Annotated in this window: 110 protein-coding genes and 1 pseudogene (1 of these 111 only partly in view); 49 read left to right on the top strand and 62 right to left on the bottom strand. The window is 71.2% G+C overall.

Translation table 11 applies throughout. From position 1 onward, the window contains the following. The 11 genes from ACGFIS_RS17835 to ACGFIS_RS17785 form a co-directional block, all read left to right on the top strand. On the top strand, positions 1-824 hold the 3' portion of the coding sequence (locus ACGFIS_RS17835) for a cellulose binding domain-containing protein (RefSeq protein ID WP_392971764.1). The gene continues 517 nt to the left of window position 1, outside the view; 824 of the gene's 1,341 nt are visible here — the last part of the coding sequence; its start codon lies off the left edge, out of view; the stop codon is at positions 822-824. A gap of 161 nt (positions 825-985) precedes the next feature. Then, positions 986-2,269 carry an ABC transporter substrate-binding protein gene (locus tag ACGFIS_RS17830; protein ID WP_392898905.1) on the top strand — a complete coding sequence of 428 codons (1,284 nt, stop codon included), beginning with the start codon at positions 986-988 and terminating at the stop codon, positions 2,267-2,269. Continuing rightward, the gene (locus ACGFIS_RS17825) at positions 2,266-3,180 is read left to right on the top strand and encodes a carbohydrate ABC transporter permease (protein WP_392898904.1); all 915 of its coding nucleotides are present in this window, start codon (positions 2,266-2,268) and stop codon (positions 3,178-3,180) included. The genes ACGFIS_RS17830 and ACGFIS_RS17825 overlap by 4 nt, the downstream gene beginning before the upstream one ends. Continuing rightward, positions 3,177-4,067 (top strand): carbohydrate ABC transporter permease, encoded by an 891-nt coding sequence (locus ACGFIS_RS17820; protein WP_392898901.1) that lies wholly within the window; start codon positions 3,177-3,179, stop codon positions 4,065-4,067. Before ACGFIS_RS17825 ends, ACGFIS_RS17820 begins: the two co-directional genes overlap by 4 nt. Beyond that, positions 4,067-6,358, top strand: a complete 2,292-nt coding sequence (yicI, locus tag ACGFIS_RS17815; RefSeq protein ID WP_392898899.1) for an alpha-xylosidase — start codon at positions 4,067-4,069, stop codon at positions 6,356-6,358. The genes ACGFIS_RS17820 and yicI overlap by 1 nt, the downstream gene beginning before the upstream one ends. Continuing rightward, a complete protein-coding gene (locus ACGFIS_RS17810) occupies positions 6,358-7,740 on the top strand; it encodes a GH1 family beta-glucosidase (protein ID WP_392971761.1) in 1,383 nt (460 codons plus the stop codon). Before yicI ends, ACGFIS_RS17810 begins: the two co-directional genes overlap by 1 nt. A gap of 50 nt (positions 7,741-7,790) precedes the next feature. After that, positions 7,791-9,038 carry an MFS transporter gene (locus ACGFIS_RS17805; RefSeq protein ID WP_392898893.1) on the top strand — a complete coding sequence of 416 codons (1,248 nt, stop codon included), beginning with the start codon at positions 7,791-7,793 and terminating at the stop codon, positions 9,036-9,038. After that, a complete protein-coding gene (locus ACGFIS_RS17800; protein WP_392898890.1) occupies positions 9,022-10,029 on the top strand; it encodes a LacI family DNA-binding transcriptional regulator in 1,008 nt (335 codons plus the stop codon). Before ACGFIS_RS17805 ends, ACGFIS_RS17800 begins: the two co-directional genes overlap by 17 nt. Positions 10,030-10,119: 90 nt before the next feature. Continuing rightward, the gene (locus tag ACGFIS_RS17795; RefSeq protein WP_392971758.1) at positions 10,120-13,113 is read left to right on the top strand and encodes a glycoside hydrolase family 3 C-terminal domain-containing protein; all 2,994 of its coding nucleotides are present in this window, start codon (positions 10,120-10,122) and stop codon (positions 13,111-13,113) included. A gap of 345 nt (positions 13,114-13,458) precedes the next feature. Then, entirely contained in the window at positions 13,459-13,851 is a 393-nt protein-coding gene (locus ACGFIS_RS17790) for an SSI family serine proteinase inhibitor (RefSeq protein WP_392971755.1), read from the top strand. A 73-nt stretch (positions 13,852-13,924) separates the two neighbouring features. Beyond that, positions 13,925-14,269: a hypothetical protein gene (locus ACGFIS_RS17785; RefSeq protein WP_392898883.1), complete on the top strand. Its 345-nt coding sequence runs from the start codon at positions 13,925-13,927 to the stop codon at positions 14,267-14,269. 60 nt (positions 14,270-14,329) lie between these two features. Here the strand turns inward: ACGFIS_RS17785 and ACGFIS_RS17780 are convergent, their stop codons facing one another. The 11 genes from ACGFIS_RS17780 to ACGFIS_RS17730 all read right to left on the bottom strand — a co-directional run bounded on the left by ACGFIS_RS17780 (position 14,330) and on the right by ACGFIS_RS17730 (position 27,011). After that, the gene (locus ACGFIS_RS17780) at positions 14,330-14,815 is read right to left on the bottom strand and encodes a nucleoside deaminase (protein WP_392898880.1); all 486 of its coding nucleotides are present in this window, start codon (positions 14,813-14,815) and stop codon (positions 14,330-14,332) included. 316 nt (positions 14,816-15,131) lie between these two features. Then, complete coding sequence (locus ACGFIS_RS17775) at positions 15,132-16,142, bottom strand: LacI family DNA-binding transcriptional regulator (protein ID WP_392898878.1); 1,011 nt, start codon at positions 16,140-16,142, stop codon at positions 15,132-15,134. 37 nt (positions 16,143-16,179) lie between these two features. Next, complete coding sequence (locus tag ACGFIS_RS17770; RefSeq protein WP_392898875.1) at positions 16,180-17,604, bottom strand: GH1 family beta-glucosidase; 1,425 nt, start codon at positions 17,602-17,604, stop codon at positions 16,180-16,182. Continuing rightward, complete coding sequence (locus ACGFIS_RS17765) at positions 17,601-18,503, bottom strand: carbohydrate ABC transporter permease (RefSeq protein ID WP_392898872.1); 903 nt, start codon at positions 18,501-18,503, stop codon at positions 17,601-17,603. Before ACGFIS_RS17765 ends, ACGFIS_RS17770 begins: the two co-directional genes overlap by 4 nt. Beyond that, on the bottom strand, positions 18,500-19,489 hold the full coding sequence (locus ACGFIS_RS17760; protein WP_392898869.1) for a carbohydrate ABC transporter permease: 990 nt from the start codon (positions 19,487-19,489) through the stop codon (positions 18,500-18,502). Before ACGFIS_RS17760 ends, ACGFIS_RS17765 begins: the two co-directional genes overlap by 4 nt. Positions 19,490-19,592: 103 nt before the next feature. After that, positions 19,593-20,885 (bottom strand): ABC transporter substrate-binding protein, encoded by a 1,293-nt coding sequence (locus tag ACGFIS_RS17755; RefSeq protein WP_392898866.1) that lies wholly within the window; start codon positions 20,883-20,885, stop codon positions 19,593-19,595. Positions 20,886-21,061: 176 nt separating this feature from the next. Further along, positions 21,062-22,108, bottom strand: coding sequence for a LacI family DNA-binding transcriptional regulator (locus tag ACGFIS_RS17750; protein WP_392898863.1), 1,047 nt, complete (start codon positions 22,106-22,108; stop codon positions 21,062-21,064). 10 nt (positions 22,109-22,118) lie between these two features. After that, the gene (locus ACGFIS_RS17745; RefSeq protein WP_392971752.1) at positions 22,119-23,759 is read right to left on the bottom strand and encodes a glycoside hydrolase family 13 protein; all 1,641 of its coding nucleotides are present in this window, start codon (positions 23,757-23,759) and stop codon (positions 22,119-22,121) included. Positions 23,760-23,821: 62 nt separating this feature from the next. Continuing rightward, a complete protein-coding gene (locus ACGFIS_RS17740; RefSeq protein ID WP_392898858.1) occupies positions 23,822-24,652 on the bottom strand; it encodes a carbohydrate ABC transporter permease in 831 nt (276 codons plus the stop codon). Then, positions 24,649-25,659, bottom strand: a complete 1,011-nt coding sequence (locus ACGFIS_RS17735; RefSeq protein ID WP_392898854.1) for a carbohydrate ABC transporter permease — start codon at positions 25,657-25,659, stop codon at positions 24,649-24,651. Before ACGFIS_RS17735 ends, ACGFIS_RS17740 begins: the two co-directional genes overlap by 4 nt. Positions 25,660-25,664: 5 nt before the next feature. Next, on the bottom strand, positions 25,665-27,011 hold the full coding sequence (locus tag ACGFIS_RS17730; RefSeq protein WP_392898851.1) for an ABC transporter substrate-binding protein: 1,347 nt from the start codon (positions 27,009-27,011) through the stop codon (positions 25,665-25,667). A 208-nt stretch (positions 27,012-27,219) separates the two neighbouring features. Here ACGFIS_RS17730 and ACGFIS_RS17725 point away from each other — a divergent pair, with 208 nt between their 5' ends. From ACGFIS_RS17725 to ACGFIS_RS17685, 9 genes and pseudogenes are all read left to right on the top strand, one after another. Beyond that, a complete protein-coding gene (locus ACGFIS_RS17725; protein WP_392898849.1) occupies positions 27,220-27,921 on the top strand; it encodes a DNA polymerase beta superfamily protein in 702 nt (233 codons plus the stop codon). Continuing rightward, positions 27,918-28,664 carry a DNA polymerase beta superfamily protein gene (locus ACGFIS_RS17720; protein WP_392898847.1) on the top strand — a complete coding sequence of 249 codons (747 nt, stop codon included), beginning with the start codon at positions 27,918-27,920 and terminating at the stop codon, positions 28,662-28,664. The genes ACGFIS_RS17725 and ACGFIS_RS17720 overlap by 4 nt, the downstream gene beginning before the upstream one ends. Before the next feature lie 111 nt (positions 28,665-28,775). Further along, positions 28,776-29,450, top strand: coding sequence for a GTP cyclohydrolase II (locus ACGFIS_RS17715; RefSeq protein WP_392898845.1), 675 nt, complete (start codon positions 28,776-28,778; stop codon positions 29,448-29,450). Continuing rightward, a complete protein-coding gene (locus ACGFIS_RS17710; RefSeq protein ID WP_392971749.1) occupies positions 29,447-30,322 on the top strand; it encodes a CDP-alcohol phosphatidyltransferase family protein in 876 nt (291 codons plus the stop codon). Before ACGFIS_RS17715 ends, ACGFIS_RS17710 begins: the two co-directional genes overlap by 4 nt. Then, positions 30,279-31,250: a zinc-binding alcohol dehydrogenase gene (locus ACGFIS_RS17705; protein WP_392971746.1), complete on the top strand. Its 972-nt coding sequence runs from the start codon at positions 30,279-30,281 to the stop codon at positions 31,248-31,250. Before ACGFIS_RS17710 ends, ACGFIS_RS17705 begins: the two co-directional genes overlap by 44 nt. Positions 31,251-31,283: 33 nt before the next feature. Continuing rightward, entirely contained in the window at positions 31,284-31,682 is a 399-nt protein-coding gene (locus ACGFIS_RS17700) for a 6-pyruvoyl tetrahydropterin synthase family protein (protein ID WP_392898838.1), read from the top strand. Then, positions 31,679-32,752 carry a glycosyltransferase family 4 protein gene (locus ACGFIS_RS17695; RefSeq protein WP_392971743.1) on the top strand — a complete coding sequence of 358 codons (1,074 nt, stop codon included), beginning with the start codon at positions 31,679-31,681 and terminating at the stop codon, positions 32,750-32,752. Before ACGFIS_RS17700 ends, ACGFIS_RS17695 begins: the two co-directional genes overlap by 4 nt. Further along, positions 32,749-33,546, top strand: coding sequence for an SAM-dependent methyltransferase (locus tag ACGFIS_RS17690; RefSeq protein WP_392898832.1), 798 nt, complete (start codon positions 32,749-32,751; stop codon positions 33,544-33,546). Before ACGFIS_RS17695 ends, ACGFIS_RS17690 begins: the two co-directional genes overlap by 4 nt. Further along, positions 33,471-34,331 (top strand): annotated as a pseudogene (locus ACGFIS_RS17685) (lysylphosphatidylglycerol synthase transmembrane domain-containing protein); the annotation flags it as partial. The gene ACGFIS_RS17690 and the pseudogene ACGFIS_RS17685, both read left to right, overlap by 76 nt. Positions 34,332-34,334: 3 nt before the next feature. Here the strand turns inward: ACGFIS_RS17685 and ACGFIS_RS17680 are convergent. From ACGFIS_RS17680 to ACGFIS_RS17665, 4 genes are all read right to left on the bottom strand, one after another. Beyond that, entirely contained in the window at positions 34,335-35,096 is a 762-nt protein-coding gene (locus ACGFIS_RS17680; RefSeq protein WP_392898830.1) for a creatininase family protein, read from the bottom strand. Between the two features lie 39 nt (positions 35,097-35,135). Then, positions 35,136-36,290, bottom strand: coding sequence for a homoserine O-acetyltransferase (locus tag ACGFIS_RS17675; RefSeq protein WP_392899590.1), 1,155 nt, complete (start codon positions 36,288-36,290; stop codon positions 35,136-35,138). Beyond that, positions 36,287-37,615, bottom strand: a complete 1,329-nt coding sequence (locus ACGFIS_RS17670; protein WP_392971740.1) for a bifunctional o-acetylhomoserine/o-acetylserine sulfhydrylase — start codon at positions 37,613-37,615, stop codon at positions 36,287-36,289. The genes ACGFIS_RS17675 and ACGFIS_RS17670 overlap by 4 nt, the downstream gene beginning before the upstream one ends. 352 nt (positions 37,616-37,967) lie before the next feature. Continuing rightward, positions 37,968-38,888, bottom strand: coding sequence for a phosphatase PAP2 family protein (locus ACGFIS_RS17665; protein ID WP_392971737.1), 921 nt, complete (start codon positions 38,886-38,888; stop codon positions 37,968-37,970). A gap of 152 nt (positions 38,889-39,040) precedes the next feature. Here ACGFIS_RS17665 and ACGFIS_RS17660 point away from each other — a divergent pair, with 152 nt between their 5' ends. Beyond that, positions 39,041-39,604 carry a DUF1349 domain-containing protein gene (locus tag ACGFIS_RS17660; protein ID WP_392971734.1) on the top strand — a complete coding sequence of 188 codons (564 nt, stop codon included), beginning with the start codon at positions 39,041-39,043 and terminating at the stop codon, positions 39,602-39,604. Between the two features lie 67 nt (positions 39,605-39,671). Continuing rightward, positions 39,672-40,643, top strand: a complete 972-nt coding sequence (locus tag ACGFIS_RS17655) for an alpha/beta hydrolase (RefSeq protein WP_392971731.1) — start codon at positions 39,672-39,674, stop codon at positions 40,641-40,643. Here ACGFIS_RS17655 and ACGFIS_RS17650 read toward each other — a convergent pair whose 3' ends face one another. Beyond that, positions 40,644-41,276 carry a TetR/AcrR family transcriptional regulator gene (locus ACGFIS_RS17650; protein ID WP_392898816.1) on the bottom strand — a complete coding sequence of 211 codons (633 nt, stop codon included), beginning with the start codon at positions 41,274-41,276 and terminating at the stop codon, positions 40,644-40,646. It lies immediately after the preceding gene. An 88-nt stretch (positions 41,277-41,364) separates the two neighbouring features. Here ACGFIS_RS17650 and ACGFIS_RS17645 point away from each other — a divergent pair, with 88 nt between their 5' ends. Beyond that, a complete protein-coding gene (locus tag ACGFIS_RS17645) occupies positions 41,365-42,363 on the top strand; it encodes an oxygenase MpaB family protein (protein ID WP_392971728.1) in 999 nt (332 codons plus the stop codon). A gap of 9 nt (positions 42,364-42,372) precedes the next feature. Here ACGFIS_RS17645 and ACGFIS_RS17640 read toward each other — a convergent pair whose 3' ends face one another. Next, positions 42,373-42,696: a DUF6223 family protein gene (locus ACGFIS_RS17640; protein ID WP_392971725.1), complete on the bottom strand. Its 324-nt coding sequence runs from the start codon at positions 42,694-42,696 to the stop codon at positions 42,373-42,375. A gap of 435 nt (positions 42,697-43,131) precedes the next feature. Here ACGFIS_RS17640 and ACGFIS_RS17635 point away from each other — a divergent pair, with 435 nt between their 5' ends. Then, positions 43,132-43,416, top strand: a complete 285-nt coding sequence (locus ACGFIS_RS17635) for a hypothetical protein (protein WP_392898808.1) — start codon at positions 43,132-43,134, stop codon at positions 43,414-43,416. 29 nt (positions 43,417-43,445) lie between these two features. Further along, positions 43,446-44,186: a hypothetical protein gene (locus ACGFIS_RS17630; RefSeq protein WP_392898805.1), complete on the top strand. Its 741-nt coding sequence runs from the start codon at positions 43,446-43,448 to the stop codon at positions 44,184-44,186. 392 nt (positions 44,187-44,578) lie between these two features. Here ACGFIS_RS17630 and ACGFIS_RS17625 read toward each other — a convergent pair whose 3' ends face one another. Continuing rightward, positions 44,579-45,145 carry an HAD family hydrolase gene (locus ACGFIS_RS17625; protein WP_392898802.1) on the bottom strand — a complete coding sequence of 189 codons (567 nt, stop codon included), beginning with the start codon at positions 45,143-45,145 and terminating at the stop codon, positions 44,579-44,581. Continuing rightward, a complete protein-coding gene (locus ACGFIS_RS17620) occupies positions 45,142-45,528 on the bottom strand; it encodes an ATP-binding protein (protein ID WP_392898799.1) in 387 nt (128 codons plus the stop codon). The genes ACGFIS_RS17625 and ACGFIS_RS17620 overlap by 4 nt, the downstream gene beginning before the upstream one ends. Before the next feature lie 148 nt (positions 45,529-45,676). Between ACGFIS_RS17620 and ACGFIS_RS17615 the strand changes: the two genes are divergently transcribed. The 4 genes from ACGFIS_RS17615 to ACGFIS_RS17600 are packed head-to-tail and all read left to right on the top strand — an operon-like array spanning position 45,677 to position 47,143. Continuing rightward, positions 45,677-46,489 (top strand): helix-turn-helix transcriptional regulator, encoded by an 813-nt coding sequence (locus tag ACGFIS_RS17615; RefSeq protein ID WP_392898797.1) that lies wholly within the window; start codon positions 45,677-45,679, stop codon positions 46,487-46,489. Continuing rightward, entirely contained in the window at positions 46,486-46,680 is a 195-nt protein-coding gene (locus ACGFIS_RS17610) for a DUF397 domain-containing protein (RefSeq protein ID WP_392898794.1), read from the top strand. Before ACGFIS_RS17615 ends, ACGFIS_RS17610 begins: the two co-directional genes overlap by 4 nt. Positions 46,681-46,718: 38 nt before the next feature. After that, positions 46,719-46,922: a DUF397 domain-containing protein gene (locus ACGFIS_RS17605; RefSeq protein ID WP_392898791.1), complete on the top strand. Its 204-nt coding sequence runs from the start codon at positions 46,719-46,721 to the stop codon at positions 46,920-46,922. A gap of 32 nt (positions 46,923-46,954) precedes the next feature. Next, entirely contained in the window at positions 46,955-47,143 is a 189-nt protein-coding gene (locus ACGFIS_RS17600) for a DUF397 domain-containing protein (protein ID WP_392898789.1), read from the top strand. Positions 47,144-47,294: 151 nt separating this feature from the next. Here ACGFIS_RS17600 and ACGFIS_RS17595 read toward each other — a convergent pair whose 3' ends face one another. Beyond that, entirely contained in the window at positions 47,295-47,885 is a 591-nt protein-coding gene (locus ACGFIS_RS17595; protein ID WP_392898786.1) for a TetR/AcrR family transcriptional regulator, read from the bottom strand. Between the two features lie 67 nt (positions 47,886-47,952). On the opposite strand from ACGFIS_RS17595, the gene ACGFIS_RS17590 reads away from it, so the two are divergent. Together ACGFIS_RS17590 and ACGFIS_RS17585 are read left to right on the top strand one after the other, a co-directional pair. Beyond that, positions 47,953-48,609: a hypothetical protein gene (locus tag ACGFIS_RS17590; protein ID WP_392971721.1), complete on the top strand. Its 657-nt coding sequence runs from the start codon at positions 47,953-47,955 to the stop codon at positions 48,607-48,609. Positions 48,610-48,785: 176 nt separating this feature from the next. Then, positions 48,786-50,162 carry a hypothetical protein gene (locus ACGFIS_RS17585; RefSeq protein WP_392898780.1) on the top strand — a complete coding sequence of 459 codons (1,377 nt, stop codon included), beginning with the start codon at positions 48,786-48,788 and terminating at the stop codon, positions 50,160-50,162. Between the two features lie 9 nt (positions 50,163-50,171). Here the strand turns inward: ACGFIS_RS17585 and ACGFIS_RS17580 are convergent, their stop codons facing one another. After that, positions 50,172-51,290: an ROK family protein gene (locus tag ACGFIS_RS17580; protein ID WP_392971718.1), complete on the bottom strand. Its 1,119-nt coding sequence runs from the start codon at positions 51,288-51,290 to the stop codon at positions 50,172-50,174. Positions 51,291-51,438: 148 nt separating this feature from the next. On the opposite strand from ACGFIS_RS17580, the gene edd reads away from it, so the two are divergent. From edd to eda, 3 genes are read left to right on the top strand one after another with little or no spacing between them, the layout of a single operon-like run. Then, complete coding sequence (gene edd, locus ACGFIS_RS17575; protein WP_392971715.1) at positions 51,439-53,250, top strand: phosphogluconate dehydratase; 1,812 nt, start codon at positions 51,439-51,441, stop codon at positions 53,248-53,250. Between the two features lie 50 nt (positions 53,251-53,300). Next, positions 53,301-54,293, top strand: a complete 993-nt coding sequence (gene glk / locus ACGFIS_RS17570) for a glucokinase (protein WP_392971712.1) — start codon at positions 53,301-53,303, stop codon at positions 54,291-54,293. Further along, positions 54,290-54,919 (top strand): bifunctional 4-hydroxy-2-oxoglutarate aldolase/2-dehydro-3-deoxy-phosphogluconate aldolase, encoded by a 630-nt coding sequence (eda, locus tag ACGFIS_RS17565; protein WP_392971709.1) that lies wholly within the window; start codon positions 54,290-54,292, stop codon positions 54,917-54,919. The genes glk and eda overlap by 4 nt, the downstream gene beginning before the upstream one ends. Before the next feature lie 44 nt (positions 54,920-54,963). Here the strand turns inward: eda and ACGFIS_RS17560 are convergent, their stop codons facing one another. Then, positions 54,964-55,143 (bottom strand): hypothetical protein, encoded by a 180-nt coding sequence (locus ACGFIS_RS17560; protein ID WP_392898764.1) that lies wholly within the window; start codon positions 55,141-55,143, stop codon positions 54,964-54,966. Between the two features lie 73 nt (positions 55,144-55,216). Here ACGFIS_RS17560 and ACGFIS_RS17555 point away from each other — a divergent pair, with 73 nt between their 5' ends. Beyond that, a complete protein-coding gene (locus tag ACGFIS_RS17555) occupies positions 55,217-56,143 on the top strand; it encodes a LysR family transcriptional regulator (protein WP_392898761.1) in 927 nt (308 codons plus the stop codon). Positions 56,144-56,226: 83 nt separating this feature from the next. Here the strand turns inward: ACGFIS_RS17555 and ACGFIS_RS17550 are convergent, their stop codons facing one another. After that, a complete protein-coding gene (locus tag ACGFIS_RS17550; RefSeq protein WP_392971706.1) occupies positions 56,227-56,730 on the bottom strand; it encodes a DUF1707 domain-containing protein in 504 nt (167 codons plus the stop codon). A gap of 2 nt (positions 56,731-56,732) precedes the next feature. Then, the gene (locus tag ACGFIS_RS17545) at positions 56,733-57,422 is read right to left on the bottom strand and encodes a PadR family transcriptional regulator (RefSeq protein WP_392971703.1); all 690 of its coding nucleotides are present in this window, start codon (positions 57,420-57,422) and stop codon (positions 56,733-56,735) included. Positions 57,423-57,617: 195 nt separating this feature from the next. On the opposite strand from ACGFIS_RS17545, the gene ACGFIS_RS17540 reads away from it, so the two are divergent. Continuing rightward, positions 57,618-59,609 (top strand): phosphatase PAP2 family protein, encoded by a 1,992-nt coding sequence (locus ACGFIS_RS17540; RefSeq protein WP_392898753.1) that lies wholly within the window; start codon positions 57,618-57,620, stop codon positions 59,607-59,609. 16 nt (positions 59,610-59,625) lie between these two features. On the opposite strand, the gene hpnH is transcribed toward ACGFIS_RS17540, so the two are convergent. The 6 genes from hpnH to hpnC are packed head-to-tail and all read right to left on the bottom strand — an operon-like array spanning position 59,626 to position 66,692. Further along, entirely contained in the window at positions 59,626-60,630 is a 1,005-nt protein-coding gene (hpnH, locus tag ACGFIS_RS17535; RefSeq protein ID WP_392898750.1) for an adenosyl-hopene transferase HpnH, read from the bottom strand. Positions 60,631-60,633: 3 nt separating this feature from the next. Further along, positions 60,634-62,532, bottom strand: coding sequence for a squalene--hopene cyclase (gene shc / locus ACGFIS_RS17530; protein ID WP_392971700.1), 1,899 nt, complete (start codon positions 62,530-62,532; stop codon positions 60,634-60,636). Next, the gene (locus ACGFIS_RS17525) at positions 62,532-63,542 is read right to left on the bottom strand and encodes a polyprenyl synthetase family protein (protein WP_392971697.1); all 1,011 of its coding nucleotides are present in this window, start codon (positions 63,540-63,542) and stop codon (positions 62,532-62,534) included. Before ACGFIS_RS17525 ends, shc begins: the two co-directional genes overlap by 1 nt. Beyond that, a complete protein-coding gene (gene hpnE, locus ACGFIS_RS17520) occupies positions 63,539-64,885 on the bottom strand; it encodes a hydroxysqualene dehydroxylase HpnE (protein ID WP_392898741.1) in 1,347 nt (448 codons plus the stop codon). Before hpnE ends, ACGFIS_RS17525 begins: the two co-directional genes overlap by 4 nt. Continuing rightward, on the bottom strand, positions 64,882-65,799 hold the full coding sequence (hpnD, locus tag ACGFIS_RS17515; protein ID WP_392898738.1) for a presqualene diphosphate synthase HpnD: 918 nt from the start codon (positions 65,797-65,799) through the stop codon (positions 64,882-64,884). The genes hpnE and hpnD overlap by 4 nt, the downstream gene beginning before the upstream one ends. Next, positions 65,799-66,692: a squalene synthase HpnC gene (gene hpnC / locus ACGFIS_RS17510; RefSeq protein ID WP_392971693.1), complete on the bottom strand. Its 894-nt coding sequence runs from the start codon at positions 66,690-66,692 to the stop codon at positions 65,799-65,801. The genes hpnD and hpnC overlap by 1 nt, the downstream gene beginning before the upstream one ends. Positions 66,693-66,910: 218 nt before the next feature. On the opposite strand from hpnC, the gene ACGFIS_RS17505 reads away from it, so the two are divergent. The 3 genes from ACGFIS_RS17505 to ACGFIS_RS17495 are packed head-to-tail and all read left to right on the top strand — an operon-like array spanning position 66,911 to position 69,901. Then, positions 66,911-67,537, top strand: a complete 627-nt coding sequence (locus ACGFIS_RS17505) for a TetR/AcrR family transcriptional regulator (RefSeq protein ID WP_392898733.1) — start codon at positions 66,911-66,913, stop codon at positions 67,535-67,537. A 7-nt stretch (positions 67,538-67,544) separates the two neighbouring features. Continuing rightward, entirely contained in the window at positions 67,545-68,882 is a 1,338-nt protein-coding gene (locus ACGFIS_RS17500) for a carotenoid oxygenase family protein (RefSeq protein ID WP_392898730.1), read from the top strand. A gap of 32 nt (positions 68,883-68,914) precedes the next feature. Next, positions 68,915-69,901 (top strand): DUF2804 domain-containing protein, encoded by a 987-nt coding sequence (locus ACGFIS_RS17495; RefSeq protein WP_392971690.1) that lies wholly within the window; start codon positions 68,915-68,917, stop codon positions 69,899-69,901. On the opposite strand, the gene ACGFIS_RS17490 is transcribed toward ACGFIS_RS17495, so the two are convergent. From ACGFIS_RS17490 to ACGFIS_RS17480, 3 genes are all read right to left on the bottom strand, one after another. Next, positions 69,864-70,655, bottom strand: coding sequence for a hypothetical protein (locus tag ACGFIS_RS17490; RefSeq protein ID WP_392971687.1), 792 nt, complete (start codon positions 70,653-70,655; stop codon positions 69,864-69,866). The two genes, ACGFIS_RS17495 and ACGFIS_RS17490, sit on opposite strands and share 38 nt — an antisense overlap. Positions 70,656-70,828: 173 nt before the next feature. Further along, complete coding sequence (locus ACGFIS_RS17485) at positions 70,829-71,128, bottom strand: DUF1905 domain-containing protein (protein ID WP_392971684.1); 300 nt, start codon at positions 71,126-71,128, stop codon at positions 70,829-70,831. Positions 71,129-71,309: 181 nt separating this feature from the next. After that, positions 71,310-72,695, bottom strand: a complete 1,386-nt coding sequence (locus ACGFIS_RS17480) for a sensor histidine kinase (protein WP_392971681.1) — start codon at positions 72,693-72,695, stop codon at positions 71,310-71,312. A gap of 77 nt (positions 72,696-72,772) precedes the next feature. Between ACGFIS_RS17480 and ACGFIS_RS17475 the strand changes: the two genes are divergently transcribed. Continuing rightward, complete coding sequence (locus ACGFIS_RS17475; RefSeq protein WP_392898717.1) at positions 72,773-73,300, top strand: hypothetical protein; 528 nt, start codon at positions 72,773-72,775, stop codon at positions 73,298-73,300. 8 nt (positions 73,301-73,308) lie between these two features. On the opposite strand, the gene ACGFIS_RS17470 is transcribed toward ACGFIS_RS17475, so the two are convergent. From ACGFIS_RS17470 to ACGFIS_RS17460, 3 genes are all read right to left on the bottom strand, one after another. Continuing rightward, entirely contained in the window at positions 73,309-73,986 is a 678-nt protein-coding gene (locus ACGFIS_RS17470; RefSeq protein ID WP_392898714.1) for a response regulator transcription factor, read from the bottom strand. A 138-nt stretch (positions 73,987-74,124) separates the two neighbouring features. Then, entirely contained in the window at positions 74,125-74,730 is a 606-nt protein-coding gene (locus ACGFIS_RS17465; RefSeq protein WP_392971678.1) for a DUF305 domain-containing protein, read from the bottom strand. Further along, positions 74,727-75,500: a lytic polysaccharide monooxygenase gene (locus ACGFIS_RS17460; RefSeq protein ID WP_392971676.1), complete on the bottom strand. Its 774-nt coding sequence runs from the start codon at positions 75,498-75,500 to the stop codon at positions 74,727-74,729. The genes ACGFIS_RS17465 and ACGFIS_RS17460 overlap by 4 nt, the downstream gene beginning before the upstream one ends. A 472-nt stretch (positions 75,501-75,972) precedes the next feature. On the opposite strand from ACGFIS_RS17460, the gene acnA reads away from it, so the two are divergent. Beyond that, on the top strand, positions 75,973-78,738 hold the full coding sequence (acnA, locus tag ACGFIS_RS17455; protein ID WP_392971673.1) for an aconitate hydratase AcnA: 2,766 nt from the start codon (positions 75,973-75,975) through the stop codon (positions 78,736-78,738). A 77-nt stretch (positions 78,739-78,815) separates the two neighbouring features. Here the strand turns inward: acnA and ACGFIS_RS17450 are convergent, their stop codons facing one another. The 3 genes from ACGFIS_RS17450 to ACGFIS_RS17440 form a co-directional block, all read right to left on the bottom strand. Then, positions 78,816-80,606, bottom strand: coding sequence for a hypothetical protein (locus ACGFIS_RS17450; RefSeq protein WP_392971670.1), 1,791 nt, complete (start codon positions 80,604-80,606; stop codon positions 78,816-78,818). A 102-nt stretch (positions 80,607-80,708) separates the two neighbouring features. Beyond that, positions 80,709-80,891, bottom strand: coding sequence for a DUF397 domain-containing protein (locus ACGFIS_RS17445; RefSeq protein WP_392898704.1), 183 nt, complete (start codon positions 80,889-80,891; stop codon positions 80,709-80,711). Continuing rightward, the gene (locus tag ACGFIS_RS17440) at positions 80,882-81,697 is read right to left on the bottom strand and encodes a Scr1 family TA system antitoxin-like transcriptional regulator (protein WP_392971667.1); all 816 of its coding nucleotides are present in this window, start codon (positions 81,695-81,697) and stop codon (positions 80,882-80,884) included. Before ACGFIS_RS17440 ends, ACGFIS_RS17445 begins: the two co-directional genes overlap by 10 nt. A 155-nt stretch (positions 81,698-81,852) precedes the next feature. Between ACGFIS_RS17440 and ACGFIS_RS17435 the strand changes: the two genes are divergently transcribed. The 5 genes from ACGFIS_RS17435 (at position 81,853) to mug (ending at position 84,927) form a co-directional block, all read left to right on the top strand. Next, complete coding sequence (locus ACGFIS_RS17435; protein ID WP_392898698.1) at positions 81,853-82,248, top strand: ATP-binding protein; 396 nt, start codon at positions 81,853-81,855, stop codon at positions 82,246-82,248. Between the two features lie 20 nt (positions 82,249-82,268). After that, positions 82,269-82,604 (top strand): hypothetical protein, encoded by a 336-nt coding sequence (locus tag ACGFIS_RS17430; RefSeq protein WP_392971664.1) that lies wholly within the window; start codon positions 82,269-82,271, stop codon positions 82,602-82,604. A 65-nt stretch (positions 82,605-82,669) separates the two neighbouring features. After that, positions 82,670-83,599: an aldo/keto reductase gene (locus tag ACGFIS_RS17425; protein ID WP_392971661.1), complete on the top strand. Its 930-nt coding sequence runs from the start codon at positions 82,670-82,672 to the stop codon at positions 83,597-83,599. A gap of 45 nt (positions 83,600-83,644) precedes the next feature. Beyond that, a complete protein-coding gene (locus tag ACGFIS_RS17420; RefSeq protein WP_392971658.1) occupies positions 83,645-84,364 on the top strand; it encodes a sulfite exporter TauE/SafE family protein in 720 nt (239 codons plus the stop codon). Beyond that, positions 84,364-84,927: a G/U mismatch-specific DNA glycosylase gene (gene mug / locus ACGFIS_RS17415; protein ID WP_392898687.1), complete on the top strand. Its 564-nt coding sequence runs from the start codon at positions 84,364-84,366 to the stop codon at positions 84,925-84,927. The genes ACGFIS_RS17420 and mug overlap by 1 nt, the downstream gene beginning before the upstream one ends. Here mug and ACGFIS_RS17410 read toward each other — a convergent pair. From ACGFIS_RS17410 to idi, 6 genes are all read right to left on the bottom strand, one after another. Further along, entirely contained in the window at positions 84,914-85,537 is a 624-nt protein-coding gene (locus tag ACGFIS_RS17410; RefSeq protein WP_392898685.1) for a Uma2 family endonuclease, read from the bottom strand. The genes mug and ACGFIS_RS17410 overlap by 14 nt on opposite strands. A gap of 60 nt (positions 85,538-85,597) precedes the next feature. After that, positions 85,598-86,038 carry a hypothetical protein gene (locus ACGFIS_RS17405; RefSeq protein ID WP_392898682.1) on the bottom strand — a complete coding sequence of 147 codons (441 nt, stop codon included), beginning with the start codon at positions 86,036-86,038 and terminating at the stop codon, positions 85,598-85,600. 255 nt (positions 86,039-86,293) lie between these two features. Further along, a complete protein-coding gene (locus ACGFIS_RS17400) occupies positions 86,294-87,148 on the bottom strand; it encodes a carbohydrate ABC transporter permease (protein WP_392971655.1) in 855 nt (284 codons plus the stop codon). Beyond that, entirely contained in the window at positions 87,145-88,140 is a 996-nt protein-coding gene (locus ACGFIS_RS17395; protein WP_392971652.1) for a carbohydrate ABC transporter permease, read from the bottom strand. The genes ACGFIS_RS17400 and ACGFIS_RS17395 overlap by 4 nt, the downstream gene beginning before the upstream one ends. Then, positions 88,035-89,342, bottom strand: a complete 1,308-nt coding sequence (locus ACGFIS_RS17390; RefSeq protein ID WP_392898673.1) for an ABC transporter substrate-binding protein — start codon at positions 89,340-89,342, stop codon at positions 88,035-88,037. Before ACGFIS_RS17390 ends, ACGFIS_RS17395 begins: the two co-directional genes overlap by 106 nt. Positions 89,343-89,538: 196 nt before the next feature. Continuing rightward, positions 89,539-90,120, bottom strand: coding sequence for an isopentenyl-diphosphate Delta-isomerase (gene idi, locus ACGFIS_RS17385; RefSeq protein ID WP_392971649.1), 582 nt, complete (start codon positions 90,118-90,120; stop codon positions 89,539-89,541). A gap of 171 nt (positions 90,121-90,291) precedes the next feature. On the opposite strand from idi, the gene dxs reads away from it, so the two are divergent. Then, the gene (gene dxs, locus ACGFIS_RS17380) at positions 90,292-92,229 is read left to right on the top strand and encodes a 1-deoxy-D-xylulose-5-phosphate synthase (protein WP_392971646.1); all 1,938 of its coding nucleotides are present in this window, start codon (positions 90,292-90,294) and stop codon (positions 92,227-92,229) included. A gap of 36 nt (positions 92,230-92,265) precedes the next feature. Here the strand turns inward: dxs and ACGFIS_RS17375 are convergent, their stop codons facing one another. The 6 genes from ACGFIS_RS17375 to ACGFIS_RS17350 form a co-directional block, all read right to left on the bottom strand. Continuing rightward, complete coding sequence (locus ACGFIS_RS17375; protein ID WP_392971643.1) at positions 92,266-92,631, bottom strand: hypothetical protein; 366 nt, start codon at positions 92,629-92,631, stop codon at positions 92,266-92,268. A gap of 71 nt (positions 92,632-92,702) precedes the next feature. After that, entirely contained in the window at positions 92,703-94,052 is a 1,350-nt protein-coding gene (locus ACGFIS_RS17370; RefSeq protein WP_392898662.1) for an FAD-dependent oxidoreductase, read from the bottom strand. A gap of 98 nt (positions 94,053-94,150) precedes the next feature. Then, on the bottom strand, positions 94,151-94,969 hold the full coding sequence (locus tag ACGFIS_RS17365; protein ID WP_392971640.1) for an SAM-dependent methyltransferase: 819 nt from the start codon (positions 94,967-94,969) through the stop codon (positions 94,151-94,153). A gap of 90 nt (positions 94,970-95,059) precedes the next feature. Further along, positions 95,060-96,547: an amino acid permease gene (locus ACGFIS_RS17360; RefSeq protein ID WP_392971638.1), complete on the bottom strand. Its 1,488-nt coding sequence runs from the start codon at positions 96,545-96,547 to the stop codon at positions 95,060-95,062. 175 nt (positions 96,548-96,722) lie between these two features. Beyond that, a complete protein-coding gene (locus ACGFIS_RS17355; RefSeq protein WP_392971635.1) occupies positions 96,723-98,810 on the bottom strand; it encodes a 3-hydroxyacyl-CoA dehydrogenase NAD-binding domain-containing protein in 2,088 nt (695 codons plus the stop codon). Between the two features lie 104 nt (positions 98,811-98,914). Next, complete coding sequence (locus tag ACGFIS_RS17350; RefSeq protein ID WP_392898651.1) at positions 98,915-100,117, bottom strand: thiolase family protein; 1,203 nt, start codon at positions 100,115-100,117, stop codon at positions 98,915-98,917. A 248-nt stretch (positions 100,118-100,365) separates the two neighbouring features. Between ACGFIS_RS17350 and ACGFIS_RS17345 the strand changes: the two genes are divergently transcribed. After that, positions 100,366-102,180 (top strand): AMP-binding protein, encoded by a 1,815-nt coding sequence (locus ACGFIS_RS17345; RefSeq protein ID WP_392971632.1) that lies wholly within the window; start codon positions 100,366-100,368, stop codon positions 102,178-102,180. Here ACGFIS_RS17345 and ACGFIS_RS17340 read toward each other — a convergent pair. The 3 genes from ACGFIS_RS17340 to ACGFIS_RS17330 are packed head-to-tail and all read right to left on the bottom strand — an operon-like array spanning position 102,177 to position 104,906. Next, entirely contained in the window at positions 102,177-103,394 is a 1,218-nt protein-coding gene (locus ACGFIS_RS17340; protein WP_392898645.1) for a sensor histidine kinase, read from the bottom strand. The two genes, ACGFIS_RS17345 and ACGFIS_RS17340, sit on opposite strands and share 4 nt — an antisense overlap. Further along, positions 103,391-104,053 carry a response regulator transcription factor gene (locus ACGFIS_RS17335; RefSeq protein WP_392898643.1) on the bottom strand — a complete coding sequence of 221 codons (663 nt, stop codon included), beginning with the start codon at positions 104,051-104,053 and terminating at the stop codon, positions 103,391-103,393. The genes ACGFIS_RS17340 and ACGFIS_RS17335 overlap by 4 nt, the downstream gene beginning before the upstream one ends. A gap of 43 nt (positions 104,054-104,096) precedes the next feature. Beyond that, the gene (locus ACGFIS_RS17330; protein ID WP_392971629.1) at positions 104,097-104,906 is read right to left on the bottom strand and encodes a hypothetical protein; all 810 of its coding nucleotides are present in this window, start codon (positions 104,904-104,906) and stop codon (positions 104,097-104,099) included. 223 nt (positions 104,907-105,129) lie between these two features. Between ACGFIS_RS17330 and ACGFIS_RS17325 the strand changes: the two genes are divergently transcribed. Beyond that, entirely contained in the window at positions 105,130-107,172 is a 2,043-nt protein-coding gene (locus tag ACGFIS_RS17325) for a SpoIIE family protein phosphatase (protein ID WP_392899587.1), read from the top strand. Between the two features lie 163 nt (positions 107,173-107,335). On the opposite strand, the gene xerC is transcribed toward ACGFIS_RS17325, so the two are convergent. The 8 genes from xerC to ACGFIS_RS17285 form a co-directional block, all read right to left on the bottom strand. After that, positions 107,336-108,481, bottom strand: coding sequence for a tyrosine recombinase XerC (xerC, locus tag ACGFIS_RS17320; RefSeq protein WP_392971626.1), 1,146 nt, complete (start codon positions 108,479-108,481; stop codon positions 107,336-107,338). Beyond that, on the bottom strand, positions 108,453-108,638 hold the full coding sequence (locus ACGFIS_RS17315) for a CopG family ribbon-helix-helix protein (RefSeq protein WP_392971623.1): 186 nt from the start codon (positions 108,636-108,638) through the stop codon (positions 108,453-108,455). The genes xerC and ACGFIS_RS17315 overlap by 29 nt, the downstream gene beginning before the upstream one ends. 153 nt (positions 108,639-108,791) lie before the next feature. Continuing rightward, positions 108,792-108,965, bottom strand: coding sequence for a helix-turn-helix domain-containing protein (locus ACGFIS_RS17310; RefSeq protein WP_392971620.1), 174 nt, complete (start codon positions 108,963-108,965; stop codon positions 108,792-108,794). Between the two features lie 167 nt (positions 108,966-109,132). Further along, the gene (locus ACGFIS_RS17305; RefSeq protein ID WP_392971617.1) at positions 109,133-110,893 is read right to left on the bottom strand and encodes a cell division protein FtsK; all 1,761 of its coding nucleotides are present in this window, start codon (positions 110,891-110,893) and stop codon (positions 109,133-109,135) included. Between the two features lie 35 nt (positions 110,894-110,928). Then, positions 110,929-111,273 (bottom strand): hypothetical protein, encoded by a 345-nt coding sequence (locus tag ACGFIS_RS17300; protein ID WP_392971614.1) that lies wholly within the window; start codon positions 111,271-111,273, stop codon positions 110,929-110,931. 29 nt (positions 111,274-111,302) lie between these two features. After that, positions 111,303-111,491: a hypothetical protein gene (locus ACGFIS_RS17295; protein WP_392971611.1), complete on the bottom strand. Its 189-nt coding sequence runs from the start codon at positions 111,489-111,491 to the stop codon at positions 111,303-111,305. A gap of 11 nt (positions 111,492-111,502) precedes the next feature. Beyond that, positions 111,503-111,649: a hypothetical protein gene (locus ACGFIS_RS17290; RefSeq protein WP_392971608.1), complete on the bottom strand. Its 147-nt coding sequence runs from the start codon at positions 111,647-111,649 to the stop codon at positions 111,503-111,505. A 2-nt stretch (positions 111,650-111,651) separates the two neighbouring features. Further along, positions 111,652-111,861: a hypothetical protein gene (locus tag ACGFIS_RS17285; RefSeq protein WP_392971605.1), complete on the bottom strand. Its 210-nt coding sequence runs from the start codon at positions 111,859-111,861 to the stop codon at positions 111,652-111,654. Between the last annotated feature and the right edge of the window lie 378 nt (positions 111,862-112,239).

Here is a 112,239-nt window from a genome sequence, read left to right as displayed (position 1 = left end):
GCCCGTCCGCGCCCGGCGGTCCCCTCCTCGGGACTCCCGCCTATGTCGCTCCGGAACTCCTGTCGGGCACGTCCCCGACATCGGCGGCCGACATGTTCTCCCTTGGCGTCGTCCTCCGGGAGTGCTTGGACGGCGACGTTCCCGACGCGGTCACCGCCCTCTGCCGCCGCTGCCTGGACGAGGACCCGGAGGCCCGCCCCACCGCCTCGGAGGCGGCGCGGGTACTCGCCGGCGCGGCCGGCGTCCAGCTCGCCCCGTTCCCCGCGCCCCAGCCCGCCGGGGCTCCGGACGGCGGCCTGAGGTCCGGCGCGCCGCGAGAACCGACACGCGTCCTGGCCGACCCGGCCCCGCCCGGCCCGGCGCCGGCCCGCAGGCCTTTGATCATCGCCGGGGCGGCGGCCGGTGTCGTCGCGCTGGTGGCGATGCTGCTCGCGGCGCTCTCCCCGGACTCGTCCCCGCGGTCGACCGCGCCGCCGCCGGCGGCGAGCCCGGCGGAGCCCGAGCCTGCGGCGTGCTCGGTGTCGTACCGGATCGACGGGACGTGGCCGCAGGGCTTCCAGGCCACGGTGCGGATCACGAACCTCGGCGCCGGGGAGATCGACGGCTGGCGGCTGGGGTTCGAACTGCCGGACGGCCAGGCGATCACGCAGCTCTGGAACGGCAGCCAGGTCCAGGACGGCTCGTCGGTCACCGTCACGGCGGCCGACTGGAACCGGTCGATCCCGCCGGACGGGACGGCCGAGTTCGGGTTCATCGGACGGCAGGACGGCGGCGACGGCCGCCCGTCCCGCTTCACCCTCAACGGCGGAGAGTGCCGCACCTGACCCACTCAATGGGAGCGCTCCCAGAGTATCGTCGCAGCTCATGCTGCTCGGGATCGAATTGATGGGGCGCCGCCTATTGTGCCGCGGCTGGTCGAAGGCTTAGCATCCGGGACAATCGAAGCGCTTCGACAGTCGGCTCGATCCCACCCCCGGAGGAGACCATGATCAAGGCAGGCAGGAGCGTGGCGGTGCTCGCCGCCCTTGCCGCGGCCGCCCTGTCGCTGACCGCGTGCGGCGGCGACGACGGCGGCTCGGACGGCAAGGTGCTGAAGCTCTGGCACTACGAGTCCCCCGACAGCGCCATGGGCAAGGCATGGAACGAGGCCGTCAAGGAGTTCGAGGCCACGCATCCCGGCGTCACGGTGAAGTTCGAGGAGAAGGGCTTCGAGCAGATCCAGAAGACCGCGCCCATGGTCCTGAACTCCAAGGACGCCCCCGACGTCATGGAGTACAACAAGGGCAACGCGACCGCCGGCCTGCTGTCCAAGCAGGGGCTTCTCACCGACCTCACCCCCGAGGTCCAGAAGCGCGGCTGGGGCAAGCTGATCAGCCCGAACGTCCAGGTCACCGCCAAGTACGACGCCAAGGGGACGATGGGCGGCGACAAGTGGTTCGGCGTCCCCAACTACGCCGAGTATCTGCAGGTGTACTACAACAAGGACCTGTTCGAGAAGCACGGCGTCGAGATCCCCACGACGTTCGACGAGCTGATCGCCGCGATGGACGCGTTCGTCGCGAAGGACGTCACGCCGTTCACCAACGCGGGCGCCGAGTACATGGCGCACCAGTTCGTCTACCAGCTCGCCCTCGACAAGGCCGACCAGAGCTGGGTGGACGCCTTCCAGCGCTACACCGCCAAGGCGAACTTCAACGACGCCGCCTGGACCCACGGGGCGACGACGTTCGCCGACTGGGTGAAGAAGGGCTACATCGCCAAGAACTCCGTCAGCCTCAAGGCCGAGGACGCGGGCGTCGCCTTCATGAAGGGCGAGTTCCCGATGATGTTCTCCGGAAGCTGGTGGTTCGGGCGCGTCGCCGCGGAGTCGAAGTTCGACTGGGAGACCTCGGTGTGGCCCGGCGCCAAGATGACGCTCGGCTCGGGCGGCAACCTGTGGGTCGTCCCCCAGGGGTCGGAGAACAAGGAGCTCGCCTACGACTTCATCGACATCACGATGAAGAAGAACATCCAGAACACCCTCGGCAACGCGGGCGGCATCCCGGTCGCGGCGGACCCGGCCGCGATCACCGAGCCGAAGGCCGAGAAGCTCATCTCGGACTTCGACGCGCTGGCCAAGTCCGGCGGGCTGGCCTACTACCCGGACTGGCCGGTCGCCGGCTTCTACGACGTGCTGGTGTCGCAGACGCAGAAGCTCATGAACGGCACCCCCCCGGGTGAGGTGCTCGGCGGCATCCAGAAGTCCTACGACAGCGGCCTGCCGAAGTGACGACGCAGGGCCGCGGCCGGTCGCGGGAGCAGTGGGCGTATCTGCCCTATCTGCTCCCCGGCCTGCTCCTGTTCACCGCCGTCATCGGTGTGCCGTTCCTGATGAACATCGGGACGAGCTTCACCGAGTGGACGGGCATCGGCACCCCGGAGTGGGTCGGGCTCGACAACTACCGGGAACTGGTGAAGGACGAGCAGTTCTGGGCGTCGTTCGGGCACAACGCACTGATCATCATCGGGATGGCGGTCCTCCCGACGATGATCGGGCTGGTGCTGGCCTCGGTGCTGACCGACCTGATCGACCGGCACTTCGGGTCGCGGACCGCGAGCGTCCTGCGCGCCTGCATCTACCTGCCGCAGGTGCTGCCGATCGTCATCGCGGGCGTGGTGTGGAGCTGGCTGCTGGCCCCGGAGGGCGGCGCGGTCAACGCGCTGCTGGACGCCGTGGGCCTCGGGTCGCTCGCGCACGACTGGCTCGGCGACCCGGCCACGGCCCTGTGGAGCGTCATCGCGGTGATGGTCTGGATCCAGATCGGATTCCCGCTGGTGATCTTCATGTCGGGGCTGCAGCGGGTCGACCCGGCGCTGTACGAGGCGGCGGAGATCGACGGCGCCTCCTGGATGCGGCGGTTCTGGCACGTCACGGTCCCGCAGATCCGGCCGGAGATCTTCGTGGTCCTGCTGTGGACGACGATCGCCGCGTTGAAGGCGTTCGCGCAGATCTTTGTGCTCACGAAGGGCGGCCCGGGCGGAGCGACGAACGTGCCGGCGTACTACTCGTGGGTCCACTTCTTCGAGAAGTCCGACGTCGGCTACGGCTCGGCGATCGCGACCGTGCTGACGCTCGTCATCATCGCGCTGACCGTCGTCTTCCTGCGCATGCAGGGACGTGAGCTGGGGGAGGAGCAGTGACGGCGACGCCGGCGAAGAAGGCCGGGACGCCGCCGCGCGAACGGCCCGGCAACCCGCGGCGACGCCGCCGCGGACCGTCCGCCTACGCGGTGCTGGTGGCGCTGGCCGCGTTCGCCGGCGTGATGCTGATCCCGTTCGTCGTGGTGGTCTTCAACGCGCTGAAGACGCCGCAGGAGTACTCCTCGAAGGGGCCGCTGTCACCGCCGGACGGGTTCAACCTGGACGCCGTCCGCGCGTTCTGGGAGCGCACCGACTTCGGGAACGTGCTGCTGAACAGCGTGTTCATCAGCGGTTCCGTCGCCGTCCTGGCGGTCCTGCTGTCGGTGCTGAACGCCTACGCGCTCGGCATCGGCCGGATCAAGGGGCGGATGTGGGTGCTCGTGCTGCTGCTCATGGCGAACACCGTGCCGCAGGAGGCGCTGGTCTACCCGCTGTACTACCTGTCCAAGCAGGTCGGCCTGTACGACACCAGGATCAGCGTGATCATCGTGTTCACGGTCATCCAGAGCGCGTTCGGGACGTATCTGCTGGCGTCGGTGCTGTCGGCGTTCCCGCGCCCGCTGCTGGAGGCGGCGCGGATCGACGGCGCCGGCCGATGGCAGGTCCTGTGGCGGGTGATCGTGCCGGTCGTGCGGCCGACGCTGTCGGTGCTGATGGTGTTCTTCTTCGTGTGGACCTGGAACGAGTTCCTGATCCCCATGGTCTTCCTGATCTCCAACGAGAACCAGACGGTCTCGGTCGCGCTCGGCGTCCTGCAAGGGCAGCGGCTCATGGACGCCACGATGTCCAGCGCCGCGTCGCTGCTCGGCCTTCTCCCGACCGTCGTCTTCTTCCTCATCTTCCAGCGCACTCTGTCGCGCGGACTCACCGCGGGGGCCATCAAGTAATGAAGTTCAGTGACGGCTACTGGATGATGCGCGAAGGTGTGCACGCCGCCCATCCGGTCGAGGTCCTCGACGTCGACGCCGGGCCCGACTCGTTCACGGTGTACGCGCCCGTCGAGCGGATCAGGCACCGGGGCGATCTGCTCAAGGGACCGGCGGTCACGGTGACGTGCGAGTCGCCGATGCCGGACGTCGTCGGTGTCACCCTGACCCACTTCGCCGGGGAGGAACGGCGCGGCCCCCGTTTCGAGCTGGCCACCGACCCGGCCGGGGAGGTGTCCATCGATGACGACGCGGCGACGCTGACGTCCGGCGACCTTTCGGTGCGGGTCAGGCGCGGAGGGAAATGGGGCGTCGACTTCCTGGTGGACGGGCGGCGCCTCACCGGCAGCGCGCCCAAGGCGCAGGCCGTCATCGACACCGGCGACGGACGCCATTACATCCGGGAACAGCTCGATCTGGCCGTCGACGACTTCGTCTACGGGCTCGGTGAACGGTTCGGGCCGCTGGTGAAGAACGGCCAGTCCGTGGACGTGTGGAACGCCGACGGCGGGACGGCCAGCGAGCAGGCGTACAAGAACGTGCCGTTCTTCCTGACGAACGCGGGCTACGGCGTCTTCGTCGACCATCCGGGTCGCGTGTCCTTCGAGGTGGCCTCGGAGGCCGTCGCCCGGACGCAGTTCAGCGTCGAGGGCCAGTCGATGCGGTACTTCGTCATCTACGGGCCGACGCCGAAGGAGATCCTGCGCAAGTACACCGCGCTCACGGGACGGCCTGCCCGGCTCCCCGAATGGTCGTACGGGCTGTGGCTGTCCACGTCGTTCACCACGTCCTATGACGAGGAGACCGTCACGTCGTTCATCGACGGGATGGCCTCGCGCGACCTGCCGCTCAGCGTCTTCCATTTCGACTGCTTCTGGATGCGCGAGTTCCAGTGGTGCGACTTCGAATGGGACCCGAGGGTGTTCCCCGACCCGGAGGGGATGCTGCGCCGGCTTCGCGAGCGCGGACTGCGGATCTGCGTCTGGATCAACCCGTACATCGGGCAGCGCTCACCGCTGTTCGAGGAGGGGCGTTCGCGCGGCTACCTGCTGAAACGCCCGAACGGGGACGTGTGGCAGTGGGACAAGTGGCAGCCTGGCCTCGCCGTGGTCGACTTCACCCACCCCGAAGCCAGGGAATGGTACGCCGGCAAACTCGGCGCGCTGCTCGACATGGGCGTGGACTCCTTCAAGACGGACTTCGGCGAACGCATTCCCACCGATGTCGTCTACCACGACGGTTCCGACCCGGAACGGGCGCACAACTACTACACCCACCTCTACAACCGGACCGTGTTCGACCTGCTGCGCAAGAAGCGCGGCGAGGGTGAGGCGGTGGTGTTCGCCCGTTCCGCCACGGCCGGCACGCAGCGTTTTCCGCTGCACTGGGGCGGCGACGCCGAATCGACGTTCGAGGCGATGGGGGAGAGCCTCCGCGGCGGCCTGTCCCTGGGAATGTCGGGCTTCGGCTACTGGAGCCACGACATCGGCGGCTTCGAGGGGACACCCGACCCGGCGCTGTTCAAACGGTGGATCGCGTTCGGGCTGCTGTCGTCGCACAGCCGCCTGCACGGCAGCCATTCCTACCGGGTGCCGTGGCTGTTCGACGAGGAGTCGGTGGATGTCCTGCGGGACTTCACCCGGCTGAAGATGCGGCTGATGCCCTATCTCTCCGGTGCCGCCCGCCAGGCCTACGGGGAAGGGCTGCCGATGATGCGGGCAATGGTCGTCGAATTCCCCGGCGACCCCGCCTGCACCCACCTGGAACGCCAGTACATGCTCGGCGACGACCTGCTCGTGGCACCGGTCTTCTCGTCCGGCGGTGAAGTCTCCTACTACGTGCCCGGGGGCGTGTGGACCCACTACCTCACCGGCGAACGCGTCGAAGGCGGCCGCTGGGTGCGGGAAAGGCACGGGTTCGGCAGCGTGCCGCTGCTCGTCCGCCCGGGGGCCGTCATCCCGGAGGGCGCCGTGGACGACCGTCCCGACTACGACCACGCCGACGATGTCACCTTGCGCATCTACGAGCCGTCCGATGGAGCAACCGTCACCGCACAGGTCGGCGACACCACGTTCACCACGGCGAGAAACGGTGAAAACCTGCGCGTGACAGGCGGCGGAGCCTGGAACGTTCTCCTCGTCAACGCGCGCGTGGCCGCGGTGGAGGGCGGCGAGCCTTCCGCACATCCGCAGGGCGTTCTGATCAAGGCGGCCGGTGGCGAACTGGTCATCACCCTGGAAGAGGAGAATTGATGGGCTTCCCGGAAGGGTTCCTGTGGGGGGCGGCCACCGCCGCCTACCAGATCGAGGGAGCGGCCCAGGAGGACGGACGCGCACCGTCCATCTGGGACACCTTCAGCCATACACCGGGCAAGGTGCTCAACGGCGAAACCGGTGACGTCGCCACCGACCACTACCACCGCCGGCAGGAGGACGTCGCGACGATGGCCGGCCTGGGCATCGACGCCTACCGGTTCTCCATCTCCTGGTCGCGCGTCCTGCCGGGAGGGACGCCCAACCAGAAGGGCATCGACTTCTACTCCCGGCTGGTCGACGAACTCCTCGAACACGGCATCGCCCCGGTCGCGACCCTCTACCACTGGGACCTCCCGCAAGAACTGGAGGACGCCGGCGGCTGGCCCGAGCGGGACACGGCACGCCGGTTCGCCGACTACGCCGAACGGATCGGGCGCGTCCTCGGCGACCGCGTCCACACGTGGACGACGCTGAACGAGCCGTGGTGCTCGGCGTTCCTCGGCTACGCGTCCGGCGTCCACGCCCCCGGCCGCACCGACCCGGCGGACGCGCTCGCCGCCGCCCACCACCTGAACCTCGCGCACGGCCTGGCCGTGCGGGCTCTGCGCGGCGTCGTCCCCCCGTCCGCGCGCCACTCGGTCACCCTCAACATCCACCATCTGCGCGGCGACGCGGAGGCCGTCCGGCGGGTGGACGCCGTCTCCAACCGGGTGTTCCTCGACCCGATGCTCGGCAGGGGCTACCCCGCCGACCTCCTGGACGACACGGCGTCCCTCACCGACTGGGGTTTCCTGCGCGACGGCGACGCCGAGATCATCGCCGCCCCCATCGACGTCCTCGGCGTCAACTACTACGCGCCCACGCTCGTCCGGCAGTGGGACGGCGTCTCCCCGCGCGAGCACGCGGACGGCCACCGGCAGGGCGCGGCGTCGCCGTTCGTCGGCTGCGACACCGTCGAGTTCGCCCGCCTGCCCGGCCCCTACACGGCGATGAACTGGCCGATCGACGCGAGCGGCATGGAGGAACTCCTTCTGCGGCTGCACCGCGACCACCCGCACACCCCGCTGATGGTCACCGAGAACGGCGCCGCGTTCGACGACGCGGTGGACGGCGCGCCGGACGGGAGGCGCCACGTCCACGACGACCGCCGCGTCACGTATCTGCGCGACCACATCGCCGCCGTGGAAAGAGCCTGCGACGCCGGCGCGGACGTCCGCGGCTACTTCGCCTGGTCGCTGCTGGACAACTTCGAGTGGGCCTACGGCTACTCCAAGCGCTTCGGCCTCGTCCACGTCGACTACGCCACCGGCGAACGCACCTGGAAGGACAGCGCCCACTGGTATCGCGACGCCATCGCCTCCCGCCGCGCGAGCCCATGACGTCGCGCAAGCCCATGACCTCGCGGGAGCCAATGACCTCGCGGGAGCCCATGAGCGCCGCACGCGCGCGGGTGGCCGTCCTGGCGCTGTCCCTCGCCGCGTTCTGCTTCGTCACGACGGAGAGCCTGCCGATCGGGCTGCTCCGCCTCATCGCGGACGACCTGGACGTCTCGCCGTCGGCCGTCGGCCTGCTCGTGACCGGCTACGCGGCCGTGGTCGCGGTCGTCTGCGTCCCGCTCGTGCGGGTCACGGCCCGGATGGGACGGCGCCGGCTGCTCACCGGCGTGATGCTCCTCTTCGTCGCCATGTCGTTCGCCGCGGCGGCGTCCCCCGGCTACGGCGCCCTGCTGGGCTCGCGGCTGGTCACCGCGCTCGCCCAGGCGGTGTTCTGGCCGGTCGCCGCGGTGGCGGCGGCCGCGCTGTTCCCGCCCGCGCGACGGGGGAGGGCGGCGGCCTACGTGTTCGCCGGCGGGTCCCTCGCCGTCGTCATCGGCATCCCCCTCGGCACCTGGCTCGGCCGCGCCGCCGGCTGGCGCGCCTCCTTCGCCGCGCTCGGCGCCCTGTGCCTGATCTCGCTCGCCGCCGTCGCCGTCCTGCTGCCCGGCGGGAACGCGGGCGGCTCGGCCTCCGTCCCCGCGGCGCGGCCGGACCGGCGGCGCTTCCGGCTGCTGATGGTCACCGTCGTGCTGGCCATCGGAGGCGTGTTCGCCTGCTACACCTACATCACCGAGTTCCTGACCGGCGTCAGCGGCTTCCCCGGCTCCGCGATCAGCCCGCTGCTGCTGGTGAACGGCGCCGCCGACATCTGCGGCCTCGTCATCGCCGGGATCGTGGTGGACCGCGGCCCCCGCGCCCTGCTGGCCGCGTCCACCGCCGTGCTCACGATCGCGATGCTCGGCCTGTTCACGTTCGGTGCCGCGGCGGTACCGGCGGTCGCCGGGCTCGTCCTGCTCGGCCTCGGGCTGCCCGCCTTCGTGACGGCCATGCAGGCCAGGGTGCTGCAGTCGGCGCCGGGCGACACCGGCGTGGCCTCGGCGTGGGCGGCGTCCGCGTTCAACGTCGGCATCGGGGGCGGCGCCCTGCTCGGCGGCGCGCTGCTGCCGTTCACCGGTGTGCGCGGCACGGCCCTCGCGGGCGCGGTCGCCGCCGGCGCGGCGCTCGCCGTGATCGGCGTGGAACGCCCGGTCCGGCGGCGGGCGTTCCGCGCGCGGGCTCCGGCCGGCCTCGGCACGGCTAGCATCGATCGCACTCTCACACGCTTCGAGGACGACGGGACGGTCCGTGGTCAAGATCACTGATGTGGCGCGGCACGCCGGAGTGTCGCCGAGCACGGTCTCCTACGTGCTGAGCGGCAAACGCTCGATCTCCGAGGAGACCCGCCACCGCGTCCGGGAGAGCATCCGCGAGCTCGGCTACCGGCCGCACGCGGGCGCCCGCGCGCTCGCCAGCAGCCGGTCCAACGTGCTCGCGCTGATGATCCCGCTGCGCTCCGGCATCGCGGTGCCCGTCGTCATGCAGTTCGCCGTGTCGGTGGTGACCGCCGCCCGCCGGCACGACCACGACGTCCTGCTGCTCACCCAGGAGGAGGGCGAGGACGGCCTGCGCCGCGTCGCCGACAGCGCGCTCGTGGACGCCCTGATCGTGATGGACGTGCAGATGAAGGATCCGCGGCTGCCGCTGCTGCGCTCCCTGGACCGGCCGAGCGTGCTCATCGGCTTCCCCGCCGACGCCGACGACCTGACCTGCATCGACCTCGACTTCCACGCCGCCGGCGCCGTCTGCGTCGAGCATCTGGCCGAGCTCGGGCACCGGGAGATCGCGATGATCGGCTCGCCGCCCGAGGTCTACGCCCGGCAGACGGGCTTCGCGCAGCGGGTCGCGGACGGGTTCACCGGCGCGGTGCGGGCGGCCGGCCTGACCGGGGACGTCCTGCCGTGCGAGGCCACCGCGGACGCGGCCCGCGAACTGGTGGGGCGGCTCCTCGCCGAGCGTCCCGGCCTGACCGGCGTCCTCGTCCACAACGAGCCGATCGTGGGCCCGGTCGTGCGGGCCCTGCGCGCCGCCGGACGCCGCGTCCCGGAGGACGTGTCGGTCGTCGCGATATGCCCGGACGAGATGGCCGAGCACGCCGAGCCGCCGCTGTCGTCCGTCGCGATCCCCGCCGACGAGGTGGGTGGACGCGCCGTGGAGCTGCTGATGTCCAAGCTCGACGGGGCCGCGGTTCCGGCCGCGACCCTGCTCCCGCCGACCCTGACCCGGCGGGCCAGCACCGCGCCCGCCGCCGGCTGACCGACAAGGAGGTACGGAGAGGGCCCTGCACGGGCCATAGTCGAAGCGCTTCGATAATCACTGCTCGGGGGCCAGTCCAGAGGAGTACCGATGCCCAGACACCATCGAACCCCCCGTCCCCCCGGCCGGCGCAGCCGGTCCCTGACCCTCGTCCTGGCCGTCGTGCTGGCGGCCCCCCTCGCGTGGACGGCCCCCGCCGCCGCCCGCGAGACCCTTCCGTTCCGCGACCCGGGCCTGTCCGTCCAGGCCAGGGTCGGCGACCTGGTCGGGCGGCTCACCCTCGACGAGAAGATCTCCCTGCTCCACCAGTACCAGCCCGCGATCCCGCGGCTCGGCATCGACCGGTTCAAGACGGGCACGGAGGCGCTGCACGGGGTCGCGTGGTCCACCGACGTCCACGACGGCGGCGCCGTCGTGACCGCCGAGGGCACCGTGTTCCCGCAGTCGGTCGGGCTCGGCGCGACCTGGGACCCGGAGCTGCTCAAGCAGATCGGCTCCGCGGTCGGCACCGAGGCCCGCGGCTACCACGGCGAGAACCCCGACGTCTGGGGCCTGCAGCTGTGGGCGCCCGTCGTCAACCTGCTGCGCGACCCGCGCTGGGGCCGCAACGAGGAGGGCTACTCCGAGGATCCGCTGCTCACCGGCCTCCTCGCCACCGCCTACGGCCACGGCATGCAGGGCGACGATCCCGCCCACCTCAAGGCCGCCCCGGTGCTGAAGCACTACATGGCCAACAACAACGAGATCCGCCGCGACCGGACGTCCTCCAGCCTGCGGCCACGGGTGAGCAAGGAGTACGACGAGGTCCCGTTCCGGATCCCGGTCACCCGCGACGCCGCCACCGGAGTCATGACCGCCTACAACCTGGTCAACGGCCGTCCCGCGACCGTCACGCCCGACGCCGGCGGCCTCATCCGCTCCTGGACGGACCGGACGCTGTTCAACGTCACCGACGCCGGCGGGCCCAACAACCTCGTCGGCTCCCAGCAGTACTTCCCCGACCTCGCCACCGCCGACGCGGCCGTCCTCAAGGCCGGCGTGGACAGCTTCACCACCGACAACACCGACTCGTCCATCACGATCAACGCGGTCAAGGAGGCGCTGTCGCGCGGGCTGCTCGCCGAATCCGACATCGACCGCGCCGTCGGCCACATCCTCAGCATCCGGGTGCGGCTCGGCGAGTTCGACCCGGGCGGCGGCCCGTACGCGAAGATCACCAAGGAGGTCGTGGACAGCCCCGCCCACCGCGCCCTGGCCCGCAGGGCCGCGGCCGAGCAGATGGTGCTGCTGAAGAACAAGGGCGGGACGCTGCCCATCTCGTCCGGCAAGGTCGCCGTCGTCGGCCAGCTCTCCGACACCCTCTACACCGACTGGTACTCGGGTGACCTCCCGTACGAGGTCACCCCGCTGGACGGCATCAGGAACAAGGCCGGCGCGGGCAACGTCACGTCCAGCGAGGGCGTCGACCGGATCGCGCTCAAGGACGTCGAGACCGGTGCGTACATCGCCGGTGGAACCGGCGCCGGCGCCGTCCTCAAAACAGGACCCACCACGCCCGCCGACGCGACGGCACAGTTCGACGTGTTCGACTGGGGCCAGGGCATCGTGACCCTGCGCAGCGCAGCCAACGGCAAGGTCGTCGGCCGCCACAACTGGGGCGACACCTTCGCCAACGACCAGGACCAGCCGAACGACTGGTTCGTCCAGCAGATGTTCAAGCTGGAGAAGCAGGACGGCGGCGAATACCTGATCCGCTACGCCGGTTACGAAAAGGCGTACGACTGGGCCGACCCTTCCAAGACCTACGTGAAGACGAACGACGACGGCACGCTCGTACTCACCACCAAGGACGACGCCGCCCGGTTCGCCAAGGACGTCGTCAGCAGCGGCGTCGAATCCGCCGTCAAGGCGGCGGCCGGCGCCGACACCGCCGTCGTCGTGGTCGGCAGCATGCCGTTCATCAACGGCCGCGAAGACCACGACCGCACCACGATGGCGCTCGCCGAAGGACAGTCGGAACTCATCAAGGCCGTCCGCGAGGCCAACCCGAACACGGTCGTCGTGGTGGAGAACAGCTACCCGACGACGCTCAACTGGGAGCAGCAGAACGTCCCGGCGATCCTGTGGACGAGTCACGCCGGCGCCGAAACGGGCAACGCCCTGGCATCCATTCTCTTCGGCGACGAAAGCCCGTCCGGGAAACTCCCGCAAACCTGGTACCGCTCCGAGAAGGACCTGCCCGGCATCCTCGAATACGACATCATCAAGACCGACCGCACCTACCAGTACTTCAAGGGCAAGCCGCTCTACCCGTTCGGGTACGGCCTCTCGTACACCACATTCCGCTACGGCGAGCCGCGCCTCAGCAGCCGTTCCGTCAGCCGCGACGGAACGGTGACCGTCACGATCCCGGTCACCAATACGGGGAGGAAGGCCGGCGACGAGGTCGTCCAGCTCTACACCCACCAGCTGAAGTCGCGGGTGAAGCAGCCGGTGAAGAGGCTGCGCGCCTTCGACAAGATCCACATGAAGCCCGGGGAGACGGTCACGGCGACATTCCGGCTGCGCGCCTCCGACCTCGCGATCTGGGACGTCACCCGCAACCGGTGGACGGTCGAGATGTCGAAGCACGACCTGCTGTTCGGCTCCTCGTCCGCCGACATCCGGCGCCGCGCCCACCTCAACGTGCGCGGCGAGAGAATCCCCGACCGGAACCTGTCCACGACCACCCGAGCCGCCGACTTCGACGACCACGGCGGCATCGAGCTGGTCGACGAATCGAAGGCCGAGGGCGACGCCGTCGCCGGCACCGCGAACTCCTGGCTGAAGTTCGCAGACGCCGACCTCGGCCGGTCCACCGGCAAGATCACGGCCCGTGTCGCGGGCACGAACGCCACCACGATCCAGGTCCGACTGGACGCACCCGACGGCCCCGTCGCGGGAACCCTGGACGTCCCGTCCACCGGAGACGAGTACACCTACAAGGAGATCACTGCACCGGTCACCGGTGCCCGCGGAGACCACGACGTCTACCTGGTCTTCACCGGCGAAACCCGCCTGAGCACCTTCTCCCTCACCCATTGAATTCCCTGGCCCGCCCCGCCCCGGCCCGGCCGGGGCGGGCCGGCGAGGAATCACGTACGCGTCAGAGGACGTCTCCGCCCACGCGCTCAAGCGGGAGTCCAGGATGGACGGGGTGCGGTCCGGCCTCCCGGTAGCACATTTTCTGGTCATTCGGTGGCAATGTGCATTGCACGATCGGGCAGACTTGATTTAAGTATTGACGGGTGGCCAGGTTGGGACGGAAGACGGTCTTGTTTGTGGGAGTTTGTGGCGCCTAATGTCTGGATGCGGCGGGACGTCCACCACAAATCGACGTCCTCGCCGGCCATTGCCGCAGATCGCGGCGGGCAATCCAGGGAGGAAGACATGCACATGTCGCGTGCCCGTTTCCGGTGGGCCGCCGCGGTGGCCGGAATGGCGGTCCTCGTGCACGCCGCGCCGACGCTGGCGGAGGAACCCCTTGGCGCCTACCTGCTGATGGTGGCGCCGCAGGAGGGTCCCGTCACCGCGCGGACCCTGTGGTGCGAGCCGGACGGAGGGACGCTCCGCGCCGCATCACAGGCTTGTGACCAGCTCGAACTCGCCGACGGCCGAGTGGCCCGGATCCCCCGGCGGGAGGGGCCGTGCACGCTGGAACACGCGCCCGTCCGGGTGAGCGCGGACGGCACCTGGCGCGGCGAGCCACGCCATTTCGCCCGGACCTATCCGAACCGGTGCGCCGCCATGCGTGACACCGGCGGAATCCTCTTCGGCGGATAACCCACGGACCGCGGGCCGCCGGAATGGGGAAGCGGGGTGCCGTCCGGCGGCCCGCATGAAAAGGAGGGCGAAAATGCTCGCTTTCACCGGGCCGGATGTTCTGGTCACCTACGAGCGCTCCGGAGGATTCGCTGGAATTCGGGAACGGGTGACCGTCGATGCCGCGGGAGGCGCCGTCGTCAATGGCGCGAAGGTCGCGCTCAAGGAGGAGGAGATGCGCGGCCTGCGTGACGCGCTGGGCCGCGTCGTCACCACGACTTCTTCGGCGGCGGGATGCGACGTGGCCGACCACTTCACCTACACGCTCACCTACCGCGGGCACCGGACGACGCGGTGCCGGGTCCCGTGCGACTGGCGTGCGGCGGTCGAGCGGCTGGAGGCGCTGACCGCCCGCCCGGAGGCGCCGGCCAGGCGGTGACCGATTGAGCCGCGGCGTGCCGTCCTCGTCCGCCGACCATGGAGGGCGGCACGCCGCATGTCACGGGGTGCAGGCGCGGACGTGCAGGTCCCGCATCGCGGACTCCAGCGCGGCGACCGGGCCGTCCACCCGGATTCCCGGCACGACCTCCTGGATCGGGAAGGACGTGACCGGCCCCGGCGGGACGCCGAGTTCGGTGCGCCACGCGGTCAGCTGCGCGGACGAGAGGACGTAGACGATGCGGCCGAGCCCGACCCAGCCGTGCGCGGCCGAGCACATCGGGCAGTGCTCGCCGGACGTGAACACCGTGGCGTCGCGGCGCTCGTCGGCGGTGAGGTTGCGGGCCGCCCAGCGGGCGATCTCGAACTCGGGGTGGCGGGTCTCGTCGCCGTCCGCGGTGCGGTTGCGGTCCTCGAACAGGACTTCGCCGGACGCGGACACCAGCACCGACCCGAACGGCTCGTCGGCCGACTCCAGCGCCTCGGCCGCGAGTTCGACGCAGCGGTTCAGATGGACGAGCTCGGCGGCGGTCGGTTCATAGCCCATCAACCGATCATAGGCTTCCGCCCCAGTTCACCGCCCAAGTGCCTGTCAGCGACCCCGGCCACCGCCCCGGCCACGCACCGACCTCAATCGTCGCGATCGCGTCCGAAGGCAGGTTTCGAGCGAAGCAAGAAACCTGATCGCGCAGCGAGCCGCAAGGCGAGCCGAAGCGATGCAGCGATCGCACCGCAGTTCCCGCCGAAGGGAGGGCCCCAGGGCCCGACCGCCAAGGGAAATGCAAGCAAATACAGCGATCGCACCGCATTTCCCGCCGAAGGGAGGGCCTCCAGGGCCCGACCGCCAAGGGAAATGCAAGAAACTACGCGGATTCTCGGATCACCAGGTGGGGGCGGAGGATGACGACCGGGTCCTCGACCGTCTCGCCGCGGATGCGGGAGACCAGGAGGCGGGCCATTTCCAGGCCCATCTCCTCCGGCGACTGGTGGACGGTGCTGAGCGGCGGGTCGGCCAGGGGTGCGGCGGCCGAGTCGTCGAAGCCGATCACCGCGACGTCTTCGGGGATGTGGCGGCCGTGCCGGTGCAGGACGCGCAGCGCGCCGAGCGCCATGGGGTCGTCGGCGGCGAACACCGCGTCCAGGGCCGGCTCGGCGGCCAGCAGTTTCTCCGCGGCGGCGATGCCGCTGGCTTCGCCGAAGTCGCCGTACTCGATGTGCTCGGGCAGGCCCGCGGCGGCGAGGGCCTCCCGGTAGCCGGCCAGCCGGTCGATGCCCACCCCCATGTCCTGGGGGCCGGCGATGGTGGCGATGCGCCGCCGGCCACCGGAGATCAGGTGGCCGACGGCCTCGCGGGCGCCGCTGCGGTTGTCGACGTCGACGTAGCTGACCGGCGACAGGCCCGGCGGGCGGCCGCCGAGGACGGTCGGGACGCCGTTGGCCTCCAGCTTGGCGGGCAGGGGGTCCTCGGCGTGCAGGGAGGTGAGGAGCACCCCGTCCACGTGCTGGGTGGTGAGGTACTCCTCCAGCCTCCCGTACTCGGCGGGGGAGCGGGCGAGGGCGAGCAGGAGCTGCAGCCCGGTTTCGCCGATGCCGTTGCTGATTCCCCGGATGATCCCGGCGAAGTACGGCTCGTCGAACAGCCGCTGGTCGGACTCGGCGACGACGAGCGCCACGGTGTCGGTGCGGCGGGTGACGAGCGTGCGGGCGGCGCGGTTCGGTACGTACCCGAGTTCCTCGATCGCCTTCAGCACGGCCTCGCGGGCCTGCGCGCTGACCCGTGGCGACCCGTTGACCACCCGCGATACCGTGCCGCGCCCGACGCCCGCCCGCGCCGCGACCGCCTCCAGCGTGGGACGGGTGCTGCTGCCCGTCATCTAGCCCCCTTTGTCCGTACCGTCCGCCCCGTGCGTGTCAGCCCTGTTCGAGCAGACCGCCCCGCCGGATCACCCCTGCGTACCATCGTGCGCTGTCCTTGGGCACCCGGCGCTGCGTGGCGTAGTCGACGTGGACCAGCCCGAAACGCTTGGAGTAGCCCCAAGCCCACTCGAAATTATCCAGCAGGGACCAGGTGAAGTAGCCGCGGAGCGGTACTCCGTCGGCGATGGCGCTGTGGCACGCCCGCAGATGCGCGTCGATATAGGCGATGCGCCCCTCGTCCTGGACCGTGCCATTTCCGTCCAGCGTCTCGTCGTAGCCCGCGCCGTTCTCGGTGATGTACAGCGGGACGGACGGGTATTCGCGATGCAGCCGGGTGAGGACCTCGTGCAGGCCGTCCGCGTCGATCTCCCAGCCCATCCCGGTGACGGGACGCCCGGCGGGGACGAAGCGGACATGGTCGCTGCCGACCCACGGGGAGTGCGTGGAGAACGGCGACGACGCGGTCTGCGCCGCCTCGCCGGGCGTGCCCGCGACGGTGTGCCGCGAGTAGTAGTTGATACCGAGCTGGTCGATCGGCTGGTTGATCACGGCCAGGTCGCCGTCCGCCGGGGCGAACCCGCACCGGGCGGTGTCGGCGAGGACGTCCTCGGGGTAGCGGCCGAGGAGCAGCGGGTCGAGGAACAGCCGGTTCTGCAGCCCGTCGATGCGGCGCGCCGCGTCGACGTCGGCGGGGTCGTCGGTCGCGGGGGAGACCGCGTACAGGTTGACGGCGGCGCCGAACCGGTTGTCGGGGTGGCGGGCCCGCATCGCCTCGACCGCGAGGCCGTGGCCGAGCATCAGGTGGTGGGCGGCGAGCAGGGAGGCGGACGGGTCGAGACGCCCCGGCGCGTGCTCCCCGGACGCGTAGCCGAGGAACGCCGCGCACCACGGCTCGTTCACGGTCGTCCAGTGGTGGACCCGGTCGCCGAGGGCGGCGTGCACATGCGACGCGAACTCGGCGAACCGGTGGGCGGTCTCCCGTTCGGGCCAGCCGCCCTTGTCCTCCAGCGGCTGCGGGAGGTCCCAGTGGTAGAGGGTCGGCCACGGCTCGATGCCGGCCTCCAGCAGCGTGTCGACCAGGCGCCGGTAGAAGTCGACGCCCTCCTGGTTGAACGCCCCGGTCCCGGACGGCTGCACCCGGGACCAGGAGATCGAGAACCGGTACGCGGTCAGCCCGAGGTCGGACATGAGCGCCACGTCCTCGGGGAACCGGTGGTAGTGGTCCACCGCGACATCGCCGGTGTCGCCGCCGAGCACCTTGCCGGGGGTGCGGCAGAACGTGTCCCAGATGGACGGGCCGCGTCCGCCTTCGCCGGCGGCGCCCTCGATCTGATAGGCGGCGGTGGCGGCCCCCCAGCGGAAACCGGTCGGGAACTGTGCGGTCGAGGCCGCGCCGGTGTCGTCCTTGAGGGAGGTCACGCTTTCACAGCACCTTCCATGATTCCGCCGATGATCTGGCGGCCGAAAATGATGAACACGACGAGCAGCGGCAGGACCGCCACGCTGGTGCCGGCGAACATGAGCGTGTAGTCCTGGAAGTGCGCGTTCGCCAGGTTGTTGATGGACAGCTGCACGGTCGGGTTGTCGGGGTTAAGGACGGCGAGGGGCCACATGAACTCGTTCCAGGTCTGCATGAACGTGAACAGGCCGAGGACGCCCGCGGCGGGCCGCAGCGCCGGCAGGACGACGCGCCAGTAGATGCCGAACGTGGTGCATCCGTCGACGCGGGCCGCCTCGATCAGCTCGTCGGGGACGGCCTGCTCGGCGTACTGCCGCATCATGAACACGCCGAACCCGGTGACGAGGAACGGGACGATGACGGCCTGCAGCTGGTTCTGCCAGCCCAGCTCCACCATGATCATGTAGAGCGGGATGATGCCCATCTGCACCGGGATCATCATCGTCGCGATGATGATCAGCAGCAGCCCGTTCTTGCCGCGGAAGCGCAGCTTGGCGAACGCGAACCCGGCGAGCGAGGCGAAGAACACCGTGGAGATCGTCACCACGCCGGAGGCGATCGCGGAGTTCAGCAGGCCCTGCGCGAAGTAGGCGTCGGGGTTGCCGAACAGCCGGTCGACGTTCTCGGCGCCGTTGCCGCCGGGCAGCAGCGGCGGCGGGACGTCGGCGACCACGTCGTTGGTGCGGGTCGCCACGGCGATCATCCAGTAGATCGGGAAGATCGACAGCACCAGCGCGACGACCAGCGTGAGGTAGGTCAGCGGGCTGGCGTTCCACAGTCCGCGGAAGCGACCGGGGGGTGGGGCGGCGTGTTTGCCCTCGGGGCGCCGGCTGCCGGGGCCGGCCAGGAGCGTGGTCACTTGGTGCCTCCCGTGCGCCGCACTGCCAGGAAGTTGATCAGGGAGAACACGATGATCATCACGAACAGGGCCCAGGCGACGGTGGCGCCGTAGCCGTACCGGTCGCTGCCGAACGCGTTGTCGTACATGTACATCGTGATGGTCTGGAACTGGTGGAGCGGGCCGCCGTCCATCTTGTTCGGCGTGTGGATGCTGAACAGGACGGGTTCGGTGAACAGCTGCAGCCCGCCGATCGTCGAGATGATCACCGTGAAGATGATCGTGGGACGCAGCATCGGGACGGTGATCTGCCAGAACTGCCGGATCCGGGACGCGCCGTCGATCGCGGCGGCCTCGTAGAGGTCCTTCGGGATCGCCTGCATGGCGGCCAGGTAGATCAGCGCGTTGTAGCCGGTCCAGCGCCAGTCGACCATCAGGGCGATGGCCACCCAGGACCAGCCCCGGCTGCTGCTCCAGGCGATCGGGTCGATGCCGACCAGACCGATCGCCCAGTTGATCATGCCCCAGTCCTTGTCGAACATCTGGGTGAACACGATCGCGACGGCGGCGGTCGAGGTCACCAGCGGGGCGATCATGCCGATCCGGAACAGGGTCGGCATCCGCATCCGCCGGTTCAGGGCGTTGGCGATCATCAGCGCGAGCATCAGCTGCGGGACGGTCGCGATGAGGAAGATCCCGATGGTGTTGACCGTGGCGTGCCAGAAGTCGGCGTCGGTCAGCAGGTAGTCGTAGTTCTCGAGCCCGACGAACTCGCGGGTCCCCGACGCCAGCTCCCACTCGTGCAGGGAGACCCAGAGGGTGAAGACGAGCGGGAACGCGCCGAAGACGAGGAAGACGAGGTAGAACGGCGAGATGAAGGCGTAGGGTGCGCCCTTCACGTCGAGCTTGGCCAGCCGTGCCCGCCAGGTGCGGCCGGCCCCCGGGCGGGCCTTCGCCGGCGGGGGCGGCGGGGGGCCGTTCCGGCTGGGGCGCAGATCGGTGGTCACGTCGTGCGCCTCCTTTCCGAGGACGGGGAGATGGGTACGGCGGCGGCGCCGGCGGGGAGGTATCGGCACGGCGCCGCCGCCGTGGTCTGGAGGTCGCCGGGGGTTACCTGGCGGCCTTCTCAGCCTCCTCGACGGACTTGGTCCAGGCACCGCCGGCGTCCTGCTTGCCCTGGCCCACCGAGACCAGGACGTTCTCGACCGCGGCCCGCACGTCCTCGTTCTTCGGCCCGAGGTGGACCGGCTTCACCGAGGCCACCAGCTCACCGAAGATCTTGCCGACCGGGGCGTTGTTGAAGTACTCGCTCTTCGCGCCCGCGACCGCCGGGTCCTGCGCGGCCTGCGGCGAGGACGGGAAGACGTTCGCCGCCTTGTACGCGCCGACCTGGCCTTCGGGGGAGGTCAGGAACTTGGCCAGCTCCGCGGCCTCCTTGGCGTGCTTGGTCTGCTTGGGCACGGCCAGCCACGAGCCGCCCCAGTAGCCGGAGCCGCCCGGGATGGTCGCGACGTCCCACTTGCCCTTGCCGGCCTCACCGGAGAATTCCTCGATGCCCCCGAGCATCCAGGACGGGCACGGCAGGGTGGCGAACGTGTCGCGCTTGAGCCCGTTCTGCCACGGCGGCGTGAAGATCGACATGTCGGCGGTGAGCTTGTTCTGCTCGAACTTGAGCGACGTGTCGAACGCCTGCTTCACGGCCGGGTTGCTGTCGAAGACCAGGTTGTTCTCCTTGTCGAAGAAGCTGTACCCGGGGCCGCTGCCCGCGTTCTGCAGGACGGTGGCGCGGAAGACGGCGGTGGGGCCGTCCAGCCACTTGCTGTCGGGGACCTTCTCCTGGAACTCCTGCCCCTTGGCGAGGAACGCGTCCCACGTCGGCCAGAGCTTGCCGACCTCCTCGCGCTCGGTGGGGAAGTCGGCCTTCTCGAACAGGTCCTTGCGGTAGCACATGGCGAGCGGGCCGACGTCGGTGCCGAGTCCGACGAGCTGCTTGCCGTCGGGGCTGATGCCCATCTGCCACTTCCACGGCAGGAAGTTCTTCTCCAGCGCCTTGCCGCCGTGGTCGAAGAGGTTGACGAACTTGTCGGGCTGCTGCATGTAGAGCGGCAGGATGCCCTCCTCCAGCATGACGACGTCGCCGGCGCCGCTGCCCGTGGACATCCACTGCTGGATGCGCGGCTTGTACTCGTCGAGGCTGGAGACCTTGCGCAGCTTGACGGTGACGTTGGGGTGCGACTGCTCGTACTGCTTGGCGATCTCTTCGTATCCCGCCTCGCCGAAGACGTCGACGGTGAGCTCGACCGGACCGCCGTCCGAGCCGCCTCCGTCGTCGTCCCCGCCGCAGGCGACGACCAGTCCGCCGACGAGTACCGCCGCCATCGCCGTACTCAGTCCGCGTCGCATGATGGCCCTCATGGCGGACCCCTCTCAGGTTGGTGACTTCCAGTGTGTGGGAGCGCTCCCACGGATGAAAGACCGTGACTGGGCTCACTGTCAATGCGCCGAAACACAACCGTTACAACAAGCTAGCCGAGGCGGGAGGCTGGTCAGGCCCGATCCGACCTTCGGTCAGTACCCGGTCAACCGTCCTTCACGGGTGTCAGCCGGGCCGCCGCCGGGGCCGGCGCCGTCGACCGCCGGACGACGAGTTCCGGCCGGTAGAGCAGCTCCGTACGGGGTGCGCGGGCCCCGCGGATCTCGTCCAGGACGGTGCTCACGGCGGCCATCGACATCTCCCGCACCGACTGCCGGACGGTGGTCAGCGGAGGGTCGAGATAGGCGGTCAGCAGCGAGTCGTCCATGCCGGTCACCGAGACTTCCGCGGGGACTCGCAGACCACGCTGCCGCGCTGCCCGGATCGCGCCGAGTGCCATGATGTCGTTGCCGCCGCAGATCGCCGTGCAGCCCGCGTCGAGCAGCCGGGACGCGGCCGCCTGCCCGCCCTCGACCGTGTACATGGTGTTGACGATCAGCTCGTCCACCTCGTCCGGTGCCAGGTCGGTGTGCGCCGCCATCCCGCGCCGGAAGCCCTCGGTCTTGCGCCGCGTCGGCACGTACACGTCCTGGCCGATCGCCAGCCCGATCCGCCGGTGGCCCATTGCGGCCAGATGCGCGACGATCGCCTCCAGCGACGCCACGTCGTCATTGGAGATGAACGGGGCGTCGATGTCGGGCCGGTACCCGTTCACCAGCACGATCGGCAGCGCCTGCTCCAGCAGCCGCGCGTACCGGGCGCGGTCTGAGTTGGCGTTGGCGTGCAGGCCGTTGACGAAGATGATCCCGGCGACGCCGCGCTCCAGCAGCATCTCGATGTAGTCGTCCTCGGCGACGCCGCCCGGCGCCTGCGAGCACAGCACCGCCATGTACCCGTGCCGGGCCAGTGCGCTCTCGATGACCTCGGCGAACGCCGGGAAGATCGGGTTGGTCAGCTCGGGGATGATCAGCCCGATCAGCCCGGCCCGCCGCTGGCGCAGCCGGGCCGGGCGCTCGTAGCCGAGCACGTCCAGGGCGGTCAGCACCGCCTGGCGCGTGGTCGGGGACACGCCCTGCTTGCCGTTGAGCACGCGGCTCACGGTCGCCTCGCTCACCCCGGCATGTACCGCGATGTCCGCCAGGCGTGTCGTCATGGGTTTCAAATTAGCCTTCCTCCTTGACGTCCCACCACAGTGCGGTGTCCGGGGGCAGCTCTACGTGATCCCCGTCCGCGTGGACCGGTCCGCTCGCGAGGAGCGGGGTCCCGTACGCGGGGATGCGCACGGTACGGCCGCCCATGTTGACGGCACACGCGAGCCGCCCGTCCCCCTCGTCCGCGGTTTCCCGGACGAACAACAGTGTGCCCGCTGGACCCGCCAGCCAGCGCAGCGAGCCGTCGCCCAGAGCCGGATGTTCCCGCCGGATGCGCAGCGCCTCGCGGTAGAGCGACAGGATCGAGCCCGGGTCGGCGTTCTGCGCGGCGACCGTGAGGTCGCGCCACGCGGTGGGGATCGGGAGCCAGGACCCGGCGCCCGCGCCGAACCCGAACGGGGGCTCCTCGCCCTCCCACGGCATCGGGACGCGGCAGCCGTCGCGGCCCGCGCCCTCCCCGCGCAGCCGCTGCGGGTCCTGCTGGAACTCCTCCGGCAGGTCGAGCACCTCCGGCAGCCCGAGTTCCTCGCCCTGGTAGACGTAGGACGAACCGGGCAGCGCGAGCGTCAGCAGCGCCGCCGCGCGGGCACGCCGCAGGCCCCGCTCCCCGTCGCCGTACCGGGTGACGTGCCGTTTCACGTCGTGGTTGGACAGCACCCAGGTCGCGGGCGCGCCGACCGCCCCGGCGGTGCGCAGCGACTCGTCGATCACCTTCCGCATCCCGGACGCCTCCCAGGGCGCGGTCAGGTAGTGGAAGTTGAACGCCTGGTGCAGTTCGTCCGGGCGGGTGTAGGCGGCGAGGCGCTCGGGCGTCGGCGCCCACGCCTCGGCGACGGCGATCCGCTCCCCGTCGTAGGAGTCGAGCAGGCGCCGCCATTCGCGGTGGATGTCGTGGACGGGGTCCTGGTCGAAGTACGGCAGGACGGCCGTGCCGAGCATCTCGACCTGGTCGGTGTGGCCGACGTCCGGGAGCCCCTGCGCCTTGGCCATGCCGTGCGCGACGTCCACGCGGAAGCCGTCGACGCCGAGGTCGAGCCAGAACTTCAGGATGTCCGTGAACTCGGTGTGGACCTCGGGGTTCTCCCAGTTCAGGTCGGGCTGCTCGGGGGCGAACAGGTGCAGGTACCACTGGCCGTCCGGCAGCCGGGTCCAGGCGGGGCCGCCGAACACCGACTCCCAGTCGTTGGGCGGTTCGGCGCCGCCGCGTCCCCGCCCGTCGCGGAAGACGTAGCGGGCGCGCTCGGGGGAGCCGGGGGACGCGGCGAGCGCGGCCTGGAACCAGGCGTGCCGGTCGGAGGTGTGGTTGGGGACGACGTCCACGATGATCCGCAGGCCGCGGGCGTGCGCGTCCGCGATCAGGTCGCGGGCGTCGGCGAGCGTGCCGAACAGCGGGTCGACGTCGCGGTAGTCGGCGACATCGTAGCCGAAGTCGGCCATCGGGGAGACGTAGAACGGGGTCAGCCACAGCGCGTCCACGCCGAGGCCGACCAGGTACGGCAGCCTGGCCCGGACGCCCGGCAGGTCGCCGACGCCGTCGCCGCCCGAGTCGGCGAAGCTGCGCACGTACACCTGGTAGATGACGGCGTCGCGCCACCAGCGGGTGCCGCCCCCTCCGAGGTCTTCGGCGGGGACGATCAGGGTGTCCTGGGTCATGAACATCCTTCGAATCGGGAGCCGTCGGGTGCACTGGGCGCACGTCGGTCGGTCACTTCGGTTCATTTGACTCCGCCGGCGGTGAGGCCGGCGACGATCCGGCGCTGGAAGACCAGCACCACGGCGATCAGCGGGACGGTCACGATCACACCCGCCGCCATCTGGGTGCCGAACGGCTGGTCGAACCCCGAGACGCCGGTGAACTTGGAGATCGCGACCGTGGCGGTCTGCATCTCCTTCTTGTTGACCATGGACAGTGCGATGAGGAACTCGTTCCACGCGGCGATGAAGGTCAGGATCGCCGTGGTGAACACCCCGGGCGCCGCCAGCGGAATGATGATCTTGCGGAAGGCCTGGCCGCGGGTGCAGCCGTCCACCATCGCCGCCTGCTCCAGCTCGAACGGCAGCTGCCGGAAGAACGCCGTGAGCAGCCAGACCGACAGCGGCAGCGCGAACCCGAGGCTCGGCAGCACCATCGCCTGGTAGGTGTTGATCCACTCGATGCCGGTGAAGAGTTTCAGCAAGGGGACCAGCTGCGAGATTCCCGGGAACATCGTGGTCGCGATGATCAGCCCGAGCACCGCGTTCTTGAACCGGAAGTGCAGCCGGGCCAGCGCGTACGCGGTGAACGTGCCGATCAGCAGCGTCAGCACGGTCGTGCTCCCGGCAACGATGACGCTGTTCAGCAGCGCGCGGCCGAATCCGTTGTCGCCGGAGAACACCGCGGAGAAGTTCTCCCACGACCACCGTACCGGGACGATCGTGTTGTCGAACTGGTCCTGCGGACGGCGGAACGCCGAGATCGTCATCCAGTAGAACGGCGCGAGGCAGTAGATCGTGACCAGGGCGAACCCGAGGTAGGACAGCGTCCGGCGGGTGAGGGAGCCGTTCACTTGGCCACCTTCTTCCGCCTGCCGCCGCGCCCGGTGTGCCGGCGCGCCTCGCCGATGATGTCGGCGCCGAGCAGCTTCACGAACAGGTACGCGATCAGCGCGATGTACAGGAACAGGACGGTCGCGTAGGCGGCCGCCGACCCGTACCGCAGGTTGGACGCCTCGAACCAGGCGATCATCGTGAGGGTCTCCACGGACCTCTGGTTGACGCCGATCAGGACGGCGGGCAGGTCGAACATCCGCAGCACGTCCAGCATGCGGAACAGGACGGCCACCAGCAGCGCGGGCTTGACCAGCGGCAGCGTGATCCGCCAGAACTGCTGGACCGGGCCGGCGCCGTCCACCCGCGCCGCCTCGTAGACGTCGCGGGGGATCATCTGCAGGCCGGCGAGGACGAGCAGCCCGATGAACGGGGAGGTCTTCCACACCTCGGCGATGACGACGGCCATCTTGGCGGGGAACCCGTCGGCGGTCCACAGGATCTGCTCGCGCAGCACCGCGTTCGCGGCGCCGTCCGCCTGGAAGATCCACCGCCACAGCAGGCCGGAGATCGCGGTCGGGATCGCCCACGGGACGAGGATGCCGGCGCGCACGATCGCCCGTCCGCGGAACGCCTGATGCATGATCAGCGCCATGGCGACGCCGATCACGGTCTCCAGAGTCACGGTGGTGATCGTGAAGAACGTGGTGTTGCCGAAGGCGTTCCAGAACGCTTCGGCCTGGTCGCCCTGGAAGATGGCGGTGTAGTTGCCGAGGCCGGCGAACCGGTCGCCCTCCACGACGAACCCCTGGGCGTCCAGGCCCTCGCCCCGCGCGTACAGCGACTCGCGGAAACCGGCGAGGACCGGGTAGCCGATGACGAGCGCGAGGACGAGCAGCGTCGGGGACAGCAGCAGCGCCGCGAGCCGCTTCGTCCCCTGCACGTCGCTCCTGGCCCGGGGCCCGCGTCGCGCGTCCGCCGCGGGGGTGCCCGCGGCGGACGGCCTCTCGTCGTGCGTCGCGGTCATGCCGCTCACTGCGCCGTCAGCGGCTGAAGCTTGGCCTGCAGGTCGGAGAGGGCCTGCTCGACGGGCTTCTTGCCGGTGACGGCGTCGTACATCTCACCCTGGATCGCGGCGGTGACGTCGCCGTACTTGACCGCGACGGGACGCGGCCTGGCGCTCGTGATGGCCTGCTTCAGGACCGGCAGGTACGGGAACTTCTTCACCATCTCCGGGTCGTCGTACAGCGCGGTGATGGTCGGCGCCTGCGAGGTCGCGAGCAGGTTGGCGCGCTGCGCGGCCGCACTGGTCAGGTACCGGATGAAGTCGAGCGAGGTCGCCTTGTTCTCGGCGAACGCGGAGATCGCGAGGTTGTGCCCGCCGAGGTTGGCGACGCCGGGGCCGTCCGGCCCGGGCAGCGGCGCGACGGCGAACTCGCCCGCCACCTCCGAGGAGCCGTCCTCGGAGTCGGCAAGCGCGTACTGGTAGGGCCACTGCCGCTGGAACAGCAGCTTGCCGGACTGGAAGTGGCGGCGCCCGCCTTCGGTGTCGAGCGTGACGGCCTCGTCCGGCATCCGGGTCTTCTTGGCGTTCACCAGGAACTCGACGCCCTGCTCGGCCTGCGGCGTGTTCAGCGCGGGCTTGCCGTCCTCGCCGATGATCGAGCCGCCGGCGGCCGCGATCGCCTCGACCGCGCTGATCGTCATGCTCTCGGTCTTGTTGACCTCGGTGAAGTAGCAGTCGACGTCCTCGCCCTCGGGCAGCTTCCGCACCTTGTCGCAGGCGTCCCACATCTCGTCGTAGGTCTTGGGCGGCGCCGGGACCCCGGCCTTGTCGAGGAGGTCCTTGCGGTAGTAGAGCATCCCGGCGTCGGACGTGGACGGCACCGCGTAGAGCCGGCCCCGGTACTGCCCGGTCTTGATCGTCGCGGGCAGCATCGCCGACAGTTCGATCTTGTCGTTCTCCGTCCGGGGGGACGACCCCCCAGACCCCCCGGACGAAGGCGCCATAGGCAGTTCGGTGAGCCAGCGGTTGGCGGCGAACTCGGCGGTCCACACGACGTCGAGGTTCAGCACCGAGTAGGCGTCCGACTTCGTCGTGGCGTTCTGGATCATCTGCCGGCGCTGGTCGTTCGGCTCGTCCGGCAGTTCGATGACGCGGACCCGCTCCTCGGGGTGGCCGGCGTTCCAGCCGTCCACCTGCTTCTGCAGGTTGCCGGACCGGTCCTTGCCGGTCACGAAGGTGATCGGCCCGCGGCCCTGCAGGCTCTCCGCGCTGGTGCCGCCCTGCGGGCCGCCGCCGTCATCGCCGCCGCAGGCGGTGAGCGAGAGTGCCAGGGCCGCGCAGACGATGCCGGCGATCGGGGGGATGCGCCGCATGGTGTCCTCCTTCGCGGGACGCGTCTTCGGGGAACGCCGTCCCGCCGCTCCGGGATTGGGGTGGCTGGAGCGGGACGTTAGCAACGCGTTTCAGTCTCGTAAACACCTTGCAGAAACTTTCAGCAAGTCCGTGGCCAATCTGTAACTCTTTACAGGGCTCGTGGCAAACCCGGTCGACACGCCGCGACGCCTGCGCCAGGCTGCCCCCGTGGACGACCCCGTGAACGGCAGCGCACTCGACCTCGTCCGCGACCACACGATCCTGTCGGTCGTGACCGGGTCGCGGGCCTACGGGCTGGCGACCGGTGAAAGCGACGTCGACCGGCGCGGCGTCTACGCGGCGCCGGCCCCGCTGTTCTGGGGTTTCACGAAACCGCCCACCCATCTGGACGGCCCGCTGCCCGAGCAGTTCTCCTGGGAGCTGGAGCGGTTCTGCGAGCTGGCCCTGGCCGCCAACCCGACCGTCCTGGAGTGCCTGTGGTCGCCGCTCGTGGAGAAGGTCACCCCGGTCGGCGAGGAGCTTCTCGCCGTCCGGCCCGCCTTCCTGTCCCGGCACGCGCACCGCACGTTCCTCCGCTACGCCGAGGCGCAGTTCCGCAAACTCGAAGGCGACTTGCGCAACGGCGGCGTGCCGCGCTGGAAGCACGTCATGCACATGCTGCGGCTGCTCGTCAGCGGCCTGCACCTCGTCCGGCACGGCGAACCGCGCGTGGACGTCGAGGACCTGCGCGACCGGCTCCTCGCCGTCCGCCGCGGCGAGGTCGGCTGGGACGAGATCCAGACCTGGCGCGCCACCCTCACCGCCGACCTGGACAGTGCCCTGGACGGCAGCCCGCTGCCCGCCGAACCCGACCGCGCGAAGGTCGAGGCACTGCTGATCTCCGTACGACGCAGGAGCGTGGACTGGTGAACCTCCCCGAAGGCCTGCTCGATCGCCTCGAGGCCGACCACCCCCACCCCCGCGCGTTCGTCACGGTCAGCGGTGCCCACCTGTACGGCTTCCCGTCGAGGGACTCCGACGTCGACCTGCGCGGCGTGCACCTGCTGCCGCTCGAAGAGATCGTCGGCCTGGAGACGGGAGATCAGACCGTCACGCTGATGTGGGACCACGCGGGAGTGGAGGCCGACGTCGTCACCCACGACCTGGCCAAGTTCTGCACACTCCTCCTGCGGCGCAACGGGTACGTCCTGGAACAGGTCATGTCGCCGCTCGTCGTCACCACGTCGCCGGTGCACGAAGAGCTCAGGGAACTCGTCCCGGGACTGCTCACCTCCAACCACGCGCACCACTACCTGGGGTTCGCGCGGTCCCAGCGGAAGGCGTTCGAGGAGACGAACGAGCTGAAGCCGCTGCTCTACACGTTCCGGGTCCTGCTGACGGGCATCCACCTGATGCGGGCGGGCGAGATCGAGGCCGACCTGACGCGCCTCACCGGCGACGGGCCCTCCTACCTGACCGACCTGATCGAGGCGAAGCGCGCCGCCGAACACGGCGCCGTGCCCGGGGACGCGCCCGCCGCCTCCCGCCTCAAGGCCGACCTGGACGCGCTCACCGCCCGCCTCGCAGAGGAACGAGACCGCAGTGACCTCCCGGAACATGCCCAGAACTTCCCTGCCGTGCACGATCTCGTGGTCCGCACGCGCCTAAGCTGAACCTTGCGGTGCCTCCCCTCCGTGCCACTGGGATATACGGACTGTTCAACGCAACCACCTGGTGTGTCCGCCACGTACCACGGGTGATTGCGGAGCCGAGGAAGGGGAGCGATGCGGGACCAGGGCATCGACGAAAAGGACATCGCGGAGGCGGATCTCAGGACCCGGCGGGGCGTGTTCCGCGCCGTCGCGTTCCGGGACCCGGTCGACGGGCACGAGCACATGGCGCTCGTCCGGGGCGACATCCGGGGCCGGGAGAACGTGCTCGTGCGGACGCACTCCGAGTGCATGACCGGCGACATCTTCGCCGCCACGCGCTGCGAGTGCGGGGACCAGCTCGGCGCGGCGCTGGACGCGATCGTCCGCGAAGGCGCCGGTGCCCTGGTGTACCTGCGCGGGCACGAGGGACGCGGCATCGGGCTGGTGGCGAAGGTCCGCACCCACATCCTGCAGGACGACCAGGGCCTCGACACCGTGGACTCCGCCACGGCCATCGGGCTGCCGGTGGACGTCCGCGACTACGGGCCGGCGGCGCGCGTCCTGCGGTATCTCGGGGTCCGGTCGGTGCGGCTGCTGTCGAACAACCCGGTCAAGGTGAGCGCGCTGGAGTCCTACGGCGTCGCCGTCGCGGCGCGCGTGCCGCTCCTCGTCCCGGTCAGCGACGACAACGTCCGCTACCTCACCGCCAAACGCGACCGCCTCGGCCACGACCTCCCGCAGCTGGACGTCCCCGGGCTGGACCACGGAGCTCTCGGTGAGGCACCGGTCAGCGAGGTCCACGGATGACGCGGCCGATGACGGCCGCGCGGCCGATGAGGACGGCGCCGGCGGGCATCCTGTACACCGCCGGAACGCCGCGCGGGAGGCGGCTGGCGCCGACCCGGGGCGTCGAACTGGCGGCCGCGGTGGGCGTGCAGTTCGCGCTGCTGGCGCTGCTGCGGCCCGGCCTCGCGGGCGTGGCGGCGGGCGCCGTGTACGCGCTGGTGTCGTGGGGCGTTCTCAGCGCGGCGTTCCACCGGCGGCGGACGCTGGGGCCCGCCGATCACGTCACGCTGGGGCGCGTCGTTCTCACGGGCGGTGTCACGGCCCTGGTGGCGGCGCAGCTGATGGGCGCCGGACACACGTGGGCGCTGGTCGCGATCGCGTCGGTGGCGCTCGTCCTGGACGGGGTGGACGGGCAGGTCGCCCGGCGCACCGGGACGGCCTCGAAGCTCGGAGCCCGGTTCGACATGGAGGTCGACGCCTTCCTCGTGCTGGTGCTGAGCGTGCAGGTCGCGTGGTCCGCCGGGGCGTGGGTGCTGGCGATCGGGGCCATGCGGTACGTGTTCGGCGCGGCCGCGTGGGCGGCGCCGTGGCTGCGCGCGGACCTGCGGCCGAGCATCGCCCGCAAGGGCGTCGCGGTGGTGCAGGGCGTGGCGCTGACGGTCGCCGCGGCGGGCGTCGTCCCGTACGCGGGGACGCTCGTGGCGGCGGCGCTCGCGCTGCTGGTGTGGTCGTTCGGACGGGACGTCGCGTGGCTGTTCACGCGGCGGCACGCGGGCCGGCCGGGGGACGGGCGGAGCCGGGGCGGCCGGAACGATCGGGGAAGTCGGGGGAGCCGGGGGAGGAGCACGGATGGAGCGCGAAGCCCGCGCCTTCTGGATCCGGTCGCCCGGTAACGGGGAGATCCGCGACGTCGTCCTGCCGGAGCCGGGGCCGGGTGAGGTGGTGGTCCGGTCGGTCTGCTCGGGGGTGAGCCGGGGGACGGAGTCGATCGTCTTCCGCGGCGGCGTCCCCCCGAACCAGCACGCGATCATGCGGGCGCCGTTCCAGGACGGGACGTTCCCGGGCCCGGTCAAGTACGGGTACCTGAACGTCGGCGTGGTCGAGCACGGCCCGCCGGAGCTGGCCGGCCGGCACGTGTTCTGCCTCTACCCGCACCAGACGCGGTACGTCGTCCCGGCGGGCGCGGTCAGCCCGATCCCGGACGGGGTGCCGCCGGAGCGGGCCGTCCTGGCCGGGACGGTGGAGACCGCCGTGAACGCGCTGTGGGACGCGGCGCCGCTCGTCGGCGACCGCATCGCCGTGGTCGGCGCCGGGATGGTCGGCTGCTCGGTCGCGGGGGTCCTCGCGGGGCTCCCGGGCGGCGACGTCCAGCTGGTCGACACCGACCCGTCCCGCGCCGCCGTCGCGCGGGCGCTCGGCGTCCGGTTCGTCCTCCCCGAGGAGGCCGAGGGCGGCTGCGACCTGGTGGTCCACGCCAGCGCCACCGACGCGGGGCTGGCCCGGTCGCTGGAACTGCTCGCGCCGGAGGGGCAGGTCGTGGAGCTGAGCTGGTACGGCGACCGGCGGGTCAGCGTCCCGCTGGGCGAGTTCTTCCACTCGCGGCGGCTGACCGTCCGGGGCAGCCAGGTCGGGGCGGTGCCGCCGGCCCGCCGGGCGCGGCGGAGCTTCGCCGACCGGCTGGCGCTGGCGCTGCGGCTGCTCGCGAACCCGGGCTTCGACGCGCTGATCACCGGCGAGAGCGCCTTCGGCGACCTGCCGCGCGTCATGCCCCGCCTGGCGAGCGGTGAACTTCCGGCCCTCTGCCACCGAATCACCTACTGAGTCCTTTCGAACCCGACCATCTGGAGGACGACCTTGTTCGGCATCACCGTCCGCGACCATGTCATGATCGCCCACAGTTTCCGCGGCGAGGTGTTCGGCCCGGCGCAGCGGCTGCACGGCGCGACGTACGTGGTGGACGCGACGTTCCGCCGGGCCGATCTCGACCCCGACGGCCTCGTCGTCGACATCGGGCTCGCCACCCGCGAGCTCGCCGGGGTCCTGGGCGGGCTGAACTACCGCAACCTGGACGACGAGCCGGACTTCGCGGGCGTCAACACCTCGACGGAGTTCCTCGCCAAGGTCATCGCCGACCGGCTCGCCGAACGGGTCCACGCGGGCGCGCTCGGCGAGAACGCGCGCGGCCTGTCCGGCGTCAAGGTGGCGCTGCACGAGTCGCACGTCGCGTGGGCCGAGTACGAGCGTGCGCTGTGAGCGGTCACGAGATCTGCTTCGTCGTCCCGGGCGACATCGGCGACGCCGACGCGCCGAGCGGCGGCAACCACTACGACCGGCGGCTGTGCGACGGGCTGACCGCGGCGGGGCGCACCGTCCGGGAGATGCCGGCGCCCGGGGCGTGGCCGCGTCCCGACGCCGCGGCCCGGACGGGTCTGGCGCGGTCGCTCGCCGCGCTGCCGGACGGCGCCGTCGTCCTGCTGGACGGACTGGTGGCGTGCGGCGTCCCCGAGATCATCGTCCCGGAGGCGGGCCGGTTGAAGCTCGCCGTCCTCGTCCACCTCCCGCTGGCGGACGAACCCGGGCAGGACGACCTGAACGCGGGCGAACGCAAGGTGCTGGAGGCGGCCGGTGCCGTCGTGGCGACCAGCCCGTGGGCCAAGGAGCACCTGATCGCCCACCACGGCCTCGTGCCGTCCCGCGTCCACGCCGTCACCCCGGGGACCGACCCCGCGTCGCTCGCGACCGGGACCGACGGGGCGACCCGCCTGCTGTGCGTGGCGTCGGTGACGCCGCGCAAGGGCCACGACGTCCTCGTCGAGGCCCTCGCCGCCCTCGCGCACCTGCCGTGGAACTGCGAGTTCGTCGGCCCGCTGCGCCGCGACGCCGAGTACGTGACGCGCCTGCACCGCCTGATCGCCCGGCACCGCCTCGGCGACCGCGTCCATCTGGAGGGGCCGCTGACGGGCAAGCGGCTCGACGACGCCTACGACGGCGCCGACCTCCTCGTCCTCGCGTCCCGCGCCGAGACGTACGGGATGGTCGTGACCGAGGCCCTCGCGCGCGGCATCCCGGTCGTCGCGACGAGGGTGGACGGCGTCCCCGACACGCTCGGCTGGGACCCCGCGGGCGCCGTCCCGGGGCTCCTCGTCCCGCCGGACGATCCCCCGGCGCTGGCCGCGGCGCTGCGCAGCTGGCTGGTGGAGCCCGAGCTGCGGGAGCGGCTGCGCGCCGCCGCCCGGCAGCGCCGCGGCATGCTGCCCGGCTGGGACGACACCGCCCGCCGCATGGCCACCGTCCTGTCCCGCCTGCGCAGGGAGACCCGATGAGTTTCGATCCCGCCTGGCTGGCGCTGCGGGAGGGGGCCGACGCCGCCGCCCGCGCCTCCGAACTGCTCGACCCGCTCCGGGACGCGCTCCCGCCGGGTGAGCCGCTGGTCATCTGGGACCTCGGCTGCGGCACCGGCTCCCTGGGACGCTGGCTGTCGGGCCGGCTGCGCGGACCGCAGCACTGGATCCTGCACGACCACGACCCCGGACTGCTCGACCGGGCCCGCGACAACGTCTACGTCACCGCGGACGGGCTGCCCGCGACGATCGAGACCCGCAAGGGCGGCCTCGAATCGCTGCGCGCGTCCGACCTCGCCGGCGCGTCGCTCGTCACCGCGTCCGCGCTGCTGGACGTGCTGACCGCCGCCGAGGTCGAGGCCGTCGCCGCCGCGGCGGCCTGCCCGGTGCTGCTGACCCTGTCGGTCGTCGGGCGGGTCAGGCTGTCCCCGCCGAACCCGCTGGACGCCGAGATCGCCGCCGCGTTCGACGCCCACCAGCGCCGCGACGGCCTCCTCGGGCCGGACGCCGTCACCGCCGCGACCGCGGCGTTCGGGCGGCGCGGCGCCTCGGTCCGGACGCGGCCGAGCCCGTGGCGGCTCGGCCCCGACCAGGCCGCGCTGACCGCCGAGTGGCTGCGCGGCTGGGTCGCCGCCGCCATCGAACAACGTCCCGGCCTGGGCCGGGCCGCCGGCGGCTACCTGCGCCGGCGGCTCGCCGAATGCGCCGCCGGCGGGCTGACCGCCGAGATCCACCATGTCGACCTGCTCGCTCTCCCCGGGGGTTCCGTCCGATGAGGTTCTGGGTGACCAAGCTCTGGCCGTGGCTGCGCCTGCTCACCGGGCTGGGCATCCTCGCCGCGCTCCTGTGGTGGCACAGCTCGGACGCGTTCGTGGACGCGTTCCAGGCCATCGACGCCCGGTCCGTCGTCATCGCCCTCGCCATCGGGCTGGCGACGACCGTGCTCAGCTCGGCCCGGTGGTGCCTGGTCGCCCGGCGTCTCGGCCTGCGGCTGCCCATGGCGGAAGCCGTCTCGGACTACTACAAGGCCCAGTTCCTCAACGCCGTCCTGCCGGCGGGGGTCGTCGGCGACGTCCACCGGGCGGTCAGCCATGGCCACCGGTCCGGTGACGTCGGCCGCGGGGTGAGGGCCGTGTTCCTCGAACGGGTGACGGGCCAGATCGTCCCGGTCGTCGTGGGCGTCGCCGTCCTGTTCACCCAGCCGGCCGTGCTGTCGGCCATGGCGCCGGTCATGACCCCGGCCCTTGTCGCGATCGCGGTCGTCCTGAGCGGGCTCCTCGTGCTGGCCCGCTGGCGTCACCGGGCCCTTGCGGCCATGTTCGCCGACGCGCGCGCCGTCCTCGACATCTGGCCCGGCGTCGCGGTCCTGTCCGTCGCGGCCCTGGCCGGGCATCTGACCCTGTTCGTGGTCGCCGCCCGCCTCGTCGGCGCGACGGCGCCTCTCGTCACCCTCGTGCCGCTGCTCCTGCTGGCGCTGCTGGTGATGGTGCTGCCGGTGAACGTCGGCGGATGGGGTCCCCGCGAGGCCGTCCTCGCCGTCGCGTTCGGTGCCGCGGGCCTCGGGTCAGCGCAGGGCCTGACCGTCTCCGTCGTGTACGGGGTGCTCACGTTCGTCGCGTGCCTGCCCGGCGCCGCGACCCTGCTGCTGAAGCGCCGCGAGGCAGTCCCCGAAAGCCGCGACCAGGTTCCGCAGAGCGTCCCGGCCCTTGCGGGCGTCGGCCAGTGACGGCCGCCCGATGACGCCGGACGCGGTGTAGGGGGCCATCCCGGCCGTCAGGAGGTGCCGCCGGTCATCGGCCAGGTGATCGGCGGCGGCGTATCCGTCCCGCACGAGTTCCGGGTGGGCGTGCAGCAGGATCGACGTCTCCAGTTCCCCGGCGTGCATGTCGCCGTCGTTCGACGTCTCGATGCCCGCCGCCGTCCGCGCGTCGGCCCACTCGTCCGGGCCGGGGAACAGCGCCATGTCGCCGTGCGCCTCCTGGACGACGTTGCCCAGCACGTAGTTGCCGCCGTGCCCGTTCACCAGCACCAGCTTCGGCACCCCGGACCTGCGCAGCGACTCGGCGACGTCCCGTACCACCGCGTGCAGGGTGGCCGCCGAGATGCTCACCGTCCCCGGCCAGGCGGCGTGCTCGTGCGAGCACGAGATCGTCACGGGCGGGAGCGTCCGCACCGGGTGGGCCTTCGCGATCTCCCGCGCGACCGTGCAGGCGATCACCGTGTCCGTCGCGAGCGGCAGGAACGGGCCGTGCTGCTCGTGGCTCCCGATCGGCAGGACCGCTACGGGGACGTCCGGTTCCTCGGAACTCGTGTGCATCGGCAACATGCCCACAACTGTGCCGCACCCGCCCGGAGACCGGTGGGCTCAGCCGTCGAGCAGTTCGCGGACGAGCGCGCCGACCTGGTCGGTCTCGGTGAGGAAGCCGTCGTGGCCGCTGCGCGACTCGATCACCCGCAGCCGGTCCGCCCCGGGGATCCCGGACGCCAGCTCGGCCTGCTGGGACAGTGGGTAGAGCCGGTCGGAGTCGACGCCGGCGACCAGCGTCCGGGCCGTGACCCGGCGCAGCGCCGCGGCCGTGCCGCCCCGGCCGCGGCCGGCGTCGTGGCCGTTCATCGCCTCGGTGAGCACCACGTAGCTGCCCGCGTCGAAGCGTCCCACCAGCTTGCCGGCGTGGTGGTCGAGGTAGGACTCCACCTGGTAGCGCCCGGACCGCCAGGGGTCCTCGCCGTCCTGCGGGCGGCGGCCGAATCGGGCCTGCAGCTCCGGTTCGCTGCGGTAGGTGATGTGGGCGAGCCGGCGGGCCGTGCCCAGCCCGGCGTGCGGCCCGTGCCCCGGGGCGGCGTCGTAGTAGTCGCCGCCGCGCCAGCCCGGGTCGGCGCGGATGGCGTGCAGCTGGACGGCCGCCAAGGCGATCTGCTCGGCGCTCGCCGCCGCCGTGGTGGCGAGCAGCAGCAGCGCCGAGGTGCGCTCCGGATACGACACCGCCCACTCCAGGGCCCGCATCCCGCCCATCGACCCGCCGGTCACCAGGGCCCAGCGGTCGATGCCCAGCGCGTCGGCCAGCTGCGCCTCGGCGATCACCATGTCGCGCTGCGTCACGTACGGGAAGGACCCTCCCCAGGGTCTCCCGTCCGGCCGGCGCGAGGACGGCCCGGTGCTGCCCTGGCAGCCGCCCAGCACGTTGGGGACGACGATGAACCAGCGGTCGGTGTCCAGAGGGCGGCCGGGCCCGACCAGCCCGTCCCACCAGCCGGGCGTGGGATGCCCCGGCTCGATGGGCCCGGCGAGGTGGCCGTCCCCGGTGAGGGCGTGCAGCACCAGCACCGCGTTGGAGGCGTCGGGGGCGAGCCGCCCCCACGTCTCGTACGCGAGCCGCACCTCGGGCAGGGTGCCGCCGGCCTCCAGCGGCAGCGGCCGGTCGAGGGTCACCCACTGCCGCCGCCCGGGCGGATCCCCCTCCCGCCAGGCTCCGGAGACCGGCGGGAGGGAGAGTGACGCGGTCTCGGTACCGGCGGTCAGGGCGCGCCCTTCGCCGCGCGGAAGCCGGCCTCCAGGTCGGCCTTGAGGTCGTCGGCGTTCTCGATGCCGACGCAGAGCCGCACCAGGCCGGGGGTGACGCCGGCGGCGGCGTGCTCCTCCGGTGTGAGCTGGCTGTGCGTGGTGGACGCCGGGTGGATGATCAGGCTGCGCACGTCACCCATGTTGGCCAGGTGGCTGAACAGCTGGACGCCCTCCACGAACCGCCGCCCCGCATCGATGCCGCCGCGCAGTTCGAAGGCCAGCACGGCGCCCGTCCCCTGCGGCAGGTACCGCCGGGACGCCTCGTGCCACGGGCTGGACGGCAGCCCCGGGTAGTGGACGGCCGTCACCTCCTCGTGCTGCTCCAGCCACTCCGCCAGCTTCTGCGCGTTGGCCGAGTGGCGCTCCATCCGCAGGCTGAGCGTCTCCACGCCCTGCAGCAGCAGGAACGCCGAGTGCGGCGCGATGGCCGGGCCGAGGTCGCGCAGCAGCTGGACCCGCAACTTGATGCCGTAGGCGCCCGGGCCCAGGGCCGGCCAGTAGCGCAGGCCGTTGTAGCTGGGGTCGGGCTCGTTGAAGTCGGGGAACCGCTCGGGGTCCGCACCGAAGTCGAACGTGCCGCCGTCGACGACGACGCCCGCGATGGTGGTGCCGTGCCCGCCGAGGAACTTGGTCGCCGAGTGCACCACGATGTCGGCGCCGTGCTCCAGGGGACGCACCAGGTACGGGGTCGCGATCGTGTTGTCGACGATCAGCGGCACGCCCGCGTCGTGCGCGACGTCGGCGACGCCGCGGATGTCCAGCACGTTGCCGCGCGGATTGCCGATGCTCTCGGCGAACAGCGCCTTGGTGTTCGGCCGGATCGCGGCCCGCCAGGCGTCGAGGTCGTCGGGGTCGTCCACGAGGGTGACCTCGATGCCGAACTTCGGCATGGTGTGCCGGAACAGGTTGTGCGTCCCGCCGTAGATGGTGGAGGCGGAGACGATGTGGTCGCCGGCGCGCGCCAGGTTCCAGATCGCCATCGACTCCGCGGCCTGCCCCGAGGCGACGGCCAGGGCGCCGACGCCGCCCTCCAGCGCCGCGACGCGCTTTTCGAAGGCGTCCTGCGTCGGGTTCATGATGCGGGTGTAGATGTTGCCGGGCTCGGCGAGCGAGAACAGGTTCGCGGCGTGCTGGGTGTCGCGGAAGACGAAGGAGGTCGTCTGGTAGATCGGCACGGCCCGCGCGCCGGTGGTCGGGTCCGGCTCGGTGCCGGAATGCACCTGCCGTGTCTCGAACGACCAGCCGGACTCGGCGGACGGGGCGGGGTCGGCGTGCTCACTCATGGCTCTCCTAGGGCTGGGACGGGGGCGGGCGGTCTGCGGAACCGGCGCGAGCACGGCCATGCCGGATGCGGGAGGCGCGGGGCACGCGTACGCGGGGGCGGTTCCGGGCGTGCGCGGCGCGGGAGGCGGCCGGCTCGCGGGACGGCGCCGGGCAGGGGCGGCGTCAGCTCGTCACGCGGCAACAGCTGCTGCTGGTGACGCGCCCGTAGTCGACGTGACGGCGGGCCACAAGCAAGGTCATTGCCGCAGTTTACCCTGGTCACGACCTTGCTTATGGGTAACGTGCGTCACAAATCGCCGGTTTGGGTCGTTCTCCGGGGTCTTCCGGCCGTTTCCGAGCCGGTCCGAACGCTCAGGCGGGCACGAGATCGTCACGGCCGGGAACGTCCGTCCCGGGCGCGTCCTCCCGGTGCCGGTCGCGCTCGGCCAGGTGACCGGCGTCGCGTTCGCGCAGGTGATCGCCGTGCCCGCCGGCGGCGGCGAGCACGGGCCGCGCCGCTCGCGGCGCCGGGCCGGCGGGCCGGCCACCGGGCCAATCGGTGCTCGCGCCGCGTAGGGCGAGGACTCCGCCCTGCCGCACCCGCCCGGCGGTGGAGACCAGCGTCACCGCGCCCGCCAGCAGAGCGGCCGCGACGAGCCCGTCCGTCCAGTAGTGGTTCGCCGTCACGACCACCACGACCACCGTGACCGGCGCGTGCATGGCGACGACCCACCGCCACCGGCTCCGCGACACCCGCAGCACCGCGACGGCGACGAGGATCGCCCACCCGATGTGCAGCGACGGCATCGCCGCGTACTGGTTCGCGATCCCGCCGGTCTCCGGCGGGTAGGCGGACGGCCCCACGGTCATCATCGTGTCCACGGCGCCGATGCCGGCCAGCCGCGGCGGCGCCAGGGGGAACAGCACATGCACCACCAGCCCGGCCGCCGTCAGCGCCACCAGCTCGTTCCGCACCCTGCCGTAGGACGACCGGTGCCGGACGTACAGCCAGACCAGCAGCAACGCCGTCCCGGGAAAGTGCATGCCCACGTAATACACATTCGCCAGGAACGCCGTCTGGTCCCATCCGAGGGCCCATTGCTGGAGATCGACCTCGCTGGGCAGCCACGACCGCTGGAACTCCCACAGCCGTGCCGCGTTCGCCATCGCCTCGGCGGGCCCGTGGTCGAACAGCGACCGGCCCCACTTGTAGAACGCGAACAGAACCGCCAGCAGCCCGGCCTCGGTGACCAGCGGCCGCATCCGGCCACGCATCACTACGCCGCTCGCCATCTGTTTCCTCCCCGTGCCCGGTCGTCTCCGCCTAATAACAACCTTCGCGTCCGACACTTCCCCGGGCACTGGTCCCAGCATCCCGATCGGAGGAAGGAAGACCCCTCCGCGAGGGTGGAGCTAACCCCACCCCTCCCCGTAGATTCCGGAGCATGATCACTGGCGAATGGCTCAACCCGCCCCCGGCCGCCGACCATGACGGATCCGCCCTCCTCGTCACCGCCGCGAAGGGCAGCGACTTCTGGCGGACGACGTCCTACGGCTACAACCGCGACAGCGGCCACGCCCTCCTGTCGCCGCTCGGCCCCGAGGCCGCCGTCGAGGTGACCTTCGTCGCCGACTACGACCACCAGTTCGACCAGGCCGGCCTCCTGGTCCGCCTGGACGAGACCACCTGGATCAAAGCAGGCGCCGAGTACTGCGACGGCGAACTGCAACTGGGCGCGGTCGTCACCCACGGCGTCTCCGACTGGTCGTCCGCCCCCGTCCCCTGGACAGGCAGGGAGGTCACCCTGCGCGCCAGCCGCAGCGGCGACGCGGTGACCGTTCGCGCCCGCGCCGGCGACGACCCCTGGCACCTGATCCGCCTGGCCCCCTTCCCGGTGGACGTCCCCGCCACGGCCGGCCCCTACTGCTGCGCCCCTGAGCGCGACGGCCTGACCGTGCGCTTCACCCGCGCGTCCATCGGGGCCCCCGACGAGACGGTCCACGCCTGACTCTGTACCCGAGCACTTACTTGCTAGTACCCTCTCAGCCGGAACGCCGGGCGAGAGGGGCGCAGGGATGCCGATCACACCGACGGTGGAGGAACGCGCCGGGTGCGGACGCGGCGCACGGGTGGCCGCACGGCTGATGCGCATGCTCATGCGGCCCATGGTCGCCCGCCTGCCATGGACCCCGTTCACGCTGCGCCTCGCCCCGCTCCTCGACCTCGGCGCCGCGCTCATGGTGCCGCCGCGCGGGACGAAGGTCACCAAGGTGAAGGGCATCGGCTGCGCCGCCGAGTGGGTCCGGGGCCGCGGCGTGCCCGCGGACTCGCGCAAGGCCATCCTCTACTTCCACGGCGGCGGGTTCGTCGCCTGCGGCCTGCGCACCCACCGCCGGATGATCGCCCGGATCTCCCGGTCGGCGGGCATGCCGGTGCTGTCGGTCGCCTACCGCATGCAGCCCAAGGTCACCATCCGGACGTCCATCGGCGACTGCGTGGACGCCTACCGCTGGCTGCTCGACAACGGACACGACGCGGACGACATCGTGATCGGCGGCGACTCGGCCGGCGGCTACTTCGCGTTCATGGCCCCGCTGTACGCCCTCCGCGACGGACTGCCCCGCCCCGCCGGCATCGTCGCCCTGTCGCCCTTCACCGAACTCGACATCGCCAACAAGATCGCCCACGCCAACGCCGCGCTCGACCCGTTCATCCCCGCCCCGCGCATGTGGGACATGGTCCGCACCTGCTTCCCGGACGCCGAACTGACCGACCCGTGGCTGTGTCCCGTGGACGCCGGCCTCGCCGGCCTCCCGCCCACGCTCATCCAGGCCGGCTCGATCGAGGTGCTCCGCGCCGACGCCGAGCTGATGGCCGAGCGTCTCGGAGCCGCCGACGTGCCCTGCACCCTGCAGATTTGGGAGGGCCAGGCGCACGTCTTCCAGATCTTCGCCGACATCTCCCGCGAGGGCTTCGCCGCCATCAGGGAGATCGGCGCCTTCGCCCGCCGCGCCACCACCGCGTCCGCCCGGCAGGAGGCCGCCTAGCTACGTCGGCAGCCGCTGCGCGGTCGACGCGTACATGGCCACCGACAACTCGACGGCCTGGTCGACGACCGCGTCGAGATCACGCCCCAGCCGCCCGTCCGCCCACTGCTGCGCCAGCTCCGTCATGGCGCCGGTGAACATGGTCGCCGAGATGAGGACCGGCAGCTCGGGCTCGCCGCTGCCCATGGCGACGAGCGCCTCCAGCAATGCCGTGCTCGCCGCGCGCCGCCGGGCGGCCAGCACCTCGTTCCCCCGCGCCTCGAAGAACAGGACGCGTCCCCGCTGAGGGTCGTCGGTGATGTACTGCAGCACGCTGCGGATGCCGGCTCGGCTCCGGGCCTCCGGATCGGGGCCCGCCTCCTCCAGGGACCGCGCGAGGATGTCCGCGAGCGCGGTCGCCTCCTGGTCGTAGACGGCGGCCAGCAGCTCATCGGTGTCGGCGAAGTTCTCGTAGAAGTACCGGGTGTGCAGCTCGGCGCGCCGGCACACCGCCCGCACCGTGAGCGCGCCCTCGCCGTGCTCCCCGAACAACGCGAACGCGGCCCGCACGAGCATCTCGCGCCGCTCGTCCTTCCGCCGCGCGACGGGCACTCCCGCCCACCGCGTGGACGCCGCCGTCCGGACGTTCGCCATGGCGTTCACGATAGCAAGCCAAGTCTGGACACGGCTGTATCCAATCATTTATTCTGGGTACAGTCGTAGCCAGAAACAGGAGTGCCGGATGCCCCCCAAGAACAACCCCATCGCCAAGCGGTTCGAGCAGGCCTTCGACGCCGACATCCGGTCGAAGTTCTTCAAGGGCCTCGACTTCGCCGGCCCGCAGGGCGACCCCGGCTGGTTCGGCCCGGGCAGCGCCGTCTGGCACGTCCACTCGCATCTGCCCGCCCTGGTCCTCGGCCTCGTCAGCGCCGCCTACATCGAGGGCCTCGACCCGAGCATCAGCTGGATGGCCTACGACCATTCCCGCCTGGTCGAACGCGCCGACGGCATCCCCACCGGAAACGTCGACCCCACCGGCGGCGCGGTCCGCCTCGGCCACTCCATCTCGTTCTTCATCGGAACCGCCTACGGCTCGACGCCGACCGCGGAGAGGCTGGCGCGCACCGTCCGGGCCATGCACCACACCATCAAGGGCACCCGCCCCGACGGGCTCGCCTACGACGCCGACGACCCCGAATGGCTCCGCTGGAACTACGCCACCGTCGTCTGGGGCCTGGCCACCGCGCACGAGCGCTACCACCGCCGCCCCCTGCAGGACATCGACCGCTACTACCGCGAGTTCGTCCGCGTCGGCGAGGCCCTGGGCGGCACCGACCTCCCCGCCACCAAGGCCGAGACCGCCGAATGCCTGGAGTCGTACCTGCCCCGCCTGGCCGTGACCCCCATCAAGGCGTTCGCCACCGGCCCCAACCTGCGCCACAGCAAGGCCAAGCCCTGGGAGCCGGGCAGCGAGTTCATGGACTGGGCGGCCCGCGACATGCTCCCGCGCTGGGCCCAGAAACTCGCCCTCTACCAGCCGCCCAACCCGGTCGTCCTCCGCCTACGGCGCGCGTCCCTCTGGGCGGCCCTCAACGGACTGCACGACGCGGCCGGCCCCCTCCCGGAGTTCCGCCAGGCCCAGACCCGCGCCGGTGGGAAGAAGGCGAGCCCCTTCATCTCCACCGCCCCCACGACCCCCGACCCGGTCCTCACCCGCGAGGAGATCGAGGCCACCGCCTGAGCCCCCGCGTCAGCCGATGCGCCGGGCACGGACCAGAGCGAGCCCACCGAGAGCCGCGCCGACCAGCCCGACCACCACGGCCACGACCGCACCGCCCAGCCCGTTGCCGGTGCCGACTCCACCGTCGGCGGTGGCCGCGACCAGCACACCGACGGTCATGCCGACGAGCCCCGCCACCAGGGCCACGACGGCGCCGTTCCGCCTGCCGCGAGCCAGCGCCAGCCCGCCGGCGACCACGCCGATCAGTCCGGTCAGCGCGGCCGCGGTGGACCCGAGCCGCCCGGCGCTCATGGAGTAGGCATCGGCGGCGGCGAGCAGATGGTGGACGGACATGGCGTGCTCCTTCTCGAAGAATCGGACGTCGTCCGATCATGTCCGCCGCCCCCGCCGCCGGTCGTCCCCCGAACGCAGGCAATCCGCGCTGCCACCGCCGCCGCAGAACCCGCGAAACTACCGCGCACGCGGTACCCGGCCACGAGACCGAGGACCCGGCGGCGGAGGTGATCATCGACAAGCTCGAGATGGGTGATGCTGGGCATGAGCTCGTCGTCGCTTGCCGGTGTGAGTCCGGTCCGGGTAGCTGCCAGGAGGCCCGGTAGCAGGCTGGCGGTTTCGTCTGGAAACGGGCGGGGTCGCGGTCCCAAGGGTCGGAGGCCGTGATGGGGGAGCGACGGTGCGGTCCGTGGCGTGCAGCGAAGCCTGCGGCGTCGTTGGCTTTTCCGGTCCGTACCTGAGGTACCTGGGTACCATGGTTCGTGGAGGTGGCAGATGAGCACGAGCGTAGGGGCGAAGCGCCAGGCGCCGTTGAAGATCGATCCGGCAACCGATGAGTTGATCTCGCAGGCCGCGCATTTCCTTGGCATGACCAAGAAGGACTTCGTGGCCCAGGCCGCCAGGGCGTACCTGGAGCAGCGTCGTGAAGAGGTTCGCCGGGGGATGATTGAGTCGATGAAGGTGCTGGACGGTTCGCTCACCTCGGGCGTCGCGGCGCTGACCGGTCTGTCGCCTGAGCGGATCGAGCAGCTCGGTGGTGTCGGCGACTGGGAGGACTGACGGTGCCGGTCCGTCCCACCCTCCGCTGTGTGCGTGAGGATCTCAACCTGCCTGTTCCGTCGGCACGTACCCCGCTGGACCAGATCGACCATCCGCTGCTCCGCAAGGCGGCTGAGCAGTTCGCCGCATCTGATTCGCCGCATGAACGCATCCGTGCCATCGACGACGTCGTCTTGTTCAAGGTCAAAGTCGGTCGGTGGCGCGGTGCCGTGTTCACCGCGGACCCGCACGCTGAGGTGCGTGACTGGCTGGTGGCGGCGGGAACGCGCGAGGACGGCTCGAACGACGACTTCTACGCCGCGCTGCACGCCCAGGCCCGCACCGCCCGCCAACGCTACAACGCCGAGCACGACAAACCCCTGACCACCGACACCCACGTTGGCCATCTGCTGCCCGGTCAGGACGATCACGACCGTTACCTCCTGGAAACCGGGGCCAGGTTCGCGCTCCGCCTCAACACCGTCGTGGCTGACCTGGTGCGCGGTTCGCTGCGTGACGGCCACGAGCACGCTGCGGACTTCCCAGGGTTCCGGCTCGGGGTGATCGTTCGCGCCAACGACGGCCACGAAACCTACATCGCGATCCGTATCACCGGATCGGTCCCGGGCAACCTCACCGCCCTGATCCTCACCCGGGTGCCGGGCTGCGCCGCCGACGCATGGTTCCCCGAATACGCCCTGCCCGAACGCGACCTGCTCCCCGCCGAACAAGCCTGGTCCAACCTCATGGACCCTAAGGCAGCCGCGAAACTCCTCGACGACCAGCCCTGACCAGGGGCCCACAGTCCAAGCCGCGCTGTCTGCTGCCCTCACCAGGCCGGCGAGATCGCACCATGCGCGCCGCCAACGCGGTCCCGATGATCTTGGGCGTCTAAGCCAGTCGATCAAGACAGGAACCGCGTTCGCGTGCGATCCTCCCCGATTGACGCCCTGGTGGGCCACTGCGAGGGCGTCGGTTCTGCCTTGCCCCGCCCACCAACCTGCCTCGGCCTGCCGGCGCGGGTGGAGATGCTGGACCGCATTCCCGATCCGCGGCGTCGCCGCGGCCGCCGGTACCGGCTCGGCCCCGTGCTGGCGTTGTGCCTGGTCGCCGTGCTCAGCGTGGTGCGCCTGCTACTGGAGGCGTACTACGAGCCGCAGTTCTCGGCCACTCTCCGTTCTGCTCATACGGCTCCGCCGAGTGGCGGTCTACCGACTTCCACGAGTGGAGTGGACGTGGGGCCGCGCTCGATGACCAGGCAGTGCTGCGGTGGACGGTTGAGCATCCGGGCTGCGGCAAGATAGCGCGCCGATGACGGTTTGCCCTCGGGGACCGACTCGGCGGTCACGATCGCGTCGAACGCATCGTCCAGGCGCAGGACGCGGAGGGCCGCGGCGACCTCTGGGATGGTCGAGTCGGTGACCAAGGCGAGTTGGTGCCGCGTCCCGCATAGGGCCATGACCAGTTCGACGGCTCCCGGGTAGGGGTGGAGGTCAGTCTCAGCGAGAGCGCGGTATGACCGTGCCTTGGCGGCCAGGATGTCGTCGATCTCTCCCAACCGGTTCGGCGTGCGATGAGTGAGGAACGCTCGGAAGCCTTCGTGTGCCGTTCGTCCGGCGAAGAAGGTTCGGTGGTCTTCAGCCGTCAAGGAGAAACCGGCTTCGCTCGCCGTTTGGTGGGCCGCGCGCCGGTGTAGGGCGGTGTCGTCCACCAGGACGCCGGTCAGGCCGAAGAGGATGGCCGGAGTCAATGGGCCGGGGCGTTCTCGGGGACGGACATGAGCGCCCAGACGATCTTGCCCTGGCCGGTGGCGGACGGGCGGATACCCGTGTCCTTGGCGTATGCGGCGATGATCGCGAGCCCACGTCCGCTCAGGGCGTCGAGTCCGGCGGCGGATGCGCGCGGGAGTTCGGGGGACGGATCCCAGCACTCCAGCACCGGGGCGCCGTCGTCCAACGCGACCCGGATCCTGAGCAGATGTCCGCGCGCCGCTTCGATCGCATTCGTCACGATTTCGCTCATGACGACCGTCGAGTCATCGATCAGGTCCCGGCCGTAGCCCCAATTGAGAAGGGCATAACGGACGAGTTCGCGGGCGAGTGCGACCGAGGAGTCCACTCCGAGCAGGGTCATCCGGATTTCGTCCGATTCGGGCATTTGAACCACTGGCACTTGATCGTTCATATCCGCCGTCCTGGTTTTCGATGATTCCTTCACAGGATCGACGGCGGCTGTTTACCCTGTGATGGATTGGAATCCATGAAATACACTGGAGGTCAGCGTGAGTGTTCGCGAGACCATCGACCCGAACTCGTCGCTATGGGCGTGGCTGGCCTTTGACCTGTGGTTTTATCGGACTCAGCGGAGCCTTTCTCTCGCGCAGACCGCTCAGATCGTTCGGGTGGCGCGTGGCACTGTTTCCAACTGGGAGGCGGGGCGCCTTCGCCCTGGTGACCAGTACATGGCCATCCTGGACAAGGCGTGGAACACCGGCGGTCACTTCCAGCGGCTCCACCACTACGCGAGCACTGGGCACGACCCCGACTGGTTCAAGCAGTACATTCAGTACGAAAATGCTGCGGAGATCATCAAGGTGTACCACGGGAAGACCGTGCCCGCTCTGGTGCAGACTGAGGATTACATCCGCGCCTTGCTGGTCTGCGCCGGCCGTGAAGATGCCTTGAAGCAGGAGATCGACGCGCGCACAAAGCGTCAGGAGATCCTCAACAGACCCAAGCCGCCCTACGTGTGGATTCTCTTGGATCAGGAGGCGCTGGAGTCTTGGGTGGGGGACGAGGAGGTCATGCGCGGACAGCACGAGCGGCTACTTGAACTCTCCCGATACCCACGTGTGGTCATTCGCATCATCCCCAGGTCTGCGGGAGCGCATCCAGGGCAAGATGGGGCGTTCCAAATCCTCACGATCGGTTCACGCAGCGTCGCATATGCGGGAGCCCAGATCGGTGGACGTCTAATCGAGGCCGGTGACGAGGTGACCACCCTCGGGGTACGGTTTGACCAGATTGGGGCGTTTGCCCTTAGTCAGGACGCGTCCCGCAAGTTGATCGAGCAAGGGATGAGGGACTACGAGTGACCACGTGGCGGAAGAGTTCACACAGTGGCGGGATGAATGACGACGCTTGTGTTGAAGTGGCTCAACTGGGCGATCGCATCGGCGTGCGTGACTCGAAGAACCCGGACGGTGAACGTCTCGGCCTCGGCTCCCGGGAGTTCTCTGACCTGGTCATTCGCATCAAGCTTGGTGAGTTCGCTCTGCGGCGTTGACGGCTGAGTATCTGATCTTTACGGGATCCGGGTCTACCATGATCAAGTGGCGGAAGAGTTCCTACACGGGTAGCGGCAATGACGATGTGTGTGTCGAGGTCGCTGACCTGGGTGGAAACATAGGTGTTAGGGACTCCAAGGACCCAAATGGTCCCCGCCTCGCGCTCAGTTCGCGCGACTTCGGTGGATTGTTGGCACGGATCAGGCGTGGAGAACTGAACTTTGACGAGGATGCTTCCTGAGTGCTGATCAGTCGGCTGACCTGGAGGTTCTTGTGATCAACTGGCGCAAGAGTTCGCGCAGCGGCGGTGTCAATGACAACGCGTGCGTTGAGGTGGCTCGGCTTGGCGGTTTGATCGGGGTGCGTGACTCCAAGGATCCGGGTGGGCCTCGGCTCGGGGTTGTGCCTGGGGAGTTCGGACGGCTGCTCGCTCGCGTACGGCGTGGTGAGTTCGACCGCTGATTCCAGGTTCACCTAGGCAGTGGTCCCGGCGGGGGCGTCTCCGCCGTATCGGGGCTGACCTCTGGATACCCGGCACCTGACGGTTGCGGTGTTCCGGCCGTTCATGATTGTCGGGTGAGCCGGACACCGATGGTGCCCTTGAGGGATCGGGTCAGGAAGTGGTGCCTCGGGTGTGCAACTCGTCGAGGTGGGCGGCCAGGGCGGCGCGCATTCGGGGCGGGGTCGTTGTCCGGGGGTGCAGGGCGGCGTGGACGGCCAGGCCGTCTACCAGGGCGTGCAGGCGGTCGGTTGCGAGTTCCGTGTCCGTGTCCGGGGCCAGGGACTCGACCAGGGCCCGGCAACCTGAGCGCAGGGCGTCGTGGGCCTCTTCGCATAGGGCGCGCAGATCGGGATCGACGAGCGCGCGGGCGGTGAAGGCGAGCCAGACCTGATTCTCGGCGGCTCGTTCGGCGTCCATCGGGAGGAGTTCGTCCAGGACGCGGGCGGCGCGTTCGCGGGGGTCGCCGTCCGCCGGCCCGGTCGCGGCTATCCGTTCCTCGATCCGCTCGATGATCGTGCGGAGGGTGAACGCGAGTAGCTCGGGCTGGGTGGCGAAGTAGTGCCGCAGTGATCCCGCCGACAGGCCCGCCTCGCGGGCGACGTTGCGGACCGAGGCCCGGTCCAGGCCGTCCCGCCGGATGACTCGCCATACGGCCGCGACCACGTCCTGCCGGCGCCTGGCCGGATCCACCACCTTCGGCATGAGGCTTTTATAGCACGGCTGTGTTACGTTGAGATTTATAGCACAGTCGTACTAAAAAGGATGCGTCATGAGCCGTGGCCTTCTCGTCGTCCTCATCGCGGTTCCGCTTCTGCTCGCCGGTTCAGGGTTCGCCGTGGCCGGCGGCGTGCAGGCCGCCTCCGGTGGTGCGTTCGGGACTTCGGATCGGCGCTTCACCACGTCCACTGCGGCACTCAAGACCGACGAGGTCGAGGTGGGGTCGGAGACGGCCCGTGCCGGGGACCCCATGCCCGACCTCGGTGAACTCGCCGAGGTCGAGATCGTGGTCCGGCCGGTCGATTTCGGCGTGCCCCTGTTCGTGGGGATCGGGCCGAAGGAGCGGGTCGAGAGCTATCTGCGCGGGGTGTCGCACGAGGAGTTCGTGTCGGCCGACCTCAGCCCGTTCGCGCCGGTCTTCCGGCGGCTGCCGGGGGCGTCCGAGGCCGCTCAGCCGTCTCGGCAGCGGTTCTGGGTGGCGACTTCGTCAGGCACCGGTACGCGCACCATCAGGTGGGACAAGACCGGTGGCGCGTGGTCCGTCGTGGTGATGCGCATGGACGGCCGGCCCGGTGTGGACGCGTATGCCTCGATCAGTCTGCGGTTCGGCTTCCTGGTGCCCGTGGCGATCCTCGCTCTGGTCGCCGGGACGGCTCCGCTCCTGTGGGCGGTGGTCGCGCGCCGCCGTCGCACAGGGCGATCGGGGTGAGCGCGCCGCGCTGACCGTGTCTCGCACGCGGGCGGTCTCCCTTTCTCGGCCGACAGTTCCTTGCAGGCGGTCAGTCGCTCTTCGACCCCATCGCTTGGGTTGATTCACTATGGTTCCTGATCATGTCGCAATGGAGTGGGCGGACGCAGACGTGTTTATGGGGGGCCGCGGTCGCGGTGAGTGTGGTACCGGCCGCTGCCGGCCTGGTCGCCTCGCTGCTCGGTGTGAAGCCCAAGGGATACGGCGTAGGGATTGCATTTTCCCTTGATCAATGTGGCGGCTGGCTTCATCAGACGGACGTTTCGAGCGTTCCGGGGTATGCGCAGCTGAGCGGCAGGCCATACCTGGTCGTTGTTCCGGCGTTCCTCGTATGGCTGGTGACCAGGCGGCGTGCGGTGGGGTGGACGCTCGTCGCGATTCTTGGGCCGGTGGCCCTCGTCCAGCCGGTGTTGTTCGGGTACGACGTGGCGCGGTGGGGGCGGACGTGCGTGGATCTGTGGCTGCCGCGCTTCCCCGGCTGGCATATCGCGTGGTGGACGTGGCACTTGGTACTCGTGGCCTTGATCCTGGCGTCGGTTTACCGGCCGGGTGTGCGTGCGGTCCGCGTGGTCTCCGGGGCCCTGGTGATGGGGATGGTGCTCGGCATTGCGGGCGACCAGGGGCCGCCACGGGTGGTGATGGCGAGCCCGGACGACTGCGACAAGGTGCGGCCCGCCCTTCCACAGGACCCCGGGGCGTTGGTGCAGGCGATGAAGCGGCTCTCGGAGCGTGAGAGGAGGCTGGCCTACATATGTTCGGTGCGCGGCTATCCCGAAAGGCACCTGTTGAGGAGGTATCCGGCTCCGGAGGATCCGTTGTCCGATGCGGTTCTGCTCCATCAGGGACGGCGTGCTTGCCGTGGGGAGTATCCGTTGCCGCCTGCGGATCTGGGGCGGCGTGGAGTTCACTGGCCGTCCCTTAGGGAAATGGCGTACCTGTGTCCGCGAACGGCTGCGATGCGGTTGCGGGAGCAGGAACGTAGGCGGGCGGCGCTCACGGCGGAGTATGAGCGTGAGCAGGCGAGGGTCAGAGCGTATTGCAAGCGGACTGAGCCGAGGGGGCCCGAACCGGTCACGGAGGCCAGTGAGGTCGCCTCGGGTGGCGAGAGCAGCAGCTATTTCGTCGGGTCCGGAGGCGCCACCGCTCCCAGGGACGGACTGGTCGACGCGGCGGGCGGCTCCGCCACGGTGACCACGGGTACACAGGGAGACTTCTGCCTGACCGTCCGGGCCTATCGGAAGGCGCCGCCGCTCGCGCTCAAGGGCTGGGACCGGGTCGCCGAAGTCGGCTTCGAGAGTCCGGACGGACGGTCGACGGTCGGGTCGGTGTGGGGGCCGATGGGAATGCCGGTCGTCACCGTCGCGGGCCCGGGACGGTATCGGCTCCGGGTGTACGTGCGGGGCCGGGACGAGCCTGAAGCGGTCTCGCCGGAGATGCCCGCGGAGCGGCATCTGCTGGTCGTCTTTCCCGGCAGGTCGAAGGAACGGAAGGTTTTCAAGAACGAGGAGGGGTGACCCTCCTGGTCAGGTCGCGTCGATGGTTTCGGGGGCCAGGATGCGGTCGAGGACCATCGCGGCGCAGCCGGTGAGGCCGGCGGTCTCGCCCAGGCGGCTGGGTTCGATGCGCAGGGTGCGGGTGGCGAGGGCGGTGGAGCGCTGGTAGACGACCTCGCGCAGGCCGGCGATCAGGGGTTCGTCGGCGCCGACGAGGTCGCCGCCGAGGACGACGACGGCGGGGTTGAGGAGGTTGACGGCGGTGGCGACGACCTCGCCGATGCGGCGGCCGGCGTCGCGGAGGAGGGCGACGGTGGCGGGGTCGCCGGAGCGGGCGAGGGCGGCGAGGCCGGAAAGATCTGCCGCGCCGGAGCGGGCGAGGAGGGCGGTGCCGCCGGCGATGGCCTCGACGCAGTTGACGTTGCCGCAGCGGCAGGGGGCGTCCACGGTGGACGGGACGGGGACGTGGCCGATCTCGCCGGCGGCGCCGAGCGCTCCGCGCTGGATGCGGCCGCCGGCGATGAGCCCGGCGCCGATGCCGGTGGAGACCTTGACGAACAGGAGGTCGTCGACGCAGGGGTGGGCTTGGTGCTCGCCGAGGGCGGCGGCGTTGACCTCGTTGTCGAGGTAGGCGGGGACACCGAACCGGTCGGAGACCGGGGGGCCGATCTCGACGGCGTCCCAGCGTCCGGCGACGTGTTCGACGGCGTCGGGGACGCCGAGGCCGACGCCGCGGACGGTGGCGGCGTCGATGCCGGACGACGCGAGCAGGGACGCCCAATGGTCGAGGAGGCGGGGGAGCGTCCTGCCGGGGGACGCCTCGGCCGGGGGGCCGTCGGCGCGGGCGATGATCGACCCGGCGAGGTCGCAGACGGCGAGCTGGCCGCGGGACTGGCCGAGGTTCGCGACGAGGACGGTCCCGCCGGCGGCGTTGAACCCGAGGCGGGCCGGGGGGCGTCCGCCGGTGGACGGGCCGTCGGCGCGTTCGACGACGAGGCCGCGGGCGATGAGGTCGGCGACGCGGGTGGCCACCGCGGGACGGGACAGCCCGGTGATGCGGCCCAGTTCGGTGCGGGTGGCGACGCCGTCCTCACGGATCAGGCGCAGCATGTCGCCGCGGGTGGAGGGGCGGCTGACGGGGCGCGGCATCCGGCCAGTCAAGCACGGCAATGTTCGGTACGTCCAGTTAGTGGAAGCTACGGACTTTAGTAAGAAAAAGTTCATAAGTTCGGTTGTGTTGGTTACGTATGTCTCGGTAGCTTGATGATCTGGATAACCCCTGCTCTGGAGACGTCCTATGGCTGTGCATCCCGTCTTGTCGGAAGTGACCCGGCGTGTCGCCGAGCGGAGTGCCGACCGGCGCGGCGCGTACGTGCGGCGGATCCGGGACGCGCGGTCGGAGGGTCCGGTGCGCGGCGGCATGGGCTGCGCGAACCTGGCGCACGGCTTCGCGGCCTGCGGCGTCCAGGACAAGCTGTGGCTCAGGGGCGACGTCACGCCCAACATCGCGATCGTCTCCGCGTACAACGACATGCTGTCGGCGCACCAGCCGCTCAAGGACTATCCGGACCTGCTCAAGGGCGCGATCCGGTCGGCGGGCGGGACGGCGCAGTTCGCCGGGGGAGTGCCCGCGATGTGCGACGGCATCACGCAGGGACGCGCCGGCATGGAGCTGTCGCTGTTCAGCCGGGACGTGGTGGCGATGGCGACGGCGGTGGCGCTGTCCCACGACATGTTCGACGGCGCGCTGCTGCTCGGTGTCTGCGACAAGATCGTCCCGGGGCTGGTGATCGGGGCGCTGTCGTTCGGGCATCTGCCGGTGATCCTGGTGCCTGCCGGGCCGATGGCGTCCGGGCTGCCGAACGGCGAGAAGGCGAAGGTCCGCAAGCGGTACGCGGCGGGGGAGGCCGGGCGCGAGGAGCTGCTCGCCGCGGAGGCCGCGTCCTACCACTCGCCCGGCACGTGCACCTTCTACGGGACGGCGAACTCCAACCAGCTGCTCATGGAGGTCATGGGCCTGCACCTGCCGGGGGCCAGCTTCGTCCCGCCGGGCACGAAACTGAGGGACGCCCTGACCGAGGCGGCGGGACGGCGCGTCCTGCAGCTGACCGACCTGGGCGACCACTACACGCCCATCGGCGAGCTGCTGGACGAGCGCGCGTTCGTGAACGGCATCGTCGCGCTGCTGGCGACGGGCGGGTCCACGAACCACACGCTGCACCTTGTCGCGATGGCCGCGGCGGCGGGCATCGAGCTGACCTGGGACGACTTCGACGAGCTGTCCAAGGCCACGCCGCTGCTCACCCGCCTCTACCCGAACGGGTCCGCCGATGTGAACCACTTCCACGCGGCCGGCGGCACCGCGTTCCTCATCGGCGAGCTGATCGACTCCGGGCTGCTCCACGAGGACGCCAGGACGGTCGGCGGCGACACGCTCGCCGACTACCGGCGCGTCCCGGAGTTCGCCGGCGGCGAGGCCGAGTGGCGGGAGACCGTCGCGGAATCCGGCGACACGAACGTCCTGCGTCCCGTGGCCGAGCCGTTCGACGCGCACGGCGGCCTGCACACCGTGCGCGGCAACCTGGGCCGGGCCGTCATCAAGGTGTCCGCCGTCAGGCCCGAGCACCGCACGATCGAGGCGCCCGCCCGCGTGTTCGACTCGCAGGAGCGGCTCCAGGAGGCGTTCGCCGCCGGGGAACTCGACCGGGACGTGGTGGCGGTCGTCCGCAACCAGGGGCCGCGCGCCAACGGGATGCCGGAGCTGCACCGGCTCACCCCGCCGCTGTCGGTCCTGCAGGACCGGGGACACCGCGTCGCGCTGGTCACCGATGGACGCATGTCGGGCGCCTCTGGGGCGGTGCCCGCCGCGATCCACGTGTCGCCGGAGGCTGCGGCGGGCGGGCCGCTCGCCCGCGTCCGCGACGGCGACATCGTCCGGCTCGACGCGGACGCGGGCGTGCTGGAGGTCCTCGTCCCGGACGAGGAGTTCGCCGCCCGCGAACCCGCGGCCGGGAACGCCGAGCAGACGTGGGGCACCGGACGGGAGCTGTTCCAGGCGTTCCGGCACGCGGTGGGCCCGGCGGAGCGAGGCGCCGGAGTCCTCACATGAGCGAAGCGAACCGGGGGGTGTGGGGGGTCGCCCCCTCACAGGACGCAGGTATGAGCGAAGCGAACCGGGGGGCGTGGCTGGTCGCCGACGTGGGCGGCACGAACGCCCGGTTCGCGCTGGTGGACGGCCCGGACGGCGACCCGTACCGCGTCCACTGCCTGCCCACCCGCGACCACGCCGGGCTCGCCGAGGCGGCGGCCGCCTACCTCGGCCGGCACGCCCCGGACGTCCGGCCGTCGGCCGCGTGCCTGGCGGTGGCGGGGCCCGTCACGGGCGGGACGTTCCACCTGACCAACGCGGGCTGGCCGAAGGGCACCCCCGAGGAGGTCCGCGCCCATCTCGGCCTGCCCCGCCTGGACGTCATCAACGACTTCGAGGCCCTCGCCCTCGCGCTCCCGCGCCTGCGCGAGGACGACCTGATCCCCATCGGCGGGAACCGCCCGCCCGCCGGCGGGACCCTCGCGGTGGTCGGCCCGGGGACGGGCCTGGGCGTGGCGGGCCTCGTTCCCACGCCGTCCGGGTGGGTGCCGCTGCCGGGTGAGGGCGGCCAGGTCGACGTCCCGGCGGCGACGGACCGGGAGATCGAGGTCGCGCGGCTGCTGCGCGCCGAGTGCGGTTCCGCCACCGCCGAGCTCCTGCTGTCCGGGGGCGGCCTGGCCCGCATCCACCGGTACCTCGCGGCGATCGACGGCGCGGCGGCCGAGCCGCTCACCGCCCGGCAGATCTCCGAGCGGCGGGACGACCCGGTCTGCGGCGAGGCGCTGCGGATGTTCTGCGCGCTGCTCGGGTCGCTCGCCGGGAACGTCGCCCTGACGCTCGGCACCCGGGGCGGCGTCTACCTCGGCGGAGGCATCCTGCCCCGCATCGCGGACGTGCTGCGCGACAGTGCGTTCCGTGCCCGCTTCGAGGGGAAGCCCCCCGTCGAGGACTACCTGCGCGGCATTCCGACCGCGCTCATCGTTCACCCCGGCCCGGCCCTGGTCGGCGCCGCCATGCGGATCGCGCAGAGCCTGCCCGACCCGGACTCCCTGGAGCTTGCATGATCGCCGAAGACCTGTTCGACCTCGCGCCCGTGATTCCCGTCGTCGTGCTGGACGATGCCGGCGCGGCCGTCCCGATGGCCCGCGCACTCGTCGAGGGCGGACTCCCCGCGATCGAGGTGACGCTCCGCACGCCCGCCGCGCTGGAGGCGATCGAGCGGATCACCGCCGAGGTCCCGGACGTGGTGGTCGGCGCGGGAACGGTCGTCCGCCCCGAGGACGCCGAGCGGTCCGCGGCCGCCGGGGCGCGCTTCCTGGTCAGCCCCGGCTGCACGCCCCGCCTCCGGGCCGCGATGGCGGCGACCGGCCTGCCGTTCCTGCCGGGCGTCGCCACCGCGTCCGAGGCCATGGCGCTCCTGGAGGACGGGGTCCGCGCGATGAAGTTCTTCCCCGCCGAGGCGGCGGGCGGCGCGGCCTTCCTGAAGGCGCTCGGCGGGCCGCTGCCGCAGGTCCGGTTCTGCCCGACCGGCGGGGTCAGCCCGAGGAACGCCGCCGACTACCTCGCGCTCGGCAACGTCGGCTGCGTCGGCGGGTCCTGGCTGACCCCGGCGAACGTCGTCCGCGCCGGCGACTGGGACCGCATCCGCAAGCTCGCCTCGGAAGCGGCGGCCCTGCGCGCCGGCGCTTGACGGCTGAAGCGCTTCCGGACGCTCCACCACGGGATCACCGTCGATCAGGACTGAGCGCCGCGGGCGGGGCCCGTCGCGCAGTGCGGGCACGGGCCCGCCGTGAGGGGCGTGCCGCCCGCGTACGGGACGAGGTCCATCCGGAGCCGCCCGCAGGCGCAGCGCGTCCAGACGACGACGCCGTCACTGGTGAGATGCCGGGAGAGTGTCGTGTTCCGCTGAGTCATGGCACCAGTCTGCGGCCGGCCGAACGTTGCCGTCTATTTCAGGTTTCCGCATGGAATCGTGCAAGATGGTTACATGATTGATCTGCGGCGGTTGCACATGCTCCGGCTCGTCCACCAGTACGGGACGGTCACGGCCGCGGCGGAGGCGATGCACCTCACCCCGTCGGCGGTCTCCCACCACCTGCGGGAGCTGGCGCGGGAACTGAAGGTGCCGCTGCTGGAGCCGCAGGGCCGCAAGGTGAAGCTGACCACGGCCGCGTACCTGCTGATCGAGCACGCCGACGGCCTGCTCGCCAAGTGGGAGGAGACCCTCGCCGACCTGGAGTCGCACCGCGCCGGGGCGGCCGGGCCGCTGCGCATGTGCGGCTTCACCACGGCCGTCGGCGGGCTCGTCGCCCCTGCCGCCGGGGCCCTCCTGCGCGCCGACCCGGACCTCGCGATCGAGATCCGCGAATGCGACACCGACGTGGCCGTGGGCCTCCTCGCCGCCGGGGAGACCGACATCGCGGTCATCGAGCCGACCCCGGAGGCGCCGCCTCCCGGCGACCCTCGCTTCGACCGCGAGCCGCTGCTGGAGGAGTCCTATGACCTCATCGTCCCGGCCGGGCATCCGCTCGCGCGCCGGACCGGCGTCCGGCTGGACGACGCGGCGGACGAGACGTGGATCAGCGTCGAGCCCGAGGTCTGCGCCCACCACCAGCAGGTGCTGGCGTACTGCGGCGCCGCCGGGTTCACGCCCCGGTTCGCGCACCACGCCACCAACTGGTCGGTGATCTGGGCGCTCGTCGCGCACGGGCTCGGCGTGTCGCTCGTCCCCCGGCTGGCGGGCGGGCCCGCCGACCAGCCGGTGGTCCGGGTCCCGCTGACCGGCGACGCCGTCCCGAGACGGCGCCTGCTGACCTGCGTGCGGCGCGGCAGCCGCGGCAACCCGCTGATCGCCCGCGGCCTGCGCGCACTCCACGACGCCGTCCCCGACCGCTGCACCCCGATGGCGGCCTGAGCCACGCTGCCGCGACGCCGGCCTGCCGCGTGTCGCCCTTATGGGCGGCCGGACGAGGGCGACACGTCGCAGGTGAACGTGGTTCAGGTGCGGGAGTGGTGTGTGCGGAAGGCCAGCAGGACCGCGCGGACGACCCAGACGGCCAGCGCGATCTGCAGGACCGCGAAGAGCCCCGCACCCGGCCCGGCCGTGAACGCCAGCACGAGGAACACCCCGAGCAGCAGCGGGAACGCCGGGAACGGCCCGTGCCGGTGACGGCCCCGCGCCATGTGCCGGTCGTGGCCGTGGCCGATGCGCCGAGCGTGATGCCGCCACGCGGGATTCATCGGGCCGCCGAACATCACCGCCGCACCCGGCCCCCACGGGACGGCCTCCGGTGCCTGCCCGTCCGGTTCCGGGAGGCCGGTCGGGGCGGGCAGGTCGCGGACGAGGGGACGCAGGTCGCCGCGTGTCTTGGCGGACAGCACGGCGTCCATGCGCTCGTCCAGTTCGCCGCGGTCGAGCCGTCCCGCCGCGAAGTGGTCGTGCAGGGCGACCATGACCGCGTCCCGTTCGGCGTCGCCGATGCGCATTTCGTCCCGTGCCATGGTCACTCCTGCCCGGCCGTCGGGCCCGCGTCGCCGGTGTCGTCGCCGGTGTCGTCGTCGGTGTCGTCCGTGCCGTCGATGTCGTCGGCCAGGATGCGGTAGAGGTTGCGCCGCGTGTCCGACAGGACGTCCTTGGCCTGCGCGACCTGCTCCGGCGACCCGGAGTGGACGATCTGCATCACCGCGGCCCCGGTCTGCGCGGCCTGCTTGAACAGCTCGGGGACGCCCTCGCCGTACTCGGGCGTCATCTCCTCCCACGGTTCGGCCAGCCGGTCGGCGTTCTCCTCGACGTAGGCGCGGCCCTCGCTGGTGAGGTGGAAGGACCGGCGCCCGCCGGCCTCCTCGCCCTCGATCAGGCCCTCGTCCGCGAGTTGCTGCAGCGCCGGGTACACCGCGCCGGGGCTCGGCTTCCACGCGCCGCCGCTGCGCTCGTTGATCTCCTGGATGATCTGGTAGCCGTTGCGCGGCTCCTCGGCGAGCAGGACGAGGATCGCCGCGCGGACGTTCCCCTTGCGCGCCTTGGGTCCCCGGGCCCACGGCCCGCCGCGCCCGCGCGCCCACGGGGGACGCGGTCCGGGGCCGAAGCCGCCGGGCGGGCCCCACGGTCCGGGACCGGGGCCGCCGAACAGCCAGCCGAGGTTCGGGAAGTCGCCGCGTCCCCAGGGGCCGCCGTGTGCATGCTGGTGTCCCATGTTCTACACCACCTTCTGAGACCACTCTTTGATCTCTCGCGATACGCCAACGATATATCGTAGACGTACGGTTGCGCCAGATCGTTCCCGGGAGAACATCGCGGTCCCCGCGCGGCGATCCGGGGCACGTCCCCGCATCCGGTCACCGCCGTTCTGATCGCGGGATTCCTGGGTAACAGGCGTAAGGGGAGGACGATGGGCACTCAGGAAGCGGTGACCGTGCCGGACACGGTGCTCACGGCGGGCGCGGCGAGCCGGCGGCTGAGCGTCCGCAGGGAACTGCTGCTCGGGCTGGCGCTGTTCGGCGTGTACGTCTTCGTGGCGAGCCTCCCCCAGCAGGCCAGGATCGGGTCGGCGCGCGGGCATGGCGAGGCCGTCTACAACCTCGAAAAGGCCCTGCACATCGACATCGAGCTGTCCCTCAACCGATGGCTCGCCGACCAGGGCATCGTGCGGGTGCTGGCGAACTACGAGTACGCGATCACCTACGTCGCCAGCGCGCTCGCCCTGCTGTTCTGGCTGTTCGCGCGCCACCCCGAGCGCTACCGGACGGCCCGCAACGCGTTCATCCTGATGAACCTCGCCGGCCTCGCGTGTTTCGTGCTGTATCCCGTCATGCCGCCGCGGCTCATGCCCGGACTCGGGTACATCGACACCGTCTTCCTCGGCGGCACGTGGGGATCGTGGGGATCACCGCTGGTCGAGCACGCCGACCAGCTGGCGGCGGTGCCGTCGCTGCACATGGCCTGGACGATGTGGGTCGGCGTCGAACTCGCCCGCGTGAACGCGAAACGCTGGGTGCAGCTGCTCAACGTCGTGCACATCCTGGTGACCCTCTACGTCATCATGGCCACCGCGAACCATTTCCTGCTGGACGCCGTCGCCGCCGTCCCGTTCGTGGCCATACCCGTGTACGTCGCCGAGCGCATCTCCCGCCCCCCGCCCCCGAAGGTCGAGGGACCGGACGCGTTCTTCATGGCCGTGGAGACGCCCGCCGCCCCCCAGCAGGCCGGCGGCGTCATCATGCTGGACACCTCGGCGCGCGACGTCGGCCGCGCCGACCTCGTCCGGGAGATCGGCAGGCGGCTGGACGGGCTGCCCCGGTTCCGGCAGCGGCTCGTCCGGCGGGGCCGCTGGCGCCGCCCCGTCTGGCGCGACCACGACCCGGTCGACTGGGAATGGCACGTCACCGAGCGGCGCGTCGACGGCATGGCCGGCCTGCGCGCCGCCGTCGCCGAGATCCAGTCCGAGGCCCTGCCGCTTGACCGGCCGCCGTGGCGGATGGTCGTGCTGAAGGGCGCCGAGCCCGGCCGCACCGCCGTCGTGTACCTGATGCACCATGTGGTCGCCGACGGCGTCGGCATCGTGGCGCAGGCGGTGTACCTGATGGAGCCGCCGCCCGAGCCCGTCCCGCCACCGCCGCGCAGGCCGTTCCGCAAGGCGCTCGCGACCGTCATCGGGCTCGGCCAGCTCGCCACCGCCGTCACCCGCCCGGAGCGGCTGCCCGCCGCGGGGACGTCCGAACGCCGGTTCGCCACCATGCACCTCCCGCTGGCCGAGGTGCGCGACGTCGGCCGCCGCCACGGAGCCCGCGTCACCGACGTCGTCCTGAGCGCGGTCGCGGGCGCCCTCAACCGGGTCGTCGGCGAGGACCCGTCGCTCGGACCGGGGCGGCCCGGCACGTGCCGCGTCGCGGTGCCGCTGATGATGCGGCCGCCGGGCAGCGCCATGGTCGGCAACCACACCACCGCCGTCATGGTGGACCTGCCGGTGGGCGAGATGTCCGAGACCGAACGGCTCGCCGTGATCGCCAAGCGCGGCCGCGTGCTGCGGTCCGGTACCCGGGCGCAGGCCGCCTGGTTCGTCATGGGGCAGGCGGGACGGCTGATGCCGGTGCCGCTGCACGCCCGCTTCGCCCGGATGTCCTACAGCGGCCGGTTCCTCCAGGGGACGGTGTCGAGCCTCCCGGGCCCCGACAAGCCGCTGCGCCTGGCCGGCGCGCCCCTCACCGCCGTGTACCCGATCGTGCCGCTCGCCCCCGGCGCGCCGTTCGCGATCGCCGGGCTCGGCGTCGACGGCGAACTGTGCTTCGGCCTCTCCCTCGACCCGGGGCTCACCGACGACGCCGACGCGATGATGGCGGCCGTCCACGCCGTGATCGGGGAACTGCGCGACGGGCCCGCGTGAGTCACACGGCTGCGGATCAGATGCTGCGCATCGCGCGCACGGACTCCTTCAGCGACCCCATCGTCGCGAACACGGCGGTGGGTTCGTAGCCGCAGTGCGCCATGCAGTTCGCGCACCGGTCGTCGCGTCCCCGCCCGTAGGCGTCCCAGTCGGTCGTCTCGACGAGCTCCCGGTAGGTGTCGACGTAGCCGTCGTCCATCAGGTAGCAGGGCCGCTGCCAGCCCTTCAGGGAGTACGACGGGATCGCCCACGCCGTGCACCGGAAGTCGGTCTTCCCTTCGAGGAAGTCGAGGAACAGCGGCGAGTGGTTGAACCGCCAGCGTTTGCGGCGGCCGTCCGCGAACGCCTTCCGGAACAGGTTCCGGGTCTCCTGGACGCCGAGGAAGTGGTCCTGGTCGGGCGCCTTCTCGTAGGCGTACGCGGGCGAGATCATCATCTGGTCGACGCGCAGGTCGTCGTTGAGGTAGTCGAGGACGTCGATGACGGTCTGCGGCGTGTCGGTGTTGAACACGGTCGTGTTCGTCGTGACCCGGAACCCGCGCTCCTTGCACATCCTGACCGCGTCGACCGCCTGGTCGAACACGCCGTCCTTGCAGACGGACGCGTCGTGCCGCTCGCGCAGCCCGTCGATGTGCACGGCCCATGCGAAGTGGCGGGACGGCTCGAACAGGTCGATCTTCTTCGGGATGAGCGCCGCGTTCGTGCACAGGAACACGTACCGCTTCATCCTGACCAGCTCGGCGACCATCTCCCCGATCCGCGGATGCATCAGCGGCTCGCCGCCCGCGATCGACACCATCGGCGCGCCGCACTCGCGGATCGCCGCGACGGCCTGCTCGACCGGCATCCGCTGCTTCAGCACGTCCGCCGGATGCTGGATCTTCCCGCAGCCCGCGCACGCCAGGTTGCACGCGTACAGCGGCTCCAGCTCGACCAGCAGCGGGAACTTCGACCGTCCCGCCAGCTTGTTGCGCAGCACGTACCCGCCGACCCGCAGGCTCTGGCGCAGTGGCATCGCCATGTCTCACACACCCTTCAGGTACCGGCCGAGCGCCGACAGCGGGAACACCAGGCGGTACAGGTGGTAGTTGATGTAGAAGTCGCCGGGGAAGCCGGTGCCGGTGAAGTGGTCCTCGTCCCACGTCCCGTCGGGGCGCTGGTGCTCGGCCAGCCACCGGACGCCGCGCTCGGCGGCCGGGCCGCGCTCACCGGCGGCGAGGAGCGCGATCAGCGCCCACGCGGTCTGCGACGGCGTCGAGACGCCGTGCCCGACCCACGACCGGTCGCGGTAGGAGCGCAGGTCCTCGCCCCAGCCGCCGTCGTCGCGCTGGTGGCGTTCCAGCCAGCCCACCGCGTCCCGGATCACCGCCTTGCCCGGCCGGACGCCCGCCGCGATCAGCGCGGGCACGACGGCGCCCGTCCCGTACACGTGGTTGGCGCCCCACCGGCCGAACCAGGACCCGTCCGGTTCCTGCGCCTTCAGCAGCCACACCACGGCCCGTTTGACCAGGAGCGAGTCGGCCATGTCGCGGTGCGCCATCGCCTCCACGACGTGCGCGGTGACGTCGGCGGACGGCGGGTCGATGACTTCGCCGAAGTCGCAGAACGGCAGCCGGCGGCACAGCGCGCGGGTGTTGTCGGCGTCGAACGCGCCGAACCCGCCGTCCCGGGACACCATTCCGGCCATCCAGCGGACGCCCCGCTCGATCGCCGGCTCGGCCCGCGGATGCCGGACGCGGTTCAGCGCGATGACCGCCTCGGCGGTGTCGTCGACGTCGGGATAGCAGTCGTTGTCGAACTCGAACGCCCAGCCGCCCGGGGGCAGCCCGGGCCGCCGCACCGACCAGTCGCCGGGCCCCTTCACCTCCTCGCCGATCACCCAGCCGGCGGCCCGCTCCAGCGCCGGGTGCCCGGACGGCAGGCCGGCGTCGGCGAGCGCGTTCATGGCGAGGACGGTGTCCCAGACGGGGGACTGGCACGCCTCGAGCCGCCGCCCCCGCTCGTCGCGGATCGTGAACCGCTCGAGCCCGTCCAGGCCCCGTTGCATGACGGGGTGGTCGAGGCCGTAGCCGAGAAGGTTCAAGGCGATCAGCGAGTACACCCAGGGCGGCTGGATCCCGCCCCACGACCCGTCCCGCTCCTGCCGCGCGACGATCCACTCGCCGGCGCGGCGCAGCGCGGCCCTCCGCAGCGCCTTCACGGGCCGCCGCTCGTACACGTGCAGGGCCTTGTCGAGCGTCTCGAACACCTCGTCCCAGCCGGGCAGGGTCCGCCTCCCGCGCCGCGGGACGTCGTAGCCGGGGGTCAGCTCGTCCAGCCCGAACGGCAGCGGCCGGACCGGACGCAGCGCGCCCACGACCGTCAGCGGGACGATCGTCTGCCGCGCCCAGCACGCCCAGTCGTACACGTTCAGCGGGAACCAGCGCGGCAGGAACATCATCTCCGGCGGAAGCGCCGGCAGTTCGTCCCAGGGCCACCGGCCGAACATCGCCAGCCAGAACCGCGTGAACACGCGGGTCGCGGGGACGCCGCCCTCGCTGCGGATGTACGCGGCGGCGCGGATCATGTGGCCGGCGTCGGGCTCATCGCCGGCGAGCCGCAGCGCCACGTACGCCTCGACGGTCGTGGACAGGTCGGGCGGGCCGTCGTGGAAGTTCGCCCAGGTTCCGTCCGCGGCCTGCTGCGACCGGATCCAGCGGGCGGTCTCGCAGGTGTCGCCGCCGGTGCGGATGCCGAGGAACTCGCGCAGCAGCAGGTCCTCGGCGTCCATCGTCACGTTGGTCTGCAGCTCGCCCTTCCACCACCCCTCCGGCGACTGGAGGAGCAGCAGATGCTCGCGGGCCGCCTCCAGGGCCTCGGCGGCCGTCCGGGCCGGCCCCGCCTCCGGTGTCCGCAGGGTCTCCGGTGATCGCGTCGCCGTCATCAGTGGTCCCGCCCGGTGACGAAGTCGGCGATGTGCAGGAAGTCGGCGCGGACGGGTTCGGGCAGCCGGGCCGTGACCAGATGCTCGGCGGCGCGCTGGATGCGGCTCTCCGCCTCCATCTCGGCCCAGGCGCGTCCACCGGCCGCCTCCACCAGCGCGGCGGCCTCGGCCAGGTCGTCCTCGGACAGGCCGGGCCGGGCGTACAGCTCGGCGAGCCGCGCCGCCTCCGGCGCGTCGGTGTTCAGCGCCGCCACGACCGGCAGCGACATCTTGCGGGACCGCAGGTCCGACAGCGCCGGCTTGCCGGTGGACTCCGGGTCGCCCCAGATGCCGAGCAGGTCGTCGGCGAGCTGGAACGCGATCCCGAGGTCGGCGCCGAACTCCTCCAGCGCGTCGCAGAGGGGCTCGGGCGCCCCGTCCAGGACGGCGCCGATCGAGCATGAGCACGCCAGCAGGGCCGCGGTCTTGTCGGACGCCATCGTCAGGCACTCGTCCAGGCCGATCCGCCTGTGGGTCTCGAAGTCCATGTCGAGCGCCTGGCCGGCGATGAGGCGGCGCGTGGCGGCCGACAGTGCGCGCGCCGCCCGCGCGGAGCCCTGGCCGGGCGCCTCCAGCAGGACCTCGCCGGCGAGGGCGAGGAGCGCGTCACCGGCCAGGATCGCCGACGCCTCCCCGAACACCGTCCACGCGGCGGGCCGGTGCCGGCGCATCCGGTCGCCGTCCATGATGTCGTCGTGCAGGAGCGAGAACGCGTGGGTCAGCTCGACCGCGACCGCGCCCGGCAGCGCGCTCTCCGGCGGGGCCACGGCGGCGCGGGCCGACAGCAGCGCCAGCGCCGGGCGGAGCGCCTTGCCCGCCGGCGCCTTGCGCGGATGGCCCTCCTTGTCCGCCCAGCCGAGATGGTAGGCCGCGACACGGTAGGTGCGCGGGTCGAGCCGGCCGACCGCGGCGCGCAGCGCGCCGTCGACGAGCTCACGGACATCGGTCATCGAGACCGGAACAGCGGTCATGGGTTCCTCACCCTCTCCAGGTGGCCGTCCAGGTGGCGGCGGACCAGGCGGGCGGCGGTGAGGCCACTGCGCACTGCGCCCTCCATGGTGTCGGGCCAGCCCGTGTCGGTCCACGCGCCGGCCAGGAACAGGCCCGGTGCCCGTGTCGCGGCGCCGGGGCGGGCGCTCGCGCTGCCGGGACGCTGCCGGAACGTCGCCCGCCGCTCCCGCGTGACGAACAGGTCCACGACGGCGGCCTCCCGCGCGGCGGGCAGCAGCCGCCGCAGCTCCGGGACGAACCGGGCGCGCAGCTCGGCGGTCGGCATGTCGACCCAGCGGTCGGCGGCCGACAGCGAGACCGCGAGGTACTGGCCGCGGCGGTACCGCCCCGTCCTCAGCCCGCTCACCTCCGTCCGGTCGAACACCCACTGGACGGGCGAGCCGACGGCGGCGGCGAACGGCTCGTCCATGACCTTCCGGTCGTAGACGACGTGCACGTTCACGATCGGGCTGGCGTCCAGCTCGGGCCAGCGCAGCGGGTCGGGCAGCGCCTGCGCGGGCAGCAGCCGCGCCGCCGCGTCGTGCGGCACCGCCATGATCACGGCGTCGGCGGCGACGGGGACGCCGTCCACGACGACCTTCGGGTCGGTGGTGACCGCCTCGACCTTCGCCTTGAGGCGGACGGTCCCGCCCATCTCCGCGATCCGGCGCAGCGCCGGGCCGCCGTGCAGCTCCTCCAGCGGGACGCGCGGCAGCCCGATGTCCGCGGCGTCGGCGCGTCCGAACAGGGCGCGGCGGCACACCATCGCCGACAGGCCGAGCGCCGCGTCGTCCACCTCGGCGTTCAGCGCGGACGTGATGAACAGCCCCCACAGCGCCTGCCGGGCCCACGGCCGCTGCCCGTGCTCGGCCAGCCACGCCCCCGCGGAGACGGCGTCGAGCGCCGGGTCGGCGGGATCGAGCCGCTGCAGCCCGATCGACGCGCGGACGGCCCGGACCCGGTCGGCGGCCGACAGCGGCGAGTACCCCGCCAGCGCGGGCAGCAGATGCAGCGGGCTGGGCAGGTTCGACCGCCGCAGCCGCGCCGCCTCGCTGCCGGGCAGCAGGACGGGGACGTCGAACCGGTCCTGCATCTCCACCAGGTGGTCGGCGCGCAGCCTGCGCAGCAGCCCCTGATACGCCGTGCAGCACCGCAGGAAGACGTGCTGCCCGTTGTCGACGCACATCTCGCCCCGCAGGAACGAATGCGTGGCGCCGCCCAGCCAGGGCCGGGACTCCACGAGCGTGACCGGCACCCCCGACTCCTGCAGCGCGATCGCGGCGCTGATGCCCGCGAGCCCGCCGCCCACGATCACGACGCTCACCGCTCCACCCCCGACAGCGCGCGCGCCGCCACGACGGCCTTCTGCCATGTCGGCAGCGAGAGCCGTGAGTTCAGCGCGACGGACGGGCGCGCCGCGATGTTCTCCAGCAGCCGCCGGTAGATGCCCGCCATCGCCGCCGTGCAGGCGGCGCTGCGCCGGTCCAGCAGCGGCAGCAGCCGCAGCCCCTCGGCGTACCAGGCCCGCGCCCGCTCCGCCTGGAAGCCGACCAGCTCGTTCAGCCGCCACGGCGGGTCGACGAACATGCCGGACTCGTCCAGCTCCAGAGTGCAGCCGAACCGCTCCAGGTCCTCGGCGGGGATGTAGATCCGCCCGGCCATCCGGTCCTCGCGGAGGTCCCGCAGGATGTTGGTGAGCTGCAGCGCGACGCCGAGCGAGTCGGCGAGTCCCTCGGCCCGCTGCCGCCCGTCCGAGCCGAACACCCCGAGCGACAGCCGCCCGACCGTCCCCGCGACCCGCTGGCAGTAGCGCAGCAGGTCGTCGAACGTGGCGTAGTCGGCGCCCCGCACGTCGGCCTCGCAGCCGTCGATCAGCTCGTCGAACGCGTCCAGCGGGATCGGGTAGCGGCCCGCCGCGTCCGCGAGCGCGGTCAGCACCGGATGCCCCTCCAGCGCGGCGACGTCGGCGCGCCGCCGCAGCACGTCCTGCACGATCGCCAGCCGCTGCCGCGACCGGTCGAGCAGGTCGAGCCGCACGCACGCCGGCTCCGGGCCGTCGCCGACGTCGTCGATGCCGCGCGCGAACGCGTAGACCGCGCTCATCGCCCGCCGCTTCGGGACGGGCATCAGCCGGATCCCGTAGGAGAAGTTGCGGGCCTCCTCACGCACCACCCGCTCGCAGTGCCGATACGCCTCAAGAACCCGTTCGGAACGCTCACAAGTCTCCGAAACCGTCATCACTTCGTTCCCCCCTTACCGGCCGCGCGCGCCCACCGGGCCAGGACACCGGCCCGTCGCGGACGCGGCGGATGCGCGAGCACGTCGTAGCGGCCGCGCGCCAGAGCCGCCAGCGCCGCGCGGCCTCCGGCCACGTAGCCCGCCACGGCGAACCGCGCCCACCCCGTCAGGCCCGCCATCAGCGGCGCGGCCCCCCGGTCCAGGAGATCGGCGGCCCGGCCCGCCTCCAGCGCCAGGACGCCCCGCAGCCGCGTCGGCGTCACCGGCCGGGCCAGGTCGTCCTCGGCGCAGCCGAACCGGCGCAGGTCCTCGCCGGGCAGGTAGATCCGCCCGTTCCGGTAGTCCTCCCCGGCGTCCTGGCAGTGCTCGATGAGCTGCAGCGCGGTGCACACGTCGTCGGACGCCGCCACGAGGGCGGGCCGGTGGGCGCGGAAAAGGTGCAGGACGATGCGTCCCACCGGGGCGGCCGACAACGCGCAGTACTCCGTGACCTCCGTGAACGTCTCGTACCTGTGGACGACCTGGTCCTGGCGGTTCGCCCGGACCAGGTCGCGGAACGGCTCCGCCGGGAGCCGGTTGGCGTGCACCGTCCCGGCCAGCCTCCGTAACTGCGGCAGGGACGGCGTCCGTCCGGCGAACACGCGGTCGAGGTCGTCGTCCACGAGGCCGAGGAGCTTGGCGCGCTGCTCCGGCGGCGCCTCGTCGCCGATGTCGTCGACGAGCCGCGCGAAGCCGTAGACGGCCTTCAGCGCGGCGCGGTGCCGGCCGGGCAGCAGCCGTGCCGCGACCGGGAAGTTCTCCCGGGCGGCGAGCCGGTCCAGTGCGCGATCGTGCTCGTCGGCGCTCCAGCGCGATTCAATGATCACCTTCATGGTGATCGGCAGGACCGGCACCGGAAAAACCCCGGCCCGGGTATGGACTTGGTCAGCTTCCCGACCATGAGGGGCGAGCTTGCCGCTCCTGGCCGCACCCGGCTGGTACGGGCCCGCCTCGGAAGACCCGGGCGCCGAACGGTTCCCGAGGCGCCGGCGCCCCGAGGGTTGACCTTCTTACGTCCGCCGTGCAATAACAGTGTTACGTCAAGAAAACGTTGTTATCGAGAGGGTGGTCCATGACGCCGGGCACCGCGGCTCCGAGCGCGTTCGAGCTGGCCCAGCGGCAGGGCGACGAGGCGATTCGCACCACGCTGCTGGACGCCGCGAGCCGGCTGCTGGCCGCCGAGGGCCCGCAGGCCCTCGCGCTGCGCCGGATCGCCGCCGAGGCCGGCTGCTCCACCACCGTCCTGTACCGCATGTTCGGCGGCAAGGCCGGGCTCACCGAGGCGCTGTACATCGAGGGCTTCGAGCGGTTCCGCCGGCGCCTCGCCGCCGTCCCGCACGACCCCGACCCGCGCGTCACCCTGCGGGAACTGGGCCTCGCCTACCGGGCCGGCGCGCTCGCCGAACGCAACTACTACGGCCTGATGTTCGGCGAGCCGCTCCCCGGGTTCCAGCCGGGCGAGAAGGCCCTGGACACGGCGCTGTCCACGTTCGCCATCCTGGAGGAGGCCGTCGCCGCCTGCGCCGCCGCCGGCCTCCTGATCGACGCCGACCCGCGGCACGTCGCCGCCTCCTTCTGGGCCGGCATCCACGGCTTCGTCAGCCTCGAACTCGACGGCCACCTGCCCGACGCGGACACGATCCTCGACACCCTCATGCGCGGCGTGTCGTCCGGCTTCTTCGTCACCCCCCGGAAGTGAGGCCACCATGACCAACCCCTACCTGCAAGGGCTCCTCGCACCCGTCACCGAGGAGGTCACCGCCCACGACCTGCCCGTCACCGGACGCATCCCGTCCGGCCTGCGCGGCCGCTACCTGCGCATCGGCCCCAACCCGATCGGGGTCGAGGACGACTCGTCCTACCACTGGTTCCTCGGCGACGGCATGGTGCACGGCATCCGCCTCCGCGACGGCCGCGCCGAGTGGTACCGCAACCGCTGGGTCCGCTCCGAGAAGGTCGCCGAGCGGCTCGGCGAGCCGTGGCCCGCCGGACCGGTCGTCGAGAACTTCGACTTCGCCCCCAACACCCACGTCATCGCCCACAACGGCGACACCCTCGCCCTCGTCGAGGCGGGCGCCAGGCCGTACCGGCTCGACGACGAACTCCGCACCCTTGGCCCGTGCGACTTCGGCGGCACCCTCAAGGGCGGCTACACGGCCCACACGAAGAACGACCCGGAGACCGGCGAACTGCACGCCATCGGGTACTTCTTCGGCTGGGAGCACCTGGAGTACACCGTCCTGAGCGCGTCCGGCGAGATCGTCCGGTCGGTGGAGATCCCCGTCGCGGACGGCCCGATGGTGCACGACTTCGCGCTGACGCAGAAGTACGTCATCGTCTACGACCTGCCCATCACGTTCTCCATGGAGATGGCCGAGGCGGAGGTGCGCCTCCCGTACGCCTGGAACGACGCCCACCCCGCCCGCGTCGGCGTGATGCCGCGCGACGGCGGCGCCGGCGACGTCCGCTGGATCGACATCCCGCCGTGCTGGGTCTTCCACACCCTCAACGCCTACGACGACGGCGACCAGGTCGTCGTGGACCTGGCCCGCTTCCCGAGCTTCCTGCACGGCGGACGGCTGGAGGGCAACCCGCCCCCGACCCTGGACCGCTGGACGATCGACCCCGCCGCCGGGAAGGTCGTCCAGGAGACCGTCGACGACCGCCCGCAGGAGTTCCCGCGCGTGGACGAGCGGCTCAGCACGCGGCGGCACCGGTACGGCTACACCGTCACCGCCGAGGCCGCCGTCCAGAACCAGGCCGGTGAGGGCCTGATGAAGCACGACTACCAGGGCGGATCGTCCGAGACGCGCCTGTTCCCCGCCGGCTCCGGCGTGGGCGAGGCCGTGTTCGTGCCGTCCGCGCCCGACTCCGCCGAGGACGACGGCTACCTGATGGCCCTGGCGTTCGACCCGGTCAGGCAGGCCACCGACCTCGTCATCATCGCCTCCCAGGACTTCACCGGCGAACCCGTCGCGACCGTCCACCTGCCGGTCCGCGTGCCGCTGGGCTTCCACGGCTCCTGGGCGCCCGACCCGTCCTGAGCCGCCCGGTGGCGGATGGCTAGTCTCGGGGAATGCCGACCCACGAGCGCGAGATCACCGAGGCCGTCGACCTGTGCCTGCCGGACGGGCGGCTCAACCCGGACGCCGTCGGCTGGACGCGCCGCCCGCTGCACCGCGCCAACCTGCGGGGCTGGGGGCGGGCCAAGCGCTGGGAGTACTGGGGCATCGTCACGCCCCGGCACATCATCGGCCTCGTCGCCTCGTCGCTGGACTACGCCGGCGTGCACGGCGTCTACGTCCTCGACCGCGAGACCGGCGAGGAGATCGGCAAGGACGCGGTCGTCCCGCTGGCGCGCGGTGCCGTCCTGCCCGATCGCAGCGGTGAGGGGGAGGCGTCCGTGCGGGGCGGGGGAGTGGCGGTCGGTGTCCGGCAGCGTCCCGGCGGCTCCCGGGTGCGGGCGCTCGCACCCGGCGTGGGCTTCGACCTGGATGTGGAGATCCCGCTGCCGGACGGCCACGAGTCGCTCGGCGTCGTGATCCCGTGGGGGCCCCGGCGGTTCCAGTACACGGTGAAGGACGTCGGGCGGCCGGTGACGGGGCGGCTGCTGCTCCCGTCCGGCGAGCACGAGATCGGGGAGGGCTCGTTCGCGGTGCTCGACCACGGGCGCGGCAAGTGGCCGTACCGGATGACGTGGAACTGGGCGGCGGCCGGCGGGCCGGGCCTGGCGCTCCAGCTCGGCGGAACATGGACGGACGGCACCGGCATGACCGAGAACGCGCTGTTCGTCGACGGCCGGCTCTACAAGATCGGCGAGGAGCTCGACTGGAGCTACGACCGCGCCGACTGGATGCGCCCCTGGACGATCACCGGCGGCCGGGTCGAGGTGGAGTTCCGCCCGTTCCACGAGAAGGTCGCGCGCACGGAACTGGGGATCGTCGGCACCGAGACGCACCAGTGCTTCGGCCACTTCAGGGGGCGCGCCCGGACCGACGACGGGACGTGGATCGACTTCGACGGCCTCACCGGGTGGGCGGAGGAGGCCCGCCAGCGCTGGTGAGGCGGAGTCTCGCGTTGACGGAGCGGACCAGGTCCTCGGGCAGCTTGCAGACCTCGCGGTCGTAGGTGAGCAGGCCGTTCAGCTCGTCCTCGACGTCCGACAGCTGCGTGTAGACGGTCGCGCTGAGCCCGCGCGGGATCGCCGGGACGATCTGCTGCGCGTGCAGCCGGGCGAACGCGGCCCCGAGGCGCCCGGCGGAGTCGTACCGCCGGTAGCCGAAGTCCTTGTCGTTGAAGGCGTGGCCGTCCACCCGCAGGTTGTATCCGCCGTATTCGGACAGCACGAGCACGCGCGGGTCGCTGCGGCGGCGCGGCGCGCGGAAACGCCGGAAATAGACGTGCAGGCTGTTCAGGTCGCCCGCCCCCTGGTCGTGCCAGCCGCTCGCGTGGTCGACGGTCCTCGTCGGGTCGAGCGCCTTGACCTCGGCGGCGGCGTCGGCCGCGTCGAACTGGCCCCAGCCCTCGTTGAACGGCACCCAGACGGCGATGCTCACCACGTTCCGGAGATGCTCGACGGTCTCGCGCATCTCCTCGCGGAAGCGCTCGCGGCCGCCGGCGTCGCCCCGTCCGAACCACTCGTGCCTGCCGTCGCCGAGCCGCATCGGGACCACGGCGGGCGGTGTGATCACGGCCGGGCGGTACGGGCCGCCGCCGTTCACCATGTCCTGCCACACCAGGATGCCGAGCCGGTCGCAGTGGTGGTACCAGCGCAGCGGCTCCACCTTGATGTGCTCCCCCGCGTGCGCGGGGAGCAAATCTCCTCCTGAACCAACACGTTCAGGTACATCGGAGCACCCCCGCATGTGCGGGGAGCATGCGATCAAACGCTGCCAGACGACCTGAGCCATCGTGCGGACGTGGGAGCTCCGTGAGAACAGCCGAGAACTCCGGTCCTGGTCACATGGTTCCGCTCACCTTTTCTGCCGCGCTATCCGAGGCGTTCCACCAAGTGGACGGTGACGTCGTCGCCGGCCTCCTTGCCGAGCGCCCGCCGGATCTCGGCCTTCACCGCCAGCTTATGGGTGCCGTCGCCGAGCGCCATGAACGACCCCTCGAACGCGTGCCCGTCGACGGTCCCCCTGACCTTGACCAGCCCTCGCGTCTTGAAGAAGGCCGCCGACTCGGGCCAGACGACGTACGTCCAGCCGCCCTTGGCCGGGCTCTTCCGCAGGGGCGCCGTGAGCTCCTCGTCCAGCGCGTACTGCTTGCTGCCGGTCTTCGTGGTCATCCGATGTCCTTCCCGGGGCACGGCGGCCCCTGGTTCGACGGTCACCGGTTGAGACCACCCGGGACGGCCGAACTCATCGCCGCCCGCTCCGCCGCACATCGGTTCCTGCCTCCCATAACGGCCTTTCAGCGTTTCCTTAAGACCTGAATAAGACATCGGGGAGCCGGGCCGGGGCGGTCGTTCATTTGGAACGCTGTGACTGCCGGCCGACACGCCGCTCGGCGCGGCGGGCCGAGCGCCGGGGAGACGGCTTCGGGGCGGTGCGCAGCCACAGCTCGATGTGGGCGCCGCCCAGCGGTGAGTGACCGACGCTCAGCGATCCGCCGGTGGACTCGGCAAGGCGCCGGGCGATGTCCAGGCCCAGGCCGGTGGACCCGGCGCCGCTGGCACCGCGGCGCAGCGCGGCGCCGACGTCGGCGATGCCGGGGCCGGCGTCGCTGAACAGCAGGCCGGTGGAGTGCCGGCCGCGGTGGACGGTGACACGGAAGGCGGTGCCGTGCGGGGTGTGCCGGAAGATGTTGCCCATCAGCGCGTCCAGCGCCGCGGCGAGGTCGGCCTCGGCGACCGGGACCGGCGCGGGCCCGTCGGCGCCGGCCAGGTCCCAGCCGCGGTCCTGGTCCTCGGCCAGCGCCGACCAGAACTGCAGCCGGCCGCGGACCACCTCGGCCGCGTCGCAGTCCGCGGCCGCCACGACCGCGCTCGACGTGCCGGACGTCCCGCCGGGCCGGCGCGCGGCGGCGATGATGTCGTCGACCGCCGTCTCCACCCGCTCCAGCGCGCTGCGGCTCTGCGCCAGCCGGCCGAGGTCGCCGGGGTTGGCGGCCAGCCCGTCGAGGTCGACGCGCAGGGCCGTCAGCGGGGTCCGCAGCCGGTGCGACAGGTCGGCGCCGGCCTCCCGCTCGGCCGCCAGCAGCCGGGCGAGCCGGTCGGCCATGTGGTTGAACGCCTCGCCTGCCGCGCGCAGCTCCGCCGGTCCCTGCGGATCGACGCGCGCCGCCAGGTCGCCCGCGGCGACGTGGGTCACCGCCTGCACCAGCCGGTCCGCGGCCCGCACCACCCGCTTGGCGAGCCGGTCGGCCATCGCCACCGACACCAGCACCAGCGCGAGCGCCACCAGGGCGAGGACCACCCAGGACTTGGCGACGCCCCGGCTCAGCTCCTCCTGCGGCACGTACACCTCGATGACCGCCAGCTGCCCGGCCTCCAGCAGCACCGGCCGCAGCAGCACCCGCCCGCCCGGCGCCGCGACGGTGGCGGTGCGGCTCTGCCGCCGCGCCGCGTCCAGGTCGGCGGGCGGGGCGTGCGGGGAACCCAGCACCTCACCGGTGGGCAGGTGCAGCGCCAGCCGTCCCGCCGTCCCGGCCGGGACGGAGCCGACCGCGTCGTCCAGCACGGCCGCGTCGGCGGTGACCGTCAGCACCGGCACCAGCGAGGCGGCCTGGCGTTCGGCCGCGGTCAGCGCCCGGTCCCGCGCCATCTGGCCGTTCAGCAGCCCCAGCGGGACGACGAACGACAGCGCCACCATCGCCGTCACCGCCGTCGCGATACGCGCCAGTGCGGTTCTCATCCGCCACACCCCTCCACCGACGGCGGACCAGTCGTTGCCCGAGTGAAAGATAGTGTCCGATGACGGGAATGAGGTCCATGCGAGCACGAATCGGTTTCTTGGCGGTCTGGATCGCCACCACGGTCACCGGCATGGTGATCAGCTGGGCGGGGCTGGGGGACGCGGTGCGCGGGACCACCCTGGCCGGCCCCGACCTCGCCGCCGAGGTGCCCGTCCGGCAGGGGCTGCCACCGGGACCGGCTCCCTCCTCCGGGACCTCCGGCGAACCGGAGCCCTCCCCGTCCCCCACCTCGTCCTCGCCGCGCCCCGGATCCGGTGGCGCGTCCACGGCCGCGCCCGGCGGCGGGCGCTCGGCGTCCCCGAAGGTGTCCCAGGCGCCGGGCGAGACGGTGCGCACCTACACGGTCAAGTCCGGACGCGTGGTGCTGGCGCTGTCCGACGACGAGGCGCGGCTGGTGTCGGCCACGCCCGACAACGGCTTCCGGGCCAAGGTGTGGAAGCAGTCCAAGTGGCTGCGCGTCGATCTGACCGACGACGTGCACGGCTCGGCGGTGTTCGCGAAATGGAACGGCCATCCGCCGATCATCCAGGTGTACGAGTACTGATCCGCCGGTCATTCCGGTGCCGTCAGCATCACGCCGACCCCCCGCACGGTGTGCAGATAGCGCGGCGCGGCGGACCGGTCGCCCAGTTTGCGGCGCAGCCAGGACAGGTGCACATCGATGGTCTGGTCGTCTCCGTAGGCCTGCTGCCACACCTCGATGAGAAGTTCCCGCCGGGTCACGACCCGCCCGGCGTTGCGGGCCAGGAACGCCAGCATGTCGAATTCCTTGCGGGACAGCTGCAGAATGTCCTCGCCCATTTTCGCCTGCCGCCGGTCGATGTCGACGACCAGTTCACCGATGACCATTGATTTCTGCCGTGTCTCCGTGCGCGCCCGCCGCAGTACCGCCTCGATCCGTGCGTGCAGATGGGCGGCCGAGAAAGGCTTGACCAGATAATCGTCGGCACCCGACTGCAGGAGGCGGATGATCTCCTGCTCGCCGTCCCGTGCCGTCGCCACGATCACCGGCACGTCCGAGACCGCGCGCAGCATCTTCAGTGCCTCACCGCCGTCGAGGTCGGGGAGCCCCAGGTCGAGGACGACCACGTCGGGCGCGTCGGCGGCCACGTCCCGCAGCGCGTCCAGCGCCCGCGCGGCGCTGCGCACCGCATGCCCCAAATCCCGCAGTTCCCGCAGAAACGCCTGCCGGACATGGTCGTCGTCTTCAACCAGCAACACTGTAGCCACGATCGGACAATAGACCCTTATATGTGGATCGAAAGACCGGGTTCGGAATGTTCGGTCATGCTTCGCCGGGCGGACCGGGGCCGCTATGGCCGCGCTCCGCCCGGCGAAGGAAAACCCGCCCGGCACCCCACCCCGGCCTCAGCTGTTGAGGAGGCCGAGCATCTGCCGGATCTGGTCCGTCCGGGACTCCTGGACGCGCTTGGCGAACGCCTTGGCGTCGCGGTTGCCGCCCTTGCCCGCCTCCATCCGCGCCATCTCCACGGCGTTGTGCTGATGCGCGACGAACAGGTTGAGGAACGCCGGTTCGAACCCGGCGCCCCTGGTCCGCTTCAGGGTCTTGATCTCCTTGGGGCCGGTGGCCGGCATGCCGCCGTGGGCGGCGTGCACGTTCGGCGGGTGGTCGTTCGTGGTCGGCTTCGACCACGAGCGGAGCCAGGAGCTCATCGTCTTCACCTCCTGCGACTGCGTCGCCACGACGGCCGCGGCGAGAATGCGCACCTCGTCGCGCTCGGCGCGCTCCGCGGCCACCCGGGCCATCTCCACTCCCTGCCGGTGATGCGCGATCATCATCTGCAGGAACATCACGTCGGTGTCGTTGTAGCCGGACGCGGCCGGGGCGGCCGAGGAGGCGCCAGCCGGGTCGGACGATGCGCTCCGCTCCTGCCCGCCGCCGCACGCCGTCAGCAGCAGGGGCACGACGAGCACCGCCGGCAGCACGGCGCGGCGGCGGGGACGGGGGCTCACGGCGCCAGCCACAGGGCCGGGGTGAACACCGGCTCCCAGCTGCGGATCGTCGTGTGCGCCTGGCGGCACCGGTACCGGACGCCCTCGTAGGTGACCTCGTCGCCGACGCGGTACGTCACGCCCGGCCGCCAGGCCTCACCGTCCGCGGGCGCGCCGGTCGGCGCGGGCCGCGTCGGGGGAGTGGAGGGCGCGGTCGTCGGGGCGGTGGAGGGCTCGGCCGTCGGGCCGGGGGACGGCGCAGGCGGCTGCGTCCCGGAGCCGCCGCCGATGTCGAGGTCGACGCAGTTGTAAAACGCCATGGGCGTGTCACCGATGTTCCACACCGCCAGGACGGTCTGCCGCCCCGGGAAGTCGCTGAGGTCGACCTGGTGCGTCACGACCGAGTTCGGGATCTGGTTGCCGTCGTCGAAGACGGCCACGCGGGTGCCGCCGACGAAGTATTCCCAGGTGCTGGTGCGGTGGCGTGCGGTGAGCGTCCAGCTGAAGCTCACCGTGCCGCCGACGGACTTCGCCGGCCAGTTGCGGCTCTCATCGGACAGCACCGCGAATTGGCTGAGCCCGCCGTGGCAGTTGCGCAGTCCCTTCGGGCCTTCGACGCTTTGCGGCTCGAACTGGATGGGACCGCAGTCGGGCACGGCGCCCGCGGCGCACAATGCCTGCCGGCTCGGCGGGGACGAGATGTAGCCGTGCGCGGCCGCGGGACCGGCGGTGACCAGCGTCGACCCGGCGGCCGTGAGAATGGCGAGTGGATAGGCGATGGTCCTGCGCATACAGGAATTCCTTCCCATTGTTCTTCCGGTCGGCCGCCGGAATTCGGCGACTTCCGATTGCCGTCAGGACGTTAGCCACAACTCTTTTAAAGCCGCCTTAACGACCGGGGAAGCGATCGTCAACGTCCGGGGTGCCCGCCACGCCGCACCGGCCCATGCCCGCTGCGCCTCCCGGCCGCGGCGTCCGGCCGGGGGGCGGCACGGGCTCCGGCCGTGCCGGTGGCCCCGGGGAGGGTGCAAGTAGCTTGATGTCGAGATAAATTGGAGATAGCTTGACGTCAAGAGAAAACCGGCAGAAGTTAGGCTCCCCCGATTCTCGGTCAGAAGCCCGACTAGGGCAGGATCAAGAAGGTGAGCAGGTACCCGCCTCGCCACGCACGACGTCGGCCACGGGCGGGACACGAAGACCAAGACGAAGCGCCGCGCGCTCATGTCCCGGACCGGACGCGCGGTGTCGACGGAGGAGGAGTCCGTGTCCGCGAACAGCTTCGGCAGCCTTGACAAGCTGCAGGTAGGCGACAAGTCGTACGACATCCACCGGCTGGACGCGGTCGAGGGCTCGGCCCGTCTCCCGTACAGCCTGAAGGTGCTCCTGGAGAACCTCCTGCGCACCGAGGACGGCGCGAACGTCACGGCCGACCACATCCGCGCGCTCGCCGGGTGGGACCCGCAGGCGGAGCCGAGCAAGGAGATCCAGTTCACCCCGGCCCGCGTGATCATGCAGGACTTCACCGGCGTGCCGTGCGTGGTGGACCTGGCCACGATGCGCGAGGCCGTCCGCGAACTGGGCGGGGACGCGAGCAACATCAACCCGCTCGCCCCGGCCGAGATGGTCATCGACCACTCCGTCATCGTCGACTACTTCGGCACGCCGCAGGCGTTCGAGCGCAACGTGCAGCGGGAGTACGAGCGCAACAAGGAGCGCTACCAGTTCCTGCGCTGGGGGCAGACGGCGTTCGACGAGTTCAAGGTCGTCCCGCCCGGCACCGGCATCGTCCACCAGGTCAACATCGAGCACCTCGCCCGCGTCGTGTTCGACCGGAACGGCGCCGCCTACCCCGACACGTGCGTCGGCACCGACTCGCACACGACCATGCAGAACGGCATCGGCGTCCTCGGGTGGGGCGTCGGCGGCATCGAGGCCGAGGCGGCGATGCTCGGCCAGCCGATCTCGATGCTCATCCCGCGCGTCGTCGGCTTCAAGCTGACCGGTGAGCTGCCCGCCGGCACCACCGCGACCGACCTGGTGCTGACCATCACCGAGATGCTGCGCGAGCACGGCGTCGTCGGCAAGTTCGTCGAGTTCTACGGCGAGGGCGTGCACGCGCTGCCGCTGGCCAACCGCGCCACGATCGGCAACATGAGCCCCGAGTTCGGCTCCACCTGCGCGATCTTCCCTGTCGACGGCGAGACGCTGAAGTACCTGCGGCTGACCGGCCGCGACGAGGAGCAGATCGCGCTCGTCGAGGCGTACGCGAAGGCGCAGGGCATGTGGCTCGACCCGTCCGTCGAGCCCGAGTTCTCCGAGTACCTGGAGCTGGACCTCTCGACGGTCGTCCCGTCGCTGGCCGGCCCGAAGCGCCCGCAGGACCGCATCGCCCTGTCGAACGCCAAGACCACCTGGCGTCGGGACGTGCAGAACTACGTCGAGAGCGTCCTGGGCGCGCTGGACGAGGCGTCCAACGAGAGCTTCCCGGCCTCGGACAGCCCGGCGATCCACCAGGAGACCGAGGGCGACAAGCCCCGGCACGTCGACGCCAACGGCTCCGGCCGCCCGCACCACCGCGTCCCCGTCACCCTCGACGACGGGACGAGCTTCGAACTCGACCACGGCCACGTCGCCGTCGCCGCCATCACGTCCTGCACCAACACGTCCAACCCGTACGTGATGATCGGCGCGGCGCTGCTGGCCAGGAACGCCGTGGAGAAGGGCCTGACCCGCAAGCCGTGGGTCAAGACCTCGCTCGCGCCCGGATCGCAGGTCGTCACCGACTACTACGAGCGCGCCGGCCTCACCCCGTACCTCGACAAGATCGGCTTCAACCTCGTCGGGTACGGCTGCACCACCTGCATCGGCAACACCGGCCCGCTGCAGCCGGAGATCTCCAAGGCCGTCAACGACAACGACCTCGCGGTCACCGCGGTGCTGTCCGGCAACCGCAACTTCGAAGGCCGCATCAGCCCCGACGTGAAGATGAACTACCTGGCGTCGCCGCCGCTGGTCATCGCCTACGCGCTCGCCGGGACGATGGACATCGACATCCTCAACGACCCGATCGCCGAGGGCACCGACGGCCCCGTCTACCTACGCGACCTGTGGCCCGAGCCGGAGGAGGTCGCCTCGATCGTCGAGTCGTCCATCGGGCAGGAGATGTTCGTCAAGGACTACGCCGACGTCTTCAAGGGCGACGAGCGCTGGACCGGCCTCGACATCCCGACCGGCGACCTGTTCGAGTGGGACCCGGACTCCACCTACGTCCGCAAGGCCCCGTACTTCGACGGCATGGGCGCCGAGCCGGAGCCGGTCACCGACATCCACGGCGCCCGCGTCCTGGCGAAGCTGGGCGACTCGGTCACCACCGACCACATCTCCCCGGCCGGGGCCATCAAGGTCGGCACGCCCGCCGCGCAGTACCTCCAGGACAACGGCGTCGCGGTCAAGGACTTCAACTCCTACGGCTCGCGCCGCGGCAACCACGAGGTCATGATCCGCGGGACGTTCGCCAACATCCGGCTCCGCAACCAGCTCCTGGACGACGTCGAGGGCGGCTACACCCGCGACTTCACCCGGGACGGCTCACCCCAGTCGTTCATCTACGACGCGTCGCAGAACTACGTCGCGCAGGGCATCCCGCTCGTGGTCATCGCCGGCAAGGAGTACGGCTCCGGCTCGTCCCGCGACTGGGCCGCCAAGGGCACCGCGCTCCTCGGCGTCCGCGCCGTCATCGCCGAGTCCTACGAGCGCATCCACCGCTCGAACCTCATCGGCCTCGGCGTCCTGCCGCTGCAGTTCAAGGACGGCGAGTCCGCGGAGTCCCTCGGCCTCACCGGCACCGAGACGTTCGACATCACGGGCGTCACCGCCATGAACGAGGGCGGCGTCCCCGACGAGGTGACGGTGAAGGCGGACGGCAAGGAGTTCACCGCCACCGTCCGCATCGACACCCCCGGCGAGGCGGACTACTACCGCAACGGCGGCATCCTCCAGTACGTCCTCCGCAACCTGATCCGCAAGTAACCCACACCACCGCGAACGGGCCGCTCCTCACGGGGCGGCCCGTTCGCGTCGCAAGGGCTTGGCGCGGGAGACCCGTCCTAACCGAGCAGGCGCAGGGCCGTGGCGCGGAGCTTCTCGTCCGGATGCGGGATCTCCGGCGGCCAGCCCACCGGCATCAGGCGCGTCGGCGACCAGGCGCAGTGCCGGAGCCTCGGCTGCAGTTCCGCCGGTGTCGTGCCGATCTCGGCCAGGGTCTCCAGCGCGCGCAGCCCGACCGGGGAGGCCCCGGCGAGTTCCGTCAGGACCGGCACCGCGGACGCGGAGTCGCCGGTGATGCGCCAGAGCGCCTCCGCGGCGGCCATCCGAGGCCAGGGCTCCGGTGAGCCGAGGAGTTCCTCGATCCTCGGGACCAGGGGAGCGCCCGCGGCGCCCAGGCGGCCGGCCTCGGGGAGATACCAGGCGATCTGCCGTCCCGTCGTCAGCAGCGGTTCGAGCACGCGGATCGCGGGCGCCGCCTCGCCGGTGAGCAGCGCGCGGGAGGCGGCGGCGGTCGCACGCAGCATCTCGTTGTCGCTCTTCATCGCTTCGGCCAGCAGCCCCAGAACCTCGCGGTCCGCCCCGTCGAGCGTGCCCAGGACGCGGGCCACCGGGATGACGGCCCGCCCGGCGTGGAGGAGATCGGTGAGCTCGGGGAGCAGTCGCGCGGCGGCCGGGGGATCGAGAGCGGAGACCAACGCGATCGCGCTGTTGCCGTCGGCGGCCGGGAGCGCCTTCCGGACGTGCGCGAGCGCGTCGCCGGGGGCCACGGCCAGTGCCATCGCACACGGCTCGAACGGACCGGCCAGGACCCGCTCGTCTCCGCACCGGGCCAGGGCGAGCTGGGCGGCCTGCGCCACTCGGGGTTCCGGCGAGGCCGCATGCCCGAGGAGCACATCCCGCAGCCCGGCCTCCACGTCCTGCACACCGCTGATCCAGCGGGCGATCGCTTCCAGTCGGAGCCCGAGCGCGTCGGCGTCCACCTGGTGCGGCAGCGCGGCGGCGAGGACTGCCACGACCTGTTCTTCGTGGTCGCGCCAGGCGTTGGCCACGTCCTCGGCCAGCCAGGACCCCCGCCCACGGGGGTCGCCGGCGGCCACCCAGCGGGCGGCGACCGCGAGCCCGGCGTCCACGTCCGCCGTGAGCAGCGTGGTCAGCCGATCCTCCTGGCTGCCCAGTTCGGGAAAGGTCTCCCCGTCCGCGTGCGTGCCGTCGGCGGCGAGCACGTCGATCAGCTCGGCCGGGTAGGGCGGCGCCGACCGTTCGAGACGCAGCAGCGCGGAGGCCAGCCGGATCGCAGGGACGCCGTCGCTCAGCGCAGCGGCCTCCCGCGCCTCGTCCGGGTCCGCCCGGGCGAGTGCGGTCAGCGCGTCGGCGCGTACGTCGGCGTCCGGGTCGGCGACGTACACCGCGGTCAGCCGCTCCGCGACCGCCTCGGGGTCGGTCGCCACGGCGGCCACCCGGACGGCCAGCCGGCGAACGGCCGGATCCGCGTCATCCAGGCAGGACGACAAGTCCGGCGCCACCGCTCCGACCGCCGCCCGGGCGGCCTCGGTCACCGCATCCGCGGGCGTCGCCTGGTCGGCGATCACGACGAGCAGCAGCAGCACGTGATCGCGTTTGAGCACGGCGTGTAGCGCGGCGTGGGCCAGGAACGGAACCGCCTCCACCGTCGCCGGGTAGACCGTGCCCTGGTGGTGGACGTTGCCGAACAGCTCGTAGAGAGCCTCCTCGACCTGCTCCTCGTCCTCCAGGTAGAGCGCGCGGATCAGCTCGGGGACGTCGTCGGCGGCGCCGTAGGCATGGGTCAGCGCAGACCAATCGACCGACGACAGCTCCTCGGGGGGACGCATGAAACGCGACCCTATCCATGCGGCCGACGAGGTGTTACAGGACGCACGGGAAATGCCCCGCTCCCGGTCAGGGGTCGGGGCACTCTCGCGTCTCGGGGAGTGTCAGTGCTTGAGGACGTCCACCAAGGCTGCGAACTCGTCGCGTCCCAGGAGCAGCTTGGGCCCGTCCGGGTTCTTGGAGTCGCGGACGGCGATGATGCCGGGGCCCGACGCGAGTTCGACGCACTCGCCTCCGGTACCGCCGCTGTGGGTGCTCTTTCGCCAGGTGGCCGTGTTCAGGTCCATCGTTCTGCCTGCACCTTTCGGATGACATCAAGCGACTGATCTGTCGGGAGGGCCAAGGCCCGCACCTCTCGCAGTGTCCGGCGGATGGTGGCGAGCTCGTCACTCCCCTCCAATGTGAATCCGCGTGCCGGGCACTCGAAGTACGCGACCTCCCGCATATCCTCCATGGTCGCGATCGTAAAGGAACTGATGTTCCCGAGGTGGTCGCCTCGCATCTTCACGATTTGCAGGGATACCCCCAGGGTCTTCGGCGCCTCGATGAGGTGATCACACTGCTCACGCATGATCTGCGGGTTCCCGACCTCGCGTAGCAGTACGCCCTCGTCCACAAGGAAGGTGCAGCCGGGCGGGGGCGGACTCTTGCGGGTGAGGATGCCCTGCCGGGCGAGGCGTTCCTCGGTCTTCTCCTTGTCGCCGTACAGCAGCACCTCGGCGTAGCCGGGTGTCTGGAGCAGGCCGTGGACGAGCGAGAGGCTGTAGCAGGTCAGCTCCTCCGCCGTCTCCTCGATTGGGAGCCACTCGTACCAGGTCGGGAACTCGGCCCCCTTCACGAGGTCCTCCCAGAACTCGACCAGCTCACCGTTCGCTTCGAACTCCTGATCCATCTGCTCGGCGAACTCGCGGGTGCAGCGCGTCCGGCCGGTTTCGACCTGCCCGATGTACTGAGACGTGACGCCCTCTCCGTCACGAGCGCGACGTGCAACGTTCTCCTGGCTCCATCCCTTCGCCTCCCGGAATCTGCGGAACCTGCGCCCGAACGCGACCAGGCTCGGGCTGACCTTCGCTCTCGACCGTCGTGGTGCCATGCGGGCATCGTTCACCAACCTTGACTCAAGCGGCTACCAAGTTCAGAAATCTGGTCAGAAGAGATAGCCAGGCAACCACCTGCGCTTCGTGACGCTGAGTACGTGCGTGGTGGCTCAATAGGGGGCGATCAATCCGACGACGTTAGGTCGCAGCCATGCCATCAACAGCTCTTGCCCCAGAGGTTCCGCCTCCGCTCGTCCTCGACCCGACCGAGGAGGCTCCCCGGCTCGCGCGGCGGTTTCTCGCCGAGCGGTTCGCCGAGTGGGGGATCACCGACGACTACGTCGGGCGGCTCGTCGTTTGCGAGCTCGTCACCAACGCCTGGCGGCACGGGAAGGGGCCGATCGTCGTGCGGGTGTTCCGCGACGAGCGCGACGGCCGTCCCGTGGTGGAGGTGTGGGACGCGGGCGAGGGGCGTCCGGTCGTCCAGGCGGAGGACCACGCCGCCATCTCCGGGCGCGGGCTGCTGCTCGTGGCCGAACTGGTGCACGACTGGGGCGTCCGCCCGCTCAACGAAGGGGGCAAGGTCACGTGGGCCGCGCTTCGCTGACGGGCTACCAGGTGCGCCGGATGATCCGCTTCCGGTGCCTTAAGTGGCGCACCGAACGAAACCGTGACACCGCCGTGCGGTACCTGGACCTGCTCGCTCTCGCGTTGGAGCGGCGCGGGTGGCGCTGTGTGAAGAGCTACCGTTCCCAGGTCGTCCCGGCGAGGACGCCGCTGCTGCTCGTCTCCGGAGCCGGAGTCGCCGTGTCCCTGTGCGTGCTGGCGGCGCCCGGCGGCGGTTGGGCTTTCCATGAGGCTCCGCGCGGACGCGGCGGGTTCCTGTGCTTCTGCGGAGGCGACATCAAGCAGGCCGCGCAGGTCATCGACCGGTTCCTGCAAGACCGGCCGCTGCGGCAGTGAGTGTTACCCGCGCTCTTGGGAATGGCCGTCTCGAACCGCGTTGATTGGATCGCTGTATGGCTGACATGAGCAGGATCGGTGAGCTGGACGCTTTTCCGCTCTGCCTGGGCGGCAATGTCTTCGGGTGGACGGCGGACAAGGAGACCTCGTTCGAGATCCTGGACGCCTACGCGGCGGCGGGCGGCAACTTCATCGACACCTCCGACTCGTACATGGCGTCCGCGCCCGGCAACAGCGGCGGGGAGTCCGAGACGATCATCGGGGAGTGGGCGCAGGCTCGCGGCAACCGGGACGACATGGTGATAGCGACCAAGGTCGGCAGGCATCCCGACCGCATGGGCCTGGCCCCGGCGAACATCAAGGCCGCCGCGGACGACTCGCTCAGGCGGCTCCGCACCGATCGCATCGACCTGTACTTCACGCACTTCGACGACCCGTCCGTCCCCGTCGAAGAGATCATGACGGCGCTGGACGAGCTGGTCACCGAGGGCAAGGTCCGGCAGATCGCGGTGTCCAACATCGAACTCGACCGGCTGGAGGCGTCCCTGGAGTTCAGCGAACGTCAAGGGACGGCCCGCTATGTGGCGATCCAGCCGCACTACAACCTGGTGTCGCGCGACACCTACGAAGGGCCGCGCCGCGACATCGCCGCACGGCACGGGCTCACCGCCCTGCCCTACTACGGCCTCGCGTCCGGGTTCCTGACGGGCAAGTACCGTCCCGGGGCCAATGTGGACAGTGTGCGCGCCGGGAAGGCGGCACGGCACCTGGAGACCGAACGCGGGCGCAGGGTCCTGGCCGCCCTCGACATCGTCGCCGAGGAGCAGGGCGCCGCCGTCGCGACCGTGGCCCTGGCCTGGCTCGCCGCACAGCCGACCGTCGCCGCGCCCATCGCCAGCGCCCGGACGCTCGACCAGCTCCCGCCGCTCGTCGAGGCCGCCCGCACGACGCTGACCGACGAGCAACTCGAACGCCTCACCGAGGCGTCGGCGTGATGGGGCGATCGCAGACCGGAAAGATGGGGATATAGCCTCCACGGCGTGTCGCATCTCGAGTTTCTCCTGTTCGGCGGGCTGGCCGCGCTGGTCGGCGCGATCGTGCAGGGCAGCGTCGGCCTCGGCGTCGGGCTCGTCGCGACCCCGATCGTGACGATGCTGTTCCCGTCCCTGATGCCGGGTTCGATCCTCGTCATGGCGCTCGTCCTTCCCGTCGCGACCCTCGCCCAGGAGTTCAGGCACGTCGAGCTGCGGGGAATCGGCTGGGCGTTCGGCGGCCGCCTCGCCGGGACGCCGCTCGGCGCCTGGCTGGTCGCGGCCGTCCCGGACCGCACGCTCAGCATCGTGATCGGCTTCGTCGTCCTCGCCGCGCTCGCCGCGACGGCCTGGTCGCGGGAGGTGCCCCGCAACCGGCGGACGCTCGCCGCGGCCGGGCTCATCTCCGGCACCACCGGCACCGCGTCCGGCATCGGCGGCCCGCCGATCGCGCTGCTGTACCAGCGTGAGAGCGGCCCCCGCGTCCGTGCGACCCTGGCGCTGTTCTTCATCGGCGGCGCGCTGCTGTCCCTCGCGACCCTCGCCCTCGCCGGGCAGCTCCCCGCCCGGCAGGTCACCGCGGGCCTGGAGCTCCTCCCGTTCGTCCTCGCCGGGTTCCTCGCCGCCGGCCCGCTGCGCCGCTACCTGGACGCCGGACGCCTCCGCCTCGCGCTCCTCATCGTCGTCGGCACGTCCGCGGTTATGCTGATCATCCGTAATCTGGTCTGATGCGCCCTAGCAAGGCCGACCTGGAGGCCGCCCGCGACCGTGTCATCCCCGACGTCCTTCCGTCGGACGGCGGGGCGCTCCGCGTTCTGTTCAGCGGCATCAACCCCGGCCTCTACTCCGGCGCCACCGGTTACCACTTCGCGCGTCCCGGCAATCGCTTCTGGCCCGCCTTGCACCGCTCCGGCTTCACGGACCGGCTGCTGGACCCGTCCGAGCAGGACCTCCTGCCCTCCTACGGCCTCGGCATCACCAACCTGGCGCGCCGCACCACCGCCCGCGCCGACGAGCTGACCGGCGAAGAACTCCGCGAGGGCGGACGCCGCCTCGAAGCGCTCGTCGAACGGCACCGCCCCGCCTACCTCGCCGTGGCCGGGGTGACCGCCTACCGCACCGCGTTCGGCCGTCCGCGCACCCAGATCGGCCCCCAGGACGAGACGTTCGGCCCCGCGAAAATCTGGGTCCTGCCCAACCCGAGCGGACTCAACGCGTCCTGGCCGCTCGATCGCATCACCGCCGAGTTCACCCGCCTCCGCCACGCCGCCGACGCACTCAGAGATCCGTAAGGTACCGGGGAAGTTCCACCAGGGTCTTCGGGTCGAACCGCACGGTGAACGGCCTGTCCGCCGAGACGCTGACCTCCAGCGGCTCCCCGCCGTGGACCGTACGAGCCAGGCGATATGCATGCGCCTCGTCGTCCAGGACATGGACCTGCACCTTCGGGCGAGGAGTGAACTCGACGATCCAGAACTGCGGGATGCCCAGAGCCGCGTACTCCTTGGGCTTCCTGACCCGGTCGGTTCGTTCGCTGCTGGTGCCGGGCGAGATGACCTCGGCCATCAGGAGAACGTCCCGTCCGGAAATGCCCACTGGGAACTGATCGACGATCGCGGCGTCCAAAACCTCGTTGGGTATGACGAACACGTCCGGTTTGCGAATGCCCGCCGGTGTGCTGATCTCCCACGAGCCGCCGCCGTCGACGAAAACCTCGGAGTCGGCCCCCGCCGCCGTGACGATGTCCCGGATCCGTCGCGCCGCGATATTGTGCCGTGGGCTCGGAGCCAACTCGATCAGCCAGCCGTCTTCGAGCTCGAAGCCCCCGCCGTCTGCCTCCAGGGTGTGCAGATCCTCCAGCGTGTACCGACCGAAGCCGCCGTGATCATGGACGACGCGCATGGTTCCGAACCCCCCGTTCACCTGATGGAACAGAGGCTCAGCGTAGTGAGCCGTTCACCCTCAGGTGGCGTTGTTGAGGGCGGCGGTGGTGGCGAACATCGTGGTCACCTCGGCGACCAGGGAGGGCTTCGGCTGCCAGAGGCCGGGGTGGCCGAGGGACACGATGGGGCGGGGGAGGGCCCGTACGCCGTTGAGGTGCCAGTGGTGGGCGCCTCGGTCCGACCAGGGGCCGCAGTCGCAGGAGCCCCGCTCGACCGGCGGGACGGTCGCGGAGCAGACGTGGTCGAGGTCGGCGACGGCGATGACGGCGCCGATGGTGGCGAGGGGGTCGCGCGGGTCCCAGCCGGCGGCCTGGATGAGCGGGGAGTCGCACGCCTTCAGGTCGACGCGCATGGAGGCGTGGATGAGCACCGGGCCGCGGTAGGCGGTCGGCAGTCCCTGGTTGGAGACGGTCTTGCCGCCCCGCGCTATCGCGAACGCCCAGGGCTGCTGAACACTCATCGCCTGCACGCGGTCACCTCCAGTGTTCGCCCGGTCTCCGTCGCCTCGGGATCGCCGGGGGTCCGGCGGGACGCCGGTGTGCCGGGCGACGATGCCCGAGAGGTTAGGCGCATCTTGGCGGATATGCCAACGGATGAGGCGAACGGGTAGTTGTCCGGCATGGGACGTTCGGTAAACCGTTCGATTCCCATCCGGATCTCCTTCGATCATCCATGTGACGCCTGAGAAGGCGGTCGGGTTGTCGTGTTCGTGGGATCAGCCCTTCAACGCCCCCGCCATCAGTCCGCGCATGAAGAATCGTCCGAGCAGCAAGTAGACGAGGAGGGTCGGCAGGGACGCCAGGAGCGCCGACGCCATCTGCTGGTTGTACTGGACGGCGACCGCACCCGAGCCCGCGGTGTTGTTCAGCATCACCGTGACCGGCCAGCTGTCGGGGGCACCGAGGAACACCGCGAACAGGAAGTCGTTCCACATCGAGGTGAACTGCCAGATCAGCGTCACCGCGAACGCCGGGCCCGAGACCGGCAGGACGACCGACCAGTACGTGCGGAGTATCCCGGCGCCGTCGACGCGGGACGCCTCGATCAGCTCGTCGGGGATCGTCACGTAGTAGTTGCGGAAGATCAGCGTGCAGATCGGGATGCCGTACACGACGTGCGCGAGGACCAGGCCCCGGATCGTCCCGGACAGCTCCACCTCCGTCAGCAGCCCGGCCAGCGGGATCATCACCGCCTGGTACGGGATGAACATGCCGAACAGGAACAGGGTGAAGACGACGTCCGCGCCGGGGAACCGCCACTTGGACAGGACGTAGCCGTTCAGCGAGCCGAGCACCGCCGAGATGATCGACCCGGAGACGGCGATCTTGACGCTGTTGGCCAGGCCGCCCTTCAGCTCGCTCCAGGCGGCGCTCCAGCCGTAGGTGCTCCACTGGTCCGGCAGGCTCCACGCGCTGCTCGGGTCGGCCTCCTCCAGCGGCTTGAAGCTCGTGACGACCAGCACGTACACGGGGATGAGGAACAGCAGGACGAACGCCAGCAGGACGGCCAGCTTGGCGATCTGCCCGATGCCGGACGCCCCGCGCGCCGCCGGCGCTTTCGCGGCCGTCATCGCCGCCGCTCCCCGCGCACCGACCAGACCAGGTACGGGATGACCAGGAGGGCCACCGCGACGAGCATGTACGTGGCGATCGTGGCGCCGTTGGCGGGATCGTGCCGGTCGAAGATCTCGACGTAGGTGGCGATGGCGGGGACATAGGTGATGATCTGCTTGCCGGCGATCGCCATGATCAGGTCGAACACCTTGAGCGAGATGTGCCCGAGGATGATCAGCGCGGACAGCGTCACCGGGCGGAGCTGCGGGAACACCACGTACCGGTACACCTTCCACTCGGACGCGCCGTCCACCCGCGCCGCCTCCCGCAGGTCCTCGGGGACGCTGCGGAACCCGGCCAGATACAACGCCATGACATATCCGGACATCTGCCAGATCGCCGGGAGTGCCATCGCCGCCATGCCCCAGTCCGGGTTCTGCCACCAATTGTTCGCCAGCGCCCCCAGATGGAGCTTGTCGAACAGCTGGTTGAGGCCGACCGCGCGCTGCGGCGGCGCCGGGTTCATCAGCCAGCGCCACACCACGCCCGTGGCGATGAACGACACCGCCATGGGGAACAGGTAGATGATGCGGAAGGACGCCTCGCCGCGGATGCCCTTGTCCATCAGGAACGCGAGGAACGCGCCGAGCAGCAGCGCGCCGACGACGAACACGGCCGTGAACACCAGTGCGTTGCGCACGGCGCCCGGCCAGCTCGGCTGGTCCCACAGGTCGACGAAGTTCTCGCCCCCGTCGAACCCGTACTCCGAGATCTCGTCGTGCTTGCCGCTCAGCGCGACCCGCGTGTTCCAGAAGATGAGCCCGTAGACGAACAGGCCGATCGCGACGATGGACGGCGAGACCAGCAGCAGGCCCGGCAGCCACTTCCGGGTACGGCGAAGCCTCACTGTCCGCTGTTCTTGGCCGCGTTCACCAGGCCCTCCTGGAGCTTGGCCACGTCCTTGTCCTGGAGGAAGAGACCCACCGCGGTGTCGATGTCGGTGTGCCACTTGTTGCTGGCGGTCACGCCGTGCCAGAACGAGCCCGCGAGCTTGATGTCAGGGCTGGTCCACCGCTCCAGCGCGTACTGGAGGTACCCGGTGTAGAGGCTCTTGTCGCCGTCCGTGCGGGCGGGGATGGAACCCTTCTTCGGGTTGAACAGGTCCTGCCCCTCCTTGCTGGACACCTCCTTCAGCCACGCGGTCGCCCCGCCGCGGTGCGGCGCGCCCTTGGGCAGGGTGAAGCTGTCCGACAGCCACATGTAGGTGCCCTGGGTGCCCGGTGCGGGCGCGTACTTGAAGTCGACGTCGAGTTTCTTGCCGAGGCCGTTGGGCGCGGCGCCGGTGAAGTAGCCGTACGCCCAGTCGCCCATGATGTTGAACGCGGCCTTGTCGTCCACGACGGCCTTGGCCGCGCCCTGCCAGTCGGTGGACGCCGCCTCCAGCGTCGTGAGCTTCATGATCTCGGCGAACTCGTTCAGCGCCTTGGTGACGGCCGCGCCGCCCCAGTCGGCGCCCGGCTCCCACAGCGCGTTGTAGGCGTCGGTGCCGAGGCTGCCGAGCAGGACGTTCTCCAGCAGGTGGTCGGCCGTCCACTGCGCGCCGAGCGACAGCGGGACCTTGTCGGTCTTGTCGTCGACGGCCTTCAGCGCGGTGATGAACTCGGCGATCGACGTGGGCGGCCCGGAGACCCCGGCCTCCTGGAGGATGTCGGGGTTGTACCAGAGCACGTTCGACCGGTGGATGTTCACCGGGACCGAGTAGATGTGGCCCTTGTAGGTGATCTGGTCGAGAAGCTGCTTCGGGTAGACCGACTTCAGGCCGTTCTGCGCGTAGAAGTCGTCCAGCGGCTCGATCTGCCCGGCCTTGATGTAGTCGAGCAGCTCGGCGCCCGCGTGGCCCTGGAACGAGTCCGGGGGCTTGTTGTTCTGGAGCCGGCTCGCGAGGACGGCCTTGGCCTGCGTGCCCGACCCGCCCGCGATGGCAGCGTTGACGAACTCGGTGCCGGGATTCTTCTTCTCGAAGTCGGCCTGCATCGCCTTCAGCCCGTCGGCCTCGCCTGGACCGGTCCACCAGGAGAAGACCTCGACCTCGGACTTGTCGTTGTTCGAGCCCTTCTCCTCGTTCGCGCCGCAGGCCGACATGGAGAGGGCGCCGGTCATCGCAACGGCCGCGAACACCGTCAGGCGGCGTCTGGGAGCACGTACTCGCATCGTCCGTCCCTTCGATTACCCCGGGAAAAGCAAGCGTCCGTTCGGACGGCGCACCGGTCAACACCGGGGACGGAAAAGTGATCAAGCGGTGATGCGCATCACAGGACGGGACGAATCGTTCGCTCCGGCCGTGTTCTCCGCGGGCCGTACTCGCCGGGCCGCAGGGCCGCAGCGGTCGTCCGGACCGCCCGCCGGCCTACCAGCCGAGCGCGGGCGGCAGGTCCCGGCGTCCGGCGTCCGGCCAGTCCAGCGGCGCGCCGAGGGGTGCGAGTTCGGCGAGCTGGAGCCGGTACCACGGCGAGGACTCGGGCCGCCCCGCGAGGTCCAGGCAGCGCTCCCACGTCCACCACTCCGCCCGCTCCACCTCATCCGGGTTCGGGTGGACGGCCGCGCCGGCCGCCGGCACGGTGGCCCGCACGACGGGGCAGCGCTCGTGCTCGACGGTCCCGTCCTCGGCCACCGCGCGGTACTGGAACCCGGGCAGGACGGACGTGAACGACGCGTCCGGAATGCCCAGCTCGTCCCTCAGCCGCCGGAGAACCGCGTCGCGCAGCCCCTCACCCGGGCCGGGGTGGCCGCAGCAGCTGCCCGTCCAGACGCCGGGGAACGTCCGCTTGCCCAGGGCGCGCCGAGTGATCAGGACACGACCCTGCGTATCCACCACATAGCAGGAGAAAGCCAGGTGGTACGGCGTGTCCTCATGGTGGCTCGCGCTCTTCGGTGCGGTCCCGACGGCCTCGTCCTCCGCGTTGAGCAGCACAATCTCTTCGACGACCATGCTCTGTTCCTACCCCATCCCCACCGGTATGGTCAGTCGTTTCCTCGGGGGGTAGCCGTTTCGTACGCGCCGTGCGGGCGGCCTTCGGCGCGTCACGGGCGAACCGGGATTAAACTCGGAACGGCGCCCGAGCCAGGGGAGACCCGATCCCCGATGGAGGAGTTGAAACGAGTGAGCCTGCTGGAGTCGATCACAGGTCCCGACGACCTCAAACGACTGGACGCCGCTCAACTGTCTCGGCTCGCGGAGGAGATCCGCGAGTTCCTCGTCCAGGCGGTCTCCAAGACCGGCGGGCATCTGGGGCCCAACCTCGGCGCGGTCGAGTTGACGATCGCGCTGCACCGGGTCTTCGACTCGCCGCACGACAAGATCATGTTCGACACGGGGCACCAGGCCTACGTCCACAAGATGATCACCGGCCGGCACGACTTCGAGCAGCTGCGCAAGCGCGGCGGCCTGTCCGGCTACCCGAGCCGCGCCGAGTCCGAGCACGACATCATCGAGAACTCGCACGCCTCGACCGCGCTGTCGTACGCCGACGGGTTCGCCAAGGCGTTCCAGCTGCGCGGTGAGACCGACCGCGCCGTGGTCGCGGTCGTCGGCGACGGCGCGCTGACCGGCGGGATGTGCTGGGAGGCGCTCAACAACATCGCGGGCGGCGTCGACCGCCCCGTCATCATCGTCGTCAACGACAACGGCCGCTCCTACTCGCCGACGATCGGCGGCCTCGCGCGGCATCTCGCCGACCTGCGCGTCACCCAGGGCTACGAGCACGCCCTCGACCTCATCAAGAAGACCGTGCCGCGGGCACCGGTGGTCGGCAACGTCGCCTACGAGACCCTGCACGGCATCAAGAAGGGCCTCAAGGACGTCCTGCAGCCGCAGGCCATGTTCGAAGACCTCGGCATGAAGTACATCGGCCCCATCGACGGTCACGACGAGGACGCCGTCGAGCGCGCGCTGCGCCGCGCCCGCGGGTTCGGCCGCCCGGTCATCGTGCACTGCATCACCACCAAGGGACGCGGGTACGCGCCGGCGGAGAACGACACCGAGGACTGCATGCACGGCGGCGGCGCGTTCGACCCCGCCACCGGCGCGTTCGTGCGCAAGAAGGGCGGCCCCGCCTGGACGAAGATCTTCGGCGAGGAGATGGTCGCGATCGGGCGTGAGCGCCGCGACGTGGTCGGCATCACCGCCGCGATGCTCTACCCGGTCGGGCTGGCCCCGTTCGCCGAGGCGTTCCCCGACCGCATCTTCGACGTGGGCATAGCCGAGCAGCACGCCGTCACGTCCGCCACCGGCCTCGCGATGGGCGGGCTGCACCCGGTCGTGGCGGTGTACGCGACGTTCCTGAATCGCGCGTTCGACCAGGTCCTGATGGACGCGGCGCTGCACAGGCAGCCCGTCACGTTCGCCTTGGACCGCTCCGGCGTGACCGGCGACGACGGCGCCAGCCACAACGGCATGTGGGACATGTCGATCCTGCAGCTCGTACCGGGGATGCGCGTCGCCGTGCCGCGTGACGGCGCCCGGCTGCGGGAGCTGCTGCGCGAGTGCGTGGCCGTCTCGGACGGCCCGACCGCGATCCGCTACCCCAAGGGCCCGGCCATCGACGACATCGAGGCCATCGGCAAGGCCGGGGGGATGGACGTCCTGGCCCGCCACGACGGCTCCAACGGAACCCGCGTCCTGCTGGTCGCGGCCGGTTCGATGGCGGCGCCCGCGGTCGAGGCGGCCGAACTGGTCGCCGCGCAGGGCATCGGCGTCACCGTCGTCGACCCCCGGTGGGTGAAGCCGATCGACCCGGCGCTGCCGGAACTCGCCCGCGAGCACGCCCTGGTCGCCGTCGCCGAGGACAACGGCCGCACCGGCGCCGTCGGCGACGCGGTCGCCCGCCTCCTGCGCGACACCGGGGTCGACGCCCCGATCCGCACGTTCGGCATCCCGCAGGAGTTCCTCGACCACGCCTCCCGCGGTGAGATCCTCGCCGACATCGGCCTCACGCCGCAGGCCCTGGCCCGCGACATCACCGAGCACATCGCGCGGATCACCTCCCCGGAGGCACACGACCCCGCGGCGTCGGACCGGGAGACCTCCGACCGGGACTAGACACCCGACCGGGACTGGATCCGGTCCCGGATGCGGCTAGACGCCTTCCGCCGACACCAGGTGCCAGAAGTGGGTGATGGACGCGGTAGCCGTGCCGAGTTCGCGGCCCGAGTACGTCCATCGCCCACGCAGGCGCCAGGGGCGCCCGGCGCCGTCCTGCAGGAAGACCTGCAGCGGGAAGCAGGCGTCGTGCGCGCGGATGACGCCCGCCGGGTCGACCGAGGGTTCGAGCAGGGGCTCGCCCTCGCACCGCACGCCCATCACGGACGTGCGCGGATCCTGGCGCAGGAGTCCCTGCGTCAGGTCGTACACGAGTACGGACACGTAGTCGGGGCCCAGCCACCTGAGGTCGGGGACGGTCTCGGGTGGAGGGAACCCGTACAGTTCTGGACCGCCGGTCACAGGCCGCACCGTAGCGCTCAGGTGATACGCCCGTCACTACCTTGCGCGGGGGATCTTCTCGCGAAGGTCGATTACTCCCGCCCGCGGCAGGCGGACGTCATCGCTTCCCAGCGGGCGAGCTTGACGCGCTCACCGCGGTCGAGGGCCTCGGCGAGGGCGATCTCGGCGGCGTCCAGCCTGAGCCAGTCGTCGTAGGTGACGACGGGCAGGCCGCGCGCCTCCAGCAGTTCCTCGATGGTGCGCTTGGGCGTCGTCTCCGACCCGGCGATGTCCTCCAGGAGGTTGCCGACGGTCTCGGCGGCGTCGGACTTGTTGGTGCCGACGACGCCGGACGGGCCGCGCTTGATCCAGCCGGCGACGTACTCGCGGGGCACGGGTGCGCCGTCCGGGCCGGTGATGCGGCCGCCCTCGTTCGGCACCGTGAAGGAGCGCTCGTCGAACGGGACGCCGTCGAGGGGGACGCTCTGGTAGCCGACCGAGCGCAGCACCAGGCCGACGGGAAGCGTCTCGAACTCGCCGGTGCCGGTGACGCGGCCCGTCTCGTCCAGGCGGGTCCTCTCCAGCCGGAGGCCCTCGACGCGGTCCGTGCCGGTGATCTCCGCGGGGGCGCGCCAGAACCGCACGTCGATGTGGCGGGCGCGCCCGGCGGCCGGTTCGCCCGTCCAGGCCTGCAGCGCCTTGATGTTGCCGCGGACCTTCCGGTCGCTTTCGGCCAGCTCGGCGCTCGCGGGGTCGAGGTCCATGTCCTCGGGGCTGACGTGGATGCTCGCGTTCGGCAGCTCGCCGAGCTCGCGGGCCTCCTTGGTGGTGAACTTCGCCTGCGCCGGGCCGCGCCGCCCGATCATGTGGACGCGCTTGACGCGGCTGTGCGACAGCGCCTCGATGACCTGCTCGGGGACGTCGGTCTCACGCAGCTCGTCCGCCGTCTTGGCGAGGATCCGGACGACGTCGACGGCCACGTTCCCGACGCCGATGACCGCGACCTCCTCGACCGACAGGTCGAAGGTGTGGTCGGCGGCGTCGGGGTGCCCGCAGTACCAGTTGACGAAGTCGGTCGCGGCGATGCTGCCGGGCAGGTCCTCGCCCGGGATGCGCATGTGCCGGTCGACCATCGCGCCGGTGGAGTAGACGACGGCGTCGTAGCAGTCGAGCAGGTCGGCGCGGGTGAGGTCGCGGCCCAGCTCCACGCAGCCGAAGAACCGGACGGCCGGGTTCTCCAGGACCTTCTGCAGGTACTTGGCGATCGACTTGATCGACTTGTGGTCGGGGGCGACGCCGTAGCGCACCAGCCCGTACGGCGTCGGCAGCCGGTCGAACACGTCCACGCGGACGTCGCCGTCGGTCTGCTTGACGAGGGCTTCGGCGGCGTAGATGCCCGCCGGTCCGGAGCCGATCACCGCGACGAGAGGTGGAGAAGCCATGCGGGCCATTGTGCCCACCCGGCGGACAAAAGGACACAGTGACCCCCCTCACGGGCCCGCTCGCGTGCCCGGTCCGCGTGCCCGGTTCGCCGCTCGGGTCAGGGCTTGCGGGCGACCGCCGCCCACATCGGCACTTCCCGCGGTTCCGCGCCGTCCTTGCCGTCCGGCCGCCACTGGGGCGGGGAGACGAGCCCCGGGTCCACCGGCTCCAGCCCGTCGATGAGGGCCTGGACCTCGTCGCGGTCGCGGGGCCGCGCCTTCTGGACGGCGTTCTCGTTCCACGTCCGGAACGCCTCCCGGACCTGCGGCCCGCCAAGTTCCGCGGTGGCGTGGGTGAAGGCCAGCCAGCTCCCCGACGGGACGGCGTCCAGCAGCCGCCACAGGATCGCGCGCGCGTCGCCGAAGTCGGTCACGAAGTGCATCAGGCTCATGAGCGTGATGGCGACCGGGCGGTCCAGGTCCAGGGTGGCGGACGCCTCGGTGAGGATCCGGCCCGGCTCGCGCAGGTCGGCGTCCAGATAGGCGGTGGCGCCCGCCGGGGTGGAGGTCAGCAGCGCGCGGGCGTGCGCGAGAACGACGGGGTCATGGTCGGCGTACACGACGCGGGAGTCGGGGGCGATGGCCTGGGCGACCTGGTGGACGTTCGGTTCGGTCGGCAGCCCGGTGCCGATGTCGAGGAACTGGCGGACGCCCTGCTCCGCCAGGAACGCCACCGAGCGGCGCATGAACGTCCGGTCGGCGCGGACCATGGCGACGACCTGCGGGTTCGCCTGGGCGATCTGCTCGCCGAGTTCCCGGTCGACCTCGTAGTTGTCCTTGCCGCCGAGCCAGTAGTCCCAGACGCGGGCCGAGTGGGGGCGGGTGGAGTCGATCCGGTCCGAGGGTGGCGGCCCGTCGGGCGTGGTGTCGTCGGTCATGTGCCTTGCACCGTCCATGCTGGGAGCGTCGCGGACGTCCAAGATCGTATGACGGCGGGGCCCCGCTCATCCGCGCTTCTGGAAAGGTGCTCACTTTCCGGCGGGCGCCGTGGCGCCGGCGCGCTGCAGGCGGCTGTTCCGGTAGCCGTAGGCGGCGTAGATGACGATGCCGATGGCCATCCACACCAGGAACCGCAGCCAGGTCTCCACCGGCAGGTTGATCATCACGAACAGGCAGGCCAGCACGGACAGGACGGGGACGAGCGGTACCAGCGGCGTGCGGAACGCGCGCGGCAGGTCCGGCCGGGTGCCCCGCAGGATCACCACGGCGATCGAGACGACGACGAACGCGAACAGCGTGCCGATGTTGACCAGGGTGGCGAGTTCGGCGAGCGGGATGAACCCCGCGAGCGCCGCGACGATCACGCCCATGATGACGGTCGACCGGTAGGGGGTGCCGAAGCTCGGGTGGACGACCGACAGCCAGCGGGGCATGAGCCCGTCCCGGCTCAGCGCGAAGAAGATCCGGCTCATCCCGAGCAGCAGGATCATCACGACGGTGGTGAGGCCGATGACGGCGCCGACGTCGATGATGGTGGCGAAGACGGGATGCCCGACGGCCTTGAACGCGTCCGCGAGCGGCGCGTCCGTGCTCAGCCGCCTGTAGTTCTGCATGCCGACGACGACGACGGACACCGCCGCGTACAGGACGGCCGTGACGACGAGGGAGCCGATGAGGCCGATCGGCAGGTCCCGCTGCGGGCGGCGGGCCTCCTCGGCGGCGGTCGCGACGATGTCGAACCCGATGTAGGCGAAGAACACGATCGCGAGGGCGGAGAAGATCCCGAGCCAGCCGAAGGCGACGGGCGTGACCCCGAACAGCACCTGCATCAGCGGCGCGTCGAGGCCGGCGACCTCGGGGGTCGACGTCGAGGGCGGGATGAACGGGTCGTAGTTGCGGCCCTTGACGAAGAACAGCCCCGCGAAGATCACCAGCAGCACCACCGACACCTTGATCGCCACGACGACGGCGTTGACCCGTGAGGAGATCTTGATGCCGAGTACGAGCAGCACGGTGACCAGCAGCACGAGCACGATCGCCGGGACGTTGACCGTCCCGCCCTCGCCCGGCGGGTCGGCGATGGCCGTCGGCAGCGTGATGCCGATGTCGTCCAGCAGCGAGGCGAAGTAGCCGGACCAGCCGACGGCGACGACCGCCGCGCCGAGCGCCATCTCCAGGATGAGGTCCCAGCCGATGACCCACGCGGGGAACTCGCCGAGCGTGGCGTAGGAGAAGGTGTAGGCCGACCCGGCGACCGGGACGGTGGAGGCGAACTCGGCGTAGCACAGCGCCGCCAGCCCGCACACCACGGCGGCGAGGATGAACGACAGCGCGACCGCGGGCCCCGCGTTGTCCCGGGCGACCTGGCCGGTCAGCACGAAGATCCCCGTCCCGATGATCACGCCGACCCCGAACACGGTCAGGTCCAGCGCCGACAGCGCGCGCCGGAGCCGGTGCGCGGGTTCCTCGGTGTCGCGGATCGACTGTTCGACCGACTTCGTGCGCAGCAGGTTCATCCTTGGGCCCCTCCGCCTCCCGGGTGCTCGACACGGCCGTCAGTCGTATGCCCATATGTGCGCGCCTTATCGCGGCCGAAACGCGGGCATGCCCATGGAGTGGGGGAACGCCGGAAAAGGGGCGTCTCGAATCCGGTTCGAAACGCCCCTTTCCGGTTTCGGGAGCGGCGGGGGACTAGGCGGGCAGGGACGCCACCCCGGGTTCCAGGAAGCGGCGGCCGGTCGCCTTTTCGGCGACGCCCGACCGGTCGAGGTACGGGGTGATGCCGCCGAGGTGGAACGGCCAGCCGGCGCCGAGGATCATGCACAGGTCGATGTCCTGCGGGGCCGCGACGACGCCCTCGTCCAGCATGATGCGGATCTCGTCGGCGAGCGCGGTGAGCGCCCGGTCGAGGACCTGCTCCTCGGTCGACGGGTTCGCGCCCCCGGCGAAGATCTCCACGACCTCGGGGTCGACGGAGAAGTCCGGCAGGTACACGCCGGACTTGCCGGACGCGACCAGCTTCGCGAGATTGTCCGACAGCGGGAACCGGTCCGGGAACGCCTCGTGCAGCGTCTCGTTCACGTGCAGCGCGATCGCGGGCCCGACGAGTCCCATCAGCACGAACGGCGGCATCGGCAGGCCCAGCGGGGCGGCGGAACGCTCGGCCACCTCGATCGGCGTGCCCTCGTCCACCGTCTGGACGATCTCGGCCAGCAGCCGCAGCAGGACGCGGTTGACGACGAACGCCGGGGCGTCCTTGACCAGCACGCACGACTTCTTCAGCGCCTTGCCGGTCGCGAACGCGGTCGCCAGCGCCGCGTCGCCGGTGCGCTCGCCCCGGACGATCTCCAGCAGCGGCAGCACCGCGACGGGGTTGAAGAAGTGGAAGCCGACGACCCGCTCGGGATGCCGCAGCCCGGACGCCATCTCGCCGACCGACAGCGAGGAGGTGTTGGTCGCGAGGACGCACTCGGCCGAGACGTGCTCCTCGACCTCGGCGAACACCTTCTTCTTCACCGACATCTCCTCGAACACGGCCTCGATGACGAAGTCGGCGTCGGCGAACGCCTCCTTGCCGAGCGAGCCGGTGATCAGCGACGTGAGCCGGTTGGCCTTGTCGGGGGAGATGCGTCCCTTGCCGAGCAGCTTGCCGATCTCGTCGTGCGCGTAGCCGACGCCCTTGTCCAGGCGCTCCCGGTCGATGTCGGTCAGCACGACCGGCACCTCCAGGCGGCGCGCGAACAGCAGCGCGAGCTGCGAGGCCATCAGGCCCGCGCCGACGACGCCGACCTTGGTGACCTTGCGGGCCAGGGACGTGTCGGGCGCCCCGGCGGGCCTCTTCGCGCGCTTCTGGGTGAGGTCGAACGAGTACAGCCCGGCGCGCAGCTCGTCGCTCATGATGAGGTCGGCGAGTGCGTCGTCCTCGGCGGCGAAGCCCTCGTCGCGGGTGCGGTCCTTGGCCGCGGCGATCAGATCCAGTGCCCGGGTGAAGGACGGTGCGGCGCCGTGGAGCTTGCCGTCCACGTTCCAGCGCGCCATCGCGACCGCGTCGTCCCACGCCTTGCCCTTGTCGACCTCGGGCCGCCGGACGGTGATCTCCCCGTTCAGGACGCGGGCCGTCCAGGAGAGCGACTCCTCCAGGAAGTCGGCCGAGTCGAAGATCGCGTCGGCGATGCCGAGGTCGTACGCCTGCCCGCCCTTGAGCGTGCGGTTCTGGGCCATCGGGTTGTCGATGACGACCTTGAGCGCCTTCTCCGCGCCGATCAGCCTCGGCAGCAGGTACGTCCCGCCCCAGCCGGGCACGAGCCCGAGGAACGTCTCCGGCAGCGCGAACGCCGGGACACCGGACGAGATCGTCCGGTACGTGCAGTGCAGGCCGATCTCGACGCCGCCGCCCATCGCCGCGCCGTTGTAGTAGGCGAACGACGGCACGCCCAGCTCGCCGAGCCGCCGGAACACGTCGTGGCCCAGCCTGCCGATGGCGTGCGCGTCCGCGCGGGACCCGATCAGCGGGACGCCGTTCAGGTCGGCGCCGACGGCGAAGATGAACGGCTTGCCCGTGACGCCGACGGCGACGATGTCGTCGCGTCCGGCGACGGCGTCGATGGCGGTGTTCAGCTCGGCGAGGCCGTTCGGGCCGAAGGTGTTGGGCTTGGTGTGGTCGTGCCCGTTGTCGAGTGTGATGAGGGCGAGGGTGCCCGCGCCGTGGGGGAGCGCCACGTCCCTGACGTACGCGCGCGTGACGACCTCGTCCGCGAAGAGTCCCGCGAGGCTGCTCACTGTGTCCTTTCCGGGGGCGGTCCCCCGGACCCCCCGAACGACTTCGTCGCTCACTGTGTCCTCTCCGGGGGCGGTCCCCCGGACCCCCCGAACGACTTCGTCGCTCATTTGGTGCCCTCCCAGCCGACGTTCTCCCAGAGGACGGTTCCGCCCATGCCCATGCCCACGCACATCGTGGTCAGTCCGTACCGGACGCCGGTGCGCTCCTCGAACAGGCGCGACAGCTGGTTCATCAGCCGCACGCCGGACGAGGCGAGGGGGTGCCCGAGGGCGATCGCGCCGCCCCACGGATTCACCCGCGCGTCGTCGTCGGCGATCTTGAAGTGCTCCAGGAACGCCAGCACCTGCACCGCGAACGCCTCGTTGATCTCGATGAGGCCGATGTCGTCCATGGTCAGCGCGTTGCGGGCGAGGAGCCGCTCGGTGGCCGGGACGGGCCCGACGCCCATCACCTCCGGCTCCACACCGGCGAAGGAGAAGTCGACGAGCCGCATCTTCGGGGTGAGGCCGAGGTCGCGGGCCACGTCCTCGGCGGCCAGCAGGCAGGCGGTGGCGCCGTCGTTGAGCCCCGCGGCGTTCCCCGGCGTGACGTTGCCGTGCACGCGGAACGGGGTCTTCAGCTTGGCCAGGTCCTCCAGCGTCGTGCCGGGACGCGGCGGCTCGTCCTCGGTCGCGAGCCCCCATCCCTTCTCCGCGGAGCGGATCGCGGTGGGCGCGAGGTCCGGCTGGATCTTGCCGGCCGCGTAGGCGGCGGCGACCTTCTGCTGGCTGCGGACGGCGTAGGCGTCCGCGCGGTCCTTGGTGATGCCGGGGAACCGGTCGTGCAGGTTCTCGGCGGTGGAGCCCATGACCAGGGCGGACGGGTCGACGAGCCTGTCGGCGAGGAACCGCGGGTTCGGGTCGACGCCCTCGCCCATCGGGTGGCGTCCCATGTGCTCGACGCCGCCGGCGATGACGACGTCGTAGGAGCCGAACGAGATGCCGGCGCCGGACGTGGTCACGGCGGTCATCGCCCCCGCGCACATGCGGTCGACGGCGTACCCGGGGACGCTCTTGGGCAGCCCGGCCAGCACGGCGGCGGACCGCCCGATGGTCAGGCCCTGGTCGCCGGTCTGGGTGGTGGCGGCGATCGCGACCTCGTCCACCCGCTCGGGCGGGAGGGACGGGTTGCGGCGCATGAGCTCGCGGATGGCGCGGACGACGAGGTCGTCGGCGCGGGTGTCCGCGTACAGGCCCTTGGGGCCGGCCTTGCCGAACGGCGTGCGTACGCCGTCGACGAACACGACGTCGCGTGCGGTACGAGGCACGGATCGTCCTCTCTTGAGGGTTCGGTGGCGGTCTGGCTGGGGCGAAGGTGGGGCTCGGTGAAGGGTGTCGGGCCTCGTGCCGCCCTGCCTGTTTCCGGCGGCACGAGTGCCCGCGACGGCGATGCTACTCGCCGGTAACCGCAAATACTACTCGTCAGTAACCACTGACGGAGGTGTGGCGTCCCGCGCTCTTGTTCGGCCGGTGACGGGTGGGTAACGTGACTCGAAATCACCGGAGGAGGGGCACGGTGACGCACGCGAGGCCCGCATACCGGCCCGGGGTACGCCGGCGGATCGGGCATATCCGCGATCTCACCGCGCTCCTGCTGCGCACCGGACTGCTGTTCGCCGGCGGCCCCCGCCGCATGCTCCGGCAGGCCGGCACGCTGCGCCGCTGGGGCACCACGCTCGCCGGGCTGGTCGCCGCGTCCGCCGCGCGCTCCCCGTCCCGGCTCGCGCTGATCGACGACGAGGGCGCCCTCACCTTCGCCGAACTCGACGAGCGCGCCGCGCGGCTCGCCGCCGGGCTGCCGCTGCACGGCCCCCGCCCCCGCGTCGGGGTGCTGTGCCGCAACCACCGCGGCATGGCCCTGACGCTCGTCGCGTGCAGCCGCCGGGGCGCCGAGGTCGTCCTGCTGAACACCGGCTTCGGAACGGGCCAGCTCCGCGCCGTGCTCGGCGAACTGCGCCCCGCCCTCATCGTCGCCGACGCCGAGTTCGCGCCACTGCTCCGGAACGTGCCCATCGCCCTGCGCCGGACCGTCCTGTGGGCCGACCGGCGCCCCGGCCCCCCGCGCGGGATGCCGCTGGCCGCGCCCGTCCCCGCCGGGACGCTGGCGCCCCCGCCGCCGCGCACCGACGTCGAGCCCGCCCCGCCCGCCCCGGCGGAGAAGGGCCCGAGCATCAAGGAGATCATCGGCTCGGTCCCCGCGTCCGGCGTGCAGGCGGACGGGCCGCCGCAGATCCAGAGCCGCACGATCATGCTCAGCTCCGGCACCACCGGACGCCCGAAGGGCGCCCGCCGCCCGCCCCGCCCCGGGCTGTGGCCGCTGGCCTCGATGACGTCCCGGATCCCGCTCCGCGCCCGGCAGACCATGATCATCGAAGCGCCGCTGTTCCACACCTGGGGCTACGCCGCCCTCCAGATGGCGTGGGCGCTGCGGGCCCCGGTCGTCCTGCACCGCCGGTTCGACCCCGAGCAGACGCTGCGCGCCGTCGCCTCCCACCGCGACACCACCGTGTTCGCCGTCCCCGTGATGCTCCAGCGGATCCTCGAACTGCCCGCCGGGGCCCGCGCCGTCTACGACACGTCCTCGCTGCGGATCGTGGCGATCAGCGGCGCCGCGCTGCCCGGCGACCTGGCCACCCGCTTCATGGACGCGTTCGGCGACCGGCTCTACAACGTCTACGGCTCCACCGAGGTGTCCTGGGTGTCCATCGCCACCCCGAGGGACCTGCGGATCGACCCGCGCACCGCCGGCCGCCCGCCGCGCAACACCTCGCTCGCCATCCTCGGCGAGGAGGGCGCCAGGCTCGGCCGCTCCACCATCGGGCAGATCTACGCCGCGAACGAGCTGCTGTTCGAGGGCTACACCGCCGGCGAGCCGATGGAGGTCCGCGACGGGCTGCTCGCCACCGGCGACCTCGGCCACGTCGACCACCGCGGGCTGCTGTTCGTGGACGGCCGCGGCGACGGCCTGGTCGTCTCGGGCGGCGAGAACATCCTTCCGCGCGACGTGGAGGACGCCCTGCTGCGGCTCCCGGAGATCGGCGAGGCCGCCGTCGTCGGCGTCCCCGACGACGAATGGGGGCAGCGGCTCGCCGCCTACGTCGTCCTGCGGCCCGGGGCCCGGCTGGACGCGGGCGCCGTCCGCGACTACGTGCACGAGCAGGTCGCCCGGTACGCGGTGCCCCGCGACGTGCACTTCATCGCCGAGCTGCCGCGCAACTCCACCGGCAAGGTCGTGCACCGCTGGCTCACCGCACACCCCGGCCGGCCGCGGCCCGAGGGACGCGTCGACTGGCCGGCCGTGGGCGCGGAGCAGGCCGGCCGGGCGGGCTAAGGCGCGGCGGCCTCCAGGGAGGGCTCCGGGGAGGGCTCCGCGGACAGCGGCAGCAGGGCCGTGACGGACAGGCCGCCGCCCGGCCGCGGGACCGCCTCGACCGTGCCGCCGTGCGCGTCCACCACCGCCCGGACGATCGACAGCCCGAGACCCGCACCGTCCTTCGACCCCGTCCGGTCCGCGCGCAGCCGCCGGAACGGCTCGAACAGCGTCCCGGCCTCGTAGGACGGGACGGGCCGGCCGGTGTTGACGACCTGCAGGAACGCGTCGCCGCCCCGGACGCCGGTACGCACCCACACCCGCCCTTCCCGCACGTTGTACTTCACGGCGTTCTCCAGCAGGTTCACCGCGCAGCGCTCCAGCAGGACGGGATCGCCGGTCACCACCGCCGGCGCGAGCCTGGCCTCGACGTCAACGTCGGCGGCCTGATCGTCGAGCTGGTCGAGCGCGCTGCGGATCACGTCCGGCAGCGGAGTGCCGACCCGGGTGCTCGGGTCCCGCTCCGACCTGGCGAGCGTCAGCAGCCCCTCGATCAGCCGCTCGTGGCGCGCCGTGTTGCCGAGCAGCACGTCCGCCAGCGCCTTGGTCTCCGGCGGGCTCCTGCGGCTGGCCAGCGCCACCTCCAGCACCGTCCGGTTGATCGTCAGCGGCGTGCGCAGCTCGTGCGACGCGTTCGCGACGAACCGGCGCTGGCCGTCGAACGCGCGGTTCAGCCGGTCCAGCATCCGGTCGAACGTGTCGGCCAGGTCCTTGATCTCGTCCTGCGGGCCCTCCAGCGCGATCCGCTCGTGCAGATTGCTCTCCGACAGCCGCCGCGCCGTCGCGGTCACCCTGTGCAGCGGACGCAGCATCCGCCCCGCCACCACGTACCCGATCACCACCGCGAGGACGCCGACGACCAGCATCAGCAGCAGCGAACTCTGCAGCAGCTGCTCCAGCACGTCGCGCTTCTCCTGGGCGTACTGCCGGTCGGCCTCCTCCTTCAACGCGATCAGCTGCGCGATCCCGTCCTGCGTGGACAGGTTCCCCTGGGACGAGAGGGTCCGCAGCCGCGTGACCAGCGCGGGGTCCAGGCCTTCGCTTCCAGAGAGGCGCTGATCCATCGTCCGCACCGTCAGCAGGTACGTCACCGTGACCAGAACCGCCGACGTCGCCAGGAACAGCGACCCGTACACCAGCGTCAGCCGCGCCCGCACACTCAGCCTCGGGATCATCGCGCCTCCAGCCGGTACCCGGAACCCGTCACCGTCTCGATCACCGGCGGCTGCCCCAGCTTGCGGCGCAGCGTCGCCATCGTCACCCGGACGATGTTGCTGAACGGGTCGATGTTCTCGTCCCACGCCCGCTCCAGCAGCCGCTCGGCGCTCACCACGCCGCCCTCCGCCCGCAGCAGCTCCTCCAGCACGGCGAACTCCTTCTTCGTCAGCCGCAGTTCCCGCCCGTCCCGCGCCGCCCTGCGCCGATGCGGGTCCAGCCGGACGCCCCGGCGCTCCAGCACCGGCGGCACCGGCGGCCCCGACCTGCGCCCCAGTGCCCGCACCCGCGCCACCAGCTCACCGAACACGAACGGCTTCGGCAGGTAGTCGTCGGCGCCGAGCGACAGCCCGTCCACCCGGTCGCCGACGTCCCCCGCGGCGGTCAGCATCAAAATCCGCGCGGGGCTCCGCCGCTCCACCAGCTCCCGGCAGACCTCGTCCCCGTGGACCGTCGGCAGGTCCCGGTCGAGGACCACCACGGCGTACTCGTTGTACGAGGCCAGCTCCAGCGCCTCATCGCCGTCGTACACCACGTCGACGGCGATCGCCTCCTCGCGAAGCCCCTCGGCGATCGCGTCCGCCAGCACCCGCTCGTCCTCGACGATCAGTACACGCATGCCGCCGAGCATGACCGGCCGGAGGTTAAACCCCGGTAAGTATTCAGCGCTTCCAGCAGGTGTAGGTGACGGTCGCGGTTCCGCCCGGCGCGAACGACACCGTCCCGCTGCCGCTTCCGTCCAGGAAGCACAGCACCCTGGGGCGCACCGTCACCGCGACCGACGCCGAACGCCCCGCGGCGAGCTTGCCGCTCCCGTCCGCGCTGATCCGCGCGTCCCCGGACCGGACCGACGACACCGACCACTTCACCGCTCCGCCCCGCGCCGTCAGCCGGATCTCACACCGCGTCGGCAGCCCCACCGCCCGCACCCCGCGGCAGCCCGCGTCGTCGACCGACAACCGCCCGGGCCCCGCCGGCGTCTTCGCGGGCTTGTCGTCCTTGGCCGGAACCTTCGCCTTCTTCTTCTCCCGGGACGGCGTCGGCGACGGACTCGGCGCCGCGGGCGAGGTCATCGTCACCCTCGGCGGCGCCGCCACCGGCGACGTCTCGTCCCCGTCCGTCGACTCGAACAGCACGAGCATCACGGCGGTCAGCACGACCCCCGCCGCGACCCCGATGACCACCAGCCACCGATGCAGCCGCACGGGCGGATCCTGGCACTCTTCGCGCACCAGCTCGTACATCCGGTCCCGGAACGTCCCCGCGCCCGCGCCCTTGGCCGACAGCGCCAGCAGCGCGGCGTGGACCGCCTCCACCGCCGCGTCGTGGTCACCGACCAGCCCCTCGGCGTACTCGACCAGCTCGGGCCCGTACACGTCGTAGACCTGGTCCGCCGCGTCCGGGCGCTGATCCTCAAGCGCCATGGCCAGCCGGAAGTCCTCGTTCAGCGGGGAAGCGGTACGGATGGGCACGAACGGATTATCGCCTAACCCGCACGTGGATAAATGCGTCCGAAGCACACACTCCGCGCCCCCGCTTTGTCAGCGGGACATGAATAGCCGGGTCCGGACGGCGATGTGGGCGGCGGCGGACGTGGAAGCGCCCATCATGGAAATCGGAGCCGGTGAGCAAGCTATCGCCCGGCGTCATGGGTAGGGGACACCCGGGTGCGGTGGGTTGATGGAGGGACGCGTGATGCACGACGCCGGCGGGCGTGGGATGGGATGGCTTGCGCTGGAGGCGTTCGATCCGGCGCCGGTCGCCGTCGCGCTGACCATCGGGCCCGAACACCGGCTGGTGTACACCAACCTCGCCTTCCGGGCCTACGTCGGCGACCGTCCGCTCGGCCAGCCGATCGGGTACGCGTTCGGCGATCAGGCGCAGCGGGACTACGGCGCCCTGTTCGACCACGTTCTGGCCACCGGGGAATCGGTCAACCTCGTCGAGGCGCTGGTGAGCCTGGTCCCCGCGGGCGGGGGCGGCGAGGAGCGGTTCTTCTCCTTCAGCCTGTCCCGGTTCACCCACGACCGGCCCGGAGTCCTGGTGATCGCGGTGGACGTCACCGAACAGGTCGCCGCGACGCGCCGGGCGGACCGGGCGACCGAGGAGCAGCGGCGCTGGCGCCGCCGGTTCGAGAGCCTGGTGTGGATGAGCGCGCAGATCGTGTGGGTGGCGGACCCGTCGGGCGGGGTGATCGAGTCGAGCGGGGGCTGGGAGCGCGTGACCGGGCAGAGCCGGGAGGAGTTCAGCGGTGACGGCTGGTCGGCCGCGCTGCATCCCGACGACCGCGGGCCGGCGCTCCGCTCGTGGAAGCGGACGCGCCGGCAGGCCCGTCCCTGGCACTACACCTACCGGGTGCGGACGCGGGACGGCGAGTACCGGCACTTCGAGCTCAATTCCGCGCCGGTGTACGAGAACGGCGCCGTGGTGGAATGGATCGGCACCTGCACGGATGTCGAGCAGCAGTGGCGGCGGCAGCAGCGCCAGGAGCTGCTCGACCGGGCCGCCGCGGCCGCCGCGGAGCATGCCGGACTGGCCGAGATGTTCGCCGCGCTCGCCGACGTGCTCGTCCCCGCCCTGGCCGACGGCTGCGGCGTGCACCTGCTCCCCGATCTGGTCGACCGTCCCCCCGGCGCCCCGATCGTCGGCCGGCGCATCGCCACCGCCGCGCGGGACGGCCTGCCCCGCCGGCCCCCGGCCGGTGACGAGGGGTTCGCCCCCGACAGCGGGTTCATCCGCGCGCTGCTGAAGCGCCGTCCGCTGTACCGCACGTTCCCGCCGGGCCGGCCGCCGGCCGACCTGCTGCCCAAGAGCACCGCCGCCTGGCTGACCGAGGTCAAGGCCACCAGCGTCGTGCTGATGCCGGTCGTCGTGGACGGCACCGTGGCGGCGGCGGTCACCGCCTCCCGGCGCGACGACCGCGCGCCCCTCGGGCCGGACGACATCGCTCTCATTCGGCAGATCTTCGAGCACACCCACGATGCGCTGAGCGGCGCCATCCGGTTCCACCGCGCCCAGCAGGTGGCCCTGGCCCTCCAGCACGGCCAGCTCGCCGACCCGCCCGAGCTCGCCGATCTGGACATCGTCGCCCGGTACCGGGCCAGCCCCGCGGCGGCCGAGGTGGGCGGCGACTGGTACGACTCGTTCGTCCTGCCCGACGGCGCGACGGTCCTGGCCATCGGCGACGTGGCCGGCCACGATCTGGGTGCCGCCGTCGGCATGAGCCAGCTGCGCAACATGCTGCGGGCCCTGACCGCCGACCGCATCGCCCCGCCCGGCGAGATCCTGCGCCGCCTCAACACCGCCATGGAGACGGTCGCCCCCGACACCACCGCGACCTGCATCCTGTCCAGAATCGAGCAACCCGAACCCGGCCGATGGCAGTTCACCCACGCCGCGGCCGGACACCCCCCACCACTCCTGTTCACCCCCGGCGGCCGCGGCCGTTTCCTAAAGGGCGCCACCAACCCCCTGCTGGGCGTCCCGGTCAACAGGCCCTACCGCAGCGCGACCGAGCCCCTTCCACCCGGCTCCACCCTCCTGCTCTACACCGACGGCCTCGTCGAACGCTCCGACGAAGACCCGGACACGAGCCTTTCCCGGCTCCGCAGCCGAGCATCCGCCCTCGCGCCCGGCCCCCTGGAGCATTTCTGCGACGGCCTCCTGGAGCACCGCCCACCGACCGGCACCGACGACATCGCCATGATCGCCCTGCGCGTCAGGGACCCTCAAGACTGACCCGCACCCACGCGACCATGGCCGGCACCCACCCCCGCCCACAGGACAGAGCGCGCCACCACCACGTCCAGCACCGCGGCTAATGCGGGTTTCGCCGTACTAGCGTGTTCTGCCTGCTCAGCGGGTTGGACGTCGTCCGGGGAGCCGATTCGGGAGCCAAATCCTAGGCTGACCTGGTCTTTTTGTCCTTGAAGATGACGTTCATCTTCTCAGCGCCTGTGGTGATGATGGGGCGGAGTTCGTGACGGTAGACGGTTTGCGTGGTGCGGGTGTCGGAGTGTCCGACGAGGTCACTGATCTTCTCCAGGGCAACGCCCTGGTCACTCATGATGGACACGAACGTGTGTCGGAGTTCGCGCGGCACCCATGACTCGCCGAGTCCGGCGGCTTGGGTGATGCTCTGGAAGCGGCGTAGGACGTCGTCACTCGTGTAGGGCATCCCGTCCTCCTTGCAGAAGACGAGATTGTGACCCTGCCACACGTCGCCCGCCTGGAGCTTCTCGGCGGCTTGCCGCTTGCGAAGCGCCGTGAGCGCGTCAACGGCCATATCCGCCACGGCGATACCTCGGCGACTCCTCTTGGTCTTCGTGTCGCCCCCCTCCCGATCGGAGCGGAGGACGTAGACGACCTTCTCTTTGAGATCCACGTCCGCCCAGGTGAGCGCGCGGAGTTCCTCCGTGCGCAGTCCCGAGACGATCGCGAGGATGACGTACGCGCCGAGTCGGTGACGCGGGTCCTGCGCGGTGCTGAGAAGTTCGGTCGCCTGTTTGAGCGAGAGGGACCGTGATCGCCTTGTGGGCCGCTTCCCCTGTGGTGTGTCGACCAGTAGGGCCACGTTCCGCCCCACCTTGTCGCGCCGCTCCGCGAGCCGGATCGACCGCCGAAGTAGACCGTGGACGATCTTGAGTGTCTGTGTGGTCATGTTCTCGGCGCACTCGTCAAGCCATGCCTCAACGTCGTCCGCCGTGAGGTCCGTGAGCTTGGTCTTGCCGATCTTGTTGATGATGTGATTGTCCGCGAGACCACGGTAGGTGTCCATGGTCGCCTCGCTCTTGCCCTGCTTGGCAAGGTGGACGAGGAGGGCGTTCACTGCCTTCTCTACCGTGAAGTTCCGTTCCTCCTGGACGCCCTTCTCAAGGTCGTCAACGGCCTTGATGAGCTTGTCTTTGACCTGTGCCTTGGTCCTGCCCTTCCTCTTGAGTCGCCTGCGCTTGCCGTCCGGGCCGAATCCGAGCGAGATGGCGCCGGTGTACCCGTCGCCCTCTTCGTAGATCGACCCCTCATGCTTCCCGATCAGGATCTTTGCCAACGGATCCCTCCTCGTGTCGATCGAGGTACTCCTTGACCGCCTTCCTGATGACCCACGACACGTCACGCTCTTGCGATGCGGCGTATCTGGCGAGCCGCTCCTTGAACGCGCCGTCCACGCGGACGGCTGGAAGCGTGGTCTTGTCGCCTGTGGTCATGTGCGCGTCCTCTCTCGTTTGATCTTGGTTCTACAGGTTGAGAGCGCGGTCGCGTCGATGCAGTTATCAAGAGGCGTGGTCTCGGGGCCTTCCCGTCCGGGGCGCGCCCCGAGACCTCTGTAGCGCAACGTAGCACAACGTGCTACGTGATCGTCAAGACTTGGCCTCTTCCAGGGAGGTGACGAACTCGGCGAGGTGGCGGTCAGTGATGCGGCGCAGCTTGCCGATCTTGATGCTGTGGAGTTGGCCGGTGCGGATGAGGAAGTAGACCTTGTCCCGTCCGATGTTGAGGATCTCGGCTACCTGCTCGACGGTGTACGCCTGCACGGGGCATCACCTCCTTTCACCCGGGATCGTCGTCCCGGGGTGTTGCGTGGGAGTGGGGTCGGTGATCATCTCCTTGGTTACGGTGAGTGCTCGTCTCCGTCTCGTCTCACGGGCGCATATGTTGCCCTTACGTGCAGGCGCGCGCGTGAGACGAGACGTTGAGACGATTACGAGACGTGATCGGACGCCTTGTAGCGTCCGCGTCCTACCTGGACGGCCCGACCGGACTTCACGAGTTCGGCGAGCCGCCGGTAGAGGGTGGGCCGGCTCAGCTCTGTGATCATCAGAAGGTGAGCGATCGGAAGGCCCTCGTCCGGCGCGCCGTCCAGGGCTTCCCTCAGAACGGTCTCGGCGCGGTCTTCGCTGGACGGTGCGACGGGGACGGACGGGTCTATGGGCGGGTTGACGGGTGCTGCACGCGCCTCGTCCAGGGCGCGGTGAGAGACCTCGTCCAGGTCCGGACGTAGGGGCGCGTGGCGTTCGGCCGTCTCGCCCACGATGGCATCGGTGAGGAGGTAGGCGCGGCCTCGTCGGGGTGTGTCGTGTTCGGGTGCGGAGAGCAGGAACTTGCCGGGGGCGTTCAGGGTGTGAGCGTGCCATCCGGCGCTGAGCATTCCTTGCCCAAGGATGAGATCGACGTCCTTGCGTTCGCGGACGCGGAAGCTTACGCGGACGTCCATCTGTGACCGGACGGCCCCCTTGCCCATGGCCTTCTGTGTCGGGCGCTGGGTAGCGGCGATGAGGGTCACGGCGACGGCCCGTCCGCGTCGTGCGATCGAGTCCGTGTCTGTGGCCGTGTCGGGTGCGTCGTCGGCGAGTTCGGCGTACTCGTCCACGAGGATGACGAGCGCGGGAAGGTCCGGGGATGGATCCCACACGCGCCGCCCCTGCGTCGTGAGCCATTCGGCGCGGCCTTCCAGGATCGTCACCGCGTCGCGCAGCATGGCGCGGGCTTGGTCGGAAGTGGTGGCGAGCCGATCGATACAGGACGCCCATGGCTGGAGTTCCATCCCGCGCTTGAGGTCAATGGCCCAGATGACCACGTCCCGACACGCGCTGAGGTTCCCCATCAGGACGTTAATCCCGCCGCTCTTGCCCGAACCGGCCACACCTCCGATAAGCCCGTGACGGCGCAGCAGCAGAACACGCGCGCCGGTCGCGTCTTCGAACGGGCCAAGGTCGATCGGTTCGCCGATGGACGAGACGGATGGTCCAGGCCATGGGATCGCGTCGGCGTGCGGGTCGGTGTCGAGTACCCGCAACTCGAACCGGTTGGCTTTGTCGTCGCGCGTCGGGAAGACGCGTACGGCCCCCCGGAACGTCCCGAGAGCGGACTCGATTGCCGGAACCTTGGCGATGACGTCCTGTATGGTCTGGCCGCGCGCTAGGGCGAACCGGGCTCGCCATCCCCACACGTCCACCACCGCGGATTGCGCCCGCGATCCGGAGAGCCCGACCGATTGCGCGATCTCAGGCCAAGCGGCTATCTGGCGGTCGACGCGCACCTTGGCGCGCCGTCGCCGATGTACCCACCACGGCAGAGCGAGTACGAGTCCACCAAGGGCGAGGATCTGGGGGAGCGGCGAGAACGTGATGCCGAGAGCGGCCACGCCGGCGAGCCATCCGCCACTCGCCATGACGACGGCGGCGCCGTACAGTCGCTCAATCCGCAGAGCGAGCCCGACCCGGTCCCCGAATACGGCCAGAGCCCACGCGGCGACCATCGCGACTCCGAGCAGGTACGGCCACCATTCCGAATGCGCGCCGTGCAGGACCGCACCCCCAATCGCCAGCGTCACGGCAAGATAGAACGGGGCAAGTTCGGACCGATAACGCCACAGCGCACGCCCGACCAGCACGGCGGCGACGTCCGGGAACTGGTCATCGCTGTTGATGACGACCATGGGTTGCAGGCCGTTGCGGCGCATCTTGTGCGCGTGCCGTCGCATCTGACGTGTCCGGCTCATGGACGCCCCCACGATTCCGGGGGCAGATGCCCTTGGGCACGCAGCTCATCGCGCAGGTAGTACAGCGGATCGGGTTCGGCGTCGCGTTCGGCGTTGAGGGTGGCGCGTCCGGCGGCCACCAGGTTCGCACGGTCCCGTCGAACCTTGGCAAGTGCGGCGGCGAGGCGGGTGATTTCGGAGACGAGCGCGGGGAAGTCGGCGAGCGCGGCGTTGAGGCGTAGCCACAGGGCGGCGACGGCAGGCATTGCTTCGGAGAGTGCGGAGACGATTTCGCGTGCGGCGAGGTTGCGGGTACGGACCTCCGGTAGGTCGACTTTGAGGTTGTGCGGGTTGTCAGGCACTCGGGCATCACTCCCTTCGGTCGGGGATGTCAGTGCTGAGAGACGGACTGGACGAGGGCGGCCACCAGTCGGCGGATCTCGGGGGCGGCGCTGGTGGCGGCGAGGAAGAACCCGAACAGCAGGCACACCACCACGTGCCACGCGCGCAGGCCCATGTAGCGCCACGCGAGCCACACGACGATGCCGAGGATCACCACCAGAGGAACCGAGACGTTCACCGCGTCCCCCCTCACAGCCACAGGTCGGGGAACCGCGAGCCGCGCCCCCGCCGCTGCCACCTGGCGCGGGCGCGGCACTTGCGGCACCGCCGGTTACCGGGCTCCAGCCGTGCGCCGCAGGCGCAGGCGTAGCCGGTGATGATGCGAGGTAGGCGCATGCTCACCGCCCCGCCGTGACGCGAGTGGGGACCTCGTCACACGTCCGTGTGCTGAGCAGGCGGCGCGAGGCGGTGCCAGCCCGTGAGGACGAGGCCCGTCCGCGCAAGGCGCGGCGCTCTTCGGTGTGGATGCCGATGACGAGCATGGCGAAGATTCCGCAGGTGGAGCCAGCGAGGAAGACGGCGACGAGGGCGGCCAAGAAAAGGATCATTTGCGATCACTCCTCTCGTAAGGCCCGTATCCGGCGGGGGCGGCTCGGGCGTTCGGTGGCTTACGAGAACGAGAATGCGCCTGACCAGGGGGACGAGATCACTACATGACTGGACGTGTTCATGACGTCCTTCTAAGGTTGATCGCGTCCCAGGACGTCCCGGAATCCGGACGGGTGCATGCCGAACGAACGCCTACGCGCAACCCTGCTAGAGCAGGGCTTGACTATCGCCACGCTCGCCGAGTCGATCGACGTGGACCCCAAGACGGTAGAACGGTGGATCGTAAGCATTCAGGCCGTTCACGGGCTGTGCTGCTGGTTGGGCCGTGTGCGACCGTCCGTCATGTTGATCATTGAGGGTGGGCGTGGTGTGATCAT

Origin of the sequence: Spirillospora sp. NPDC048824, from assembly GCF_043198455.1 — a bacterium.
Lineage (GTDB): Bacteria > Actinomycetota > Actinomycetes > Streptosporangiales > Streptosporangiaceae > Spirillospora.
Note: the sequence above shows the minus strand (reverse complement) of the source record. Positions and strands in the feature narration are given on the sequence as shown.

Bases quoted from the DNA above. Each gene is read 5' to 3' on its own strand.
- ACGFIS_RS17830 (WP_392898905.1), top strand. From the start codon at position 986: ATGATCAAGGCAGGCAGGAGCGTGGCGGTGCTCGCCGCCCTTGCCGCG.
- yicI (WP_392898899.1), top strand. From the start codon at position 4,067: ATGAAGTTCAGTGACGGCTACTGGATGATGCGCGAAGGTGTGCACGCC.
- ACGFIS_RS17810 (WP_392971761.1), top strand. From the start codon at position 6,358: ATGGGCTTCCCGGAAGGGTTCCTGTGGGGGGCGGCCACCGCCGCCTAC.
- ACGFIS_RS17805 (WP_392898893.1), top strand. From the start codon at position 7,791: ATGAGCGCCGCACGCGCGCGGGTGGCCGTCCTGGCGCTGTCCCTCGCC.
- ACGFIS_RS17795 (WP_392971758.1), top strand. From the start codon at position 10,120: ATGCCCAGACACCATCGAACCCCCCGTCCCCCCGGCCGGCGCAGCCGG.
- ACGFIS_RS17790 (WP_392971755.1), top strand. From the start codon at position 13,459: ATGCACATGTCGCGTGCCCGTTTCCGGTGGGCCGCCGCGGTGGCCGGA.
- ACGFIS_RS17785 (WP_392898883.1), top strand. From the start codon at position 13,925: ATGCTCGCTTTCACCGGGCCGGATGTTCTGGTCACCTACGAGCGCTCC.
- ACGFIS_RS17780 (WP_392898880.1), bottom strand. From the start codon at position 14,815: ATGGGCTATGAACCGACCGCCGCCGAGCTCGTCCATCTGAACCGCTGC.
- ACGFIS_RS17775 (WP_392898878.1), bottom strand. From the start codon at position 16,142: ATGACGGGCAGCAGCACCCGTCCCACGCTGGAGGCGGTCGCGGCGCGG.
- ACGFIS_RS17755 (WP_392898866.1), bottom strand. From the start codon at position 20,885: ATGCGACGCGGACTGAGTACGGCGATGGCGGCGGTACTCGTCGGCGGA.
- ACGFIS_RS17750 (WP_392898863.1), bottom strand. From the start codon at position 22,108: ATGACGACACGCCTGGCGGACATCGCGGTACATGCCGGGGTGAGCGAG.
- ACGFIS_RS17745 (WP_392971752.1), bottom strand. From the start codon at position 23,759: ATGACCCAGGACACCCTGATCGTCCCCGCCGAAGACCTCGGAGGGGGC.
- ACGFIS_RS17735 (WP_392898854.1), bottom strand. From the start codon at position 25,659: ATGACCGCGACGCACGACGAGAGGCCGTCCGCCGCGGGCACCCCCGCG.
- ACGFIS_RS17730 (WP_392898851.1), bottom strand. From the start codon at position 27,011: ATGCGGCGCATCCCCCCGATCGCCGGCATCGTCTGCGCGGCCCTGGCA.
- ACGFIS_RS17715 (WP_392898845.1), top strand. From the start codon at position 28,776: ATGCGGGACCAGGGCATCGACGAAAAGGACATCGCGGAGGCGGATCTC.
- ACGFIS_RS17710 (WP_392971749.1), top strand. From the start codon at position 29,447: ATGACGCGGCCGATGACGGCCGCGCGGCCGATGAGGACGGCGCCGGCG.
- ACGFIS_RS17705 (WP_392971746.1), top strand. From the start codon at position 30,279: ATGGAGCGCGAAGCCCGCGCCTTCTGGATCCGGTCGCCCGGTAACGGG.
- ACGFIS_RS17690 (WP_392898832.1), top strand. From the start codon at position 32,749: ATGAGTTTCGATCCCGCCTGGCTGGCGCTGCGGGAGGGGGCCGACGCC.
- ACGFIS_RS17680 (WP_392898830.1), bottom strand. From the start codon at position 35,096: ATGTTGCCGATGCACACGAGTTCCGAGGAACCGGACGTCCCCGTAGCG.
- ACGFIS_RS17670 (WP_392971740.1), bottom strand. From the start codon at position 37,615: ATGAGTGAGCACGCCGACCCCGCCCCGTCCGCCGAGTCCGGCTGGTCG.
- ACGFIS_RS17665 (WP_392971737.1), bottom strand. From the start codon at position 38,888: ATGGCGAGCGGCGTAGTGATGCGTGGCCGGATGCGGCCGCTGGTCACC.
- ACGFIS_RS17660 (WP_392971734.1), top strand. From the start codon at position 39,041: ATGATCACTGGCGAATGGCTCAACCCGCCCCCGGCCGCCGACCATGAC.
- ACGFIS_RS17655 (WP_392971731.1), top strand. From the start codon at position 39,672: ATGCCGATCACACCGACGGTGGAGGAACGCGCCGGGTGCGGACGCGGC.
- ACGFIS_RS17650 (WP_392898816.1), bottom strand. From the start codon at position 41,276: ATGGCGAACGTCCGGACGGCGGCGTCCACGCGGTGGGCGGGAGTGCCC.
- ACGFIS_RS17645 (WP_392971728.1), top strand. From the start codon at position 41,365: ATGCCCCCCAAGAACAACCCCATCGCCAAGCGGTTCGAGCAGGCCTTC.
- ACGFIS_RS17640 (WP_392971725.1), bottom strand. From the start codon at position 42,696: ATGTCCGTCCACCATCTGCTCGCCGCCGCCGATGCCTACTCCATGAGC.
- ACGFIS_RS17635 (WP_392898808.1), top strand. From the start codon at position 43,132: ATGAGCACGAGCGTAGGGGCGAAGCGCCAGGCGCCGTTGAAGATCGAT.
- ACGFIS_RS17620 (WP_392898799.1), bottom strand. From the start codon at position 45,528: ATGACCCTGCTCGGAGTGGACTCCTCGGTCGCACTCGCCCGCGAACTC.
- ACGFIS_RS17605 (WP_392898791.1), top strand. From the start codon at position 46,719: ATGATCAAGTGGCGGAAGAGTTCCTACACGGGTAGCGGCAATGACGAT.
- ACGFIS_RS17595 (WP_392898786.1), bottom strand. From the start codon at position 47,885: ATGCCGAAGGTGGTGGATCCGGCCAGGCGCCGGCAGGACGTGGTCGCG.
- ACGFIS_RS17590 (WP_392971721.1), top strand. From the start codon at position 47,953: ATGAGCCGTGGCCTTCTCGTCGTCCTCATCGCGGTTCCGCTTCTGCTC.
- ACGFIS_RS17580 (WP_392971718.1), bottom strand. From the start codon at position 51,290: ATGCCGCGCCCCGTCAGCCGCCCCTCCACCCGCGGCGACATGCTGCGC.
- edd (WP_392971715.1), top strand. From the start codon at position 51,439: ATGGCTGTGCATCCCGTCTTGTCGGAAGTGACCCGGCGTGTCGCCGAG.
- glk (WP_392971712.1), top strand. From the start codon at position 53,301: ATGAGCGAAGCGAACCGGGGGGCGTGGCTGGTCGCCGACGTGGGCGGC.
- eda (WP_392971709.1), top strand. From the start codon at position 54,290: ATGATCGCCGAAGACCTGTTCGACCTCGCGCCCGTGATTCCCGTCGTC.
- ACGFIS_RS17560 (WP_392898764.1), bottom strand. From the start codon at position 55,143: ATGACTCAGCGGAACACGACACTCTCCCGGCATCTCACCAGTGACGGC.
- ACGFIS_RS17555 (WP_392898761.1), top strand. From the start codon at position 55,217: ATGATTGATCTGCGGCGGTTGCACATGCTCCGGCTCGTCCACCAGTAC.
- ACGFIS_RS17550 (WP_392971706.1), bottom strand. From the start codon at position 56,730: ATGGCACGGGACGAAATGCGCATCGGCGACGCCGAACGGGACGCGGTC.
- ACGFIS_RS17545 (WP_392971703.1), bottom strand. From the start codon at position 57,422: ATGGGACACCAGCATGCACACGGCGGCCCCTGGGGACGCGGCGACTTC.
- ACGFIS_RS17540 (WP_392898753.1), top strand. From the start codon at position 57,618: ATGGGCACTCAGGAAGCGGTGACCGTGCCGGACACGGTGCTCACGGCG.
- hpnH (WP_392898750.1), bottom strand. From the start codon at position 60,630: ATGGCGATGCCACTGCGCCAGAGCCTGCGGGTCGGCGGGTACGTGCTG.
- shc (WP_392971700.1), bottom strand. From the start codon at position 62,532: ATGACGGCGACGCGATCACCGGAGACCCTGCGGACACCGGAGGCGGGG.
- ACGFIS_RS17525 (WP_392971697.1), bottom strand. From the start codon at position 63,542: ATGACCGCTGTTCCGGTCTCGATGACCGATGTCCGTGAGCTCGTCGAC.
- hpnD (WP_392898738.1), bottom strand. From the start codon at position 65,799: ATGACGGTTTCGGAGACTTGTGAGCGTTCCGAACGGGTTCTTGAGGCG.
- ACGFIS_RS17505 (WP_392898733.1), top strand. From the start codon at position 66,911: ATGACGCCGGGCACCGCGGCTCCGAGCGCGTTCGAGCTGGCCCAGCGG.
- ACGFIS_RS17500 (WP_392898730.1), top strand. From the start codon at position 67,545: ATGACCAACCCCTACCTGCAAGGGCTCCTCGCACCCGTCACCGAGGAG.
- ACGFIS_RS17495 (WP_392971690.1), top strand. From the start codon at position 68,915: ATGCCGACCCACGAGCGCGAGATCACCGAGGCCGTCGACCTGTGCCTG.
- ACGFIS_RS17485 (WP_392971684.1), bottom strand. From the start codon at position 71,128: ATGACCACGAAGACCGGCAGCAAGCAGTACGCGCTGGACGAGGAGCTC.
- ACGFIS_RS17480 (WP_392971681.1), bottom strand. From the start codon at position 72,695: ATGAGAACCGCACTGGCGCGTATCGCGACGGCGGTGACGGCGATGGTG.
- ACGFIS_RS17475 (WP_392898717.1), top strand. From the start codon at position 72,773: ATGCGAGCACGAATCGGTTTCTTGGCGGTCTGGATCGCCACCACGGTC.
- ACGFIS_RS17460 (WP_392971676.1), bottom strand. From the start codon at position 75,500: ATGCGCAGGACCATCGCCTATCCACTCGCCATTCTCACGGCCGCCGGG.
- ACGFIS_RS17450 (WP_392971670.1), bottom strand. From the start codon at position 80,606: ATGCGTCCCCCCGAGGAGCTGTCGTCGGTCGATTGGTCTGCGCTGACC.
- ACGFIS_RS17445 (WP_392898704.1), bottom strand. From the start codon at position 80,891: ATGGACCTGAACACGGCCACCTGGCGAAAGAGCACCCACAGCGGCGGT.
- ACGFIS_RS17440 (WP_392971667.1), bottom strand. From the start codon at position 81,697: ATGGCACCACGACGGTCGAGAGCGAAGGTCAGCCCGAGCCTGGTCGCG.
- ACGFIS_RS17435 (WP_392898698.1), top strand. From the start codon at position 81,853: ATGCCATCAACAGCTCTTGCCCCAGAGGTTCCGCCTCCGCTCGTCCTC.
- ACGFIS_RS17430 (WP_392971664.1), top strand. From the start codon at position 82,269: ATGATCCGCTTCCGGTGCCTTAAGTGGCGCACCGAACGAAACCGTGAC.
- ACGFIS_RS17425 (WP_392971661.1), top strand. From the start codon at position 82,670: ATGAGCAGGATCGGTGAGCTGGACGCTTTTCCGCTCTGCCTGGGCGGC.
- mug (WP_392898687.1), top strand. From the start codon at position 84,364: ATGCGCCCTAGCAAGGCCGACCTGGAGGCCGCCCGCGACCGTGTCATC.
- ACGFIS_RS17410 (WP_392898685.1), bottom strand. From the start codon at position 85,537: ATGCGCGTCGTCCATGATCACGGCGGCTTCGGTCGGTACACGCTGGAG.
- ACGFIS_RS17405 (WP_392898682.1), bottom strand. From the start codon at position 86,038: ATGAGTGTTCAGCAGCCCTGGGCGTTCGCGATAGCGCGGGGCGGCAAG.
- ACGFIS_RS17400 (WP_392971655.1), bottom strand. From the start codon at position 87,148: ATGACGGCCGCGAAAGCGCCGGCGGCGCGCGGGGCGTCCGGCATCGGG.
- ACGFIS_RS17390 (WP_392898673.1), bottom strand. From the start codon at position 89,342: ATGCGAGTACGTGCTCCCAGACGCCGCCTGACGGTGTTCGCGGCCGTT.
- idi (WP_392971649.1), bottom strand. From the start codon at position 90,120: ATGGTCGTCGAAGAGATTGTGCTGCTCAACGCGGAGGACGAGGCCGTC.
- ACGFIS_RS17370 (WP_392898662.1), bottom strand. From the start codon at position 94,052: ATGGCTTCTCCACCTCTCGTCGCGGTGATCGGCTCCGGACCGGCGGGC.
- ACGFIS_RS17365 (WP_392971640.1), bottom strand. From the start codon at position 94,969: ATGACCGACGACACCACGCCCGACGGGCCGCCACCCTCGGACCGGATC.
- ACGFIS_RS17360 (WP_392971638.1), bottom strand. From the start codon at position 96,547: ATGAACCTGCTGCGCACGAAGTCGGTCGAACAGTCGATCCGCGACACC.
- ACGFIS_RS17340 (WP_392898645.1), bottom strand. From the start codon at position 103,394: ATGATCCCGAGGCTGAGTGTGCGGGCGCGGCTGACGCTGGTGTACGGG.
- ACGFIS_RS17335 (WP_392898643.1), bottom strand. From the start codon at position 104,053: ATGCGTGTACTGATCGTCGAGGACGAGCGGGTGCTGGCGGACGCGATC.
- ACGFIS_RS17325 (WP_392899587.1), top strand. From the start codon at position 105,130: ATGCACGACGCCGGCGGGCGTGGGATGGGATGGCTTGCGCTGGAGGCG.
- ACGFIS_RS17315 (WP_392971623.1), bottom strand. From the start codon at position 108,638: ATGACCACAGGCGACAAGACCACGCTTCCAGCCGTCCGCGTGGACGGC.
- ACGFIS_RS17305 (WP_392971617.1), bottom strand. From the start codon at position 110,893: ATGCGCCGCAACGGCCTGCAACCCATGGTCGTCATCAACAGCGATGAC.
- ACGFIS_RS17290 (WP_392971608.1), bottom strand. From the start codon at position 111,649: ATGCGCCTACCTCGCATCATCACCGGCTACGCCTGCGCCTGCGGCGCA.
- ACGFIS_RS17285 (WP_392971605.1), bottom strand. From the start codon at position 111,861: ATGATCCTTTTCTTGGCCGCCCTCGTCGCCGTCTTCCTCGCTGGCTCC.